Below are 115,343 nucleotides of genomic sequence, written 5' to 3'. Positions count from 1 at the left end.
ATTGCCAACACATTTTCTAATTCTTTAGAAGCAGACTTTCCATTATCCCATAAATGAGAATACGCATGCGCACTTCCTTTTGATCTTGAGTCTGAATCGGTTATAAATCGAAATCCTTTATCAAAAGCTTCATCTAATATTTTTTCTAATTGAAGTTTTTCTTCACCAATAAAATCTTGATATGCATAGGCAACAGTAACTTTGTCCCACTCGCCTATTTTATTATCATACGCTTCAGAAAAATCTACTTTTCCATTTTTTAAGGATAACTTCGGATGCGGATAATCCATCACCGAACTTCTATTGTTACTACTTGCTGCAAAATTATGAGCAAACCCTAAAGTGTGTCCGATTTCATGTGCAGATAATTGTCTGATTCTAGCAATTGCCATTTCTAATGCAAATTTATCGTCAGAATCACTCGTTTTATAAGGTGCTTGTAACGCTTGCGCAATTAAAAAATCTTGACGAATACGTAAACTTCCTAAACTAACGTGACCTTTAATAATTTCTCCTGTTCTTGGATCAGAAATATTTCCACCGTAACTCCAACCGCGAGTTGAACGATGCACCCATTGAATCATATTATAACGCACATCTAACGGATCTGCGCCTTCTGGCAACATTTTAACCTGAAAAGCATCTTTATAACCTGCGGCTTCAAAAGCTTGGTTCCACCAACTTCCGCCTTCTAATAAAGCTGAACGAACCGGTTCTGGAGTTCCTCTATCTAAATAATAAATTATAGGTTCTTTTGCTTCTGATATTGTTGCATTCGGATTTTTCTTTTCCAATCGATGACGGTAAATAAAACGTTTTGTAATTGGTTCATCAACCGGAGTTGCATAATCCATATACGTCATTTGCCAAGAACCACAACGCGGATCATACACTCTTGGTTTGTAGTTATTATCTGGCAATTCTACAAAAGAATGATGTTGATTTACCGTAACCAAACTCGCATCTGGCGTTACACTTCTTATATTATAACCTTTTGGAGTTCCTTTAAAAGTTAGCATTACATCAAACTCAACATTTTTAGGAAACGCTTTTGTTCGCTCTAAATTAAAAGCCGATTTACTCTTATCTAAACTATAACTCCCTTGTTTATTTCTTGCCAAAGTACTTTTAACTCCGTGCGCATCACGCATAAAAAAATCGGTTGCATCTACTAAAAATCGCCCGTTTTTTTCTTCCTTAACAAGAAAACCATGTAAAACCGATTTTGCAAAGGCTTCTTTTACAGATTGTTTTTCTTCCTTATTATCGGTTATTGCTCTAAAATCTTGATTCGGCTGAATTAATAAAATTTTGTTTCCCGCTTTTTTAAAATATACTACAACACCATTTCCTAACTGACCTCTATCCAAACCAATATCGTTAGAACCAACACCTTCAGAAAGCGAACGAACGTATAAAAATTCCGTATTTAAATTATTAATTTGAAGGAATATTTTATCAGAAGTATCATCGTAATAAAACGGAAAATAACCTTCATACTTGGTAATTCCTTTTTTCAAAGATGTTCCCGTGTTTTCAGTGAAAAACTGTGAAAACCCATCAACAGAAAACGCAATAAAGAATAGAATAAGCAGTAATTTTTTCATGTTTGGTATAATTTCTATAAATCTATAAAATAAGGAGCAGTTTTAAAACAAGAAATCTTAAAAATTCAGTTATTTTTGTTCAACGTATGATTACACAAGACCAACTTAAAGATATTGCCACAAGAATTGAGAAATTAAAATCTTATTTAGAAATAGATAAAAAATTAATTGAAATTGCCAATGAAGAAGAAAAAACGGCAAATCCAGATTTTTGGAATGATCCCAAAGCTGCTGAAGTTGTTATGAAAGAACTTCGTTTTAAGAAAAAATGGGTAGAAGATTATAACAAATCAATTACATTAAATGACGATGTAAATGTCTTATACGAGTTTTATAAAGAAGGTGAAGTTGAAGAATCTGAAATTAACGCACAATTTGAAAAACTAAGTACATTTATAGAGGATATTGAATTTAAAAATATGCTTTCGGAAGAAGGCGATTCTTTATCTGCAACAGTCCAAATTACAGCTGGAGCTGGTGGAACAGAAAGTTGCGATTGGGCAGAAATGCTCTACAGAATGTACACAATGTGGGCAGAAAAACAAGGTTACAAACTTAAAACACTAAACTACCAAGCTGGCGATGCTGCGGGAATAAAAACCGTAACTTTTGAAGTTGATGGCGATTATGCTTTCGGTTGGTTAAAAGGAGAAAATGGTGTTCACAGATTGGTACGTATTTCTCCGTTTGATAGCAATGCAAAACGCCACACAAGCTTTGCCTCTGTTTATGTGTATCCAGTTGCAGACGATTCTATCGAAATTGAAGTAAATCCTGCCGATATAGAAATTACAACCGCAAGATCAAGTGGTGCTGGAGGACAAAATGTAAACAAAGTTGAAACTAAAGTTCAGCTACATCACAAGCCAACGGGAATTCAAATTCAATGTTCAAACTCGCGTTCTCAGCACGATAATAGAGCCACGGCAATGCAAATGTTAAAGTCTCAATTATACGAAATTGAGTTACAGAAACAACAAGCGGCACGTGCAGATATTGAAGCCAATAAAATGAAAAACGAATGGGGAAGTCAAATAAGAAATTACGTAATGCATCCTTATAAATTGGTAAAAGACGTTAGAACTGCACACGAAACTGGTAATGTAGACAATGTTATGAATGGTGATATTCAACCGTTTTTAAAGGCTTTTTTAATGTTAAACGGACAGAAATCAAGTAATCAGTAATCAGTAATCAGTAATCAAAACTAAAAACTTTGAAACTAATATAAAATGATAAAAATATACCACAATAACCGTTGTTCTAAATCAAGATGCGGAATAGCACTTTTAGAAGAATCAGGAAAAGAGTTTGAAGTAGTTAAATATTTAGAAAACATTCCTTCAGAAAAAGAATTGAAAGAAATTATTAAACTTCTAAAAATTGCTCCTATTGAATTGGTTCGTAAAAACGAAAAGGTTTGGAAAGAAGAATTTAAAGGAAAAGAATTATCGGATGCAGCAATTATTACTGCAATGGTAAACAATCCAAAATTAATTGAAAGACCAATTATTATAAATGGAAACAAAGCCGTAATTGGGCGACCAACCGAAAAGATTTTGGAAATTATTTAATTAGAGCTCTCAAGAAATTGGGAGCTTTATTTTATAAAAAACTTCGATTCTAAAAAACCTATTCCGTAGCCAATAAACTGAGTAAAACTTGTTATAACACTCAAAAAAGCAACTACAATATTTTTATTTTGAAGTAAAGAATCCAAAAAGATTAAAACAAAATACAATCCATAGCAATATAATAGTTGGTTAAAACCAAAGATTGCCAGAATAAAACTAATATCAAGCCCAATTATAAATAAACTCGGAAACCAATAGGTTATTTTAGCTGTTTCTGGATACTTTTTATTTAAGATTGGCCTTGCAGTTCCGAATGAGAAAGTCTGCTTAAAAAACTGCTGAATTGTACTTCTACGTTTATGAAATACAAATGCTTTTTCTATCAATTGAGTTTCGAAACCATTTTCCCAAAGTCTAAATGTTAAATCAATATCTTCACCGGTTTTCATTTTTGAAAATCCGTTAGTTTTTTCGAAAGTTGCTTTAGACAACCCTAAATTGAAACTTCTTGGTTGAAATTTACCAACTGCGTTTTTCTTACCTCTAATTCCGCCTGTGGTTAACACAGAAGTCATTGAGTAATTAATTGCTTTTTGTAAGTTGGTAAAACTTTTGTGCGCCGCATCTGGACCACCAAAAGCATCTGTATACTTTTCTTGTAAACTTTTTTGTACTTCTGATAAATATTGAGGCGGAACAATTACATCTGAATCTAAAATGATAAAATAATTACCTGAAGCGCGTTGCATTCCGTAGTTTCTGCTTGCTCCTGCTCCACTGTTTTCTTTGAAAAAATATTGAATTGTTAATTCCTCTGAATACTTTTTTACAATTTCTTCTGAAGATTCTTCTGAGCCGTCTTCAACAATTACAATTTCAAAAGTGTCTGAGAAGTCTTGTTTTGTAAGACTTTCTAATAACTCATCAATTTCTTGCGGTCTGTTATAGACCGGAATTATTATTGAAAATGAAAAATTAGAAAGTATCAACGTTATTTAGTTTTCTATTAGTTAGCAAGTAATTTTAGCCCTGATTGAGCGGTTTGTTTGAGCTCGTTGAGGAACGAAACAGCGAGTAGCGAAAGCAGGAAATAGCTTCTTAAAAACACCTGTTTTGGTTCGCTATTTATTAATCAATTTTAGTTTTTGTAAAAGACCCATTTTTCCTTTTACTCTATTAACCGCAGCATATAATTCGTCTAAAAACTGATTGTTTATAGCGCCTTTTATGGCTAATTTGTAAAAATTGAATGCTTCCATTAATTCTCCTTTTAACTCAAATGACTGTGCCATTTTGTTATAGATAGTTGCTGGATCTGCCACATTTTTAGCGATTGCATTGTTTCCAAAATGGATCATATCATCATACAAATTCATTTCTACAAGCAAATATGCGTAATTGGCATAAACGCCTTGGTAATCTGGAGCAAATTTTATAGCCAATTCTAAATGATATTTTGCTTTTGGATAGTTGTTAAATTTAACGCTATACAACCAACCTAAATGGTTGTGCGCTCTTCCGTAATCTGGAAAATCGCTTAATAAATCTATTAAAATCTCTTTAGCTTCAACAATTTTATTGTCGTCAATTAATTGATCTGCTTCAAAAAATAAATTTTCTGCTTTATTATCACTCATAATTTTAGTTCAATAATTCTTTTGCATGTGTAAGTGCGCTGTCTGAAATATCTTTTCCGCTTAGCATTTCTGCAATTTCCACAATACGTTCGTCTAAAGACAACTGCTTTAAATTTGTAGTTGTAACGCCGTTTATTTCTTCCTTGTACACTTTATAATGCTGCGTTCCTTTTGCGGCTATTTGCGGTAAATGCGTAATTGTAATTACTTGCATATTTTGGCTCATTTGCTGCATTATTGTTGCTATTTTATTAGAAACTTCTCCAGAAACTCCAGTATCAATTTCATCAAAAATAATGGTTGGCAACTTGCTGTTTTGCGATAATACTTTTTTTACTGAAAGCATTATACGAGATAATTCTCCACCAGAAGCTACTTTTTTTAATTCGCCAAAACTACCACCTTTATTTGCTGAAAACAGAAATTCTAATTCGTCTTTTCCGTTTGAAAAGTAATTAGCTGTTTCTTTTATTTTGATTGAAAAACGTGCGTTTTCCATACCTAAATCTGCTAATAAAACTTCTAACTCTTTTGTTAATTTTGGTACCGATTTATTTCTTGAAGTAGAAATCATTGTAGCAACCTCATCTAACTTTTTTGCTACTGAATTAATTTCTTCTTGCTTTTTATTAATGGTTTCTTCTGCACTTTCTACTTGACCAACTTTGTCTGAAAGTGTTGCGTGTATTGCTTGTAATTCTTCAACTGAACTAACAGCATGCTTCTTTTGAAGATTATAAATTAATTGTAATCTATCGTTTATCTTTTCTAATTCATTTGGATTAAATTCAACGTTTTCATTTGCGCTTTCTAATTCAGAAACTATATCATCAAATTCTATTTTTACGGAAGAAATTCGTTCTGAAAGTTCTTTGTATTCTTTAGAAAAATCGGCTATTTTGCTTAAACTGAATTCAATTGAATTTAATAAAGATTGCACACCAACTTCATCATTTACCGCAATTTGAAGCGACTCTGATAAATTTAATTTTATATCTTCAATATTATTGAGCTTATCTAACTTTTCTTCTAATACTTGTTGTTCATCTATTTGTAGCTTGGCTTCTTCAAACTCATTAAACAAATGCAAGTTATAATCGTATTGTTGATTGGCTTCTTTTTGCGATTGCAGTAAGGATAACAACTCTTTTTGCAAAGTATTGTATTGTACCAATCCACGTTTATAAGATGCAATTTTTGTTTGATTTTTAGCTAAAGTGTCTAATACAGAAAACTGAAAATTACTATCGGAAAGTTCTGATGTTTGATGCTGAGAATGCACATCAATCAATTTAGATTTTAACTCATTTAAAACCGATAAAGTTACTGGTGTATCATTTACAAATGCACGTGATTTACCAGAAGGTAAAATCTCTCTTCTGATTATTGTATTTGCTTCGTAATCTAAATCTACTTTGTTAAAAAAAGTTTGTAAATTATAATTAGTTATTGCCAATTGTGCTTCTACAACACATTTTTTAGAGGTATCTTTTAATGTAGAAGAGTCTGCTCGGTTACCTAAAACTAAGCCAAGAGCTCCTAAAAGAATTGATTTACCTGCACCAGTTTCTCCAGTGATTATAGATAATCCTTTTGTAAAATCAATACTTAACTGATTTATTAACGCGTAATTTTGTATGGATAGTTGTGTAAGCAAGTTTTATAAAAATAAGAATATAAAAGTACTTAATTTGGATGAATTAAAGCAATAAATATTACTCAATCTTACGCCACTTATTTCCTTGGGTTGGCATTATCTTTTGTAAAACAGTTGCCATCTTTTGTTGGTTTCTCGATTCTTTTCCATCAGTAAAAATAGTAACTATTTCATCTGATTTTGCGTCTAAGAAAACACGAATCATATAATTACCAACATCTTTATTAAACAATTGCTCTAGTTGCGTAACACTTAATTCAACTTGTTGCTTTCCGTTTGTTAAATCAGAAGAAAACTTGTCCAATCCGTTTCTATGAAAGTTGTAGTAAATACTTCTTAAAGTTGCATATTTAGGTGATAAAAAGTTGTCAATTAATTCAAATCGGTTTTGAGAACCAACTTGATTTTGCCAACCAGAAATACCGCTTTGCTGTGCTTGTAACATTACTCTTTCTGCTTCCTTTAGATAATTTTGTCCTCCTTTTAAAGCGAAAGTATCTGCATCTACACCTAAAATTGTGTACACATAAAACACAATAGTTGAAACTAAATTAGAATCAAACTGTGTAGCATTGTATAATAATGGATCAAACTCATTATAACGAAAACTAAAGTTTCCATCATTTATATTTAAAACAGGCGTTTCATATGTAGATCCAAAAACAGGTCTTGTTGATTGTACTTGAATACTTGCATCAAAATTATTCCCAGATTGGTTGCTAACAATAATTGTAAAAGCACAATTGATTCTTTCTTGCGGTTTTACAGTTTTATTAGTCCATTCTGTTTGATTAATAAATTCTGTTAACGCTATTTCTAAAGTTGAATAAACTTGTTTATTGGTACTCTGAACTTGATCTGCATTAACAGTTACCAACGCATTTAACTCTTGCGAGTTTGCTGTTGCAATCGATAAAAAACAAGCTAAAACAAGTACTATATTACGCATCTATTCTGTTTATAATTTCATTAATAATATCTTTCGATACTTCTTTTTTAGATTTTAATTCAAACACTTGTTGGCTAAAATCTTTATCAATAATAGTAATTTTATTTGTATCTCCTGCAAAACCTGCTCCTTTATCTTGTAGCGAGTTTAAAACAATTAAATCTAAATTTTTACTTTTTATTTTCTTCTTAGCGTTTTCAACTTCGTTATTTGTTTCCAAAGCAAAACCTACCAAAAATTGATTCGTTTTAATTTCACCTAAAGATTTTAAAATATCTTTTGTTGGTGATAACTCTATGTGTAACGAAGCATCTTTCTTTTTTATTTTTTGAGTTGCTATATTTTTTGGTTTATAATCTGCTACAGCAGCAGATAATATAGCAATGTCTACAGTTTTGTATACTTTATGACATGCATTATACATTTCTTCTGCAGATTTTACATCTATTCTTTGAATAAAAGAATGCTTAACCTTTTGGCTAGATGGACCAGAAACTAAAAATACCTCAGCTCCTAAACTTGCCGCAGTTTTTGCAACTTCAAATCCCATTTTACCTGAAGAATGGTTTCCAATAAAACGAACTGGATCTATAGCTTCATAAGTTGGACCCGCAGTAATTAATACTTTTTTACCGCGAAGCGGAAGTTTTGAGTGTACATCTTTTTCAATAAAAGAAACAATATCTTCTGGTTCTGCCATTCTTCCTTCTCCTACTAGACCGCTTGCTAATTCTCCAGAAGTTGCAGGAATCATTACATTGCCAAAGCCTTGTAATTTGTCTAAACTTGTTTTTGTTGATGGATGAATATACATATCCAAATCCATTGCAGGCGCAAAATACACTGGACATTTTGCCGATAAATAGGTTGCTAACAACAAGTTATTACACGTTCCATTAGCCATTTTAGATAATGTATTTGCTGTTGCTGGTGCAACTAAAAACACATCTGCCCAAAGACCTAAATCTACATGATTATTCCATAATTCATTTTCATCTTCTTTATCATAAAAAGTTGAATGAACTGGATTCTTAGAAAGTGTTGAAAGTGTAAGTGGTGTTATAAAATCTTTAGACGCAGGTGTCATAATAACTTTGACTTCTGCGCCTGATTTTATAAATAAACGGACTAAGCTTGCCGTTTTATAAGCGGCAATACCTGCTGTAATACCAAGTAATATTTTTTTACCGCTTAATACAGACATATTATTCTGCGTCTGGTGTTCTGTGGTATACTTTATCATTTAACCATTCTTCAACAGCTAATGCAGTTGGTTTTGGTAAACGTTCGTAAAATTTAGAAACTTCAATTTGTTCTTTGTTTTCAAAAACCTCTTCTAAACTATCGTTGTATGTTGCAAATTCATCTAGCTTTTCTACTAATTCTTTCTTTAAATCAGAATTAATTTGAGTAGCTCTTTTTGCTATAATTGAAATTGCCTCATAGATGTTATCTGTTGGGGCTTCAATTGCACCTTTATCATACGTTATTGTAGTACTAGCTGCATTTGTGTCTTTATAATCCATAATTAAATTTTTGCAAATTGTTTTTGTTCTTCTTGTAATTCTGCTAACATTTCGTTAGAATCTTCCATAAATTTAGATTCTGGGAAATTTCTTTTTAGCTTTTGATAAGCAGTAACTGCTTCTTTAATACGCTCTTCTTTTCTTCTTTTTGTACTTTTTAAAGCAAAATCATTTGCTGCTTTAAAACGGTAATACAATGCTTCTTCTTTAAATTCTGTTCCTAAATAATCTGATAAAAGATTATCGAAAGCTTGTATGGCTGCTTTATAATTTCTTGTATCATAATCCGCAGTTCTATAATATGTCTTCGCTATTTCGAAAGATTTTTTCTCTAACTTATAACGTATTTCTTTATAGTATTTATTTGCCTCAGCAATTTTAGATGAGTTTGGATTTTCATCAATAAACTTTTGAAAAGCATTTAATGCTTTGTTTGTATCTGTTGGATCTAAACTAAAACGTGGTGCAGCTTTGTAATATGATAATGCAGATAAAAATGCTGCTTCTTCTTTTTTAGAACTTTTAGGATAATTCTGAGTAAATCTATCAAAATAATACCCTGCAAGACTGTAACTTTTTTCGTTAAAATTAGAGTTTGCTACCATAAATTGGATACGTTCCATTTGTGGTTTACCTCTATAACTTGGTGTTATTTTTTCAAACAAACGTATTGCTTTACCGTACTTTTGGGCTTCATACATTTTTACAGCCATCTTGTACTGATCTTCTGTTGTTCCTTTATTTAATACTTTTTGATATTCGCCACACGAAATTAAAAGTAAACTGAACGCCAATAAATATACTACTTTCTTCATTATTATATCCCAAATAGGTCGGGTGCAAAATTAGTGATTAATTATGGATTATTAAAACGATTTTTTACACAGTAAATTGTGCGGTGCAATAAACCACAAAATCTCTAATTTTTTTCTGAATTTTATACTAAATGTTTGTTAATTAGTCTTGCTTATGCTGTTAGTACTAGCTGAAGCAAGTTAACTTAGCCCTGATTGAACGGTTTGTTTGAGCTCTTTTTTGTTTTTCTCAAAAAAAGCGAGTAGTGAAAGCAGGAAATAGCTTCTAATTATTATTGTTGATCGGTGTTTTGTTGCCCAACAATTTGCTTTACGTCATTATCAAACAAATATAAACCTCCTTTATCGTCTCCAATTAAGTTGATTTTATCTAAGATATTTCTTGCCAATGCTTCTTCTTCTATTTGTTCAGAAACGTACCATTGTAAGAAATTATGTGTTGCATAATCGCGTTCTTCTAATGTTATATGTACTAAATCGTTGATAGATTTTGATACAAATACTTCGTGATCGAACAATGTTTGAAACATATTTTTAAACGAACCAAATTCTGTTGGTGGCGCTGCTAATTCAGATATTTTTGCGTGACCTCCTCTTTCATTTACAAATTTCACTAATTTTAACATGTGCATACGTTCTTCGTCTGAATGTGCGTACATAAACTGCGCAACACCTTCAAAACCTTGAGTTTCTGCCCAACATGCCATTGATAAATATACTTGTGAAGATTCTGCTTCTATAGTAATTTGACCATTTAATGCTTCTTCTATTTTTTTTGATAACATAATTTCATTTTTAATAGTTCAAAGATGCTAAAAAAAGACCACAATATTGCTATTGTGGTCTTTTGTTTCTCTAATTTTTGTTTAGACAAATTATAAATTATCTATAAACTGTGCTAGTTTTTTTTGTGATTCAGGTGAAGCTTTTACCAACGGTAATCTTACTTCGTCTGAACAGATATTTAATTTATGTAATACCGATTTAATTCCTGCTGGATTGTTTTCTTCAAAAATTGCATTGATAATATCCATTATTTTATAATGAATTTTAAATCCTTCTACATTGTTACCTGCAAGTCCTAAATTAATCATTGTAGAAAATTCTTTTGGCAATGCTTGCCCTATTACCGAAATTACTCCAGAACCTCCTGCTAAGGTTGTTCCTAATGCTAAATCATCATCACCTGAGATTATTAAAAAGTCTGCTGGCTTGTTTTTTATTAACTCGTAATATTGTTGTTGGTTGTTACCTGCTTCTTTAACCGCTACAACATTTTTAAAGTCTTTAGCTAAACGTAAGGTTGTAGCTGGCTCCATATTTTTAGCCGTTCTTCCAGGAACATTATATAAGATTATTGGTTTGTCTGTTGCTTCTGCAATGGCTTTAAAATGCTGATAAAAACCTTCTTGGGTTGGTTTGCTATAATAAGGTGCAACGGATAAAATTCCATCTATATTAGATAAATCTCTCGTTTGTAATTCTTTTACAACATTTGCGGTATTATTTCCGCCAACTCCTAAAACTAAAGGTAAACGACCTTTGTTAACGTCAACAATTACAGCAATTATCTCCTGCTTTTCTTCCTCAGTAATTGTTCCGCTTTCTCCTGTTGTTCCATTAATTACAAGGTAATTTGTTCCGTTATCTATATTATAATTTACTAACTTTTTAAGCGCTTCAAAATCTACACTTAAATCATTATTAAATGGTGTTACTAACGCAACTCCGGTTCCTATAAACTTTTGCATTCTATCGTTTTTTAAAGTCCTGTAAAAATACTTCTTTTTTGGAGACTTTGATTAATAAAAGCTTAGTAACGATTAAATTTTACAGATTGGATTTAACTGTTTAATTTTAATTATTTTAGTGTTTATCTAAAATTTGTAAGTACTTTTTTAATTCTGATAAAAATTCTGAAGTATGATCGGTCTTAGAATGAATTTCTAAGTCGAACAGGTCTTCATTTACGTTTGCAAAACCTGCTTTGTAGGTTGCGTTGGATTTTGCTGTAGCATATTCAATATATAAATGATTGGTATCAAAAAAACCGATTAATAAATCAAATGGTTCATTTAGAAAAACATTAAAGTTTTCATCTTTAATTTTTCCATTTTTAGCAATGTCTTTTTCTGAAAAATGATTTAATGATATTTCATTTTGCTTATCAAATTTTCTAAAACTATAAATTTTAGTATTTTTAATTGCTAATGATTTTTCAACAAGGTTTTGTAAATTATATTTTTGAGAAATTTCTTCTGTAGTAATAATTGCAACTGTTTTAACTTTATTACGCTTAGAACTTTTTATAGTTTCTAATTGTAACTCAGCTAATTTATTTGCAAGAACTGTTTCTTTTTTCTTTAAAAAATTGAACACTTATAGGGTTTTATTATGTTTAATCGTTTATTTTTCTACTATCTCTAACAACAAAAGTTGATTAAGTTGTTTACCATACAATTGAAAATTATCATCAGAGACTAATAATAAAGACTTATTGCCGTTTGCTAATGTTGGCCCAAATGTAATTCCTTCAATGTTATCAATTATTCCGTCTGTTAATTTATTTTCTACATTTTCAAAATTGAATAACAACTTCTTTTTAAGCGGAATAAAATCAGTTTTTCTTAAAGATGCTACATTTAAAATATTTGTAGTTTCGTTTGCTACAGTTGCTTCAAAAATTCGAATAATATTTCCGTGAGCTCCATAACCACTTTGATATGTTCTTTCAATAATAAAAAAATGATTTTCTTTATATTCTAAAATAGCTGTTAAACCATTTAAATTTACTTTTCCTTTAGATGGTTTAGTAATATGTTCTAATTGATATGCAAACTGTTTTGTGGCTTTCTTAGAAGTTTTATCAAAATAAGTAATTCTAATAGGCGAAGATGTTTTTTTAAACGTAGGTTCATCTCCGTCAACTATTAAAGGAGATTCCATTGCAATCCAAAAACCTTTGTTATCTACACTTTTAGAAGAACCTTCAAAAGCTCCATTGTGCTTTAATTTTGCTATTTTATTTGGAATAAAGTAACTCGGAATAGTATAATTATGGACTAATTTACCTAAAGCATCTGTGGTAAATACAGACGGGCTTTTACCTTTAACTATAGAGCCTTCACTAACAAAATTTATTTCTTGGGTTTCTTCGTCAACAAAAATAGATTCTAAGTCTAAAAAAGTATTATTATAAAAAGTTTCCGTTGAATCATTTAAATAAATTACGTCAATAAAATCTATAGATGTAATTGTGTCTTTATCAAATTTAATTTTTGACTTAACAAATCTAGGTTTTCTAGAATCGTCTACAACAAAATAATAATATCCGTTTGCAAAATCTACTCCAGACAAACCACCAATAACAGAATTATTAGACTTAATTGAATCTGCTAAAACAAATTCATCCAAAAGAACCAGTTCTGCCTGAGCATTTGTCTTACAAGACAAAAACACACTTAAAAAAAAGACGTATAAAAGAAAAAATCTCATCAAAAATATTTTATCCTGCAAAGTTATTTATTCTACAAGAGTAGTAAGCTAAAAATGTGTTCTTAGTTTAAAAAACTGTATAAACTGTATTTAAATAAGAATAAGTTTATACGTTTTAGACATCTTCTTTAGTATTCAAATTTACAAAATGAAAAAGTAGTTGCTTTATTAGGATACTATTTTATTGTTTTTTTAATCACGGCTTTCACAATTAAGTATTGAGAAAGGATATACAAAACAACAATTAACACGTTAAACAACTGTTTTGGGCTGTAAAAATTGTTAATCGCTATTAAACTATCAGAAGCAATAAATAAAACCGCACCTAATAACAACCACATATTTGGCGTTGTTCTTTCTTGCCTATAATTTAATAATGCAAATGCTCCAAAAACGGAAATTACTAATCCGTAAACGATTACAGGAATTAGCATTTCACCTAAATTGTGCTTAATAAACTGAAGTACTCCTAAAAAAATCATGGCAAATGGAGGAAAACAAATCAATAATTCTTTAAAATTAAATTTCTTTAAAAATTGCTTCGTCATTACAATATACAAGCAATGCGCTATTAAAAAAGAACCTAAGCCAAATACAAAATAGTTGGTTTTATCCAGTAAAAAAACATCTCCCCAAAAGGAAAAGAACAAAGCAGAAACCAACCAGAAATTTGGCTTTTTTACTGAAACCAAATAGATTATTACCAAAGTTGTCATTAACAATGGTTTAAAAATCATTTCTAATGTTTTGTCTTGAACTATTACCGCATAGACATCAATAATTGTAACTATTAAAAACAATATTGATGCTATTGTTATTTTGGTTTGTTTGGTCATTTAATTGATTAAGTTTATAAAATCTTGTTCCGTAATAATTTCAACACCTAAATCTTGAGCTTTTGTTAATTTACTTGGCCCCATATTATCTCCAGCAACAATAAAACTTGTTTTTTTAGAGATGGAAGAACTTACTTTTCCTCCATTATCTTCAATTGCTTTTTTGAGTTCATTTCTACTCATTTGATGAAAAACGCCTGAGACCACAATTACTTTTCCTTGTAATTTATCGGTTTGATTTGCTAAGTTTTCTGCGGAAACTTCTAATTGAACTCCGTAACTTTTTAATCTATCAATTAATTGAATATTTCCTAAATCTTGAGAAAAATCGATAACACTTTGCGCAATTCTTTCTCCTATTTCATCTACTGAAATTAGAGTTTCTAAATCCGCCGCCATTAAGTTATCAATAGACTTAAAATGTTTTGCTAATTTCTTAGCAACGGTTTCACCTACAAAACGGATTCCTAAAGCAAATAACACTTTTTCAAACGGAATTTCAGTTGATTTTTTTATTCCGTCAACCATATTCTGTGCAGACTTCTCTGCCATACGTTCTAACGGAATTACTTGCTCAACTTTTAAATCGTATAAATCGGCATAATTATGTATTAATCCTTCTTTGCGTAATAAATCTACCGTTTCTCCACCTAAACCATCAATATCCATGGCTTTTCTTGATATAAAATGCTGGATTCTTCCTGTTATTTGTGGCGCGCAACCAAACTCATTTGGGCAATAATGTTTTGCATCACCTACTGTTCTTACCAATTCGGTATTACATTCTGGACAATTTGTTGCATATTTTGTTGGCGCAGAACTTTCTGGGCGTTTAGTTAAATCTACTGCAATTATCTTCGGAATAATTTCTCCTCCTTTTTCTACAAAAACAGTATCGTTTATTCTAATATCCAACTTTTCAATTTGATCGGCATTGTGTAACGAAGCTCGTTTTACAACCGTTCCAGCCAATTGAACTGGTTCTAAATTAGCAACTGGAGTTATTGCTCCAGTTCTACCAACTTGATAGGTAATTTCATGTAAAACTGTTGAAACTTGTTCTGCTTTAAACTTATATGCAATTGCCCAACGTGGCGCTTTTGCTGTATATCCTAACTCTTCTTGTTGTTGTAAATTATTTACTTTTATTACAACTCCGTCTGTTTCATAAGGTAAATTGTGTCTTTTAGAATCCCAAGAATTTACAAAATCGAAAACTGCATCAATTGATGCTGCTAACGTTATTGTTTTTGGAACTTTAAAACCTACTTTTCTTGCGTTTTCTAAGCTTTCAAAATGTGTTTTGTATTTTCTTTCTGAAGTTACTACTTGATACAACAAACAATCCAACGGACGTTTTGCAACCTCTGCGCTGTCTTGTAATTTTAAGCTTCCGCTTGCGGTATTTCTTGGATTTTTATATTCTTCTTCCCCATTTGAAACTCGTTCTTCGTTCATTTTATTGAAACCACCTAACGGTAAAATAATTTCTCCACGCATTTCAAAGTCTGTTACAAAATCGTTTTTTAAATGTAAAGGAATCGATTTTATGGTTCTAATGTTTTTTGAAACATCATCTCCTTGAAAACCATCGCCACGAGTTACGGCTTTTACAAATTTGCCGTTTTCAAACGTTAAGTTTATAGAAGCTCCATCGTATTTAAGTTCGCACGTGTATTCAATATCGTCTGTTCCTAACATTTTTTGAATACGCTTTTCCCAATCTAACAAATCTTCTTTAGAATATGAATTGTCTAAAGAATACATTCGATTTTTGTGGGTAACCGTTTCAAAGTTTTTGGTGATTCCACCTCCAACTCTTTGTGTTGGTGAATTTGCATCAAAAAACTGTGGGTTTTCTTCTTCTAACTTTTCTAATTCTTTTAATTTTATATCAAAATCGAAATCGGAAATTGTTGCATTATCCAACACATAATAATTATAATTATGTGCTCTTAAGTCTTCGCGAAGCGTTTCTATTTGTTGTTGAATTGTCATTTAAAATTACTTTCTTACAGTTCCTGAAAAGTGATTTATTTTTGAGTTGATAGGATTTCCTGAAGATCTTCTATAAGAAGCTAGTTGTCCTGTATGCCAAATTGCATCTGCAATTGGACCATTTATTAAATAATAAAAAGGAACTGTTGTTTTACCATCTTTCTTTGTATCAAATTCAGACACATCTTCACTTACTTTTACACGATTGCTAACAGCTTCTAAATTATATAATGTTTGTGCTCTCATTTCTGCAAAAGACATTTCTTCTCTTGGCTTACTTTGTTCAAATTTTGTATTTGTATACTTTAACAAGGTATTACTTAAACTGTAAATATGTGCTATAGTTTCTTGTGTGGTTCTTGCTTCTGCTGCCGATTGAAAAGCTAAATCTTTTTCTGTTAAATTTTCTGTAGACCAATAATAACGAAACCCTAAGCCGTCTACCATTCTCCCTGCTACGGAACCTGCTGTATAGTTTTCTGCTGATTCTGGAATTTCATAATAGGGTAATTCTTGTGCTTGCATATGACTAATTGATAGTAATAAAATAACAGAAAATAAGATTTTCATTCGTGTTTTATTTTTTGATAAAAATACAGAAAAAACAATCAAATTCAACTATTCTTAAAAATGTAAATTTATTCATTTTTCTTTTCCATTGATGAAAAGAAACAAAAATCTAGACTGATTTTAATTTTCTTAAATTCTACATTGTATTCCACTATCGCATCCAGACCGCTTCGCTCTTTGGACGCTTGCCGTTATATACAATTCGAATTTTAGCGTAAATTAAAAATAGGCCCACAAAACCTTAACTTTTAGACTCAAAAAACTAGCAAACACGTTTAGCCCTGATTGAACGGTATGTTTGAGCTCGTTGAGGAACGAAACAGCGAGTAGTGAAAGCAGGAAATAGCTTCAAATACTTCGACTACGCTCAGTACAAGTTCTTTCGACTACGCTCAGCACATGTTCTTTCGACTACGCTCAACATAAAAAGAAAAACCCGAAACAAATTGCTTCGGGTTTATATATTTAAAGAAACTGAAACGAGTTCAGTATGACAAACTATTAATAATATGTGTAACGACGTACTTTTGCAATGTGTTTTGCAAGACGCATTACTTGATGAGAATATCCGTATTCGTTATCGTACCAAACATAAATTACAATAGTATCTCCATCGGTAATGGTTGCTTTACTATCAAAAATTGATGGCGCAGTTGTACCAACAATATCTGAAGAAACCAACTCATTGTCTAATGAAAATTTAATTTGTTCTACTAAATCTCCTTCTAAAGCATACTTTTTCATAATTGCATTTACAGCTTCTGTAGTTACATTCTGGTGTAATTGCAAGTTTAAAATTGCTAAAGATCCGTTTGGAACTGGAACTCTAATTGCATTTGAAGTTAATTTACCTTCTAAAGCAGGCAATGCTTTTGCTACTGCTTTTCCGGCACCTGTTTCTGTAATTACCATATTTAAAGCTGCTGCTCTACCTCTACGGTATTTCTTGTGCATATTGTCTACCAAATTTTGGTCGTTTGTATATGCGTGTATAGTTTCTAGATGTCCTTTTTTAATTCCGAAGTTATCCTCTAAAACTTTTAAAACAGGCGTAATTGCATTTGTTGTACAAGATGCTGCTGAGAAAATATCTATATTATCTGGATTGTTTTCTAAATGATTTACTCCATGAACAATATTTGGAACTCCTGCTCCTGGCGCAGTTAATAAGACTTTACTTGCTCCTTTTGCTACTAAATGACGACTTAATGCTTCTTTATCTCTAAAAGCTCCTGTGTTGTCTATTACTAAAGCATCGTTAATTCCGTAAGCTGTATAATCGATATCTTCTGGTTTTGCAGCAGAAATCATGTGTACAGTTGTTCCGTTTATTACCAATGCATTGTTTTCTACGTCTGTTTGTACAGTTCCTAAGAAATCTCCATGAACAGAATCGATACTTAATAATGAAGCTCTTTTTTCTAATACAGTTTGGTTAATTTCTCCACGTGTTACAACCGCTCTTAATCTTAATTGAGAACCGCGCCCCATTTTACTCATTAACTCACGTGCTAATAAACGTCCAATTCTACCAAAACCATACAAAACAACGTCTCTAGGTTGTAAATCTGAAACCTCTGCAATGTCTTTTAATTGATTTTTGACAAAGGCAACTTTGTCTTTACAACCATCTTCATTTAAATAACATTCATAAGCTAGTTTACCAATATCTAATTTAGAAGCCGGTAATTCTAATTGCTGAATTGCTCTTGCAATATCTAATGCGTCTTGAATTGTAATTGACTTTGCTACAAACTCACCTGCGTAGTTTATTAAGTTTAAAACTTCACTAGCTCTTTTATCAATTAATGTGTTACGGAATAAAACCAATTCTATTGATTTGTCATACCATAAATCGTTTACAATATTGATAAACTCTGTAGTTGCTTTTCTTGTTTCAGCTTGTAAAACAACTTCTTTCTCGTAATTTACTATTGTTGACATAGTTGTGTTGTTGAAAATTTTTAAAATTTGATGCAAAAGTATTCCTTTTTTTTAGAATACGAAATCGATTTCGTTATAATTTTCACGCAAAATTCATGGCATAAAAAATCCGGCTTTGATAAGTCAAAACCGGATCTAAAAAACATAGCTAACATCTATTTAAAATCTATATCGTTCTAATTCTCCTTTTGGATTTATGGTTTCTAGATAGAAGTGTTGATTACCTGTGTATTTATCTAAAATAGAAACAGCCTCTGAAGCACTATTCACTTTTATATTATTTATTTTTGTTAAAACATAACCTTTTCCAACATTAAAATACGTGAAACCTTTACTGTTAGATGCATCTACAATTTTAGCTCCGTAAGAAATTCCTTTTTCCTTTTTCTCTTTCTCGGTTAAATCTTTTAATTGAACACCAAATCCTTGAGAATAATACGTGTCCTTTTTACTCAACTTAACTTGCTTTTTAAGCTCACTTCCATTTCTATCTATTGTAATTTCAACAAAATCCCCAGGTCTTTTTGCTTTTAATTGTCCCGTAAGTTCAGAAAACTTAGAAATTTTAACATTATTAACTTTAACAATAACATCTCCCTCTATAATACCAGCGCTTTTTGCACCACCATCTTCTGTTACTGATGCTATTTTAACACCTTCAATATCATTTGTTGAAGGAGATCCATCAACATTTATTCCTAAAATAGCCTCTTGTACATTTCCGAACTCTAATAAATCATCTACAACTTTACGTGCAATATTAGACGGCACTGCAAAAGAATACCCAATAAAAGAACCAGTTTTTGATGTAATAGCTGTATTAATACCTATTAATTCTCCTCGTATATTAACCAAAGCTCCTCCACTATTTCCTGGATTAACTGCTGCATCTGTTTGTATAAAAGCATCAATATTTCTATTTCCTTCTAAATCTCTTCCTTTAGCACTTACAATACCAGCGGTTACGGTTGAATTTAAATTATATGGATTACCAACAGCCAAAACCCATTCACCAATTTTTACATTGTCTGAATTTGCAAAAGGTATATAAGGTAAATCGAAACCAGCATCAATTTTCAATAAAGCAATATCATTCTTTTCATCAGTAGCAATTAATGCTGCCTTATATTTTTTCTTGTTATTTAACGTAATCTCTAAATCGTTTGCATTGGCAATTACGTGGTTATTAGAAACAATATAACCATCTGGAGAAATAATAACTCCACTTCCAGTACCAACTTGCGCTCTTGGAACACCTCCATAAAATAAATCTGACAGCGAGTTTACTGAAGATTTTGTATTTGTATTTTTAACATGTACAACCGCGTGCACCGTTTTTTCTGCAGCCTCCGTAAAATCTGTTGGCGCACTTGAGGTATTTATAACTTCTGGACTATAATTTGCATTTACCATTTGCATATTAGGTGTTGTAGTTTGCTCAACAACAACTTGAGGTTTTTCAATTATTAATTTGTAACCTCCCAACGTTACTATTCCTCCAAGAATAGCAGCTCCAATAATTCCGAATACTTTTCTCATTTTATTTTTTGTTTTTATTTACACTCAAATATACACTTTTAACAAATTCAATAAATCTGTTTAACTTCATTTTAACGGACTTTAACGGCTATTTAACAAGTTTTAAATGCTGCTAAATTTGCTATCTTTGCGGTAATGAATTTAACTTTTTATAAATATCAAGGCACAGGAAATGATTTTGTAATGTTTGACAACAGAGCAAATACCTTTCCTAAAAACAACGCAGAAATAATCCATAAATTATGTAATAGAAATTTTGGAATTGGTTCAGACGGTGTTATTCTAATTGAAAATGATGAAAATACAGATTTTAAAATGGTGTATTTTAATGCTGATGGAAGTCAAACTTTTTGTGGAAACGGAGCAAGATGTGCAGTTGCTTTTGCTAAAAAACTAAATATTATTGAAAAAAAAACTACCTTTTTAGCTGTTGATGGAAAACATTTTGCTAAAATTGAAAACGGTATTGTTTCTTTACAAATGATTGATGTTAATGAAATACAACTGAATGACAACTCAGTTTTTATGCACACAGGAACACAGCATCATGTAGAAATTGTTGATGATTTAGAAGAGTATCCTGTTTTTAAAAACGGAAAAGAAATTAGAAACAGCTATCAAGATCCTGGAAGTAACGTAAACTTTGTACAACAAATTGATGCTTCCACTTTTAGAGTTAGAACTTATGAAAAAGGTGTAGAAGATGAAACTTTAGCTTGCGGAACTGGAGTTACAGCAGTTGCTATTGCAATGCATAAAACAAATAAAACAAACAGTAACTTAATTTCTTTACCTGTTGAAGGAGGAAATTTAGAGGTTTCATTTACTGAAGAAAAGGGCGTTTATAAAAATGTATTTTTAAAAGGACCTGCTCAATTTGTTTTTAATGGTGAAATAGAAATATAATGCAAACACTTTTAGGTCAAAAAATAAAATTAAGAGCCTTAGAACCCGAAGATTTAGAGTTTCTATTCAACACAGAAAACAATGAAGCTTTTTGGGAAGTTAGTCATACGCAAACTCCTTTTTCTAAATTTTTATTGAAACAATATTTAGAAAATGCACATTTAGATATTTTTGAAGCTAAACAACTTCGCTTAATAATTGAAGAGATTAGTTCAGGCAAACAAATTGGAATGATCGATGTATTCGATTTTAATCCACAACATAAACGCGCAGGAATTGGTGTTTTAATTGCTGAAAAAGAACAACAAAACGGTTTTGCATCAGAAGCTTTAGAATTATTAATTAATTATTGTTTTAAACACTTAAATTTACATCAACTTTTTGCTAATATTACGGAAGACAACGCTAAAAGCTTAGCATTATTCAAGAAACATAATTTTACACAAATTGGCATAAAAAAAGACTGGATTTTATCCGAAGGGAATTATAAAAACGAAATCTTATTTCAACTTATCAACAAACCCTTTAAGAAGGATTAAGCTTTATAAGCTCAAGAAAAAATATTTAAATTTTATGAATAAAAAACTTTTATACGGAATTATTGGATTCCTTTTATTTGCAGGAATTATTGGGTTTAACTACTACCAAAAAATCTTTGGTAACACCATTACAAAAGAAACTATCCTTTTTGTTAGTTCTAAGGAAAGTCTTATTGATGTAAAAGAAAAACTAGCACCTTTTTCTAAAAGTCCAGAAACATTTCTTTGGGTGTCAGCTAAAAAGAATTTCTCTAAGCCCAAACCTGGTAGATATGTACTAAAAGAAGGAATGTCTAATAACGACATCGTAAACATGTTACGCATTGGAAATCAAGCTCCAATAAAAATAGCTTTTAACAACCAAGATACAGTAGAAAAATTAGCAGGTAGAATTGCTGAACAATTAGAAACCGACTCTATTTCTTTACTGAACGCTTTTACTGATACATCTTTTTTATCAAAAAACAACTTATCTAAAAAAGCTGCTATTCAAATTTACATTCCTAATAGTTATGAGGTTTATTGGAATACTTCCGCTGAAAAATTTAGAGATAAAATGTTGCGAGAATACAAACGCTTTTGGAATTCTAATAGATTAGAAAAAGCAAATAAACTAGGCTTAACAAAAGATCAAGTTATTACATTAGCTTCTATAGTGCAAAAAGAAACTGCTCAAAAAAGCGAACGTCCAATTGTTGCTGGATTGTATTTAAACAGATTAAAAGGAGGTTGGCCGCTTCAAGCAGACCCAACTATTATCTATTGTGTTAAAGAAATTAAAGGCCAAGATTTTGTTGTAAAAAGAGTACTTACTAAAGACTTGGAATTAAAATCGCCTTATAACACTTATAAAAACACAGGCTTACCGCCAACGTTAATTGCAATGCCAGATGTTTCTGCAATAGATGCCGTTTTAAATCCTGCTAAACACAAATACATGTATATGTGCGCTAGTGTTGATAAAATTGGTTTTCATGAGTTTGCAAAAACATTATCTCAACATAATAGAAATGCCGCAAAATACCAACGATGGATTAATCAAAGAGGAATTGGAAGATAATATTAACAAAATTTTATTCGCAATAAATTAACCACTTTATTAAATACAATTCAACAGATACTAGATTAAACGCATTCATTTACAAAAAAAGCATAGTGAAATTCCTAATTTGATAAAATGAAAAACACTGTAAATTATTGATTATTAGGTGTTTAATTATTTTACCTGTATCTTTGCATCGCTAAACAGAAACAATTAGTTATTAGAAATTTAATATTGATTTTAGTTTTTATAGGTTTAACCAACTTTACTACTACTAACCCAAAAGAAAGTAAAACTATAAATAAAGCTACCGTTACAAATACAAACTCGGTGGTAATTCCTCTTTTACAAAAAGACTTTATTGGCTTTAAAGAAGCTTTAGCTTTTAAAGAATCTCAAGGAAAATACAATGCTGTAAACTCTTTAGGATATCTTGGTAAATATCAATTTGGTAAAACCACTTTACTACGTTTTAGAATTTATAATACAAAAGCATTTTTAAACACTCCAGAATTGCAAGAAAAAGCGTTTATAGCACTTTGTAAAGTAAATAAATACATTTTAAGAAAGGACATAAAACGTTCTGTAGGAAAAACCATAAACGGTATTAAAATTACAGAGTCTGGAATTTTAGCAGCCGCTCATTTAAGTGGTGCTGGAAATGTAAAAAAATACTTACGTAGTAAAGGTGTAAACAAGTTCTCTGACGCTTATGGAGCAACAATTGAATCTTATTTAAATAAATTTAAAGGATATGATGTTTCTGTTATTCAAGCAAATAAAAAAGCTACAGTTTAATAGAAAAAAAGAAACTTCCTTTAAAATTGTCATTCCCGTGAAAACGGGAATCTAAATAAAAGAATTTCTTAAAATTATTTTATTACTTCTGAATAATAAAAATTGCTGGACGCTTATGTAAATCTGGCTTTTGTTTTTTCCAATCGTTTATTGAATATGTTTTAATATATTCTGAAGGAAGCGAAATATCGCAAGCAATACACAAGTTAGTTACTGGTGATAAAGCTGCTTTTAAATCTGCCAACATTTTTTCATTTCTATACGGCGTTTCAATAAAGATTTGAGATTGATTTTTATCTTTAGACAACTTCTCTAAATCTTTAATTGCTCTTTTTCTTTCTGATTTGTCAATTGGTAAATAACCATTAAAAGCAAAACTTTGCCCATTCATACCAGAAGCCATTATTGCCATTAAAATTGAAGAAGGCCCAACTAACGGTACAACTTGAATATTATTATCATGCGCTAACTTTACAATAGTTGCTCCTGGATCTGCAACGGCAGGAACTCCTGCTTCGGAAAGCAAACCAACATTAATTCCTTTTTTACATACATCTAAATAACTATCGGTTTCAAAAGCGTCTGCATATTTGTCTAAAAGCATCAATTCTAAAGATGCTTGTGATTTTTTTGGTGTAATTTTTTTGATAAATCTACGAGCAGATTTTTCATTTTCTACAATAAAATAATCGATTTGTTCAACAACTTTTTTTACCGATAATGGCATTACTTCTAAAGGTTCTGTATCGCCTAAAGTTGTAGGAATTAAATATAATTTACCGTTCATTATTGTAGTTTTTTAACAATTATAGTACACGCTTCATCAAGCATTTCATAGACATTATCAAATCCAGAATCTCCTCCAAAATATGGATCTGGAACGCTTTTATTTGAATTTGGGTAAACTTCATTTAAAATCATTTTTACCTTTTGCATATCCTTCTCATTCCTAGAAACATTCCTTACTTCAACATAATTACCTTGATCCATCACATATATTAAATCAAAATTATCAAAATCTTCAACATTAAATTTTCTGCATTTTTGATTCGCAATATCAATACCGTGCTTTTTAGCAACTTCAATAGATCGAGAATCTGGCAAACGTCCTTCATAATACCCAGCAGTTCCAGCGGAATCCACAAAAATACTCTCGGAAACTTTAGATTGCAGGATTCCTTCCGCCAAAGGCGAACGACAAATATTACCTAAACAAACCATTAGTATTTTCATATAAAAGAGATTAAAAAAAACCTCACAAAAAGTGAGGTTGTATATTTTAAAAAGTAAGTTTCTTTCTTAAATCCTCAACGTATTTTCTAAATTGTTTATCCGTTTCGGTAAGATTATCAACCGTTTTACAAGCGTGTAACACAGTTGCATGGTCTCTTTGACCAATTTGGTTACCAATACTTGCTAACGAAGTTTTAGTTAATCTTTTAGCAAAAAACATTGCTAATTGACGTGCTTGTACAATATGTCGCTTACGTGTTTTAGATTGCAATGTAGCAACATCCATATCAAAATACTTAGAAACTTCTTTCTGAATAAAGTCTATTGAAACTTCTTTCTTAGTATTCTTAACAAACTTATCTACAATTTGTTTCGCTAATTCTAAGGTAAATTCTTTTCTATTAAAAGATGCTTGTGCAATCATAGAAATAATTACACCTTCTAGCTCACGAACGTTAGATTTTATGTTTTTAGCAATATATTCAACTATTTCTTCTGGCATTTCTACACCATCTCTAAATAATTTATTTTGAAGAATAGAAATTCGTGTTTCGTAATCTGGCGCTTGTAACTCCGCAGACAATCCCCATTTAAAACGAGAAAGTAAACGCTGTTCTATATCTTGCATATCCACAGGTGCTTTGTCTGATGTTAAAATTACCTGCTTACCATTTTGGTGTAAATGATTGAATATGTGGAAAAACACATCTTGAGTTCCAGTTTTACCTGACAAGAACTGTACATCATCAATTATAAGAACATCTATCATTTGATAGAAGTGAATAAAGTCATTACGTGTATTAGACTTTACTGAATCTATAAATTGTTGTGTAAATTTTTCCGAAGAAATATATAAAACTGTCTTATCTGGATATTTATCTTTTATCTCAACACCAATTGCGTGCCCTAAATGTGTTTTTCCTAAACCAACACCTCCGTAAATTAATAACGGATTAAAAGAAGTTCCTCCTGGTTTATTTGCAACTGCCATACCAGCAGAGCGAGCTAAACGGTTAGAATCTCCTTCAACAAAATTTGTAAAATTATAATTCGGATTTAATTGAGATTCAATTTTTACTTTTTGCAATCCTGGAATTATAAAAGGATTTTTTAATTCCCTTTTAGATTCTAAAGGAACTGTTACTTTTTGAGTTTTTAATGGATTACGATTAGAACTTGGTATTTTAACTGTCTGTGGATTATTGCTACTATACGTATTTTCCATACGTACATCATAAATCAATTTTGCATCTGCACCTAACTCTCTAACTAATGCAACTCTTAACAATTTAATATAGTGCTCTTCTAACCACTCGTAAAAAAATTTACTTGGCACTTGTATTGTTAATGCTTCACCAGCTAATTTTACAGGTTTTATTGGTTCAAACCATGTTTTATATGCTTGTGGTTTTATGTTGTCCTTTATAAAAGACAAGCATTCATTCCAAACTGAGTTAGCAGTTTTAGTCATTATTGTTATAGTAAATTTTTGTTTGTTTAATCTAGATATAAGCCCTCTTAATACCCCTTTTCTATCGTTCTACAAAAGTGTGAATAAAATTCAGTATAAAAAAATCAAATCACTATTGATTATTAGTTATTTTTTATGTAAATAGAGACGTATTTAAAAATAATTTAATTTGAAGAATTTTGAACACTCATTTAGAGTACGTTATGCCGAAACAGATCAAATGGGCGTTGTTTATCATGGTAATTATGCTCAGTATTTTGAACTTGGAAGAACTGAATGGCTTCGTTCTTTAAATATTACTTATAAAAAAATGGAAGAAAATGGAATAATGCTTCCGGTAATTTCTTTGGCTTGTAATTTTAAAAAATCTGCACTTTATGATGATGTTCTTACTGTAAAGACTTCGTTAAAAAAAACACCTACAGTTAAGATTGAATTTAATTATGAAATCACAAATCAAAATAACGAACTTATTTGTACTGGAAATACTGTTTTAGCATTTATTGATATGAAAAAAAACAGACCTACTCGCTGCCCTAATTATATTTTAGAACTATTATAAGTTCAATTTATTTTTAATTTTCTGAAATACTGTTTTTGGCTTATCGTTTTCATGATAACCATAACTGTTTCCGTAGCCATAACCGTAACCGTAGCCATAACCATATCCGTAAGAACCGCTTACTGAGAAATCATTTAAAACATAACTAATGTTCTTAACTTCTTTGTTTGCATATTTTTCATCAATCATCTTCATCATTCCTTTTTCAGAATAATTTTGACGAATAACATAAATAACAGCATCAGAATATTTAAACAATTCTAAAGCATCAGAAACCAAACCTACAGGCGGCGTATCTAAAACTACATAATCGTATTTTTCTTTTAAGATCGCCATCATTTCATCAGCCTTTGCACTCAATAATAACTCTGATGGATTTGGTGGTATTGGACCAGATAATATAACATCTAAATTTGGCACTTGCGTTGTATGCGTAACTTCATCCAAACTTTTTTGATTGATTAAATAGTTAACCACTCCAAAATCGTTAGACAAACCAAAATCTCCAAAGATTTTCGGCTTTCTTAAATCCAAACCTACTAAAACCGTCTTTTTTCCACTTAAAGCAAAAACGGTTGCCATATTTATAGAAATCATGGTTTTACCTTCTCCACTAATAGAAGACGTTAACACCAAGGTTTTAGAAGATGAATCTGACTCTGCATTATTTCTGAATAAAAACTGAATATTAGAACGCAATGCTCTAAAAGATTCTGCAACGGTAGATTTTGGCTTTGTAAATACTGCCAAATCAGTTTCTAGCATGTTTTTACCAACAACTCCTAAAACTGGAATGTCATAATTATTCTGAATCTCTTCTACTGTATGAATTTTATTATCCAAAACTTCTTTCAAAATGATAAAAAACAACGGCAACATAGTTCCTAGCATTAATGCCAAAACATAGTTAAATTGCGTATTTGGATACACAGGACCTTGTCCTAAATCTTTAGCAGAATCTATAACTTTTACATCAGAAACATTAGCAGCAATTGCTGTGCCGGCTTCATAACTTTTTTGTTTTAAATAGTTATAATTAGCTTCCGAAATTTCATAATTACGTTGAAACTTAATTAAACCCTGCTCCTTTTTTGGCAACTGACGTAATTTACCGCTATACGATTGCAGTCTACCTCTATTAGTTTTTACTTTACTTCGCATAGAACTACGAACCGTAACAATATTTTCCAATAAAATTCTACGACTAGTTGCTATCTCTTTTTCCAAACCAATTACTTGAGGGTGATTAGCTGTTACTGTACTTCTTAAATTCTCTCTTAATGTAGACTTCTGAATTAAATCTGCAATTTCTGAAGTAATCTTAGCGTCTGAAACCTCCACAGAAGCAGGAACTGGTATTGCTTCACTATTATATGTACTATGTGATTTTATGTAACTTTCTAATTCATTTAAATACCTAACATTATCATTTACCCCTCTAATTTCTCTTTCTAAAGTTGTTGTTTCTTCAAAAATCTTAGAACCTTCAGCAGATAAATCATAAATATTATTTTGCTGCTTATATTTACCTAACTCTCTTTCAATATCTTTTAAACTCTTAGACTCAGCAATAAATAATGTATCTATATATTCTTTTGTTTTTACTGCATAAGCAATTTTCTGATCCTGTTTGTCTTCTGATAAAACTCTTACTGAAGTATTTAAATAATCTGCAAGCCTATTTTTATTAGGTCCAGAAAGTGCCAATCTAATTAAAGAAGATCCTTTTGCAACATCAGTTACATTTACATTTCTATAACCACCTACAACACCGTTAAAACTTCCAAATTGAACAAAATACTCTTCTGAATTTCCACCAGTTCTAGAAGGAAGAATTGTGAAATTTAAGTGCTCTTTTTCAATCTTATCACCCAAAGTAAACTCTTCAGAATAATTTCTAGCAGTTGGTGTAAAATAAGAAACTGAGTCTTTTTTATAATTGATTAAAGAAATTCTATTAAAGTTTTCTCCATAATCTACAGACAGTTCAACTTTATTATTTGCCAACATCTTAACTTTAATTAAAGTGTTGTACAACTGCGGTTTCTCTGTATCTACTTTAATTTTAAAAGGAGTTTTACCGTAAGCATCATCCAACCTATATTCTCCTTGCACTAAATATTGCGTGTAAAACTGAAGACGAGAAACTACTTTTTCATTATGAGTTCTAGAGCGTAAAATTACTTTTACCGTTTCTACCAAATCGCTTGCTCCACCCCAATTAAAGGTTAAATTAGTACCTGTAGAAAACAACGGATTAGATTCTTCCTTTATAGAAACAACTGTATCTAAACTATAGCCTCTAATTTTTCTATCATTCTTATATTTTGCCACAGCAAAGGCAATTATAGTTGCTAATAAAAACCATTTCCAATACGACAAAACCTTAAAAAAATAAGATGCCAAATCTATACTAGAACTTGCTGATTTTTTTTCTATTGAAAAGTTTGATTTGTTTACCATTTTATAAACCTCTTACCAATAATATAGTTGATGTTACCAAAGTAAATACAGAAAGTATTGTTGTTAAAGAAGACAAACCTGTTGTACCCGTTCCCCAAGCTTTTTGTTTTAATGGCAACACATTAATTATATCGTTTGGTTTTATGTAAAAAATTTCAGAATTAAAAGCATCTACACTTGTTAAATCTATAGAAAATTTTTCTACATCATTATTTAAATAACCTCTATAAATTTCAATCTGCTTTCTATTTCCTGTAACCGAAATATCGCCAGCATTAGAGATTGCATCTATAATACTAACTTGATTTTGGTAAATTACTTTTGGACCAGGATTTGCTACTTCTCCAATAACTGTATATTTTATTCCTGCTAATTTTACAGTAACAAAAACATCGTCTGGATTTTTAAACATTCCTTTTAAACGTTCTTCTAATTTTACTCTAACTTCTTTTGTAGTAAATCCTAAAACATTTATTTCTCCCAAATACGGCAATCTAATATTCCCATGATTATCAACTGTATATCCAGAAAAATAGCCGCCATCTGTAGGTTGCTGAGAAGAACTTGTACCTTCAGTTTTCTTAAACAAAGCAACTAATTTTTCATCTGGCGCTTTTATATTTATAGAGATAACATCACTTATTTGAAGTTTATATGGCTCGTTATTTATTTTATGAATTTCAGTTTTCTGTACCGGATCTCCTTGTAAATAAACCAAATCTTTACTTGGAACGCAAGAAGAAAAAATAATGATAATTAAAAGAATCGTTAAATTTCTAATCATAATTGTAGGGTAATTTGATTCACAAATATAATTTTTAAAAACTAAAACTGTTATTTTAGCCCCAATGTTTTTCAAACTAAAATCATTTCTGCTTTTTTTACTTAAATCTTTGAATCAAAAGAACAACAAACATTCTTTTATTTTAGGGTTTAAAAACAACTATATCAACCCTAAAACTTCGATTGAAAAAAATAAAATTTTCACGAATTATAAAGAACAATTATTAAGCAACACAGCAACAATTAAGGTTACCGATTTTGGAGCAGGTTCTTCTGTTTTTTCTTCGAATGAAAGGCAAATTAACCAAATTGTAAAAGTTGCAGGAATTTCTAACAAAAGAGCCAAATTATTAATTCGCTTAACAACGTATTTTCAACCAAAAGAAATTTTAGAAATTGGCACTTCTTTAGGCTTAGCAACTTCCGCTTTAGCAGCAAAGAACAAAAACATTGCAATTACAACTTTAGAAGGTTGCCCAGAAACTGCAAAAATTGCACAACAACAATTTAATGAGTTTGGGTTTTCTAACATTACTTTACAAGTTGGCGATTTTGCTAAAAATTTACCAAAAGCAATTGAAAATAAACAATTCGATTTTATTTATTTCGATGGAAATCATCAAAAAGAAGCTACTTTACAGTATTTTGAAGCTTGTTTAAAATCAGCCAATAAAAACGCAATATTTATTTTTGATGATATTTATTGGAGCAAAGAAATGCAGGAAGCTTGGCAACAAATAAAAAAACACCCAAAAGTTTCTTGTACTGTAGATACTTTTCAATGGGGATTTGTTTTTTTCAACCCAAAACAAGCAAAAGAACATTATACAATTAGAATATAAAATTCATAACACTAAAACTTTGTAACTTTGTTACTTTAAACTTTGCAACTCATTACAAATGAAAATATACACAAAAACTGGAGATAAAGGTACAACCGCACTTTTTGGAGGAACACGCGTTCCTAAATACAATTTACGCATAGAAAGTTACGGAACTGCAGATGAACTAAACTCTCATATTGGTTTAATTAGAGATCAAGAAATTAGCGAACACATTAAAAGTTCGTTAAATAAAATTCAGCACGATATCTTTACTTTGGGTGCAATGTTGGCAACGCCACCAGAAAAAGAAACACTAAAAAACGGAAAAGAACGCTTAAATATTCTTAAGGTTGAAAATAACTCAATTGAATTTCTTGAAAAAGAGATTGATAAAATGAATGAAGAGCTTCCGCAGATGACACATTTTATTCTACCAGGCGGACATCAAACTGTGTCATTCTGTCATATTGCTAGATGTGTTTGCCGCCGTACAGAGCGTTTGGTTGTTGAATTAAGCGAACAGGAACCTATAAATCCTGACGTATTAATGTATTTAAACCGACTTTCTGACTACCTTTTTGTGTTGGCACGAAAGTTGTCTAAAGACTTATCAGCAAAGGAAATCAAATGGATTCCCGAGAAAAAAAATTAAGTTCTTTTTTTATTGATTTACACATTTTTTAAAAAAAACTTGCATTTCTCGTTAAAAAAATTATTTTTGCAGAAATTAAACATTAAAAAAATGTATTGGACTTTAGAATTAGCATCCTATTTAGCAGATGCACCATGGCCAGCAACAAAAGACGAATTAGTAGATTACGCTATTAGAACAGGCGCTCCACTAGAAGTTGTAGAAAACCTACAAGGAATTGAAGACGAAGGTGATTCTTACGACTCAATCGTAGAAATTTGGCCAGACTATCCAACCGAAGAAGATTATCTTTGGAACGAAGACGAATACTAACATACTCGTAAAAAAATATCTAAAAGTCTCATTTGAGGCTTTTTTTTTGGTTAAATTTAAACCCTCAGTTTTTATAATTCTTTTAAATTATAAGGGACTGCAAATCAGACACATACTTTTAATCTTAATTATGGGATTAAAAATAAAACAATTATAAAATGAGCATACTAAACTCAGTTATCAAACTTTTTGTTGGAGACAAACAAGAAAAAGATTTAAAAATACTACAACCTATTGTAAACAAGGTAAATGCTTTTGAAAGCGCTTTGGCTAGTTTATCTCACGATGAATTACGTGCAAAAACAATAGAATTTAAAAACAAAATTGCAAAAGCAACTGAAGAGTTTACAACTAAAATTAGTTCTTTAGAAGCACAAGCTACTGAAGCTGCAATAGACGATCAAGAAGGAATTTACGCAGAAATAGATTCGTTAAAAGACTTAGCTTATGAAGCCTCTGAAAAGGTTTTAGAAGAAATTATGCCAGAAGCATTTGCCGTTGTAAAAGAAACTGCAAAGCGCTTTGTAAATAACGAAGAAATTGAAGTTACTGCAACCCCTTTTGACAGAGAATTATCTGCAACACACGACCATGTTAACTTAGAAGATGACAAAGCATTTTGGGCAAATTCTTGGGATGCAAGCGGTAAACCGGTAACTTGGGACATGGTACATTACGATGTTCAATTAATTGGTGGGTCTGTTTTACACCAAGGTAAAATTGCCGAAATGATGACTGGTGAAGGTAAAACCTTAGTTTCTACGCTTCCTGTGTATTTAAATGCATTAACTGGTAACGGCGTGCACGTTGTAACTGTAAATGAGTATTTAGCAAAGCGTGACCGCGCTTGGATGGCTCCACTTTTTGAGTTTCACGGACTTTCTACTGATTGTGTAGATTATTATCAACCTAACTCAGAAGAAAGAAGAAAAGCATACAACGCAGACATTACCTACGGAACAAATAACGAATTTGGTTTTGATTATTTACGTGATAATATGGCTTCGTCTAAAAAAGACTTAGTACAACGCGCACCAAACTACGCAATTATTGATGAGGTAGATTCAGTTTTAATTGATGACGCAAGAACGCCATTAATTATTTCTGGACCAGTTCCGCAAGGAGACAGACATGAGTTTACAGAATTAAAACCTTTAGTTGCTGACTTAGTTTCGCTTCAAAAAAATTATTTAGTAAGCGTTTTAGCAGAAGCAAAAAAACTAATTGCAGAAGACAACACTAAAGATGGTGGCTTCTTATTATTAAGAGTTTACAGAGGTTTACCAAAAAACAAAGCGTTAATTAAATTTTTATCGCAAGAAGGAATTAAACAGTTATTACAAAAAACTGAAAACTTCTACATGGCAGACAACAACAAGTTAATGCCAGAAGTAGACGAAGATTTATGGTTTACCATTGAAGAAAAAAACAATCAGATTGATTTAACAGATAAAGGTATTTCTCATTTATCTGAAGTAACCAAAAACGAAACTTTCTTTGTGTTACCAGATATTGGTGTAAGAGTTGGTGAAATTGAAAGCAGCGAAGCTTCCGCAGAAGAAAAAGCAGAAGAAAAAGAAGAATTATACAGAGACTTTAGCATAAAAAGTGAACGTATCCACACAATGAATCAATTGTTAAAAGCCTACACGGTTTTTGAAAAAGATGTTGAGTATGTGGTTATGGAAAATAAAGTAATGATTGTTGATGAACAAACCGGTCGTATTATGGACGGTCGTCGTTATTCAGACGGATTACACCAAGCAATTGAAGCGAAAGAAAACTGTAAAATTGAAGACGCTACGCAAACTTTTGCAACGGTAACACTTCAAAACTACTTTAGAATGTATCGTAAATTATCTGGAATGACAGGTACAGCGATTACAGAAGCGGGTGAATTCTGGGAAATTTACAAATTAGACGTTGTAGAAATTCCAACAAACAGACCAATTCAAAGAGATGATAAAGACGATTTAGTTTACAAAACTACGCGTGAAAAATACAATGCAGTAATTGAAGATGTTGTAAAATTGGTTGGTGAAGGAAGACCAGTTTTAGTTGGAACAACTTCGGTAGAAATATCAGAATTATTAGGTAGAATGTTACAAATGCGTAAGATTCCACATAATATTTTGAATGCAAAATTACACAAGCGAGAAGCTGATGTAGTTGCACAAGCAGGTAATCCTGGTGTTGTAACAATTGCTACAAATATGGCTGGTCGTGGTACCGATATTAAATTATCTGATGAAGTGAAAGCTAATGGTGGTTTAGCAATTATTGGTACAGAAAGACACGATTCTAGACGTGTAGATAGACAGTTACGTGGACGTGCAGGAAGACAAGGTGATGTTGGTTCTTCTCAATTTTATGTAGCTTTAGATGACAATTTAATGCGTCTTTTTGGTTCGGACAGAATTGCAAAAATGATGGATAGAATGGGCTTAAAAGAAGGCGAAGTAATTCAGCATTCTATGATTTCTAAATCTATTGAAAGAGCGCAGAAAAAAGTAGAAGAAAACAACTTTGGTATCCGTAAACGTTTGTTAGAATATGATGATGTTATGAATGCACAACGTGAGTTTGTGTACAAACGCAGAAGACACGCTTTAGACGGAACTCGTTTACAAATTGATGTTGCTAACATGATTTTTGAAACATGTGAAGCTATTACAATTGCCAACAAGCAAAACAAAGATTTCCAGAATTTTGAGTTTGAATTAATTCGTTTTTCTTCAATGACTTCTCCTTTTACGGAAGCAGAATTCAATAAGCTATCAGAAAAAGAATTGACTGATAAATTATACACAATTGTAACTGCACATTATAAAGAAGATAAAATTAGAAATGCCGCACAAGCATATCCAGTTATTAAAAATGTGTTTGAAAACGAAGGCGACAGATACCAGCGTATTGTAGTTCCTTTTACAGATGGCGTAAAAACATTACAAGTTACCACCAACTTAAAAGAAGCCTATGAAACTGAAGGACAATCTTTAGTTAAAGACTTTGAAAAGAACATTACGCTTGCCATTATAGACGAAAACTGGAAAGAGCATTTACGTAAAATGGACGAGCTAAAACAGTCTGTACAAAATGCATCTTACGAGCAAAAAGATCCGTTGTTAATTTATAAGTTCGAAGCTTTTGAATTGTTTAAATTAACGGTTGCAGACATTAATAAAGAAGTATTATCGTTCTTATTTAAAGGGAAATTGCCAAACCAAGAAGCAAATCAGATTTCGGAAGCACGTGAGCAAACTAGAGAAAAACTAGACTTACGTAAAGACGATGTTCAGAACTCAACACAACAAGCAATTCAGAACTCACGCCAGCAACAACAAGAACCTGTTGAAACTATTGTGCGAGACCAACCAAAAATTGGTAGAAATGAGCGCGTTACTATTAAAAATGTAATGAGTGGCGAAGAAAAGCAAGTGAAGTACAAACAAGCAATTCCGCTTTTAGAAAAAGGCGAATGGGTTTTGTATAATAACTAGGTTTGGTTTCGGCTACGCTCAACCAACGATTAGGAACGATTAGGAACGATTATATTTTAAACTAAACGTTCAAAAATTAAAAACTCGAAGCTTTGCTTCGAGTTTTTTTGTGGAAAATTTTAGTAGTAAAAAGTTCTCGAAACAAATTTGCTCCTACTTCACAAACTCACTAGAACTGACAGTATCTTTTTACTCTTACTGAAAAACACACACAGTTAATCACACACTGTCACTTCGAGTACAATTCTTTTTTCAAGAATTTTGTATCGAGAAATCTTTTTATTCTTCCCGCTTTGCGGAAAAAAAAAAACATATTTTAGAGAAATCTACTATTTACAATGCAGTTCCGTTTCAATTTACTATTTTTAAGTTTCAAAAGAAAAAACTGCTAATCAACCTTACTTTTAAATGTCAGAAGAACAAAAACAACAAATTCTAAAACAAACTTTGTGGAATATTGCCAACGATTTACGTGGAAATATGGACGCAGACGATTTTAGAGATTATATATTAGGCTTCATTTTTTACAAATATTTAAGCCGAAAAATGAAAAACTACGCCAACGTTATCCTTGATCCAGACGGTTTAAGTTACCAAACTGTAGAAAATCATGAAAAAGCAGCAGAATTATTAGAAGCCATCCGTTTTGAAGCATTAGACAAACTCGGTTATTTTTTAAAACCAAGTGAATTGTTTAGTGAACTTGCAAAACGCGGAAACTCCGGCAACAAAAACAACTTTATTCTGGGCGATTTAGCAAACGTGCTAAACAGCATAGAGCAAAGCACCATGGGAAGCGAAAGCGAAGACGATTTTGGCAATCTCTTTGAAGACTTAGATTTAACAAGTAGTAAATTAGGTAAAACCGAAGACGCCAAAAACGAACTCATTGTAAAAGTATTAACCCATTTAGAAGGCATTGATTTTGATGTAGAAAACACCGAAAGCGATATTTTGGGCGATGCGTATGAGTATTTAATTGGGCAATTTGCAAGTGGCGCAGGTAAAAAAGCAGGCGAGTTTTACACACCACAGCAAGTCTCTAAAATATTGGCAAAATTGGTAACCACCAATAAAACCAAATTAAAATCTGTGTACGATCCAACCTGTGGTTCGGGTTCTTTATTACTACGCGTTTCTAAAGAAGTACAAGAAGTTGGCGAGTTCTTTGGGCAAGAAAGCAACCCAACAACCTACAACTTGTGTAGAATGAACATGATTATGCACAATGTACATTACAAACAGTTTGATATTTATAACGAAGACACACTGGTAAACCCAAGTCCAAACCATATAGATAAACGTTTTGAAGCCATTGTTGCAAATCCGCCATTTTCTGCAAATTGGAGCGCGAGCCCACTTTTTATGAGTGATGACCGATTTTCTGCTTACGGAAAATTAGCACCAAAATCGAAAGCCGATTTTGCCTTTGTACAACACATGGTACATCAATTAGATGATAACGGAACCATGGCGTGCGTTTTACCACACGGAGTTTTGTTTAGAGGCGCAGCCGAAGGCCATATTAGAAAGTTTTTAATAGCAGACAAAAACTATTTAGACGCCGTAATTGGTTTGCCAGCAAACATCTTTTATGGTACAAGCATACCAACGTGTATTTTAGTGTTAAAAAAGAATCGTAGCTGTCATTCAGAGGGAAGCATGACCGAAGAATCTCAACCAAAAAGAAGCGAAAGCATCCTATTTATAGACGCCAGCCAACATTTTGAGAAAGTAAAAACCCAAAATGTACTATTAGAAGAACATTTAGATAAAATTATAAACACTTACAGAACATACAGTTCTCCCCTTGAGGGGAGATTAAGTGGGGTGTTAGAAGATAAATACGCTTACATAGCCACTTTAAACGAAGTAAAAGAAAACGATTACAACCTAAACATACCGCGTTATGTAGATACGTTTGAAGAAGAAGAACCTATAGATTTAGCAGCCGTTTCTAAAGACTTGAAAGCTTTAGAAACAGACATAAAAAAAACAGATACAACCATTGCAGATTTTTGCAAACAGTTAAATATTGAAACTCCTTTTTAAAAACGAAACGTCATTGCGAACGCAGTGAAGCAATCTCATGAATAGAAACTAAAACATTAAACAGATTGCTTCGTGCCTCGCAATGACAAACACAACCAAATGACCAACACAACAACACATACAAAACCACTAAAACCCAAACTGCGCTTTAAAGAGTTTGAAGGTGAATGGGAAGAGAAGAAATTTGGAGATTTAGTGAATAGTATTTCCTCTGGTAAAATTAAACCAGGAAGCGAAGGTGAATTTTTAGTTTATGGCTCAACTGGAGTTATTGGGAAAAGCAATCAATTTACGCATGAAGGTGAATATATATTAATTGCAAGAGTTGGTGCAAATGCAGGACGAATTAATAGAGTTTCAGGAAAATATGCGGTAACAGATAACACACTAATTATTGATTCTAAGAAAAACATTCTAAATAATTGTTTTACTGAAGGATTTTTAGAAAAGTTTAATCTTAATAGATTAATATTTGGTTCAGGACAACCACTAATAACTGGAGGATTATTAAAAGGAATAAAAATCAACCTTCCAACACTCCCAGAACAACAAAAAATAGCCAATTTTCTAACAGCTATAGACAACAAAATACAGCAACTACAGCGTAAAAAAGAACTATTAGAAACCTACAAAAAAGGCGTTATGCAACAATTGTTCTCGCAACAATTGCGGTTTAAACCCGATGAATCTGTCATTGCGAGCAGTCATTGCGAGAGCCTGTTGCGAGGCACGAAGCAAACACGACGCGGCAAACTCGAAGCAATCTCTTCAAAAGAAGCACAATTCCCAGATTGGGAAGAGAAGAAATTGGGGGAATTGTGTAATATAACTACAGGTAAATTAGATGCAAACGCTATGGTTGAGAACGGTCAATATCGATTTTATACTTGTGCTAAAAATTATTTCAATATTGATAATTTTGAATTTGATACAAATGCCTTAATTATTTCTGGAAATGGTGCAAATGTGGGATATATTCATCATTATAAAGGTAAATTTAATGCTTACCAAAGAACCTATGTATTAGACGAATTTGTGCAAGATATATTTTACATGAAATACTTTTTAGATAAATTTCTATACAAGAGGATATTTAGAGAAAAAAAAGATGGAAACACACCTTATATTGTTATGACAACTTTAACTGACATGAAAATATTAATTCCAACTATAGATGAACAACAAAAAATAGCATCGTATTTAAGTGCCATAGATAGTAAAATTGCCAACGTGGCTTCGGCTACGCTCAGCCACCAACAATTTAAAAAAGGTTTGTTGCAGCAGTTGTTTGTTTAGTGCGTCATTGCCTCGCGCACGTCATTGTCTCACGACGTCATTGCGAGGGAAGAATGACCGAAGCAATCTCACAACGTCACTGCGAGGAGGAACGACGCGGCAATCTCATGAAGTGTAGAACTAACATTAAACAGATTGCTTCACTGCGTTCGCAATGACAAACAGATTGCTTCGTTCCTCGCAATGACGTAACGTAAAAGCCTCGCAATGACAGAATTAATAATAAACAGATTGCTTCACTGTGTTCGCAATGACGTAACGAGTAAGCCACGCAATGACAGAATAGAATGAAACCAGGATACGTTTACATACTAACCAATAAAAACAATACCACATTATATGTTGGTGTAACGTCTAATTTAAAACAGCGTATTCTTCAGCATAAAGAAAAACATGATAAAAAATCTTTTTCTGCCAGATATAATTTAACTAAATTAGTCTATTACGAAGCACACCAAATGATTGGCGATGCCATTGGCAGAGAAAAACAATTAAAAGCAGGCAATAGAGCAAAAAAAATAGCATTAATAGAAAGCATAAATCCAGCGTGGTTAGATTTGTTTGATGACTTGTAACGTCATTGCCTCGCGATCGTCATTGCGAGCGTAACGCAGTGAAGCGCGGCAATCTCACGAAGTGTAGAACTAACATTAAACAGATTGCTTCACTGCGTTCGCAATGACAGTAACGAGTAGAACTAACATTAAACAGATTGCTTCGTTCCTCGCAATGACGTAACATAAAAGCCTCGCAATGACAGAAACATTAAAAAGATTGCTTCGCTTCACTGCGTTGCACTCGCAATGACGAATTAAATGACAAAACAATCTGAACTTCAACTAGAAAATAACCTAATTAAACAATTAGCAGGTTTAGGCTACCAAAAAGTTACCATAAAAGATGGTGATGCGTTGTTGGCTAATTTAAAAACGCAATTAGAAGCGTTTAACAACACAACGTTTTCTACCAAAGAGTTTGATACTATTGTAAACCATTTAGCAAAAGGTAATGTTTTTGAAAAAGCAAAAACGTTGCGAGATCGTTTCAATATTACCAGAGAAAACGGAGATAGTTTTTACCTACGCTTTTTTAATAGTGAAGATTGGACTTCAAATTTATTCCAAGTTACCAACCAAATTACCCAAGAAGGCAGTTACAAAAACCGTTACGATGTTACGTTATTGGTAAACGGTTTGCCATTGGTACAAATAGAATTAAAACGTAGAGGTTTAGAAATTAAGGAAGCTTTTAATCAGATTAATCGTTATCAAAGGCATTCGTTTTGGTCTAACCACGGTTTGTTTCAATATGTACAATTGTTTATTATTAGCAACGGCGTAAATACAAAGTATTTAGCCAATAACAAGTTGCAATCGGTTAAACAGACTTTCTTTTGGGCAGACGAACACAATAAAAATATTACAGATTTAACACAGTTTGCAGGTTCGTTTTTGCATCCAAATCATTTAGGTAAAATGATTGCTAAATATATTGTTCGCAATCAAACCCATAAAATATTAATGGTGTTGCGTCCGTATCAATTTTACGCAGCAGAACATATTGTAAATCAAGTTGCTACGAGTAATGAAAACGGATATATTTGGCACACTACTGGTTCTGGAAAAACATTGACTTCCTTTAAAGCAAGTCAGTTAATTATGGATTTGCCAGACGTTTACAAAGTAGTTTTTGTGGTGGATAGAAAAGATTTAGATTACCAAACCATGTTAGAGTTTAACAGCTTTAAAAAAGACAGTGTAGATGTTACCAACAACACGCAATCTTTAGTAAAACAACTAACAGACGATTCTAAATTGGTATTAACTACTATTCAGAAACTAAACAATGCCATTTCTAAAGCCAATTACGAGAAAAGTTTAACGCATTTACAAGATAAAAAAGTAGTTTTTATTTTTGATGAATGCCATAGAAGTCAATTTGGCGATACACACAAAAAAATTACGGAGTATTTTAAAAGTAGTCAGTTATTCGGTTTTACAGGAACGCCAATTTTTAAAGACAACGCTTCTAAAAACGATTTAGGAAAACGAACCACCAAAGATTTATTTGGATCTTGTTTGCACAAATATGTAATTACAGATGCTATAAAAGACCAAAATGTTTTGCGTTTTGGAATTGAATATATTGGTAAGTATAAGCAAAAAGGGCGCACACTAATTGATATTGAAGTAGAAGCAATTGATACTGCTGAGGTTTTTGCAGATGAAAAACGTTTAGAAAAAATTGCAGATTATATAATTGCGTATCACAATCAGAAAACATTTAGCAAAGATTATTCGGCTTTATTTGCTGTTAGTAATATTGAAACGTTGATTAAATATTACGATATTTTTAAACGAAAAAAAGAAGCTGGTGAACACAATTTACGCATTGCTACTATTTTTAGCTACGGAACCAATGAAGACGATGAAGATGCGCAAGATTACATTCCAGGAGACGTTTTACCAGAAGCTGCGGAACCTAAATTGGCTTACAAAAGCAATCATTCTAGAGAAAAATTAGATACTTACATTGCCGATTATAATGCAATGTACAATACCAATTTTTCGACCAAAGACAGTCAACAGTTTGAAAACTACTTTAAAGATATTAGCAAGCGTTTAAAAGAACGCGAAAAAACTACTTTTCAAGACAAAAACCGTTTAGATATTGTAATTGTAGTAAACATGATGCTTACAGGTTTTGACGCAAAAAAGGTAAACACTTTATATGTTGATAAGAACTTAAAATATCATGGTTTAATTCAGGCATATTCAAGAACCAACAGAATTTTAGGCGAGCAGAAATCTCAAGGAAATATTTTATGTTTCAGAAATTTAAAGAAAGCTACCGATGAAGCTATTACGCTATTTTCTAACAAAGATGCCATTGAAGAAATTATACTTCCGCCATACGAAAAAGTGGCAGAAAAGTTTGATGAAGCCTTAAAAAACCTATTGAAATTAGTACCAACTTTTAATTCTGTAGATGATTTAGCAAGTGAAGAAGATGAATTGAAATTTGTACAAGCTTTTAGAAGATTATTGCGTGCAAAAAATGTGTTAGAATCGTACACCGATTTTAATTGGGAAGATGTTGGTATAGACGAACAAACATTTGAAGATTATAAAAGTAAATATTTAGACATTTACGATAAGGTTAAAGATGAAAGTCAGAAACATAAAACATCTATTTTAGATGATATAGATTTTGAGTTAGAGTTAATTCATCGCGATAAAATAAATGTCGCTTACATTTTACAATTGTTAGCAAAATTAAAAGATGCTAAAACAGCAGATTCGCAAGCGCAGAAAAAAGCCATTATAGACATGCTTTCTGGCGATGTAGAACTACGTAGCAAACGAGAATTGATAGAAAAATTTATTGAAGAAAACTTACCACATATTAACGATGTAGATGCTATACAAGATGAATTTGAACGTTTTTGGCACGAAGAAAAAATATTAGCCTTATCTAAAATGTGCGAAGACGAACATTTAGACCAAAAGCAATTTAAAGCCTTAATAGAAAGTTACACAGAATACGGAAGAGAACCTTTACGTGATGATATTTTTAAATGCTTGGACAACAGACCAAGTATTTTAAAAGCCAGAGAAATTGGCGAACGTATTCTTGATAAAATGAAAGAATTTATTCAGGTTTTTGTTGATGGAATGACTGGGTAAATATTAAAACATTTTATACAAAACGGTATTTACAACACCTTTCCCCTGCTCCAATTTAAAAGACAATAGTTGAGTTTCTTCTTTTACTTTTAAATTAAAAGGAGGCGCTAATAAGTTTACACCGCTTTTCTTTTTTAGTCTAATTCCTTGTCCTGAGATAATATCTATATTTGGTGTAAAGTTTCCTTCAGGTACATGTTCTGTTAAAACAACATACTTAAAAGCTCTTAATTTAGGTACAATACTTTTAATTTCTGCGTTAGACAAATGTTGTAACACCTGTCTTATTATGGCACAGTCTCCAGCTGGCAAGTTCTCTTTTGCAATATCTAAACAATGGAATTCTAAATTATCTTGTTTAAAATGTTCCTTGTTAAACTGAATTAGATCTTTAACAATATCTACCGCAATGTATTTACTTGCGTACTTAACTAATTGATTACCTACGTTAAAATCGCCACAACCAAAGTCGCAAAGAGTAATTTTCTCTTTAAGAGAAGCTAGAAACATTTTTAAAACATCAACATAAGGATTTACAATTTCAGGAAGATGAGAACCTTCTCCTGAATAAAAATTGGTGTTGTTTTTTCCCCAAAGATTCATTTGATATACTTGTTCCATCGCCTTTTTGGTTGGCCAAGGTGTTTTTGTTTTTTTCTGCTTCATAAAATAAATTAATAAAGGAACACTAAACTACCTTTTTAAAAACAAAAAAGCCTCACATTTCTGTGAAGCTTTAAGTGAGCCCTGAAGGATTCGAACCTTCGACCGCCTCCTTAGAAGGGAGGTGCTCTATCCAGCTGAGCTAAGAGCCCGTAATTTTTGAGTTGTTACGACCAACTGTGTCGGGGTGGCAGGATTCGAACCTGCGACCTCCTCGTCCCAAACGAGGCGCGATGACCGGGCTACGCTACACCCCGAATTAAATTAAAATTAACTTGCCTAACTTGTAAACTTTATCAATCTTAATTTAACTTACTTCTCTGAGCGTAGTTTATGCCGTACTTGATACGGTACTACACCCCGAGTGCAATTTTTAGCGGAGAGACAGGGACTCGAACCCTGGCAACAGTTTCCCGTCGACAGATTAGCAATCTGCTGCATTACCACTCTGCCACCTCTCCTTTGGACATTTCAAACTTTTAAAAAGCATGAAACAAAAATTGCGAGTGCAAATGTACATTTACAATTACAATATCACAACTATTTTTTATAATATTTTTCACTATTCTGGATATTCTACACGTAAGTGATAAATATTCATCAATTTCTTTTTTATAACTTTTTTAATTGTTTCTATTTCTCTAAAAGTTATATCTGAATTTACAAACTGATTATCAGCTTTTTGCTTTTCAACAATCTTATTAATTAACTCGTCAATTGAGTTTGAAGTTGGATTTTTTAAACTTTTTGACGCTGCTTCTGCTGCATCACAAATCATTAAAATTGCGGTCTCTTTTGAGAACGGAATTGGACCTTGATACATAAATTTCTTAATATTTACGTCAATATCTGGATTTGCGTCTTGTTCTTTCTTATAAAAATAATACACCAAACTTGTTCCGTGGTGTGTTCTTATAAAATCTATAATTCTATCAGGTAGTTTATTTTTCTTTGCTAATTCTATTCCGTTTATAACGTGATTCAAAATTATATGCGCACTATCTTGTGCAGATAAATCGTTATGTGGGTTTACTCCTGTTGCTTGATTTTCTATAAAATATTGCGGATTTACCATTTTACCAATATCATGATACAACGCTCCAGTTCTAACCAACATTGAGTTTGCTCCTATTTCGTTTGCTGCTGCTTCCGCTAAATTGGCTACTTGCATTGAATGCTGAAAAGTTCCAGGTGCTTTTTCATTCAACTCTCTTAATAGTTTAGAATTTGTATTAGAAAGCTCTAATAAGGTTACATCCGAAACCAATCCGAAGACTTTCTCATAAAAATAAATAAAGAAAACTGCTAAGAAAGATAATAATCCGTTTGCTGAAAAAAGCAAGAAGTAATCCCAATTAACCTGACTTGCATTTCCTTCTTTTATAATTGAAAATGCAAAATACGTAATCATATAAATCAATGTAATTTGACCTATTGAGATGAATAAGCTTGCTCGTTTGTATAATTCAGAAACAGTTAAAATAGTTACCATTCCTGCAATAATATGTAAGTAAATAAACTCGAAACTGTTAGGCACAATAAATCCCAAAAGCAACACCGTTAATACGTGGGTAAACAAGCCTAAACGTGCATCGAAAAAGGCTTTTAATACAATTGGTAAAATACTTAAAGGAACTACATATAAGTAAGCAGAATTATATTTAATAACCAACGTTTGCACTAAAACCATAAAAAACACATTGAAAAATATAAACGTTACTTTGTTATTATTTTCAAAAATTTCTGGTCTGTATTTTCGTAAAAAAAGCAATAGCATTAATAAAGCTAAAGACACTAAAATTGCATAGCCAAAAACAATCCAATTATAATTAGATTCTGTCCAAATTTTAGATTCAGATTCGCTTTTTAAAGAATTTAAGATATTCAGCTTCTTACCTTCAACTATATCTCCTTTTAAAATTATTAATTCTCCATTAGAAACTTTTCCTTTTGTATAAGAAATATTACTAAGAGACTCTCCTAAAGCCTTTTGCGTATAATTATCATCAAAAGAAACATTTGGCTTTAATATTTCAGAAAGTATTGTTAGGACTTCATTTTCACCAAAAGAAAAAGGCTGATTCCCTATATTTTCAGTTATTATTTTAAATACATCTTTAGCTATTAATATTTTTTGAAAAGAAACCTCTTCTACTTCATTTCCTTTTCTAAGTTCAACAATTTCTGTTGCATTATTTATCTTATTTTGACTAGAATTTTCTAAAAAACCAGTTTTGTAAACTTTATCAATTATTAAACTTCCTTTTTTATATAAATCTTTAATTTCATATTCGGATAAAGAATCGCTTTCTGTTAAAGTGTTTATTTTAATCTCGAAAACTGTTTTTACATCTTTAGGAATCTGTAAATTATATTTAAAATATTTTTTTGCAGTATTTCCTATCGAAGCTTTTTCAGCAAGAAGCTCTTCATTGGTTTTTTGAATAGCAAAATCAAATGGCGCGTACAAATTATCATACTGCCATAATTTACCATTGTTAAAATTGTATTTAAACTGCCCACCTTTTGGAAATAGGTAAACAATGGCAACTGCAGTAATTAAAAACAACAACACTTTATATACAATAGTGTTGTTTTTATAAATCTTATTAATAAAATTATTCATTTTCCTTATTTGAATATGTAAATATAACCTTTTGGAATTATTTTATTGCCTGCAATAAATTGAGTATTTTCGCAAAACAAAAATAAACACAAACAAAATCGATATAGATATGAAAGAAGTTGTAATTGCCGCAGTTGCTCGTACACCAATTGGTAGTTTTATGGGAAGTTTATCTTCAATACCAGCTCCAAAATTGGGTGCAATTGCTATAAAAGGCGCTTTAGAAAAAATCAATTTAAAACCAGAAATGGTTGAAGAAGTATATATGGGAAATGTTGTTTCTGCTGGTTTAGGGCAAGCTCCGGCGCGTCAAGCAGCAATCTTTGCTGGAATTCCAGATACAGTTCCTTGTACAACAGTTAACAAAGTTTGTTCTTCTGGAATGAAATCGATTATGTTAGCTGCACAAACAATTGCTTTAGGCGATGCCGAAATTGTTGTTGCTGGTGGTATGGAAAACATGAGTTCTATTCCGCATTATCAACATGCAAGAAAAGGTTCTAAATTTGGCCCAATAAAAATGGAAGACGGAATGCAAAAAGACGGTTTAGTTGATGCATACGAGCAAGTTGCAATGGGAGTTTGTGCTGACGAATGTGCTACGGAATATAATTTCTCTAGAGAAGATCAAGATGCATTTGCAATTGAATCTTACAATCGTTCTGCTAAAGCTTGGGCAGATGGTAAATTTGCTGATGAAATTGTACCTGTTGAAATTCCACAAAGACGTGGAGACGCAATTATTTTTGCTGAAGATGAAGAATATAAAGCTGTAAAAATGGAGAAAATTCCTGCTTTACGCGCTGCCTTTACAAAAGACGGAACAGTAACAGCTGCAAACGCATCAACAATTAATGATGGAGGAGCTGCATTGGTTTTAATGTCTGCTGACAAAGCAAAAGAATTAGGTATAAAGCCTCTTGCAAAAATAAAAGGATATGCAGATGCTGCTCACGAACCAAAATGGTTTACAACTGCGCCTGCTAAAGCATTACCAAAAGCATTAGCGAAAGCTAATATTTCTATAGATGATGTAGATTATTTTGAATTAAACGAGGCATTTTCTGTTGTTGGTTTAGCTAACATGAAAATCTTAGGTTTATCTGCAGATACAGTTAACGTAAATGGTGGAGCCGTTTCTTTGGGACATCCATTAGGAGTTTCTGGAGCAAGAATTATTATTGCTTTGACTTCTATTTTAAAACAAAACGATGCTAAAATTGGTGCTGCCGGAATTTGTAATGGTGGCGGTGGTGCAAGTGCAATGGTAATAGAACGTATTTAATTTTTTTGATGTTCGGAATTTGTAATTTAAGTATTGTTCCTCTTCGTTTAGAGCCAAGAGACCCTTCAGAAATGGTGAGTCAAGTATTATTTGGCGAACATTTTGAAGTTCTTGAAATGGATAAAAAGTGGAGTAAAATTAAGCTACATTTTGATGGTTACGAAGGTTTTATTGATAACAAACAGTATCAAGAAATTACTGAAGAGTATTATCATAAGATTTCAAATTCGCCTAAACATTATTCAGGTGAATTAATTGATTTTATTGTTGATAAAAACAACAGCCTAACTACAATTCCGATTGGTTCAAGCTTACCTTTTTATGATGGAAATTCTTTTGAAATAAATAGCACCCCATTTTCTTATGATGGAAATGTATTTTCTGAAAAATTATCAAAAGCTGAAATTGTAAATAAGGCTTATTTATTTTTAAACTCACCTTATTTATGGGGAGGAAAAACGCCTTTTGGTATAGATTGTTCTGGGTTTACGCAAATGGTTTATAAAATCTGTGGACATGAATTACAAAGAGATGCAAAAGATCAAGCGCTCGAAGGTGAAGTTTTAAGCTTTATTGAAGAAAGTGAACCTGGAGATTTAGCTTTTTTTGACAATGAAGAAGGCAACATTACGCATGTTGGTATTATTATGAAAGACTATAATATTATCCACGCTCATGGTAAAGTTAGAATAGACACGCTAGATCATAGCGGTATTTATAATGCCGAATTTCAAAAGCACACACATAAACTAAGAGTAATAAAACGAATTATTTAATTTGTTTTTAAGCATAAAAAAAACCGAAACTTACGTTTCGGTTTTTTTAATTAGTATGAAATAATTACTATTTCATAGCTTTATATAATGCTCTAAATTCAGCTGCTTTTTCTTCGTTTTCTAATGTTTCATAAATATTAAGCAATGTTCTAACTGTTTCTATACTTCTCTTAAAACCATCTGCTTTTTCTAAATAAGGTAACGCCTCTTTATAAACTTCTTTCTTCTGTTTTTCTAGTTCGTCATACCTAGTAAAATTATCTAAGTTCTTATTCATTTCTTCAATAATTGCCTGTTCTTTATTTAGAATAGCAATTGCCAGATTCATGTAAGCATCTTTATAATCTGGTTTTAATTCAATAGCTTTATTATAATAATTTTTAGCTTCTTCTACTTTACCTTGATTAAAGTTTACTATACCTAAATTATAAAATAATGTAGGATTATTTGGGTCCATTTGAATAGCTTCTTCCATTAACTCTCCAAATTTGTCCATTTTTTTTAACTTAATATATAAATCTGCTTCATTTAATAATAAATTTAAATCTTTAGGGTTTGCCTTTCTAGCTGCTTGCATTGCTACAATAGCTTCATCTGTTTTACCCTGTGTATTTAAAATTAAAGCAATATTTTTCACAATATCCGCACTTTTAGATTTTGTAGATTTAGTTTCTGGCTTTATATATCCTCCAGCTTTAACCATTAAGTCTCTCTGTTGCTTTGTACCTAAGTTTTCCACCACTCCTGTCTCTTTATTAGTAGCAACAAACTGTGTCTCTATACCTGTATAACCAATATCACTTAATTCTTTGTAATACTTTAATGCAGAATCATAATCTTTAGCTTGAGTTGCAGCAACAGCAGCATTAAAAGCAAAAGCTGTATCTTTTGGACTTAACTGATAAGTTAAATAAAAATTCTCCGAAGCATTCTTAAAGTCCTTAGACTCATTATATTGTTTTATTGCTTTTTGAGAAACATCTGAAATAAGCTTATTTAACATTGGAGCAGCTTCTTTAGTATATTTAGCTTTTCCTGTTGCTTCTTCATGTTTCAAAAGACTATTAAATGCATCGGCTGCATTTTTATAATCTTTCTTACCTGCAAAAGCTTTACCTTTTAAAAAGTAAAATTTAGCTTTTAACTTTGCATCCATATTACTCATCAAGGATTCAGCTGAAGAAATTGCAGTAATTGCTCCAGAAAAATCGTTCTTTTTAATTGCTTTCTCGGCTGCCTTTAATTCGTTTTTTTGAGCCATTGCACCAACTGTCATTAAACCTAAAGTAAGTGCTAATATTTGTTTTTTCATTTTAATGTGTATTAAATTTATTCTTGTTCTTCTGTATTGTTTTCAATTTCCGTGCCATCTTCTGAGTCTTCTAAAATTTCATCTTCTTCATCCTCTTCATGCATTACTTTAGCTACAGCAGCAATACTGTCTGAATCCTTAATATTAATTAAACGAACTCCTTGCGTTGCACGTCCCATAACTCTTAAATCTTCAACAGCCATTCTAATTGTAAGTCCAGATTTATTGATAATCATTAAATCATTTGAATCATCTACATTTTTAATTGCAACTAATTCTCCTGTCTTTTCAGAAATATTTAAAGTCTTAACTCCTTTACCACCCCTATTCGTAACTCTATAGTCTTCTAATTTAGAACGTTTTCCGTATCCTTTTTCTGAAACAACAAGGATATTACTATCCATATCATTTACAGCAACCATACCAATTACCTCATCATTTTCATGTTGTAAGGTAATTCCTCTTACTCCAGAAGCGGTTCTTCCCATGGGACGAGTTTTTGCTTCTTCAAAACGAATTGACTTACCAGATTTTAAAGCTAACATCACTTGACTGTCTCCAGTTGTTAATTTAGCTTCTAATAACTCATCACCTTCTTTAATAGTAATTGCATTAATACCATTTGTTCTTGGTCTAGAATACTGCTCTAATGAAGTCTTTTTTACTTGACCTTTTTTAGTTGCCATAATTACATAATGACTATTTATGTAATCTTCATCTTTTAAATCTTGAGTTACAAGGAATGCTTTTACAGAATCATCTTGTTCTATATTAATAAGGTTTTGCATAGCTCTACCTTTGGTGTTTTTACCACCTTCAGGAATTTCATAAACTCGCATCCAGAATACTTTTCCTTTCTGAGTAAAAAACATCATGTATTGGTGATTTGTACCAACAAATAAGTGCTCTAAGAAATCTTCATTTCTTGTTGTTGCTCCTTTTTGACCTCTTCCTCCTCTATTCTGAACTTTATATTCATCTAGATTTGTACGTTTTAAATATCCTGCATTAGAGATTGTTACAACCACTTTTGTGTTAGGAATCATATCTTCAATACGCATATCTCCACCTGCATACTCAATTACAGATCTACGTTCATCTCCATATTTTTCTTTTATTTTAAGCAACTCGTCAGTAATAATCTGATAACGTCTTGGTTCGTTTGCTAAAATGTCTTTTAAATCTGTTATTGTTAACATGATTGCATCAAACTCAGCACGCAATTTATCTTGCTCTAAACCTGTTAATTGACGCAAACGCATTTCTACAATTGCCTTTGCTTGAATTTCAGTCAACTCAAAACGGGCTATTAAAGCTTCTCTTGCTTCATCTGCATTTGATGACGCTCTAATAATTTTAATTACTTCATCAATATTATCAGAAGCTATAATTAATCCTTCTAAAATATGTGCTCTTGCTTCTGCTTTCTTTAATTCGAATTCTGTTCTACGAACAACAACTTCATGTCTATGTTCAACAAAATAATGAATTAACTGTTTTAAGTTTAATTGTTCTGGTCTTCCGTTAACCAAAGCAATGTTATTTACACTAAAAGAAGTTTGTAATTGTGTGTATTTAAATAATTTATTTAAAACGATATTTGGGATTGCATCTCGTTTTAAAACGTATACAATACGCATACCGTTTCTATCAGATTCATCTCTAATATTAGAAATCCCTTCTATTTTTTTATCATTTACTAATTCAGCCGTTTTTTTAATCATTTCTGCTTTATTAACTTGATAAGGAATCTCAGAAACAATAATACATTCACGCCCCTTAACCTCTTCAATAATTGCCTTTGCGCGCATTACAATACGTCCACGACCAGTATGAAAAGCGTCTTTTACACCATCATAACCATAAATAATTCCTCCTGTTGGGAAATCTGGTGCTTTAATATGTTGCATTAATTCATCTATCTCAATATCTCTATTTTCGATATAAGCAACAGTACCATTTATAACTTCAGTTAAGTTGTGTGGCGCCATATTTGTTGCCATACCTACTGCAATACCAGAAGCTCCGTTTACTAATAAATTAGGAATACGAGTTGGTAAAACAGTTGGCTCTTGTAAAGTATCATCAAAATTTAAACGATGATCTACAGTATCTTTTTCAATATCAGCTAACATGTCTTCTGATATTTTTTGAAAACGCACCTCCGTATAACGCATTGCTGCTGGAGAATCACCATCTACAGAACCAAAGTTTCCTTGGCCATCAACCATCATGTATCTAACACTCCAGTTTTGTGCCATACGCACCATAGAATCATACACAGAAGTATCTCCATGCGGGTGATACTTACCTAAAACCTCACCAACAATTCTTGCTGACTTTTTATACGATCCAGTTGCTTTAATTCCTAACTCATGCATTCCAAATAAAACTCTACGGTGTACAGGTTTTAAACCATCTCGCACATCCGGTAACGCTCTCGATACAATTACTGACATTGAATAATCAATGTAAGCCGATTTCATTTGCTCTTCAATGTTGATAGGAATCAACTTTTCGCCATCTGCCATATATTATTTTGTTAAATTAATATTGTTATATTTTCGTTAAAAAAGTGAATTTTATTCAATATAAAACCCACCTTAAAACATGCTTAAAAAAGCTTCATTTTGTAAAACAATGCAAGATAGGATAAATCGCTTTATTTACAAAGGCTTCAGCTACAAAACCCAAGCATAGTTATTAACAATTTTATTGAGTTTTTAACAGTTCAAAAAATAATGTTTTACCTATTGATTTTTTAACTACTTTTTCAGTCAGATTGACACAAAAAAATCAGTGGCACATTTTTTGTAATTTCTACTAAAAATTTTCCACTAACTTTACACAAGAAAGAAAACAACAATATGGACGATAATTTTTCACCACAAGTAAGAGATGTAATCACCTTCAGTAAAGAAGAAGCGCTACGTTTAGGGCACGACTTTATTGGAACTGAACACCTATTGCTTGGTTTAATAAGAAAAGGAGATGGCAAAGCAATTGATATTTTAACTGCTTTTGATATAGATTTAAGCTTAGTACGCACTAGATTAGAGAAACTTAATCCTATAAACCCATCAATTACATCAAGTAACGAAAAAAAGAGCTTACACCTTACAAGGCAAGCTGAAAAAGCAATAAAAACTACATTTTTAGAAGCTAAACTATACCAAAGTGAAGCTATTGATACTGCACATTTATTATTATGTATTTTAAGAAATGAAAATGACCCAACAACTAAATTATTGCAAAAACAAGATGTAAATTACGATGATGTAAAAACGCTATACAAACAACTGCATGTTGATGACAGTATAGATTTACCTACAAATCCAATTGCAGAAACTCCTTCTGATGATGAGTTTCCAGGAGAAAAAGCAAATCCTTTTAGCGGACAACAACCAAAAGGAAAGACTGCTAAGAAGTCTAAAACTCCTGTGCTAGATAATTTTGGACGTGATTTAACAGCACTTGCAGAAAACGGGAAGCTTGACCCTGTAGTTGGTCGTTTAAAGGAAATAGAGCGCGTTTCTCAAATTTTAAGTAGACGTAAAAAGAACAATCCAATGTTAATTGGAGAACCTGGTGTTGGTAAATCTGCCATTGCCGAAGGTTTAGCTCTGCGTATTATTGAACGAAAAGTATCTCGAATTTTATTCGACAAACGTATCGTTTCTTTAGATTTAGCAAGCTTGGTTGCTGGTACAAAATATCGTGGTCAGTTTGAAGAGCGTATGAAAGCGTTAATGAACGAACTAGAGAAAAACGAAGACATCATTTTATTCATTGATGAAATTCATACAATTGTTGGAGCAGGTGGCGCAACAGGCTCATTAGACGCCTCTAACATGCTAAAACCCGCGTTAGCTCGTGGAGAAATTCAATGTATTGGAGCAACAACTTTAGATGAATACAGAACAAATATTGAAAAAGATGGCGCTTTAGAACGTCGTTTTCAGAAGATAATTGTAAACCCAACTTCGGTTGAAGAAACTGTACAGATTTTACATAATATTAAAGAAAAATACGAAGCACATCACCACGTTAATTATACAGACGAAGCACTAGAAGCCTGTGTAAAATTAACGAATAGATACATGACTGATAGACACCTTCCAGACAAAGCTATTGATGCTTTAGATGAAGCAGGTTCTAGAATTCATATTACAAATATTGTTGTACCGCAACAGGTTTTAGAATTAGAAGCAAAACTTGAAGAAATTCGTGATCAAAAATCGAAAGCAGTTACAGGACAAAAATATGAGGAAGCTGCTAAATTACGTGATGACGAGAAAAACATGGAAGCTGCTTTAGCTTCTGCTCAAAATCAATGGGAAGAAGACACCAAGTTAAATAGAGAAATTGTTACCGAAGATAATGTTGCGGAAGTAGTTTCTATGATGACAGGAATTCCTGTAAACAGAGTTGCGGAAGCAGAAAGCCATCGTTTGGCCGATTTACCAAACATGATTAAAGGTAAAGTTATTGGTCAAAACGAAGCGGTTACCAAAGTTGTGAAAGCGATCCAACGAAATAGAGTTGGATTAAAAGATCCTAACAAACCAATTGGTTCATTTATTTTCTTAGGTTCTACTGGTGTTGGTAAAACACAATTAGCTAAAGTTTTAGCACGTGAATTATTCGATTCTGACGATTCTCTAATTAGAATTGACATGAGTGAATACATGGAAAAATTTGCTATTTCTCGTTTAATTGGAGCACCTCCAGGATACGTTGGTTATGAAGAAGGCGGTCAATTAACTGAAAAAGTTCGTAGAAAACCCTATTCAGTAATTCTTTTAGATGAAATTGAAAAAGCACATCCAGATGTGTTTAATATGTTATTACAAATTTTAGATGACGGACATATTACGGACAGTTTAGGTAGAAAAATTGATTTTAGAAACACCATAATTATTATGACTTCTAATATTGGTGCACGTAAATTAAAAGATTTTGGTGGCGGAGTTGGTTTTGGAACTTCTTCTAAGAAAGACCAAGAAGACGCACATGCAAAAAGCATTATTGAAGGTGCTTTAAAGAAAGCTTTTGCACCAGAATTTCTAAACAGGATTGATGATATTATTGTATTTAACTCACTAGAAAGAGAAGATATTCATAAAATTATTGATATTGAGTTAGACAAATTATTAAGCCGTATTGGAGATTTAGGATACACACTTAACTTAAGCGAACCCGCTAAAGATTACATAGCAGACAAAGGTTTTGATAAAAAATACGGAGCAAGACCTTTAAAAAGAGCTATTCAAAAATATATTGAAGATGCTTTAGCTGAAGAAATTGTAAATTCTAAATTAGATGAAGGTGATACAATTTTTATGGATTTAGACGAAAAGAAAAACGAACTTACCATAAAAATTAAAAAAGGTGACGCTCCTAAAGAAACAAGAACTGAAGTTGAAGAAGACTAAATGTTTCTTTTTATAAAAAAAATCCCAAACTTTACAGTTTGGGATTTTTTTGTTTTGATGTATTTTGAAATGAATTTAGTAGAAATAAAAAACTATATTTACGGAATAGCAGCAACATAAAAACAACCATATCCTGTTATTCTTACGGAATATGATCAATAAAAGTTAAGATACAACTTATTGTGTATAATTAATCCAAACCAACAAAGATTGAGGAAAAATCTACTTTTTTTATTACTATTAATCATAATTCAATCTTGTCAATCTGACTTTTTGATTGATAACAAATCTATCATTAAGAAAATCGATAAACTGAATTTTAGTAAAACAACATTCGAAGTTTCAATTGATGATAATGAAAACATTATTGATACTCTTTCGATTGAGAAAACTAAATCAGATGAGAATGGAAATGTTCTGTTTGAGTTTAAAGAAATTTGGAATGAATATGGAAAAATAATAAAACAGACATACTATAGAGATACCAAAGACTTATTTTATCAAAAAACAGATTATAAGACAAAGAGTATTGATTTTGGTTCTGAATACCAAACGTTTGTTAATAAAGAAAATATTATTGATAAAGCTCAAATGGTAACCTTCGAACCTGACAACGTTGATACTATTTTTATGAAATACAATTATTCATACAATAGTAAAGGCAAAAAAGAATCCCTTGCTGTAGTTTCAATTTACGATTCGATAAACTCAATAAACTTTACAAAATACAACAAGAATGAAAAAGCTGAAATTAGATATCAAATTATAGATAACGATACACTTGAAAAAAGTAAGATAAAATATCTTAAAGGAAAGATTATTGAATCAACTCACGAATATAAAGAACCTTTTAGAATTGAAGTTTACTACTATGATAATAACAAAAATGTTAAATCAAGAAAGATATTTAAGAAAGAAAACGATAGTTTAAAAAAGTCTTTTGAATACATTTATGAAAACAATGATTTAAGAAATCCAGAAAAGATAATTATAAAGGACTTTGAGAAAGACACAATAGTGAAACGAAAATTAATAACTGCAAACAACAACGGATATGATAAGTAAAATTTAAAAAATTTACCAGATTAATTCATATATAAAAAAATCCCAAACTAGTTAGTTTGGGATTTTTTATTGGAATTTAAATTTCATCTACTGAACACTATTCTCAGAATACGTTCTCCATTTTTCTAAACAAGCAGTAATATCTTCTGGTACTTCAGAATTAAAACGCATAAACTCTCCCGTTGTTGGATGTGTAAATCCTAATGTTTTGGCATGTAACGCCTGTCTTGGTAAAACCTTAAAACAGTTTTGCACAAACTGCTTATACTTTGTAAATGTGGTTCCTTTTAAAACAGCATCTCCACCATAACGCTCATCATTAAAAAGTGTGTGACCAATATGTTTAAAGTGCGCCCTAATTTGGTGCGTTCTTCCTGTTTCTAATTTACATTGCACTAAAGTTACATAGGTTAAACGCTCTAGTACTTTATAATGTGTAACTGCATGTTTTCCAAAATCGCCTTCTGGAAAAACATCCATTTGCAATCTGTTTTTAAAACTACGCCCAATATTTCCTTCAATTGTACCTTCATCTTCATTAACATAACCCCAAACAAGCGCGTAATATAAACGCTCGGTTGTACGATCAAAAAATTGCTTTGAAAGATGTGTCATTGCAGATTCTGTCTTAGCAACAACTAATAAACCACTTGTATCCTTGTCAATTCTATGCACCAAACCTGGACGTTCATTAGAATTTGTAGGCAAATTTTCTACATGATGCATTAATCCATTCACTAACGTTCCAGTATAATTTCCGTGACCTGGATGCACAACCATTCCGGCTGGTTTATTTATCACCATTAAAACATCATCTTCATAGACAATATCTAACGGAATATCTTCAGCAACTACCTCAGTTTCTACTGGCGGATATTCTAAAACAACACGAACTACATCGTTTGGTTTTACTTTAAAATTCGATTTTACAACAACATCATTCACTAAAATATTACCCGCTTTTGCAGCTTGTTGTATTTTATTTCTAGTTGCACTTTCTATAAAGTTCATTAAAAACTTATCTACTCTTAAAGGTTCTTGACCTTCTGCAGCAGTAAAGTTATAATGTTCAAAAAGATCGTTATTTTCTATTTCTGAAGAAGAATTTTCTTGCATAAAATTTTAGTTTTTTATCGCATAGCAAACCGCTACTGATAACTGATATCAGAAACCTATCTATTACCGTCTTCTAATATTAAATCGATTACAGAATTTTTAGGAAATTTATCTCCTGCTTTTATACGTTTCCCTTTGTATTTTAAACCTCGAACTACGTTTTTACCAATTCCGCCAACCCAAGTATAGTTTTCACCTACTTTAAAACCAATAGAGCGTAAATGCGATGTTGCCTGTCTTTTTGTTCTCCCATTTAAATCCGGAATACTAACATCTCTATATTTAGACGGATTTAATGTTAAGTATATTTTACGCTGTTCTTTTACAAAACCACCTGCTTCTGGCGTTTGCTCAATAACAGATTTCTTTGGATAATCTGGATTAAAACTAGCAGAATCTATTACAATAAAATCTAAATCTAGCTCTTCTAATTTTTGCTGAACATCTGCTAAAGACATTTTATGCAAATTAGGAACTTGTATTTTCTGATTATGGTTTGTAGTTACACCTAACCAAAATTTTAACACAAACACAAATAACAATAAACCAACAACGGCAATAGCTATTTGCTTAAAAAATGTTTTACTTTTTATAAAATTTACGATACTCATTTCTTGTTTTTTGTAGCGGTACAAATGTACATTATTTAACTTTAAAACAGCTTAGCAAAATTGTGAACGTAATTTTTGCTAAGTTTGTACTTTATCAACTGAAAATGAAAAAAAATATTGCCATTATAATGGGAGGATTTTCCTCTGAAGTAAAAATATCTTTAAAAAGTGGAAACGTTGTATATAAGCATCTTGAAAATGAAAAATACAACGCTTATAGAGTTCACATTTTAAAAGACAAATGGGTTGTTTTAGATGAAAATAGCAATGAATTCCCAGTAAACAAAGATGATTTTAGCACAGTAATTAACAATAAACACATAACTTTCGATTGTGTTTTTAATGCAATTCACGGAGATCCGGGAGAAAACGGAACTATTTTAGCCTATTTCAATTTACTTGGAATTAAGCACACCTCTGCCCCATTTTATCAAATGGCATTAACTTTTAATAAGAGAGATACTTTGAGTGTTGTAAAAAACTACGGAATTCCGTGTGCAACTTCAGTGTATTTAAATAAAGGTGATGCTTTTTCTGTTGAAGAAATTATAGGCAAAGTTGGCTTACCTTGTTTTGTAAAACCTAACAATGCAGGTTCTAGCTTCGGAATTTCAAAAGTTTTTACGGCAGAAGAAATGTTACCCGCTTTAGAAAAAGCGTATGCAGAAGACAGCGAAATTTTAATTGAAAGTTTCTTAGACGGAACCGAAGTATCGGTTGGTGTTATTCAATATGAAGGAAAAACAAAAGTATTACCAATTACAGAAATTGTAACCGAAAACGACTTCTTTGATTACGAAGCCAAATACGAAGGAAAATCACAAGAAATTACACCCGCAAGAATTGCGCCTTCAGAAAAAAAGAATGTGCAAGAAATTGCACAAAAAGTATATGAAATTTTAAATATGAGCGGATTTTCTCGTTCGGAATATATATTGGTAAAAGGGATTCCTCATTTTTTAGAAATGAATACCGTTCCAGGTTTAACAGAAGAAAGCATTTTACCACAACAAGCTAATGAAGCAGGAATTTCTTTACAAAAGTTATTCTCTAATGCCATAGAAATGGCTTTAAACAACTAATTATGAAAAGAGCAATATTTCCAGGGTCTTTTGATCCAATTACTCTAGGACACTATGATATTATTGAACGTGGTGTAAAATTATTTGACGAATTAATTATCGCTATCGGTGTAAACCACGATAAAAAATACATGTTTTCTCTTGAAGAACGAAAGCGATTTATAGAAGAATCTTTTAAAGACGAGCCTAAAATAAAAGTAGTTACTTATGAAGGTTTAACGGTAGATTTTTGTCAAAAAAACGATGTTGAATTCATTCTCCGTGGACTTAGAAATCCAGGGGATTTTGAGTTTGAAAAAGCAATTGCTCACACCAATAGAGATTTAGCACCAATTGAAACTGTGTTTTTACTTACAGCGGCAAGAACATCTTATATCTCCTCTTCAATTGTAAGAGATGTTATTAGAAATAATGGAGATTACACCAAATTAGTACCAAGTACTGTTAGAGTTTAAAACTATGAAAAAACTACTACTCTTTTCACTTTCAATTTTAATATTCTCTTGTGCTGAGGATAAAAAGACAACACAAGATTTTACAACGTTATTCGAAAAATCTAACGGAACTGAAACTCCAGAATACAAAGAAGTAATTTCATATTACAAAGCATTATCTGAAAATTATACTAACATTTCTTTATTTGAAATGGGTAAAACCGATTCTGGAAACCCGTTACATTTAGTAGTTTTTAATGCTGATGGAAAAACAAATTTAGAAGACATTAAAAATTCGTCTAAAAACAGAATTTTAATCAATAACGGAATTCATCCTGGAGAATCTGACGGAATTGACGCTTCTATGTTATTACTTAGAGATATCGTTCAAAATGATTCTTTGAAAAAAGTATATAAAAACTCACTTGTTTGTGTAATTCCTGTCTATAATATTGGCGGTTCTTTGAACAGAAATTCACACACAAGAGCCAATCAAAATGGACCAAAAGAGTACGGTTTTAGAGGAAATGCCAGAAATTTTGACTTAAACAGAGACTTTATAAAACAAGACACTGAAAATGCAAAAGCATTTGCAGAAATTTTTCATGCAGTAAATCCTGATGTTTTTATTGACAATCATGTTAGTAATGGCGCAGATTATCAATATGCAATTACCCATTTATTTACGCAACACAACAAATTAGGCGGGAAATTAGGTTCGTTTTTAGAGCAAGAAATGCGTCCTAGTTTAGAGCAATCTTTAGCAACCAAAAATATTGATATTACTCCATATGTTAATGTTTGGGGCTCAACACCAGACAAAGGTTGGTCTCAATTTTTCGATTCACCAAGATACTCAACAGGTTACACAACTTTGTTTAATACTTTTGGTTTAATGGTGGAAACGCACATGTTAAAACCCTATAAAATCAGAGTTGAGCAAACCTATGAATTGATGCTTTCTGCGCTTAATTTTTCTGAAGAAAAATCTACAGAAATTAAAGAATTACGGGCAAATGCAATTGCAGAAATTCTGAAAAATAAAACTTATCCAATTACCTACAAAATTGATGGAGAAAACCCAACGCAATTCAGTTTTAAAGGATACGAAGGAACTTACATTGAAAGTAAAGTTACTACAGGAAAAAGATTGTTTTACGATAAATCTAAACCGTTTGAAAAGGAAGTAAACTATTACAACAACTTTGTAGCAACTAAAGAAGTTACAATTCCAAAAGCCTATATTTTACACCAAGGTTGGAACAACATTATTGATAGACTAACTACTAATAAAATTGAGTTTACTCGCTTTAAAAACGACACAACTTTGCTGGTTGAAGTAAATCATATTGACAACTACGAAACAAGAAAACAAGCCTACGAAGGTCATTATTTACATTATAATACAACCGTAAAAACTTCCGAAGAAAGTATTACTTTTAAGAAAGGCGACTTGTATATTCCTACAAACCAAAATGGAGTTCGCTATTTGTTAGAAACATTAGAAGCAGTAGCTACAGATTCGTTTTTCAATTGGAACTTTTTCGACACTATCTTACAACAAAAAGAAGGGTTTTCTTCTTATGTTTTTGAAGATGTTGCTGAAGATTTTTTAGCTAAAAACCCTTCAATAAAAAAACAGTTTGAAGAGAAAAAAACAACTGATGAAAATTTTGCTAAAAACCCTCAATCTCAATTGTATTGGATTTACAAACAAACGCAACATTACGAAAAAGCACATTTACGTTTACCTATCTTTAAAGTAAAATAATTTGTCATTCCGAATGAGGCACGAAGAGGAATCTCATTATTATTACAAGATTTCTCATCTCTCGTTCCTCGTTCTATCGAAATGACAAACTACTTTTAAAATTTTATAGAAGCAAAAGTAACTGCGATGAAATTAGAGCGTATTAGCCTTTAAATTGACAATAATTTGTATTTTTATTCAACAGGAATAAAAACAAAATGAGAAAACTTTTAATTTTTATCACACTTTTTAGTTGGATAAAAATTAACGCGCAAGATGTTCAATTATTCAGTCAATTTGGTGGCCGATTAGATTTTACAATGTTCGGCAACACCATGAATTTGCAAGAAAACGGATTCTCTTCAATTTGTCAAATAAACACTTCATCCAGCGCAGAACTTACTTTACTACCAGAAGACGAAATTAAATCAGCTTATTTATATTGGGCAGGTTCTGGAGGTGGCGATTTTCAAGTAAAACTAAACGATAGTATTGTAAACGCTACTCGTATTTTTAGAGATACTTTAGAAACCAGAAACCTCAACTTTTTTAGCGCTTTTGCTGATGTAACAGAACACGTTTTACAAACAGGAAACGGTAATTACACCTTATCGGAATTAGATGTTAGCGATGTAATTGCAGATTATTGCCCAAATGCAACCAACTTTGCAGGTTGGTCTATTTTAGTGATTTATAAAAATGACGATTTAGAACTGAATCAGATTAATGTTTATGACGGTTTACAGCACGTTCCAGATGAATTAAACATCACTTTAGATAACTTAAATGTTATTGATAATGTTGGTGCAAAAATTGGTTTTCTCGCTTGGGAAGGCGATCGGGGTTTAAGCGTAAATGAATCGCTTTTTGTAAATGGAAATTTAATTTCCAATCCGCCATTAAATCCAGGAAACAATGCTTTCAACGGAACAAACAGTTTTACAGGCGAATCCGATTTGTACAATATGGACATGGATTTTTATGATATTCAAAACAACATTTCCGCAGGTGATACAAGCGCAACAGTTCAACTAACTTCTGGGCAAGATTTTGTAATGATAAATACCGTTGTCACAAAACTAAACAGTCAATTGCCTGATGCAACAGTAACTATTGATAACGTAACTCCGTTAGACTGTTCAGCCAAAATTGCACAACTAAATTTTACTGTTAAAAATGAAAATAGCACCGAATTATTACCCGCAAACACATCCATAAAGATCTATGCAAATTCAACACTTTTAGAAACATTGCAAACTACAGAAGACATTTTAATTGATGAATTTGAATCTTTTGAAACAATTGTAACAATTCCTACAGATTTACTGCCTGATTTTACCCTAACAATTATTGTAGATGAAGAAAACGCAGTCTTAGAAATTAATGATGATAATAATTCAGATTCCATAGAAATCTCTTATCCAGAACCTCCAAATACAATTGAATTACAAAACTTAGAAACCTGCAATCTGGGTTTTGAAAAAGGAAATTTTAATTTCTCTGAAACATTACAATTTTTAGAAGAAAATTATCCGCCAGAAATTGAGTTTACTTTTTATCCTTCGGAAGAAGATTTATTGGCAGAAACCAATGCCATAAATCCGATTATTGATTACACAAACAACAGCAATCCGCAAACAATTTTTGTAAAAACACAAGATGTTAACACCAATTGTTATGTTGTCAATTCTTTTGAAATTCAGACTACAAATTGTCCTCCAACAATTTTTAATATCTTCTCAGCAAATGAAGATGGTTTAAACGACCAATTTGAAATTACAGGTTTGCAAAACATTTATACCGATTATCAAATATTTATTTATAACCGTTATGGAAAATTAGTTTTTGAAGGAAATAACAACAAACCGCTTTGGCGAGGGAAATTATTAAACTCAACAGAAAATGTGCCTTCTGCCACATATTATTACACCTTAGTTTTTAACGATGGAAAAACAGAAACTATAACAGGTTGGGTTTATGTTGGGAGATAATTTGGCTTGCTTCTAAATTTATTTTTGGTAAATTCGCTAGTGCTTAATTTTAAACACTTTAAAAAAAATGAATACTTCTATACATTGATAATACTAAAACTAACAACCAAATGAAAAAACAATTAACACTCCTTATACTTTTTTTAACTCTGACAAACATTGCATTTAGTCAAATTGATGTTAAAATAACCAATTTAAAAAACAATAAAACATTATCTTTTAATGAAATATATTCTGAATACAATATTGATGAAGATTTACCAACATTAGTTATAACTTGGAGTGGTAAATGGTGCCCACCTTGCATAGAATTGATAAAACGTTACAATGAATGTGATACATCAATGATGAATATTATTACAATAAACGTTGATAGTAAAAACAGTTTAGCTGAAGCACTAGACAAAGGTTATCATTTGAAATGGAACAAATCTTTGAATTTTCACGGTAATATTGGAAGTGACAAAAAAGGATTTGATAATGTTTTCAATGTATCTTCAGCTCCACTAATACTATACTTGGAAAACGGAAAAATAAATGATGCGCTAATAAATTTTAAAGTGTATCCTTATAGATTTATTGAAACAGGCCGCATAGATGACGTAAAATTTATCTGGAACAGTACAAAAGATTTAAATAGTTTAGCTTGGAGTTATTATGAATCTGAAAATTCGATAACCAAATTAGAAGAGGCTATAAAATGGATTATTCGTTCAATTGAATTAGATAGAAATTATCATAATATAGATACTCATGCGGCATTATTGTTTAAAACAGGAAAGTATACAGAAGCTTTAAAGAAAGCTAAAGAAGCCATAGAATTAGCTAAAGAAAATGAAACAAATTATGATTCAACAACTGAGTTAATAAATAAAATAATTGAAAAATTATAAAAACTTTTACCTAAAATAAATCTGAATTAATTAATTGTAAATAAAAAACATCTTTTAAATACTCAGTTTTTCATCCTGAAAAAGAAGATATTGAATATAGAAATGACCCAATTTCGGAAAAAATAGTTTTGTAAATTGCTAAAAACCATTCTTGGATTGAGAAATTAGAGTTTTCAGATAGCTTAAATCAGGAGAACGTACAATATAGTCCTTCTTTGGAATTTACAAATATTAAAAACGGAATAAGCTTTTGTTTGACAGCTACTTATGATAAAAACAAAAAATTAAAATTCTCTTTTATGGTACAATAGACCAAAAAAAATGAAAATTTTATTTGGTTTATTAGGAGAAAAAGAAAGAATGGTTGTTGATGACTTTTAGTCATTAAATCTTGAAGATTCAATAAAATATCTTGAATATTTTGTGAACGGAAATTACTCAAAGATTGAAAAACTATACAGCAAATAACGTTGTTCAACTCACCAACTTCAAACACACTTCATTTACCCAAAACTTAATTCAGCCTTAAAGTTATAAACTATTATGATACTTGAGAATCAAATTAAAAACGTTTCTAATTTTAAAGACCTTATTGCTACTCCTTTTCAAGGAGAGACTAATGCAATTTGTTGGTCTCGTAAATTAGTTGGAGATTTTTCTGAAATAGTTAAAAAGCTAACTTTAAATGAAGATATAAGAGAAATTAACCTTGAAGAACTCAGAGAAATTCAATTAAGCGAACAAGGAAAATTAGCACGCGAAATTCTTTTAAATGATATGGAGGTTTTAAAAAATCATGGAGCATCTCCGGTGCTGAATCTAATAAAATGTTATGAGAGAGATGATACACTTTCGTTTTTTTCAACTGATGTGTATTCTTTTCATGTAGATCGCTCTCCAATACCAACTGATACTTTTTTATGTACGTATCATGGAGAATCAAGCGATATTGTACCAAACGCACAAGCAACACAAAAAATACTCATTCCAGAAATACGCAATAAACTCAAAGAATTGTACGATGGAAACAAAGACGGATTTGAATCTTTTTTAACGGAGTATTTCTTTGACTTACACTACCAAGCAAAACCAGATGCAGTTCCTATTAATTTAGGTCTTGGTAATCTGTGGAAATTAGCAGTTGATCATCCAGAAAGTAAAGTGCTTCCTTGTCTTCATAGAGCGCCAAAAGAAAAAAACGGACAAACTCGTTTGTTGATGATTTGTTAAAATAACGCACAAAAAAAGCAAACTTTTCAGTTTGCTTTTTCTATATATTTTATTTTTAAATCTAAAAATTATATTCACCTAAAGGCTTCGGAAAATCCTCTGGGTTTGCCGCTAAATGATAACGAGGATCGTCTACATCTTCCACAATTACATCGTGAAATTTATCGCTCGCTTTATATAACAACACTTTACAATCTTCGCTTAAGTGTTTTAATTTTATTGTTTTTCCTTCTCCTTGGTATTTTTCAACCAGATTAAAAATTGCTTCTATTGCAGAATGATCAGAAACACGTGCTTCAACAAAATCAATTTCTATGCTTTTAGGATCGTTTTTAGCATCAAATTTATCATTAAACGCTTGAATACTTCCAAAGAATAAAGGTCCCCAAATTTCGTATACTTTGGTTCCGTCTTCTTTAATACGTTTTCTAGCTCTAATTTTCTTAGCACTTTCCCAAGCAAAAACTAAGGCAGAAATAATAACACCAACAAAAACTGCAACTGCTAAATCTACAAATACTGTTACTAAAGAAACTGTAACCAATACAATAGCGTCCGACATTGGTATTTTCTTAAAAATCCTAAAACTAGACCATGCAAACGTTTCGATAACCATCATAAACATTACCCCAACTAAAGCTGCAATTGGCACCATTTCAATTAATTTATCAGCAAATAAGATAAAAGACAATAAAGTAACTGCCATCATTATTCCCGACAAACGCCCACGTCCGCCAGCATTTACATTAATAACCGTTTGTCCAATCATTCCACAACCTCCAGTTCCACCAAACAAACCAGAAACAATATTTCCAGCTCCTTGTGCAACACATTCTCTATTTCCATTTCCTCTTGTATCTGTTAATTCATCAACAAGGTTCATGGTCATTAACGATTCAATTAAACCAACCGAAGCCGCTAAAAATGCAGGTAAAGCAATAAACTTTAACGTATCTAAATTAAAAGGTAAGTTTTTCCATAAATCCATATTTGGTGTAGGAAATTCGCCTTTTAAACCCGTTCCTCCACCTTCAATAATATAAGAACCAACCGTAGAAACATCCATATTAAAACCAATAACAATAAGGCTTGTAGCTAAAATAGCTGTTAATGCAGCAGGTAATTTTTTAGTGATTTTTGGTAAACCCCAAATAATTGCCATAGTTAGTAAAACCAAACCAATCATAATATACAATTCAGAACCTTGCATATACGTACTTACATACTCCTTTACACCTTCTTTAGAAACTTGTAATGACTTATGAGAGAACATCTTAACCTGCGCAATAAAAATCACAATCGATAAACCGTTAACAAATCCCATCATTACAGAATGCGGAATTAATCGCACAAAACGTCCTAGTTTAAAAACACCTGCAAAAATTTGAATAATTCCCATTAACACCACACACGCCATTAGATAGAAAAAACCCATGTTTTCTATAGGCGCATCAAACAACATTCCTTTTGTATGTCCATCAGCAATCATGCTAACAAAAATAACCGCTACAGCTCCGGCTGCTCCTGAAATTAAACCAGGTCTTCCACCAAAAATTGCGGTAATTAAACCAATAATAAAAGCTCCAGAAAGCGCCATTAACGGATCAATTTGCGCTACAAACGCAAACGCCACAACTTCTGGAATCATAGCTAACGAAACCGTAATTCCTGCTAAAACATCATCTTTTGCATTCGGAATTATTTTTCTAATAAATTCGGTCATAATTTCTAGTGTTTTCTAAAAGTCTGCAAAGATACATCATTCTTAAGATAAAGCAACCTTATTAGGTTTTTAGTAGCTATTTCCCGCTTTCCGCTGTATCTTTTTACTGCTATTATTGCGAAGTTTACTTTTTTGTAAACTGTGGCAATCTCATAATTAGAAACAGATTGCTTCGTTCCTCGCAATTACGCTTATTTATTTTTACAGTAAAAAGGATGCCGCTTCAATCGCGGCTAAACTTGTTTGCGAACATCTGTCATTCCTGCGTAGGCAGGAATCCAAACAAGCGCAAGTATAGATTCCTGCCTTCGCAGGAATGACAAACCTTCCAACTTCCTGCTTCTCACTTCCAACTATTCAACTTTCCAACATAACCCTTTGCGCTTTAAACTTTAAATCTTAACTTTGTTATTTAGAACTATTAGCCTAAACTGATAGCTTATATGAGCAGAAAAACACTACTTACTTCTAAAGAAATTGATATCATTCTGCATCGATTGGCATGTCAGCTAATCGAAAATCACAATAATTTTTCTGATACTGTATTAATTGGTTTACAACCACGTGGAAGCTTTTTAGCAAAAAGATTGGCTAAATTGTTAGAAGAAGACTATCAAATTAAAAACCTACAACTAGGTTTATTGGATATTACATTTTACAGAGACGATTTTAGAAGAAGAGACGAACCTTTAGAAGCAGAAAGCACACAAATAGACTTTTTAATTGAAGGTAAAAAAGTGGTAATTATAGATGATGTTTTGTATTCTGGAAGAAGTGTACGATCTGCATTAACTGCAATACAATCTTACGGAAGACCAGAAAACATAGAGCTTTTAGTTTTAATTGACAGGCGTTTTAGTCGTCATTTACCAATTCAGCCTAATTACAGAGGAAGACAAGTTGATGCCATAAACGAAGAAAAAGTAGTTGTAAATTGGCAAGAAGAGCACAAAAAAGACGCTGTTTATTTAGTGAAAAAACAATAAAATGAGTTTAAGCACAGAACATTTACTTGGAATAAAATATCTTAACAAACAAGATATTGATCTCATTTTTAAAACTGCCGATCATTTTAAAGCAGTTATCAATAGACCCATTAAAAAAGTACCTTCACTTAGAGATATTACCATTGCCAACTTATTTTTTGAAAATTCAACAAGAACAAAATTATCTTTTGAATTGGCAGAAAAACGTTTATCGGCAGATGTAATTAACTTTTCAGCAAGTCAGTCTTCCGTAAAAAAAGGAGAAACTTTAATTGATACCGTTAACAACATACTTGCTATGAAAGTAGATATTGTTGTTATGCGACATCCTAATGTTGGTGCAGGAGTCTTTTTATCTAAACATGTAGACGCAAAAATTATAAATGCTGGAGACGGAACACACGAACATCCAACCCAAGCTTTATTAGATTCGTATTCAATAAGAGAAAAACTAGGTTCTGTAAAAGGAAAGAAAATAGTAATTGTTGGTGATGTTTTACATTCTCGTGTAGCATTATCAAATATTTTTGCGTTGCAATTACAAGGTGCAAAAGTTAAAGTTTGTGGACCAACAACGTTAATTCCTAAACACATTACAAGTTTAGGTGTAGAAGTTGAAACCAATCTTAAAAAAGCATTAGAATGGTGTGATGTTGCCAATGTATTACGTGTACAAAACGAACGAATGGCAATTAACTACTTCCCTTCTACCAGAGAATACACGCAGCTGTTTGGAATTAACCAAGAAATATTAGACAACCTTGGCAAGAAAATTGTAATAATGCATCCAGGACCAATAAACCGTGGTGTAGAAATTACAAGTGACGTTGCAGATTCTGACCAATCAATCATATTAAATCAAGTTGAAAACGGAGTTGCCGTAAGAATGGCAGTTATTTATTTATTGGCGCAACAGATTAAAAGATAGTACATGCAAATTGAGCAAAAAGAAAACTACACACTAATATCTTCAGAAAAGTTAAATTTCACTGAATTTTTAGCCATTTTTGAAGAAAAACACACCAATTTAAAAGAAAAACACCTAATTATTCAACTTTCTGACAGTCTTAACACTACAGAAGATGAACTTTTTGTATTTTTGAAATACGCTGAACAACATCAACAAAATGGCACAAGTTTTGTAGTCATTAAAGAAAATATTGATGTTGATAAATTTCCAGAATCGTTTAACATTGTACCAACCTTGGTTGAAGCAATAGATGTTTTTGAAATGGAAGAAATTCAACGTGATTTAGGCTTTTAATTAAATGCCTTTTTAACAAATAATGCATGGTGAAAAAATTACTTTTAATACTATTCTTACTGATTTCTGTTATGGCTTTTTCGCAAGAAAAAACTATTGACAAGTTAGTTACTTCGCCTAATCCATTTGTAAATTCAACAACAATTTCTTTTGAAGCAAACCAACCACAAGAAGCCTTTTTTATTGTGAAAAATGTTTTAGGAAAAACGGTTTACAATAAAGTAATTAAGGTTAAAGAAGGTAGAAATACTATTCCTTTTCAAAAAAACGATTTAAAATCGGGCATGTACATTTATGCTATTCAAACTGTAAACAAAACACACTCTAAACGCTTTGTTATAAAATGAGTTTAAAACTCACCATTTTAGGTTGCCATTCTGCAACACCTCGTATTAATGCGCATCCAACATCGCAACATTTAGAAATTAACAACAGTCATTTTATTATTGATTGTGGTGAAGGTACACAACGCCAAATGCGAAAATATAAAGTTGGTTTTTCTAAAATTAATCATATTTTTATTTCTCATTTACACGGAGATCATTTCTTTGGGCTAATTGGCTTAATTAGCACTTTCGGAATTCTTGGTAGAGAAAAAGATTTACACGTTTATGGCCCAAAAGGCATTAAAGAAGTAACGGTTTTACAGTTAAAACTATCAAAATCTTGGACAAGTTATCAGTTAATTTTTCATGAGTTAACTTCTACAGAAAGCGAACTTATTTTTGAAGATGATAAAGTGAGCGTAACAACAATCCCTTTAACGCATAGAGTTTATACAAATGGATTTCTTTTTAAAGAAAAACCAAAACCCAGAGGTTTAAATATTGATGTAGTTAAAACCTACAAAGAAATTGAAACTTGCGATTACAATAATATAAAAGCTGGTAGAGATTTTACCTTATCTACAGGTGAAGTTTTACCAAATTCCATGTTAACTTCGGCACCAGAAAAGCCAAAGAGTTATGCTTATTGTAGCGACACTATGTATAAGCCTGATATTATTCCAATTATTAAAAATGTAGATTTATTATACCACGAAGCTACTTTTTTAAATGACCGTGAAGATTTGTGCGAAAAAACAAAACACTCAACCGCAAAACAAGCAGGTATTATTGCTAGAGATGCTGAAGTTGGTAAATTAATTGTTGGGCATTATTCTAGTAGATACCCAAATATTGTAGATTTTAAAACCGAAGCGGAAGCAGTTTTTCCAACTGTAGAAAATGCAGAAGCTGGTAAAAGTTTTACTGTTTAAAGTAGTTCCCAACACAATTTTATGATTTTTTATTCCTGCGTAGGCAGGCCATCCGTAAAATCTTAAATAATAGATTCCTGCCTTCGCAGGAATGACAAACTTATATCAATATTGATTAGTAGCTAACAACACCAAAGTACAAGCAACTTCACTTTCAATTTTATTTTCTTTCAACAGTTTCATAAACTCGAAATTTTCTGTTCCAGGATTAAAAATAACACGTCTTGGCGCTAAACTTATTATATAATTATAATATTCTTCTTGCCTAGTTGGGTTTAAATATAATGTTACCGTATCTATTGTAGAAAACTCAATTTTCTCTTTATTTATATGAACTCCATTTACTTCACCTTCTCTTAAACCAATAGCTTCTACCACATGATTATGTGCTATTAATTTCTTAATTGCCTTATTAGAATAGCGTTCCGTTTTTAAAGAAGCTCCTAGAACTAGTGTTACATTTTTCATTTGTTAATATTACGTTAAACAGTGTTAAAGATAGTAACAAAAATACAAATTGCCTCGTCTATATAGCATCAATAAAACACAAATAAACTAAATTCAATGAAAAAAATACTACTGTTTTTATTACTAACCGTAACAGCAAATTCCTTTGCTCAATTAGCTAAAGACAAATTACCAAAACCAGGTATAATTTCTGGTAAAGTAATAGACAACACCACAAAAGAAGCTTTACCGTATGTAAACATTATTATTAGAGATACTGAAAACAAAGTTCTTACTGGAGGTATTACAGATGATAACGGAATTTTTAAAATTAAAGATATTCCAAGAGGAAGCAGTTTAGTTGAAATTCAATTTATAGGATATAAAACGATTACCAAGAAAATAAATATCACTTCAAAAAAGAAAAGTATTGCTCTAGGAACCATTTCTTTAATTGAAGATGCTACAACTTTAGATGAAGTTGTTGTTCGTGCAGAAACCTCAACAGTTGTGCAAAAAGTAGACAGAAAAGTTATTAATGTTGGTAAAGATTTAACTTCCGCAGGTACAACTGCATCAGAATTACTAAACAATGTACAATCTGTAAGTGTAGATAGCCAAACAGGTAACATTAGTTTACGTGGAAATGAAAATGTACGTGTACTTGTAGATGGAAAACCAACTAATATGAGCGCTGCTCAAATGTTAAAACAAATACCTTCTTCTTCTATAAAAAGTATTGAATTAATTACAAATCCTTCAGCAAAATACAATCCAGAAGGAATGAGCGGAATTATAAATATAATTCTGAACAAGAACGCAAATATGGGTTTTAACGGATCTATAAATACAGGTGTTACAACTGGTCATTATACTCGTTTTAACGGTTCTACCAATATGAATTATAAAACAGGAAAAGTAAATTTCTTTGGAAATTACGGTTTCAATACTGGAGATAATTTAAATTACGGAGATATTATTAGACCAGAAAACAATAACCGTCAAAACTTTAGAGGTGTAAACGAAAACACGTCTCATTTAGCTAAAATTGGAGCAGATATTTATATCAATGATAAAAATACCTTATCATTTTACACCACTCAAAACTGGTTTATAAACGGAGGAACTTCTAGAGCTAGAGTTTTTGAGAATAATGTTGCAACTTCAGATGCCCCAAACACACAAAAAATTGACGGAACTTCTAGTGCTTACAACCTAAATTATAAAATAGATTTTGACAAAGAAGGCCATAATTTAGAATTTGAAACTACTTTTTCTAATTCAGATTCTCCTGAGAACTCTATAAATCAAGATTTAATTAACCCAAATACTAAGTTATTAAATTATGAAAATAGCATTAAAAACGATAGAGATAACACGTTAATTAATATTGATTATACAAATCCTATTTCTGAAAAAGGAAAGTTAGAAGTTGGTTTAGAATATAGAGTTAACAATACCGAAAATATTAATGTTACAGACCAAGAAGAATACACGTATTTAAGAGATACTAATGGAGAAATTGTGTATGATGTTAACGGAAATCCACAAATTACAGGAACAGAAAGAATAGGAAACTCTTCTTTTAATTACGATAGAAAAATTTATTCTGGTTATGTAAATTACGGTCATAACTTCGGAAAAGTAACCATGCAATTAGGTGCTCGTTTAGAACAATATAGTATTGAAGGAAACTTTAATTTAGAAAACGAAACACCTGCAAATGTTACTGATGATATTTTCTCTGTTTATCCATCTGCTTTTTTCACGTATAATCCTTCTGATAAAAATCAATTTCAATTTAGTTATAGTAAAAGAGTTGATAGACCTGGAATTGGACAAGTAAATCCAATTAGACAATGGAGTACTCCATTAATTACATCAATCGGAAATAAAGATTTGAATCCTCAGTTTACCGATTCTTACGAAATAAACTATACACGTAAAATTAAAAACGGTTCATTAACCTTTGGAACTTTTTATAGAGAAATTTCAGACAATATTTCTCGTGTAACTTATAAAGATCCAACAGATCCAAATGAAGTAAGACAAATATTATCTTTTGCAAATTTTGACGATACTAGTTCTTACGGACTTGAATTTTCTGCAAACTACAAAGTAAACAACTGGTGGCGTTTAAATTCTAGTATGGATTTTTATTCGCAAAAACAATTTGGAACAGCAGATTTAAGCGACCCAAATTCTCAAAGAATTGAAGTAACAAACCAAACTTTTAATGCAAGAGTTAGTAATAACTTTACAGCAACCAAAAACTTAAGGTTCCAATTATTTGCCATGTATCGTGGTCCTGGAGAAGATATTCAGTGGAAAGTGAAAGAAATGTGGATGATAAATGCCGGAGCAAGTTTAAACGTTTTAAAAGGAAAAGGAACTATTGGCTTTAGAGTTAATGATATTTTTAGCGGAATGAAATTTGGCTTCACTTCTACAAGACCTTATACACAAAACGGACAATTTAACTGGGAAAGCCACAGTGCAAACCTAAGTTTTAACTACCGTTTTGGATCAGGAAAAAACAAAGCGAAACAAAGACGTCAAAGAGACGATAATGAAAAACAAAATTCTGGTGGTTTTTAACATCATTTAGAATATCTGTTTAAAATAAAACCACAATTTGAATTTCAAATTGTGGTTTTATTATTTATTATATTTTTTTAGTACTTTTACTCGCTAATCAATTGCTAGCTAGTATGAAAAAGCTCCCTCTAATTCTGCTTTTTTTTAGTACGCTTAATTTATTTTCTCAAGAGGCTTCTGTTTCTGGGAATGTTATAGATTATGATACTAAAAAAGCATTACCGTATGTGAACATTATTTGTAAAAATGTTCAAGATTCTATTATAAATGGAACCATTTCTAACGAAAAAGGTCAATTTTTGGTTGACAAACTTCCGTTGGGAAAAACTAAAATCGAAATTCAGTTTATTGGTTATAAAACCATACTAAAACAAGTAGATTTTACACCAGAAAACTCACAACTCAATTTAGGTACACTTTCTTTACAAGAAGATGCTACACTTTTAAATGAAGTTGAAATACAAGCTGAAACCACTTCTATTACTCAAAAAATAGACAGACGAGTGGTTAATGTTGGTAAAGATTTATCTGCCGCAGGAACCAATGCGTTGCAAATGATGCAAAATATTCCTTCTGTGAGTGTAAACTTACAATCGGGTTCTGTTTCACTTCGTGGAAATGAAAATGTGCGTGTTTTGGTTGATGGAAAACCGTCTAATTTATCGTCTTCTCAGATTTTAAAACAAATTCCATCTTCATCCATAAAAAGTGTTGAATTAATTACCAATCCTTCGGCAAAATACAATCCTGAAGGCATGAGTGGAATTATAAACATCATCTTAAAAAAGAACACACAAATAGGTTTTAATGGTTCTCTAACACTTGGTGTAACACAAGGAGAAAACACCAGACCAACTGGCGCAATTAATCTTAATTATAGAACAGGAAAATTTAATTTCTACGGAAATTACAATCTAGATTGGGGAAAATATGAAACTTTAAACGAGCTTTCTAGAACCGATAAAGATTTACATCAACAAATGGATTTCTTAGATAATAGTACAAACCAAGTTATAAAAGTTGGTACAGATATCTATTTAAACGATAACAATACGTTTTCAATTTATACAACGCAAAATTTAAGCAAAACCGATTTTACAACCAACACACAAACAGTAGAAAACAACAACTTAATTTTACACACTCCAAACCTTGCTGAGTTTGACATTTCGGAAAGCACCTACAATGCAGACTATAAAATAGTTTTAGACACTTTGGGACAATCTTTAGAATTGGAAGCCAATTTTACACAAACTAAAAGTCCGGAAATAGATACAAACAGAGAATTGATAAATCCAAGTTCTAAATTGTACAATTACACCAATAATATTACCAATAATACCGATTCTTGGCTCATCAATTTAGATTATACAAAACCTTTTTCTGATACTGAAAAATTAGAATTCGGTTTAGAATCTAACACGCAAAAAACGTTTAACAATATTGTAACCGACCAAGAAGTTGAAACTGGCGGAACACCAGCAACAACAGCAAGAGGAAACACCAATTTTACGTACGACAGAGAAATCTATTCTGCCTATGTAAATTACAACAAAGATTTTGATAAATTCTCTTTACAAGCAGGTTTTCGTTTTGAGCAGTTTAATGTGGAAGGTATTTTTAGCAACACACAACAAGGTTTAACGGCTCCTTATAAAGATGAAATTTTTAGCGTGTATCCATCTGCTTTTTTAACGTATTTTCCTGATGATACAAACGAATTTCAACTAAGTTATAGCCGAAGAGTAGACCGACCTTCTATTGAGCAAGTTTCGCCAATACAAGAATGGACTTCTCCATTAACAATATCTACCGGAAACCAACAATTAACACCACAGTTTACCAATTCTTTTGAACTAAACTACACCAGAAATATAAAAACAGGTTATTTATATTTTGGAACCTTTTTTAGACGTGTTTCTGACCAAATTGGTAGAAACATAACTATTGATGCCAATAATATAGACAGACAGCTTATGTCTTATGAAAACTATAATAAATCTGACAGTTATGGTTTTGAAGCCTACGCAAGTTTAAAACCTAAAAAATGGTGGACTTTTAGCCCAGCATTTAACATGTACCTACAAGATAGAAATGGTTTGGTAAACAACCAAAACGTCACGGTAAAAAACACGCTATTTATTGCACAAATGAGCAATAGTTTTAAGGCAACTAAAAAATTATTTTTTCAGTTTTCTGGAACTTATGTGGGTAAAAACAAAACCGTACAATTTAACGTAGATTCTTATTATACGTTTAATGCGGGTGCAAAATTATCTGTTTTAAAAGACAAAGGCGCAATTACCTTAAACGGAACCGATATTTTTAACAACCTTAATGTTAGCTTTACCTCAACAAACCCATTTGCACAAACTGGTTATTTTAAAACAGAATTTAGAACTGCCTACTTAGGTTTTACCTACAATTTTGGAAGCAACAAATTTAAATCTAGAGCACGAAAAGAAAGAGAGAAAAACGAAACCGAAGGAAGTGGTGGCGTTTTGTAGAAATTGAGTTTATATTGCTATTCAAATTATTTAAATAAATCACCTAAGAGCTTTAAAGTTATTTTTCTCAAAGCTAAAACTGAATTTCGTAACTTTGAAGAATGCAAACAAAAATAGAAATAGAAAATAATCTGAACACTTTACCAAGTCAATTTGCGGACTTACTTGGTGTTGAATATGCTTCTACTGTTTCTAAAGAACACAAGAAAGTTAAAGGTCAATTTTTTACTCCTACTAAAATTTCAAATTTTATGGGAAGTATTGCATCTAAACCAACTTCTAAAAATATTACAATTTTAGACCCAGGTTGTGGAACAGCTATTTTAACTTGTTCTTTAATTGAAAAAATTGTTGAATTTGGACTTAATTCAATTGAATTAGTTGCTTATGAAAGTGATATAAAACTTTTTCCTTATACAGAACAATCTTTACAAAATTTAAAAAAATGGCTTAAAGAGAAAAATGTAAAATTTAAGTACACACTTTTAGCTAGTGATTTTATAGAAGATATGTCTATTTCTTTGAAAAAACACAAAGAATCATTTGATTACATAATATCTAATCCTCCATATTTTAAACTTTCAAAGGGCGATAAAAGAGTTGAACTTTTTCAAAATTTAGTTAAAGGACAATCAAATATTTATTCATTTTTTATGGCAGTTTCTGTTAATCTGCTAAAAAAAGATGGAGAATTAATTTTTATTGTACCAAGAAGCTTCGCTTCTGGTCAATATTTTAATTCTTTTAGAGATTATTTTTTTAGCCAAATAAACCTAAATTTCGTTCATCTTTTTAAATCAAGAAGTAAAACTTTTGATAGAGATAGTGTTTTACAAGAATTATTGATTTTAAAAGGAAATAAAAATAATTCAGAAAATGTCACTATTTCAACATCAGAAGGATTAAAAGATTTACAAGAATCTAAATTAAAAGAATATCACATTTCAGAAATTATTGACCTTAAATCAAAAGCAAAAATCTTACATCTTCCAACTACAAACTATGAAGAAAATGTAATGCAATTATTTAAGTCTTGGAAAAATAATTTAATAGATTTTAATATTCAAATATCAACTGGCCGAGTAGTTTCTTTTCGTTCAAGAGACCTTTTATTTGAAACTTATCAAAACACTACAATATTTCTAACTCCTTTGTATTGGTTACACAATGTAACTAAAATGTCTATTAATTGGCCAAATTTCATTCCAAAGAAAAGTCAATATATAAATATGACAGAAAAGTCAGAAAAATTATTATTACCTAACAAAAACTACGTTTTTTTAAGACGTTTCAGTTCTAAAGATGATAAAAGTCGCTTAATTGCTGCTCCATATTTTTCTCACTACAACAAAAACAAATTAATTGGCGTTGAAAATAAGTTAAATTACATTTATAATTTAGAAGGAGAATTACAAGAAAATGAAGCTATTGGAATAGCTGCACTTTTAAACTCTAACGTTTTCGACACCTATTTCAGAACTTTTAATGGGAATGTAAATGTTAGTGCTACAGAAATAAGATTAATGCCCTTTCCTCCTATCGAAACAATTAGAAAAGTTGGAAATCAACTTATTGAAAAAAACGATTATTCAGAAGAAACTATTAATAAAATTACAAGCCAATGGCTTACAGAAAATATTGAACTAATAAATGACTAAAATTGAAGAAGCACAAGTAATTCTAAAAGATTTAGGATTACCTAAACAACAACAAAATGAACTGTCTGCTTTAACTTTGTTAGCATTATGTGATATTTCTGAAAAAGACAATTGGAAGAATTCTAAAAAAATAAGTTTAGGAGTAAGTAAAGGAATAATGAAATTTTTCTCTGAAGTTTATAACAAAGATTATGCAGCAAACACTAGAGAAGCTGTTCGTAGAAATGTTTTACATCAATTTGAGCAAGCTAGAGTTGCAGACTATAATCCAGATATTCCTAATTTGCCAGTAAACAGTCCAAGAGCACATTATGCAATTTCAAAAGAAGCATTAAAAGTAATTCAAACTTTTGGTACAAAAAAGTGGGATTCTAATGCCAAAAATTTCAGAAATTCTATTGGAAATTTAGCAAAAGCATATGCTAAAAAAAGAGAAGTAGTTAGAGTTCCTGTAAAATTACCAAGTGGTAAGATACTTTCTTTGTCTTCTGGAAAACATAATGAAGTTCAAGCTGCAATTGTCGAACAATTCCGACCAGAATTTGCAGAAAATAGTGAACTCTTATATTTAGGAGATACAGAACAGAAAGATTTATATTCAGATAATAAAACTATGTCTGAAATTGGAATCCCAATCGACGAACATAGTAAATTACCTGATGTTGTTTTGTACGACAGAGAGAAAAACTGGCTATTTTTAATTGAGGCTGTTACTTCTCACGGACCCGTTTCTCCAAAAAGAATTGTTGAATTAGAGCAATTGTTGGAAAAATGTGATGCAGGAAAAATTTATGTCACAGCTTTTCCCGACTTTAAAGAATTTAAAAAATGGTCGAGTAAAATTGCTTGGGAAACTGAAATTTGGATTTGTGAAATGCCAAGTCATATGATTCATTTCAATGGAGATCGATTTATGGGACCAAGATAAATTCCTTTGAAACCATTAAAAAAACCGAAACTAAATAGTTTCGGTTTTTTAAATTTATATACTTTGCTAATAAATTCTTACCATTTAATAATAACAGAACCCCAAGTAAAACCACTACCAAAAGCAGCTAAGACCACTAAATCGTTGTCTTTAATTTTACCTTTTTCCCAAGCTTCTGTTAATGCAATAATTACAGAGGCTGCGGTTGTGTTACCGTATTTCATAATGTTGTTATATACTTTGTCGTTTGGTAACTGAAACTTCTTCTGTATAAATTGCGCGATACGTAAATTTGCTTGGTGCGGTATTAACATATCTATATCTTCTTTCTGTAAATTGTTAGCTTCTAAACCTTCGTTTATTGCTTCAGAAAAACGGGTAATTGCATGTTTAAATACAAATTGTCCGTCCATATAAGGAAAATACGTTTGATCTTCTGGATCGTTCTTTTCTAAAATTTCTGGTACCCAACGTTGTGTAGAAGGTCCTTCTAAAACTAATTTCGTAGCGTGTTTTCCTTCCGAATGTAAATGAGAAGATAAAATACCTCTACTTGCATCTTCTGAACGAGAAAGAACTGCTGCTCCTGCTCCATCTCCAAAAATTACAGTAACACCTCTACCACGTGTAGAACGTTCTAAACCACCAGAATGATTTTCTGCACCAATTACTAAAATGTTTTTATACATTCCGGTTTTTATAAACTGATCTGCAACAGACATTGAGTAAATAAAACCAGAACATTGGTTACGCACATCTAAGGCACCAATTGTTGGCATGTCTAACATTTCTTGTACTTGAACGCCACCTCCAGGAAAATACATATCTGGACTTAAGGTTGCAAATACAATAAAATCTATATCGTCTTTGGTTAAACCTGCGCGTTCAATGGCAATTCTAGCAGCTTTTGCTCCCATTACGGCAGTTGTATCTTCGGTTTTTGGGTCTATCCAACGACGTTCTTTAATTCCGGTACGTTCTTGAATCCATTCATCAGACGTATCCATCCATTGTTTTAAATCGTCATTAGTTACCACGTTTTCTGGAACGTAATAACCTAAACCTGTTATTTTTGAAGTATACATATTTTTTGTTGGTGTTTATTTAGCTGTTTGTAATATTTAAGGGTGTAAAAGTACGTTTTTTAAACAATTCGCACAAAATTAGAGAAATCTAAAATTACTTATTTCATTCTAAGAAAAAATGGCTGCAAAACTAGCATGAGGTTTATAATTTTTTCTCAGGAATTTTACTCATTGCATATTCCGAAATTGCCGTTATAGACAACGACGGATTTACACCTGGATTTGCAGAAATCATAGAACCATCACAAACCATCATATTTTTATATCCGAAAACCTTACATTCATTATCAATAACGCCTGAATTTTTATCTTTTCCCATAACTGCCCCACCTAAAATGTGCGCAGTTGTTGTAGTTCCTAATAAAACATCTGTAAAACTAGAATATGGAATTCCGTTTACTTTCTTGCCCAAAGTATTTGCTAATGAAATTGCTTCCGGAATAAAAGCTTCTGGCTTCCCTCCTTTTTGTGTGAGCGTTTTCATCTTTGTAAAACGTCCTTTTTTAATTTGCAACGTGCTATCTAAAGTTTGCATAAACAATAACAACGTAGTTCTTTGTGCGTAATTTTTAGCAAAAATTGTTTTAAGAAGTCTAATTGGTGCAATAAAAAGCAACCTAAACATTCCTAATATTCTAAATATAGCAAACTTGCTTTTTACAGTTGGCATTGTTAATACTCTTGAAAAACCAGAACCTTTTCCGTATCTAACAGGCTCTAAATGGCTATTTTTATCTGTATGTAAAATAGAACCAATGGCTATTCCTTTAGAATAATCTTTTCCATCGTTTTTGGTTGATGTAACCGATAATAATGATTCGTTATTAGTTCTAATATCTTTTCCAACAAAGTCGGATAAATTTTTCAAAGAAGTGTCTTTTAATTTTAACAACAACGGAATTGTTCCCATAACACCGCCAGAAAAAATAACGCCTTTTGCCGTTACACTTTCTTTCTTCTTTCTTCCAATACTGGCTTTGTAATTTACAGTATAACCTTTAGAAGTATCGTTTTTATCTAACGCTTCTACATTAAAAACTTCTTTTTCGGCAATTATTTTAGCGCCTAATTGCTGTGCTAAATGCAAGTAATTTTTATCTAAAGTGTTTTTAGAATTGTATCTACAACCCGTCATACAAGCGCCACAATGAATGCAGCCTTTTCTATCTGGACCTTTTCCATCAAAATAAGGATCTGCTACTTTTTTACCAGGTTCTCCAAAAAAGACAGCCACTTTTGTAGGCTCAAAATCTTTTTCTTTTCCTAAGTCTTTCGCAATATCTTTTATCAGTAAATCGGCATCGTGCAATTTTGGATTTACAGCTGCACCTAACATTTTATGAGCAGTTTTATAAAACGGCTCTAAGGTTTCTTGCCACGAATTTAAATTTGCCCAACTTCCTGTTTTAAAAAAATCTTCTTTTGGAACTGGTAATGTGTTTGCATAGGTTAAAGAACCGCCGCCAACACCAACGCCAGAAAGCACTGTAACGTGATTTAAAAATGTCATTTTAAAAATTCCGTGTAATCCAAATCTGGGATTCCACATCCATTTTTTTAGGTTCCAGTTGGTCTTCGGAAAATCTTTTTCTCCAAACCATTTTCCTTTTTCTATAACCAATACTTTATATCCTTTTTCAGACAAACGCAATGCGCTAACGGAACCTCCAAAACCACTTCCAATAATTACATAATCGTACTCTAAATCTGCCATAAATCAAAAATAATTACTTGATGCTAAAATTAGCTAAAAAATAAGTGAGAATATATCATCTTAACAAAAGTCTTTCTTTAATATAAGTTATAATATTATATACTTTAGTTTAAAAACATTAACATTTCATTTTACAAGAATATTATAGAAACGTATTCTTTTTCATTATCTTTATCTTCACTAAAACCAACTTAATGAAAACCAAATACTTATGAAGACAAAAATTCTATTAATCGTTTTATTCTTAGCGAGCTTTTCGTTTGCTCAAGAAAATTTATCCTATCAAAAGCCTTCTAAAGAAATTTTAGATTTGGCAGATGTAGATTTAGCTCCTGGAGTACAAATTGACAGTAAAGGTGAAAACATGGTTCTTCTTTACAGAAATCAATATAAATCTATCGCAGAACTTTCTGAAACTGAATTACGTTTGGCGGGATTGAGAATTAACCCTGTTACCAATATAGGAAGTAGAACCACTTTCTACACAAATTTAAAGGTTAAAAAAACTGGAAGTAAAGATGCTAAACAAGTAACAAATTTACCAGAAAACCCTCGCTTGTCTGGATTTTCTTGGTCACCTGATCAAAGTATGATGGCATGCTTAAACACCACAAAAACAGGAGTAGAAGTATGGGTTGTTAATATTTATAACGGTAATGCAACTAAAATTACCGAAGCAAATATTAATGCGAATATGGGAAGCACTATTAATTGGTTTAAAGACAATAAACACCTATTAATTAAAACATTGCCTAGCAATAGAAAACCTTTAATAAATACAGCTACAGCAATACCAAACGGACCTACAGTTTCGGTAAGTAATGGTTCTAAAGCTCAAAACAGAACCTATCAAGATTTATTAAAAACACCAAATGATGAATTGAATTTTCAACAATTAGCATCTTCAGAAATAAAAAAAGTATCAATTAATGGTAAAGTCGAAAATTTTCTACCAACGGATATGTATAGAGGAATTAGTTTTTCTCCAGATGGAAACTTTGTAATGGTTACTAAAATAAAACGTCCGTTTTCTTACTTAGTTACCTACTCTCGTTTTCCTAGTGAAAGTAGCGTTTATGACTTAAATGCAAATCTTGTAAAAACTGTAAATAAAGTTTCTTTAGATGAAGTAAGACCAAAAGGTTTTATGGCTACGAGAAAAGGAAAACGTAATATGAACTGGAGATCAGACAAACCTGCAACCTTATTTTGGGCAGAAGCTTTAGATAGTGGTGATCCAGAAATTAAAGTTAAATATAGAGACGCTGTTTATGAACTAAATGCGCCTTTTAATAGTAATCCAAAATTAATTTTAAAAACCAAACAACGTTTCTCAGGAATACAATGGGGAAATGATAAAATAGCTGTTGCTTACGATTATTGGTGGAATACTAGAAATACTAAAACATATTTATTTAACCCTTCGGATGCTAACAGCGAAGCTAAAATAATTTCAGACAGAAGTTATCAAGATGTTTACAGTGATCCCGGAAATTTTGTTACCACTAAAAACAAATTTGGTAAGTACACATTAGACATACAAGACGATAAACTCTTTTTAATGGGTGATGGATTTACTAAAGAAGGACAATTTCCTTTTGTAGATGAATACAGTTTAAAAACTAATAAAAATAATCGTTTGTATCAATCTAAATATACTGATAAACTTGAAACATTGAGTTCAGCTATCAATATGAAAAAAGGTGAGATATTAGTTCGAATTGAATCGCAAACGGAATATCCTAATTATTATATTCGAAATTTAAAAAATGGAAACCTTAAACCTATAACTGCATTTAAAAACCCATTTAAAAGTTTAACAGATGTAAACAAACGTGTTATTAGTTATAAACGTGATGATGGATTAGATTTAGAAGGCACACTATACTTACCACTTAACTATGAAAAAGGGAAAAAATATCCTATGATATTATGGGCTTATCCAAGAGAATTTAAAGACAAAGCAAGCGCTTCTCAAAGCACAGCAAATCCAAATGAATTTATCTATCCATATTGGGGTTCTCCAATTTACTGGATTACAAAAGGATATGTTGTTTTAGATGATGCTGCTTTCCCAATTGTTGGAGAAGGAACCAATGAGCCTAATGATAAGTTTCGCACACAATTAGTAGGTAATGCCAAAGCTGCAATTGACGCAGTTGATAATTTAGGCTATATAGATAGAAATAAAGTTGCTGTTGGAGGACATAGTTATGGTGCATTTATGACCGCAAATTTACTATCTCATTCCAATCTTTTTGCCGCAGGTATTGCTAGAAGTGGTGCTTATAACAGAACACTAACTCCATTTGGTTTTCAAAGTGAAGAACGTAGTTATTGGGAAGCGCCAAATGTTTATTATAACATGTCTCCTTTTATGCATGCAGATAAAATGAAAACCCCATTGTTATTAATTCACGGAGTAGCAGACAATAATTCAGGGACATATCCGCTACAAAGCGAGCGTTATTTTAATGCTTTAAAAGGCTTAGGAGCAACTGTTAGATTGGTAATGCTACCTAAAGAAAGTCATGGATATAGAGCAAAAGAATCTATTATGCACATGCTTTGGGAACAAGATCAGTGGTTAGAGAAATACGTAAAAAATAAAGAAACACTTAATTTTAATAATAATAAAATGAAGAACTAGTTTTATTAAAATAATCAATCAAACCACTCTTATTTTAAGAGTGGTTTTTTTTATGTCATCTTGTCACAAAATGACCTTTGGTATTTTTTTTGACTATTCACTAATCATAAATACTAAATTAAAAAAACACATATAAAATGGCAAAAGGAAATATTAATGTATCAGTAGAAAATATTTTTCCACTGATTAAAAAATTCTTGTATTCTGATCACGAAATATTCTTACGTGAGTTAATTTCTAACGGAACAGATGCAACTACAAAATTAAAACACCTTATTTCTATTGGTGAAGCAAAAACCGAGTTAGGCGATGCAAAAATTGAAATTAGCATTAACAAAGAGGCTAAAACCATAACTATTAAAGATCAAGGTTTAGGAATGACGGCTGATGAAGTTGAAAAATACATCAACCAAATTGCATTTTCTGGAGCCGAAGAATTTTTAGATAAATACAAAGATGATAAAAACGAAACAGGTGTTATTGGACACTTTGGTCTTGGTTTTTATTCTGCTTTTATGGTTGCTGATAAAGTTGAGTTAATTACAAAATCTTTTAAAGACGAACCTGCTGCACATTGGACTTGTGACGGTTCTCCAGAATTTACTTTAGAAGCACACGACAAAACTGACAGAGGAACCGAAATTATTTTACACGTTGCAGAAGATTCTTTAGAATTTTTAGAAGAAAGTAAAATTGGTGGTTTATTAAACAAATACAATCGTTTTAACCAAGTGCCAATTAAATTTGGAACTAAGCAAGTTAACGATCCAGATTTTACACCAAAAACTACAACAGATGCTGAAGGTAAAGAAACTACGGAACCTCACAAGCAAATTGAAGTAGACGCAATTATAAACAATACAGAACCTGCTTGGACAAAAGCTCCTGCAGATTTATCGGATGAAGATTATACAAATTTTTACAGAGAATTGTATCCAACACAGTTTGAAGAGTCTTTATTCCACATTCATTTAAATGTAGATTATCCGTTTAACTTAACAGGAATTTTATTCTTCCCTAAGTTATCTCAGAATTTAGACATGCAAAAGGACAAAATCCAATTGTATCAAAACCAAGTATATGTAACTGATAATGTTGAAGGAATTGTACCAGACTTTTTACAGATGTTAAAAGGTGTTATTGATTCTCCAGACATTCCATTAAACGTTTCTCGTTCTGGTTTACAAGCAGATGGAGCTGTTAAGAAAATATCGGGTTACATTACTAAAAAAGTAGCTGATAAATTAGCTTCTCTTTTCAAAAAAGACAGAGCAGATTTTGAAACTAAATGGAACGATATTAAAGTAATTATTGAATACGGAATGTTGTCTGAAGATAAATTCTTTGACAAAGCGAAGAAATTTGCCTTATATCCAACAGTTGCAGATACGTACTTTACGTTTGATGAGTTGATTGAAAAAACAAAAGACACACAAACTGACAAAGACGGAAATCACGTTATTTTATATGCATCTAACAAAGAAGCACAACACAGCTATATACAAGATGCAACTGCAAAAGGTTATGAAGTATTGTTATTAGATTCTCCAATTATTTCTCATTTAATGCAGAAATTAGAAACTTCTGGCGATGTTAAAATTCAGTTTACACGTGTAGATGCAGATTTTATTGATAATTTAATTAAGAAAGACGAAACGGTTATCTCTAAACTTTCTGATGAAGAAAAAGAGAAATTAAAACCAGTTATTGAAGGTGCTGTAAACAACAAAAGCTATACAGTTCAATTAGAAGCTATGGATTCTGCTGCTTCTCCGTTCTTAATTACGGTTCCAGAATTTATGCGTAGAATGAAAGAAATGCAAGCGTCTGGTGGCGGTGGCGGAATGATGGGAATGGGTAATTTACCAGAAATGTATAATTTAGTGGTAAATACAAACAGCCCGTTAGTTTCTGATATTTTAAACGCAAATGAAGAAGATCAAAAACGTTTAACTACGCAAGCTTTTGATTTAGCAAAATTATCTCAAAACCTATTACATGGAGAAGAGTTAACAAACTTTATTAAACGTTCTTACGAGTTAATTAAGTAATAAACATCATTGCGAGGAACGAAGCAATCTGTCAATTAAAATTAAAAAGATTGCCACGTCATTCTTCCTCGCAATGACAGATAAATTATAAACCTCTTTGTGAAAACAGAGAGGTTTTTTGTTTTGTATATTTGTGTAAAATCAATTACAACTCAAAATGAAAAAAATACTTCTATCAATTTTTGCAATTTCATTAGTACTTGTTTCTTGTAAAAATGAAACATCAAATGAAGCAAAAACAGTTTCAGAAAACACTGAATTTAATCAGCTTTTAAAAGAGTATAACGAAGGTAAGTTAAAACTGAATCCAATTAATGCAACCTATGCTGGAGACAATCGTTTTAACGATCAATTTCCTAATACAATCTCTAAGGAATACAAACTAGCAACCAAAGATTTTTACACTAATTACAAAACAAAACTAGAGAACTTTAAAGACGATGCTTTAACGGAAAGCCAGCAAATGAGTAAAGCTGTTTTAGATTGGGATTGCGATATGGCTTTAGCGCAAAATAGCTTTAAAAACGATGCTTTAATGCCAATAAACCAAATGTGGACCATCAATTTAACAATGGGACAATTAGCAAGCGGAAGTAGCGCGCAACCATTTAAAACTGTACAAGATTATGAAAATTGGTTAGGTAGGTTAAATGGCTTTTATAGTTGGATGCAAACTGCTATTAAAAACATGCGCCAAGGAGCAAAAGAAGGATATGTATTACCAACTTCATTAATTAAAAAGGTAATTCCACAGTTTAAAGGTTTGGCAAAAACAAAAACTACAGAACACTTATTCTACTCGCCTATAAATAATTTTCCAGATAGTTTTTCTGCTGATGAAAAAAAGGGATTGACAAGAAAGTATACCAACATGTTAGATGATAAGTTGATTCCTATTTTCAACTCTATGCACACTTTTTTAACTACAAAATATTTACAAGAAGGTAGAAAAAGTAGCGGTATCTCTTCAATTCCCAACGGAATGGCGTATTACAGGCATGCTATAAAAAATTACACCACTACAAACATGTCTGCTGACGAAATTCACAAACTTGGCTTAAGAGAAGTTTCTCGAATTTTAGCTGAAATGAAAAAAGTAAAAAAAGAAGTTAGATTTAAGGGAACTTTAAAGGAGTTTTTTAATGACGTTCGTGGAAATCAAGCATTAATGCCTTATACAACTCCAAAACAGATTATCGATAATTTTAATACGATTCATGAAAAAATGAAGCCGCAATTAGAAAAATTATTCGGTAACAAACCCAAAACTCCATTTGTAGTTAAACAAACCGAAAAGTTTAGAGAAGCATCTGCAAGTGCAGAATACAATCCTGGTTCTTTAGACGGAACAAGACCTGGTGTTTTTTACACACCAATTCCTGATGCTTCAAAATACAATGTGTTTTCTGACGAAGCGTTGTTTTTACACGAAGCAATTCCTGGACATCATTACCAGATTTCATTAACGCAAGAAAATCAAGACTTACCAGATTTCAGAAAAACATTATGGTACAGTGCTTATGGTGAAGGTTGGGCTTTATATACAGAAAACTTAGGAAAAGAATTAGGCTTATACACAGATCCATATCAATATTTTGGAATGTTAGGGATGGAAATGCACAGAGCAATTAGGTTAGTTGTAGATACAGGAATCCATGCAAAAGGTTGGTCTCGAGAAAAAGCAATTCAATATTCTTTAGACAATGAAGCAGAAAGCGAAGCAAGTATTATTTCGGAAATTGAACGTTATATGGCAAATCCAGGACAAGCCTTATCATATAAAATTGGGCAATTAAAAATACGCGAATTACGTGCAAAAGCTAAAAAGCAATTAGGCAATAAATTTGACATTAGAGAATTCCACAATCAAGTTTTAGAAACTGGTTGTATTCCTTTAGCTTTATTAGAAAACAAAATTGATAACTGGATTGCTTCAACAAAGTAATCTATAATTTTAACATCATAAAAACCTCTTTAGAAATCTTTAAAGAGGTTTTTTTTGTACTTTTAAACTCTAATTTTTACAAATGAAAAAACTTACACTCCTATTTTTAGTAATTACCTCTACATTAATAGCACAAACCGATGCTAAAATTTACGACATTATAAATGCTGTCTCTTCGGAAAGAATTAAAGCGGATATAAAAACATTAACAGAATTCGGAACCAGAAACACCTTTTCTGATACGGTCTCAAACACTCGTGGAATTGGTGCTGCTCGTCGTTGGATAAAATCGGAATTCGATAAAATTTCTACCAATTGCAACAATTGTATCAATACGTTTTACCAAAAGGATTTTGTAACCAAAGAAGGTAACAGAAGAGTTCCACATGATGCTTGGATTGTAAATGTTGTTGCAATTCAAAAAGGAACAAAATACCCAAACAAATTTGTTATTATGAGTGGTGATATAGATTCGCGCGCAAGTGATACCATGGATTTTAAAACAGATGCTCCTGGAGCAAATGACAATGCTTCTGGAATGGCAGGAACTATTGAAGCTGCAAGAGTTTTAAGTAAATACAAATTTGAAAGCAGCATTATTTATGTTGGCTTATCTGGTGAAGAACAAGGTCTTTTTGGTGGCGCTGGTTTAGCAAAATACGCAAAAGAAAAAGGTTGGGAAATAATTGGTGTTTTAAACAATGATATGATTGGAAATATTACCGGAGTTGATGGTGTTATTGACAACAGAGCTTTTAGGATATTTAGTGAACCTGTTCCTGCAAACGAAACAGAAAGACAACGAAAAATGCGTCGTTTTTATGGTGGAGAAGTTGACGGAATTTCACGTCAATTAGCGAGATATATTCACAAAAACACAAAAACGTATATGCCAGAAATGAATCCTATGATGATTTATAGATTAGATCGTTTTGGTCGTGGTGGTCATCACAGACCTTTTAACGATTTAGGCTTCGCCGGAATTAGAATTATGGAAGCGCATGAAAATTACACACAACAACATCAAGATATTAGAACCGAAAACGGCATAAAATACGGAGATACTTTTGAGCATGTTAACTTTGGTTATGCTAAAAAATTAACGGCTGTAAATGCAATTAACTTAGCTTCTTTAGCTTGGGCTCCAGAAGCGCCAAAAGAAGTTGCAATTGGCGGAATTGTGCAAGCATCAGCTAAACTAAAGTGGAGTAAAGTTGAAGGAGCAAAAGGTTATAAAATATATTGGAGAGATACAACCAGTCCAACTTGGGACAATTCTAGATATGTTGAAGCTACTGAATTTACTTTAGAAGGAATTGTAATTGATAATTTCTTTTTTGGAGTTGCTGCTGTAGGAAAAAATGGACATGAAAGTGTAGTTGTTTTTCCGAATAAAATTATGCGATAATGTCAGAAAAACCAGAACTCTATTTTAAAAATGATATCGAATGGAGAAAATGGCTTTCAGAAAATCATATTTCATCCGAAGGAATTTACCTTATTTTTTATAAAGTAGAAAACATAGAGGAATCTATGCGTTGGGAAGAAGCCGTAAAAGTTGCACTCTGTTTTGGTTGGATAGATTCCACCGTAAAAAGTTTAGGCAACGGAAAACGAAGACAATATTTCTGTAAACGAAATCCAAAAAGTGTTTGGAGTGCCCTCAATAAAAAATACATTATAGAATTATCCGCAAATAAATTAATGCACAAAAGTGGATTAGAAATTATAAAAACCGGAAAACAAAATGGTTCGTGGACTGCTTTAGATGATGTAGAAAAACTAATTATTCCTCAAGACTTACAAATAGAATTTGATAAAAATAAAGTCGCTTTTAAAAATTATCAAAACTTTGCACCAAGTTATAAAAAGAGCTATTTGTATTGGTTAAAACAAGCTAAAAGAGAAGCAACTCGCCTAAAACGTTTAAATGAAATTATTAAATTTTGTACTAATAATATAAAATCTAGAAGTAATTGGTAACCGTATAACATTAACATAATTTTAAGTATATTAGGAAACTCTTAAAAACAACAATAATGCAATTAGAAGAACTTGTAGTTCAATTTAAAAACAAAAACGTAAAAGCTTTTGAATCCCTTTACGAAATGTATAACGACAGTGTATCTGGAGTTATTTTCAACATCTTAAGAGACAAAGAATTAGCGCAAGAAGTTACCCAAGATGTATTTATAAAAGCTTGGAATAACGCAGATACATATTCAGCAAAAAAGGGTAGATTTTTTACTTGGATTATTAATATTGCAAGAAATGCTGCTATAGATAAAACACGTTCTAAAAATTTTAAGAACAATTCTAAAAACCTTGATGCCAATATTTTCGTAGATATATTAGAGACACATGATAGTTTAGACAATAGTACTGATGCAATTGGTATTAAAAACTTTGTAGGAAAGCTTAAAGACACCTGTAAAAAATTGATTGAATTACTTTATTTTAAAGGTTTTACACAAAAAGAAGCTTCTGAGAACTTAGAGATTCCGTTAGGAACTGTAAAAACTAGAAATAGAAATTGTTTGAACGAATTAAGAGTAATGCTTAAATAATATGGATAAAAACGAACACATACAATCTGGGATTTTAGAGTTATATGTTGCCGGTGCACTTTCTGAAAAAGAAAATGAACAGGTGTATCAACTTATTCAGGATCATCCAGAAATTTTAAACGAAATAAAAGAAATAGAAAAAACTATTTCTGTATTAACAGCAAGTGTTGCTCCAAAAGAAACAGATACTTCTTTTAAAAATATCCTTATTAAATTGGTTCAAGATAGAGAAAGACCAAGTAAGGTTATTCCTATTCAGAAACCTAAAAATAATTGGGTTACCTATACTGGTTGGGCCGCTTCAATTTTAATTGGTAGTACGTTATTATTTAATGTTATAAATAACAATACTTTAAACAACCAATTAGCTGAAGAGAAACAACAGTTTGAAAAGCAATTAGATAAAGCAAATTCTAGTTTAGCTGAAAACGAAAAATTACTTACCGTAATTAGAGATAAAGATATTGTTACAATTCCGCTAGCGGGACAAAATGTTTCTCCGGAATCTTATGCAAAGGTTTACTGGAATAAAAATAGTAAAACCATTTATTTAGATGTTAAAGGTTTACCAGATCCTCCAGAAGGAAAAGTATACCAAGTTTGGTCTTTAAAGTTAAATCCATTAACACCAACAAGTTTGGGAACTATAGATGGTTTTTTAGCTGATGCTAACAAAATCTTTAATATTGACAATCCAAACGATTCTCAAGCCTTTGGAATTACTTTAGAACCAACTGGCGGAAGTGAATCTCCAACAATGGATCAATTATATACTTTAGGAGCCGTATAAAAATAAGAATATTTTTATAATATAAAATAGCCGCTATATAGCGGCTATTTTTTTTATTAATAACAATTCTCTACTAAAAATTTATTATTAATTGGGCTGATTGAAAGTCCCCCGAATTCCAACCAACTAAACTTTAAAATGTATAACTAATAGATAGTTTTGCAGAAAATGGCGTTCCTGGAGTAAAATGAATTTCTTCTACTGAATCTGTTTCATTTTGCAATCTAGACTCTGTTGCAAACTGCGTTTCATTCCATTCAACATCAAATAAATTTTCTATGGATACACCAAGTGTTATAGCATTCATCTTATAATTTAAATTTGCATCAGCAACAAAATATCCTTCAGCTGTAATTGAGTAATCTTCATTAGCGGCTCTATCACCAATATATTTATAGTTAATTCCGCCTGAAAAATTGTGATAATCATTTAAAGATAAACCTCCTGTTAAAGTAACATCTGGCGCTAAAGGAATATAATCTTGACCAGCAGCTTCTTCTAAACTTCTAGCTTTTGTAAATGTTGCATCTGTATTAAAATATAACCAATCTGTAAATTGATAACGTATTCCTAAGTCTAAACCATAACGTTGCGATTCTCCTGAAGGTTCTACTATACCTGCATCTCCAACATACACAAACTCTTCTTCAGATAACAAATACCAAAGCGCTGTGTTTATTATTAATTTTGAAGTTGGCTTCCAACTATTTCCAAAATCTAAACCATAAGCTCTTGGTAAGGTTTTATTTGTTTGCTTTACAACTACACGTGTGTCATTTGAATGAAAACCAATACCCGATTTTAGAAACCATTGTACATTTTCATTTGGAGTATAGGTGAAATTTAATTTTGGATTTACTATTGCCTTTGATGCCGACTCTGTTGAATAAGTTGGCTGCAATGCATCATTATACTGAAATTTAAAATAATCTAAACGTAAAGCTGGCTCAATTGTAAAGTCTCCAAATTCAAATTCAGAATTTAAAAAAGCATAAAAATTAGTTTGATTTACATCACCCAACTGAATATTATTAAGCGTAGTTTTTCTATTTAATGTGTGTGATAATTCAACATTTTTTACATTATCGTTTCGTAAACCTGTTCCGGCAGTAATTTTTGCTTCAGTATTAAAAATGGTTACATCTTTAGAAAACTGTGTATTAAAACCAAAAATATCTCTGTCTTCATATTGCTTAATCTGATCTCCATTTACTGGGTCTTCTAAAAAGAACGTAAAGTTAGAAAATAATTTGAAATCATATTTTGTATAAAAAACGTTAGTTTGCATCGCTACATCATTATCTAACGTTTTATTGTATTGTAAATTTAGATTTGTTCTTGAAGTTTCTCCTCCTTCAGTATCATCAATAGAACCAAAACGAGTTATGTTTCCGTTTGCAACTTCCCTTACTGGAATTTGCCCAGAAGCATCCCATTTACTTGTAAAATGTGAAGTAGAAATAGTAAACTTACTATTGTCTTTTAAATAGGTGTTGTATTTAGCAAATAAGTTAATTCTACTGAAATTTTGAGGAGATTCCACAAAACCATCTGTAGCTAAATATTCTATAGCAACGTATGCATTTTCATTGGTTTTCTTCCCTAATAAATTAAACAAACCTAAAGTTCTAAAGGTATTAAACTGACCAATACCAATATTTATTTGGCTTTCTTGAATTGTAGATTTTGTTTTAAAATCTACATAACCAGCCGTATTAAAATCTCCATGATTTGCGTAATAAGGACCTTTACCAAAGTTTATTTTCTGAATAGTTTCAGGAATTAAAAAATGTAAATCGCTATAACCTTGTCCATGCGCATGAGAAACCATATTTACTGGCATTCCGTCTACAGACAAGCTTAAATCTGTACCATGATCAATATCAAAACCTCGTAAAAATATTTGTTCAGCTTTACCTCCACCAGCATGTTGACCAATGAATAAACCTGGCACTTTTTGTAAAATTTCTTGTGATGAATTAACCGGGTTCTTAGCTAAATCCATTTTTACAACTGTTTGAATTGGATCCATTCTTTTAGTTAATACCAATTCATCTAATAAAAACACTTTAGTTTCTAAAACTAATGTCGTTTCATTTTTAAGTTTAGACTCATTTAAGGTAATTTTTTTCTTTTCATAACCTAAAATAGCTACTTCAATTATATCTCCAATGCTACTGTTTTCTAAAGAGAAAAGACCATTTACATTTGTATGTGTGTGACTGTTTGAAGTTGTATTATAGACATATACATCTTCTAATGACTCATTACTTGTATTAATTACACGACCTGAGAATGTTTGCGAAAAACTTTGCAAGCTAAATAAAGCTATAAAGACAGTTAATATAGTTTTTGTTTTCAATGTTTTTGTTTTAAAAAGTTGATTCGTAGTTGTTTTTGGAATAATAAATGAAAAAAAATCTAAACTCGAAATATAAGAATTACCTATACCTCAATTTTTATTTTAAATCTTAAAATTTTCTTATTTTTTAATAGAAAATAGCCGCCTTTTGAGCGGCTATTTATTGTTAATAACAAACCCTCTTATAAAATTTATTACTAACAGGGTTAATTGAAAGTCCCCCGAATTTCAATCAACTAAATTTTCTGAATTTGTTCTGTAGTTAAAGGACCTAATTCATAGGCACTTTCTAACAAATCCATTTTTATTTCTAAAGCTTTTTCAGACAAACCATTTGCCTTATAAATTTCAGCTAAATGATATTGTGCTTCTGGTTCAAACGTTTTATTTAAAACATGATTTTCAGAAACTTCTAAAGCTTTTTTATAAGCTCCTTTTTTATAGTGAGCCCACGCAAGTAAATCGTAAGATTGAGGTGTAGCTCTATTTTTAATTTCTCTTTCTATTAGAACTAAAGCTTCTTCTTGTTTATTTACATCTTCCAAATACAATTTAGCATTATGCTGATTGTACATTTCTCCATATAAACTATTTGAAGATGACGCTATATATTGTTGAATATTTTTATCTTTCTCAACTTCATTTCCCATAAATTCAGCAATTTCAGCTTTCAATAAAAAATAATCAGGAGATTTGTGTTGTTCCATTATAGCATCTAAAATTCTTAATGCTTCTTTCGGATTTTTCTCATAAGAATACACAATCCAAGCAATTCCTTTTTTAGCATATGCATTGTTTGGTTGTAATTCTAACGATTTTAAATAGTAATTATATGATTTTTGAATCTGGTTATTATGTCCATAAAAATCAGCCAAATTTGTATAAGACCAAATTTTCAAGTCTTTATTATTAGACATTTCTGCAAACTCAGTAGCTTTTTCCATGAAGTTAATTGCCGAAGCCAAATCTCCTTTATGGTCGCTCCATTTAGAAAGTCTAATTAAATAATCGAAATCTGAAAAGTTTTTAAATTCCGATAAATATTGTTCTGCTTGTTTGTAGTTACCTAATTCTAGGTGAACGTCAAACAACATTTTATGCGTTGCTTTTAAGTTTTCTCCATTTTTTTCGGCTTTTAGAAGTAATTCTAAAGCTTCATTAAATCTATGTTGAGAAATATAATTTCTTGTTAATGCTCTTAAATTAGCAGCATTATTATAATTTGTTTTTTTGTTAAGTTGTATTAATTTTTCTTCAGCAGTTATTAAATATTCAATACTTCCTTTTGAAGAAAACATAGCATTATTTGCTGACGCAATTTTACTTAAATAAGGATATTGTGTTGGTGATTTTTGCAATTTTGTACTCCAAAATGCTTCTTCCGTTTTTGCTAAATTATATGTATCGTTACCTTCTAATTCTAAAAATTGATTATAGTCTGTTACGTTTGTAATTTGTTTTTCTTTATCAATTGTACAGCTTAAAAACTGTATTGCAATCACTAACGTAAATATGTATTTTAATGTTTTCATTATATAAGAGTTTTTATGATTGGTTAAAAAACACTATCCAGTTCCTTTCAAAAAATATTAACCAAAATTATGAATAGGGGTAAAAGTAAACTGAGATAGTGTTCGTTTTTTTAAAATTCAGGTTTCGCACTATGAAAACAAAACCTGAATTAATCTTACCAAGGTGATGCTAAGTATGGAAATGACGTTAAAAAGGGTTTGTCATTTGCCGATACATTGTCATCTGATAAGCTCGGATTTTCTGAAAAATCCTCTCCTCCAAAAATCAATAATAATTCAACTGTAATTACATCATCTGCTAAAGCTCTTCCTGTTAATACATTTGTTCCATCATAAAATGTTGTTGTTCCATCTAAAGAAACCGTTAACACATCTGTTGCCAATACACCCGTAAAAGCTGCTGCATCTAAACCTAAAGCGTTTTCGTCTCCCATATTTGCATATGCAGGACTTAATGCTTTTAAGTTGGTTTCAAACATTGCTTGAAAACTTGCTCCTTGTTCAGAAGGAACGGTTGTATTAAACATATCTTTTTTGTCTGAATTAACAAATACTGTGTTAATTGCTGGTCTACCCATTTGATCTGCTTGTACGAAAGTACCTGAAAAATCAGTTTGCATCATTGCTGGGCTATCGTTATCATCACTACAACTTGTTAAAGCTACAGTTGAAAAGATTGATAATAGTATTAATTTAATATTTTTCATGTTATAAGTTTTTAGTAGTTAATTAATTATGATTTTACTTTAGATTCTACCCAAGTATTTATTGATCCAGAACCTCCAATTGTAGATTTAGGAACCTCAATAACTATAGACATAACATTTGAACCTGCAAAAGTATCTGAACCTGGGTTGTTAAAACTTGATGCATTACCACCAACTATTTCGCCATATTGAGCAAAATCCATAAAGAAAGGATCATCTCTTGGCCCAGCAAAAAACTTCATATCTCCAGCGTAACCAATTGCAGGAGCATTATTATAAGCACTAATATCAACACTTCCTGCTGCGCTAGAAGTTCCAATTGTACTATTTAAACCAGTAGTTCCTGGAGCAAAAGGTCCAAAGAAATACATTTTACCATCTCTAGGAATTGCTTGAATAACCAAATCCTCTACTGCATCTGCATCAGTATCAATATTAAATTCAATTAATACGTTTTCATCAAAACTTGCAGCTTCAGTTGCTGTAGGACTTAATAATCCTTGCACATTTGCTACAAACACAATATTATTAGTGTCTTCTGCTTGAAAGGCGTAAAAATCTGTAATATCACTTGATCCTCCGCTTACAGCTGGTGCATCAATGTGATCGGCGGCGTATAAAAAAAGTCCTACTGTTAGTAAAACACATCCTCCTAAAATTAATTTCATTTTTTTCATGATTTGTAAATTTTTAGTTAATTATTATTGTTCAACCATACTTACGAGAAAAAAGAAGGTGCGGTTTTATTTTTTTTGAATTTATTTTAAATTATTTTTTATAACATTGATTTTCAGTTATTTAAAAGTGAAATAAATTTTATTTTTTTAATTTTGTTTAAAGGAATTACACCTCTAATATTTGTATTTTTACAATTATTAATCACTAATTATGCTACTAAATGCTAAAAAAAATACTCAAATACTTAGGATTCCTTTTACTTCTTCTCCTTTTTATATATATAATTGGACCTAAAGCAGCCAAACCAATATTAACAACTCAAATAACAGCAAACACACAAAGTTTATTAGAAATTGAAAGTTCAATTGCTAAAGAAAACAGTAATACAAATATTAGAGAAGGAAATCATTCTAGATTAATTTGGGCAGATAGCATTCCTAAGAAAACAAAATACGCAGTAGTTTATTTGCATGGTTTTTCAGCAAGTCCAGCAGAAACAGAAGTAATCTATACTAATTTTGCTAAACGATATGGAGCAAACCTTTACGCTCCGAGGTTATACAAACATGGTCTAAAAGACAAAGAGCCTTTAATAGAATTTACTGCTGAAGGTTATTTAGAATCAGCCAAAAAAGCCATTGCAATTGGTAAACAAATGGGTGAAAAAGTGATTTTAATGTGTGTAAGTACTGGTGCAACAGCTGGTTTGTTTTTAGCTTCTGAGAACCCAGAAATTGAAGCTTTAATTTTATCGTCTCCTAATATTGATATTTATGACACCAACTCTAACTTGGTTACTAAACCTTGGGGAAAACAATTATTAGGATTAATAATGGGTGGAGATTATCAAACTTGGCAACCACCCAACGGAGCTGAAAAATACTGGTATTCAAAATACAGAATTGAAGCCATTGTTAATTTAAAAGCAATGATACAAGCAACCATGAAAAAGGAAGTTTTTCAAAAAATAAAACAACCCATTTTTATGGCGTATTATTATAAAAATGAAGAAGAACAAGACAAAACAGTTTCCGTAAAAAGAATGAAAGAAATGTTTGAACAAATTTCAACTTCAGAAGATAAAAAGTATCAAATTGCAATACCTGAAGCTAAAAATCATTCTATTGCATCACGTTTTTTTACGGAAGAATATAAAACTGTAGAAAAAGAAATTTACAAGTTTGCAGACACAATTTTAAAATTACAACCACAAAAGCATGAATAAAATATTAATAACGGGAGGAACGGGTTTAGTTGGAAAATATCTTCAAAAAAAATTAGAAGAGAAAAACTATAGTGTGGTTATTCTTACAAGAAACCCTACTTTAAAAAATGAATTTAAATGGAATATTGCAGAAGAATATATAGACGATGCAGCTTTTAAAGATATTACACATATTATTCATTTAGCTGGCGCTGGAATTGCAGATAAACGTTGGACAGATAAAAGAAAACAAGAACTCATAAATAGTAGAGTAAAATCTGCCAATCTACTGTTTAAAAAAGTAAAAGAATTAGAAATTGATTTAAAAGGCTTTATTTCTGCTTCCGGAATTGGTTATTATGGAGCAATAACTTCCGATACAATTTTTACAGAAGATGATAAACCTGAAAATGATTTCATCTCTAAAATATGTGTAAAGTGGGAAGCAGCAGCAAATCAATTTAAAAAACTAAATGTACCTGTTAGCATTTTAAGAACAGGTGTTGTTTTAGCAAAAAACGGTGGCGCTTTGCAAAAAATGAACACTCCACTGTTTCTTTCAGCTCTTGGAAACGGAAAACAATATATGCCTTGGATTCATATAGAAGACTTGTGTAACCTGTATATAAATGCAATAGAAAACACAAAATACACGGGTATTTTAAACGCTGTATCTCCTGAACATCAAACCAATAACTCTTTTACCAAAGCATTAGGAAAAAATTTAAAAAAGCCTGTTTTACCAATGAATGCTCCAAGTTTTGTGATAAAAACTGCTTTAGGAGAATTGGCATATATTTTATTAAAAGGAAGTAGAGTCTCTTCAGAAAAGGTTGAAAATCTGGGATTTAAATTCAAATTTAAAACATTAGAAAAAGCATTGAAAAATTTATAAAAAAGTTGTTGCGCAGTTTCAAAAATTTATATTTCTTTGTCGCGTTAAAAAAAAGCCGATGTAGCTCAGCTGGCTAGAGCAGCTGATTTGTAATCAGCAGGTCGTGGGTTCGAGTCCCTCCATCGGCTCTTAAATTAAAAAGACATCTTTTCAGATGTCTTTTTTTATGGTTTAAATTCACTAAATTTGTTTTCAATTATTTCATAAAATTTACAAATGAAAAACATGCTCATTATTGGTATTGCCGGAGGAACAGGAAGCGGAAAAACTACCGTTGTAAATCAAATTATAAATCAACTTCCATCAGATGAAGTTTGTGTAATATCTCAAGATTCTTATTACAAAGCAACAGATAACCTTTCTTACGACGAAAGAACAAAGATAAATTTCGACCATCCAAGAGCAATTGATTTTGAATTATTAGTTCAGCATTTATCAGCTTTAAAAAGAGAAGAAATTATTGAACAACCTGTATATTCTTTTGTAACACACAACAGAACAAAAGACACAATAAAAACACATCCAAGAAAAGTAATTATTGTTGAAGGAATTCTTATCTTTAACAGTGAAGAATTACGTAAATTATGCGACATTAAAATCTATGTGCATGCAGATGCAGATGAACGTTTAATTCGTAGAATTAGAAGAGATATTAATGAAAGAGGAAGAGATATTGATGAAGTTTTAAGCCGTTATCAAGACACCTTAAAACCAATGCACCAGCAATTTATTGAGCCAACAAAAAACTACGCAGATATTATAATACCTAATGACAGGTATAATACTGTTGCCATAGATATTGTAAGAACCGTTATTAGCGAAAGACTATAAAACATGACCTTTAAACAACTAAAACAAAAGCCTTATTTTAAAGTTATTACAAATTTTTATGTTTTAGCTTTAACTATTTTTGTTGTTTGGATGTTTTTTTTTGATGAAAATTCTTTCTTAACACATAGAGAATTCAACAAAGAAATTAACGAATTAGAAACTTCTATAGATTATTATAAGAACAGAATATCTGACGATAAATCTACCATAGAAAAACTACAAGACTCTTTATCATTAGAACGCTATGCACGTGAAAAGTATTTAATGAAAAGAGAAAATGAAGACGTTTACATAATAGAATTTGATACCATAAAAAAGTAATGAGCAGCTATTTATTTGATGAATTTAATGAAGTGACGCCCAAAGCTTGGAAGCAAAAAATTCAAGCAGATTTAAAAGGCTTAGACTATAATGAAACACTACTTTGGCATACTGATGAAGGTATAACCGTAAAACCATTCTACACCAAAGAAGATCAAACTAACACAGCTTTAAGTGTTTCTAAAAACGGATTTAAAATTTGTCAATCAATTTTTATTGATGATGAAAAAGTTGCCAATCAATTAGCTATTGATGCTTTAAAACGTGGAGCTACAGCAATTGAATTTACAGCAAACAGCTCATTTGATTACAAAACGACGCTTAAAAATATTGATCTAGCTTTTACTAAAATTTATTTCAATTTTAATTTTCTATCAGCAGAATTTACAACTGAAATTGCAGCATTTACAAATTCTAAAAACTGTTTTTACAATATTGATATTATTGGCAATTTAGCCAAAACAGGTAATTGGTTTATCAACCTAAAAGAAGATCATAAACAATTAGAGAAAATTGTTTCTAATGTAAATAATTCTCTTGCAATAAATGTTTCATTGTATCAAAATACAGGAGCAAATATTGTACAACAATTGGCGTACGCTTTAGCACATGCAAATGAATATTTAAATCATTTTGGAAAAGATGTTGCTGAGAAAATTTATTTTAAATTTTCAGTAGGAAGTAACTACTTTTTTGAAATTGCAAAACTAAGAGCTTTTAGAGTTTTGTGGACTTCACTTTTAAAAGAATACGACACTTCTAGCCAAGCACATATTTTTACACAACCAAGTTTGCGTAACAAAACTTTGTACGACTATAACGTAAATATGTTACGAACTACTTCTGAAAGCATGAGCGCAATTTTAGGAGGTTCGGACACCGTTTCTAACAATTCTTACGATTCAATCTATCATAAATCCAACGAATTTGGCGAACGTATTTCTCGTAATCAATTGTTAATTTTACAACAAGAAAGTGAACTTTCTGAAGCTCAAAATATTGCAGACGGAACGTATTATATCGAAAGTATTACAGAACAATTAGCCGAAAAAGCGTTAGAAATTTTTAAGTTGATTGAAAATGGTGGTGGATTTTTAAAACAATTGAAAGAAGGTATTATTCAGAAGAAAATTAAAGAATCTGCCGATAAAGAACAGGCAAAGTTTGATGCTGGAGAACTCGTGCTACTTGGAACAAACAAAATTAAGAACGAAGAAGACAAAATGAAAAACGATTTAGAATTGTTTCCATTTGTTAAAAAACGTTCAGAAAAAACATTAATTCAGCCACTTATTCAAAAAAGATTAGCTGAAAATTTAGAACAAGAAAGACTGAAAGATGAGTAGAAAAGACGTTTCAAATATCAGTTTAGACAAAAATAAACAAGAAAACTCTTCGTTTAAACACGAAGATTTTGTTGCTGGATTAGCGCCTAATTTACGCGGACCCTACTCAACAATGTACGTTCGTAGAGCTTGGACAATTAGGCAATATGCAGGTTTTTCTACTGCGGAAGAAAGCAACGCTTTTTATCGAAGAAATTTAGCTGCTGGTCAAAAAGGACTTTCTGTTGCGTTTGATTTAGCTACGCACAGAGGTTACGATTCTGATCATGAGCGTGTGCAAGGTGATGTTGGAAAAGCAGGAGTTGCCATTGATTCTGTGGAAGACATGAAGGTTTTATTTGACCAAATTCCGTTAGATAAAATGTCGGTTTCAATGACAATGAACGGCGCCGTTTTACCAATTTTAGCCTTTTATATTGTTGCTGCGGAAGAACAAGGAGTTGCTCCAGAATTATTAGCAGGAACCATTCAAAATGATATTTTAAAAGAGTTTATGGTGCGTAATACGTACATTTATCCACCAACTCCATCGATGAAAATTATTGCGGATATTTTTAAGTTTACTTCTGAAAATATGCCGAAATTTAATTCGATTTCTATTTCTGGTTATCACATGCAAGAAGCGGGTGCAACGCCAGAAATTGAATTAGCGTATACGTTAGCAGACGGATTAGAATATATTAGAAAAGGTATTGAAGCCGGAATGGATATTGACACCTTTGCTCCTCGCCTTTCGTTTTTCTGGGCAATTGGAATGAATCATTTTAAAGAAATTGCAAAATTACGAGCAGGTAGAATGTTATGGGCAAAAATTGTTCAAAAATTCAACCCGAAGAACCCAAAATCATTAGCTTTACGTACACATTGCCAAACAAGTGGTTGGTCTTTAACAGAACAAGATCCGTTTAACAATGTTGCTAGAACTACTATTGAAGCTATGGCAGCAGCTTTTGGCGGAACACAATCTTTGCACACAAATGCGTTGGACGAAGCTATTGCGTTACCAACCGATTTTTCTGCTAGAATTGCAAGAAACACACAAATATATTTACAAGAAGAAACTCATATTACCAAAACGGTAGATCCTTGGGCAGGAAGTTATCACGTTGAAAAACTAACGGAAGAAATTACCAACAAAGCGTGGGAATTAATTCAAGAAGTGGAAGAACTTGGCGGAATGACAAAAGCTATTGAAAAAGGAATTCCGAAAATGCGTATTGAAGAAGCCGCAGCAATAAAACAAGCAAAAATAGACAGTGGAAAGGATGTAATTGTAGGTGTAAATAAATATCAATTAAAAGAAGAAGAACCTTTACATATTTTAGAAGTTGATAACGAAGCCGTTCGTCAATCTCAAATTGATCGTTTAAATACCTTAAAAGCTGATAGAAATGCTACAGAAGTAGCAAAATCTTTGGCAGATTTAACGGAATGCGCAAAATCAAGTAACGGAAATTTATTAGATTTGGCTGTAAAAGCAGCAAGAAATAGAGCCACTTTAGGTGAAATTTCTGATGCTTTAGAAACTGTTTTTGACAGACATAAAGCAGTACATAAAACCATTTCTGGCGTGTATAGTAAAGAAATTAAAGACGATAAATTGTTTAAAAAAGCAACTGATTTAGCTGACAAATTTGCTGAATTAGAAGGTAGAAGACCTCGAATTATGATTGCCAAACTTGGGCAAGATGGTCATGATAGAGGCGCAAAAGTGGTTGCAACAGGTTATGCCGACTTAGGTTTTGACGTAGATATTGGTCCACTTTTTCAAACACCACAAGAAGCTACAAAACAAGCTATAGAAAACGATGTTCATATTCTTGGTATATCATCTTTAGCAGCTGGACATAAAACTTTAGTGCCGCAAGTGATTGCAGAACTTAAAAAATACGATCGAGAAGATATTATGGTAATTGTTGGTGGCGTTATTCCTGCTCAAGATTATCAATTTTTATTTGACGCTGGTGCCGTTGGTGTTTTTGGCCCTGGAACCAAAATTGCACAAGCTGCAATTGATATGCTTACTATATTAATTGACAGTGTTGCTGAATAATTTGGTTTGTTTCTAAATTTCTTTTTAGGTAAATTCGCTAACGACTGATATAAGTCATTAAAACGACGCATATCAGCGTTAAAGTTAGCACCAATTTAAAAAAAATGTTCGGAAAACTATTCAATAAAAAAAAGAAGGAATTAAAAGAAGTTGATGAAAGTTTTGTTTTTGACAAAGCGAAATATCATTTTGACTCAATAAACGAAGCTGAACTTGATGAAGAACAAGCTTATGTTCATACAGGTTTATTCTTTGCTTGGGTTATTAAAAACGATTTATATAGTGAATTTTTACTTGAGGAAAGTAATGATGAAATTGAAAAAACTAAATCTGAACAAATCTCGCCATCCGAATTGTATATGAATTGGGACGGAGTTTTAATCGGAGAACTTCTGAATAAAATTGGATTTAATTTTGCAATGGATTATTTTGAATTCGATAATGGAGAATATGTAAACGATTACGAAGAAACATTGAGTTCGGAAGATGACCCAGATATTTTTAGAGTACGAAATAATTGGGAAAATTATCATAAAATAGCGAAAATAATAGACAACCGATTTGAAAAGTGGAATAAAAACTGGTGCTAACAACGTGTATAAAAAATTGCTACATTAGTGCTTAAACAAAGGCAGTTGCATTTTTATCAACTTCTGAATTTCCTTCGGAAATTCCTCGCTGACAAAACCGCAACTTTCCTTATACAACAACGTTAGCGAACATTATTTTTTTTCTACCCAAACAATTCAGTTACTTCAATAGTAAAACCATCTATAAATTGTGAAGCCTTTTTAATATCGTGATGCATAACACGATCTTCTTCAACAATACTAACTTCATTTCTAAATAAACCAACTAAAGATTCTAAAAATGGAGACGTTTTTCCGTTACCAAAGCTTAATCCTTGCGAAGCTGTAAACAATTCAATTGCCAAAACAGTTTGTACATTATCAACTACCTTTTTAGCTTTGGTTGCCGCATTTGCTCCCATAGAAACATGGTCTTCTTGTCCGTTACTAGACTCTATAGAATCTACACTTGCTGGTGTTGCATATTGTTTATTTTGACTTACAATACTTGCTGCTGTGTACTGTGGAATCATAAAACCAGAATTTAAACCTGGATTGGAAACTAAAAATGGTGGTAAATGTCTGTGTCCTGAAACTAATTGATAGGTTCTTCGTTCGGAAATATTTGCCAATTCGGCCATTGCAATCGCTAAAAAATCCAACGCTAATGCTAAAGGTTGCCCATGGAAATTTCCTCCAGAAATTAACAAATCTTCCTCTACAAATACATTTGGGTTATCGGTTACCGAATTAATCTCCGTAATAAACGTCTTTTTTACAAACGCCAAAGTGTCTTTTGTTGCTCCGTGAACTTGTGGCATACAACGAAATGAATAGGGATCTTGAACGTGTTTTTTCTCTTGATTTATTAATGTGCTTTCTTCTAAAAATTCTGAGATTCTTTTAGCCGTTTTTAATTGTCCGTTATGAGGACGCACTAAATGAATTAACTCATTAAAAGGCTCAATTCTTCCATCAAAGGCTTCTAAAGATAATGTACCAATTGTATCTGCTAAATAAGATAATTTATACGCTTTTAAAAGGTTTGAAACTCCGTATGCAGACATAAATTGCGTTCCATTTAACAACGCTAAACCTTCCTTTGATTTAAATTGAATAGATTGCCAATTAAATTTATCTAATATTTCTTTTCCGCTAATTTTTTCGCCTTCAAAATACACTTCACCTAGACCTATTAATGGCAATGCTAAATGTGCCAATGGAGATAAATCTCCAGAAGCTCCTAAAGAACCTTGTGTATAGACTACAGGGAAAATATTATTATTATAAAAATCTACTAACCGATATATTATTTCTAATTGCACACCAGAATGACCATAACTTAACGATTGTATTTTTAATAACAACATCAGTTTTACAATTTCTTGTGGAACCTCATCTCCTGCCCCACAAGCATGACTCATTACTAAGTTTTCTTGTAGTTTCTGTAAGTCTTTACCATCAATTTTCACATTATACAAGGCTCCAAAACCTGTATTAATTCCATAAATAGGTTTAGAATTTTCTTGCATTTTAGCATCTAAATAAGCGCGACACTTTATAACTTTAGCAATTGAATCTTCGGATAATTGCAATTTTTTATCAGTATGCAATAAATCGTGAATTGTCTCTAAATCTAATTGTTTACTACTTATTATATGATGGTTCATTTTACGCTTATTTGGTATATCAAAAATCAGCAATCAAAATAAGGTATGCAAATTTTTAATGTATCTTTGTTCGAATTCAAAAAAACAATTCAAAAAAATGAAAAAAATATCACTTATAATTTTAGCTCTAATTACTATAGTTTCTTGTACTAAAGAGCACTCTAAAGACTTTTTAACTTTTCAAGGAACCTTAGAGAATAATACCGATTCTATTTTAACTATTTCTGGACAAGGTTTTAATAAAACTATTAAAATTAATGCTGATGGGAGTTTTAAAGATACCATAAAGGTTGAAAAAAAGGACATTTACTCAATGCAAACCAACACTGGTAAACGTGGTTTTATTCATTTAGCAAACGGTTATAATTTAACCCTAACTGGAGATTCTGATGATTTTTTAAACAGTTTTAAATATACTGGTAAAGGTGCTGACGGAAACAATTTTGGAATTGCCCAAGTATTATTTAGTAGAGAAAACGGAAATCCGATGGAGTATTTTGCTTTAGAAAAAGATGCTTTTGACGCTAAAATTTCTTCAATTAAAGAAGGCATGGAAAAATTATACAGCAAATATAAAAATGCTGATACTTCTATGGTAAATAAAGTGAAAAGTCAAAATAAACAAATGTTCGACTTTTTAGAAAAAGGATATGAAAAACAACATCCTATTGCTAAACAGCGTGCAGAAATTATGGCTTTAGTTGCAAAAGGAAAACCTTCTCCTAAATTTGTAAATTATGAAAACTACAAAGGCGGAACAACTTCTTTAGATGACTTAAAAGGAAAGTTTGTGTATATCGATTTATGGGCTACTTGGTGTGGACCTTGTATTAGAGAGATTCCTGCTTTACAAAAATTAGAAGCTGAATATCATAATAAAAATGTAGCTTTTGTAAGTATTTCTTCTGATAGTGACAGAAGAAGCCAAGGTTCTTGGGAAAAAGCAAATACAAAGTGGAAAAACTTTGTTGCTAAAAAAGAACTTACAGGCATTCAATTATGGGCTGGAAAAGACATTAGCTTTATGAGAGATTATCAAGTAAATAGTATACCTCGTTTTATCTTAATTGACCCACAAGGTAACATTGTAGACAATAACGCTCCAAGACCTTCTGATCCACAATTAAAGAAGTTATTTACTGAATTAGGAGTTTAGTTTTAGTTAGCTCTTAGCGAAAATAAAAAAGGATGCGATGTTTAAAAACATCGCATCCTTTTTTATTTAATTTATTTTGGGTTTCCTAGCTAATATAATTAGCAATTGTAAATGGTAATCCCATGAATAAAATATACGCAAACAATACAATTAAACTAGACATTGTAATAGTCTCAAATTTATTATTTGTCTTTCCAAAAACCTTGTACATTAAAAATATCATGTATATGAAAACCAAAAAATTGAATACAATAATTTCACCTCTATAAAATATTCTAACAATAATAGCAACTAATGTTGCATGACCTACTATAAAAGAATTAATAGCTAGATGTTCAAAAAAATTGAATCTCTTGAAAAATAATTTTGAAAATACACTTAAAAAAACAGCTTGTAATAACCAGAAATACTTTAGCTTTTCTATAAGAAACCCTCCCGTTTTATACCCCATTTGTTGAAACCTACCAAGTTCGCCTTGTTCTCCAAGTTTCCCTAAACCAACTTTCAACTCACTTGGAGCTTTTTTAAGAAGAGATGTAATAATTATATAAACAGAAATAGTAACAATTGCATAACTAATAGGACTAAGAATATACTTTCTTTTACCTTTAATATATTGAAGTATTGTTTTTTGAGGATACAATGTTAAATTTTTAATATTGAATAACAAACCTTTATCCATATTAACAAATCCAGAAAAAACACTTTCTATCATTGAACCAAAAGTAATGCGTTCAATGTCTTTCTTTTCACCACAAGAAGGGCAAAATTGCCCTTCAAAATTAGTTTTACAGTTAATGCAAGCCATATTTATGTGTGAATTCTTTATTCTTTATAAACACCCATATCTGCGTATTTATCCATACGTTTTGCAACTAAATCTATTGAAGATAAATCTTTTAATTCTCCAAAAGCATTTACAATTTGCTCTTGTACAGCTTTAAAAGCGCCTTCTCTATCTCTATGTGCTCCACCAATTGGTTCTTTAATAATACCATCAATAAGCTTCATTTTCTTCATGTCTTCACCTGTAAGCTTTAAAGCTTCAGCTGCTTGTTCTTTATACTCCCAACTACGCCATAAAATTGAAGAACAAGATTCTGGAGAAATTACTGTATACCATGTGTTTTCCATCATGTATACTTTATCTCCAACACCTATTCCTAACGCTCCACCAGAAGCTCCTTCACCAATAACAATTGTTATAATTGGCGTTTTTAAACGAGTCATTTCAAGAATATTTCTTGCAATTGCTTCTCCTTGTCCACGCTCTTCTGCTTCTAAACCTGGATATGCACCTGGAGTGTCTAATAAAGTAACAACAGGAATTCCAAATTTCTCTGCCATTTTCATTAAACGTAAAGCTTTTCTATACCCTTCTGGGTTTGCCATACCAAAGTTTCGGTATTGACGCGTTTTGGTGTTATATCCTTTTTGTTGCCCAATAAACATATAACTTTGGTCGCCAATTTTACCTAAACCACCAATCATAGCTTTATCATCTTTTACGTTTCGGTCTCCATGAAGCTCCATAAAAGTATCTCCGCAAATTGCGTTGATATAATCTAAAGTATACGGTCTGTTTGGATGACGTGATAATTGCACACGTTGCCAAGCAGTAATATTTTTATATATGTCTTTTTTTGCTTTCTCTAATTTCTTTTCAATCTTTTTACATGTAGCTGTTACGTCTACTTCGCTTTCTTCTCCAATCGCGTAACACTTTACTAATTGATCTTCCAATTCTTTTATTGGTAATTCAAAATCTAAATATTCCATTATGATTGATTATGGTTGTTTGTATCAGCAAACATACTATAAAATTTTAGTTGAATTGTATAATACGTTAACTTTTTACAAACAGTTATTGTTTGTTTTTCTTAATAAACTTCGATTTATTCTTCAATATACCATTAATTAAAACGGTAGACAAAACTATTAATGCTCCGTAATAAAAAGCTGGATTCATTTGTTCTGTTTCTCCAAAAATCAATAATGCTAATACAATAGCGTAAATTGGCTCTAAGTTAATAGTTAACATTACTGTATATGGCGTTATATATTTCATTACATGTACAGAAGCTATAAAAGCGTAGGCTGTACAAAAACTACTTAAAATTAAAAGATACACCCAGTCTGTTGTTTGTAATTGAAAAAACTCAGCTGTAAAACTTTGTGTAAAGAACAGAAATACGGTTATACCTAATACACCAAATAAAAGTTGATAAAACGATATAACTTCTGGCTTATACTCTTTAACGAATAAACCGTTTAACACTGAAAACAATGCTGATAAAAAGGAAGAAATTAACGCATAAATTATTCCTTCAACATACCTGCTTTCAAAATTAAAGATAATATAAAGTCCAAATATTACCAACAAACCAAGTAGAATTTCAACTAACTTAAGTTTTCTTTTAAAGAAAATAGGTTCTAATAATGAGGTGAAAAAAGCTCCAGTACTCATCATTACTAGAGCAACCGATACGTTAGAAACTTTTATAGCTTTAAAAAAAGTTACCCAATGTAAGGCTATTATTATTCCAGTTAGGAAAAATTTTAACAATCCTTTTTTATCCGCTTTAAATTTCTTCTTGGTTACTAAAAAGTATCCTAGAATAAAAACAACAGCCAATCCCATTCGATACCAAACTAACGGAATTGCATCAATAGAAATTAGTTTTCCAAGTATTGCGGTAAATCCCCAAATGAAAACTATAAAGTGTAAGTGAAGATAATTTTTTAATTTATTTTCTAGCATTTAAATAAAGATAAACTGCATAGGCACCAAAAATTATATTTGGCATCCAAACATTTAATAATGGATCTGCTCCTGCTACTGCTCCTAAAACCTCTGCAACTTTTAAAAAGAATACATAAATAAACATAACAGCTACACCTAAAGCTAAATTAATTCCCGTTCCGCCTCGACGTTTTCTTTGTGCCAATGCTACTGCAATTAATGTTAAAACATACGTTGCCATTGGTAAACTTGTTCTTTTATAAAGTTCAACCAAATAAGCATTTAAGTTTTTAATACCTCTTTTTTTAGATAGATCAATAAATGAAATTAAATCATTAGACGGCATTTCTTGTGCTAAAGCAGCTTTGTAATCGAAGTCTTTGGGTGTAAATGCAAAAACGGTATCTAGACTATTCCCAGAAAAAATACTATCTCGTTTACTAAAGACTTTTCTTTCTTTCCAATTGTATAATTTAAAGGTTGAGTCTTTTTTATTCCAGTTTATTCTGTCTGCAGTTAACCTTGTTTTTAGTTCTAAACCGTGATAGGTTTCTGTTGAAAAATTATAACCAGAATTTCTTTCTAAATCAAAGTTTTGAAGAAAAATGTAGGTGCTATCGTTTAGTTGCAAGCTAAAATCTCTAACGGATTTATCTTTATAATTTTGTTTCTTTATATACGTATTTTCAAATTCTTTTCTAATTTTATTACTATTTGGCACTACAAAATGATTCATTGCCAAAGCAACCACCGCAACAATAGTTGCGCCTATAAAATAAGGATATAGAAAACGTTTAAAAGAAATTTGAGCACTATTAATAGCTATTATTTCAGTATTATTTGCCAATCTAGAAGTAAATAAGATTACAGCAATAAATAGCGCCAATGGCATAAATGTGTTGGCATAATAGATGATGAAATTTTTGTAATACTCATCTACAATTTGAAAAAATGTTAAGTTTTCGTGACGTAAAAACTTATCAATTTTTTCAGAAATATCAATAGCAACTGCAATTGGTATTAGAATTAACAAGGTAAACAAAAATGTTACCAAGAATCTTTTTAATATGTACCAATCTAGAATTTTCAATTTATATAAATCTATTTTTTTGATTCCTGCTTCCACAGAAATAATAACAATTATTACAAACGATTGTCCATTTGTTTTACCATTTTATCTTTCCACTCTCTGAAATCTCCTGCAATAATGTGCTTTCTTGCTTCACGCGTTAACCAAACATAAAATCCTAAATTATGAATAGAAGCTATTTGCTTTCCTAACATTTCTTTAGCAACAAATAAATGACGTAAATAGGCTTTAGAGTACATTGTATCTACCCAAGTAATTCCCATATCATCAATTGGAGAAAAATCTTGTTCCCACTTTTTATTTTTAATGTTGATAGAACCATGTGCAGTAAATAACATTCCGTTTCTAGCATTACGTGTTGGCATAACACAGTCAAACATATCAATACCTAAAGCAATGTTTTCTAAAATATTAATTGGCGTACCAACACCCATTAAGTAACGTGGTTTATCTTCTGGTAAAATTTCTGTTACAACTTCAGTCATTGCATACATTTCTTCTGCTGGCTCACCAACAGAAAGTCCTCCAATTGCATTTGCTTGCTGACCAGAATTTGCTATATATTCTGCAGATTGTCTTCGTAAATCTTTATAAGTACTTCCTTGCACAATTGGCATAAAAGTTTGCTCATAACCATATTTAAAAGGCAATTTTTCTAAATGATTTATACATCTATCCAACCATCTATGTGTCATGTGCATTGATCGTTTTGCGTAATTATAATCGCAAGGATATGGTGTACATTCATCAAATGCCATAATAATATCGGCACCAATTGTACGTTGGGTTTCCATTACATTTTCAGGTGAAAAAAAATGTGTAGAACCGTCAATATGACTTTTAAACTTTACTCCTTCTTCTTTTATTTTTCTTCTTCCTGAAAGAGAATATACTTGATAACCACCAGAATCGGTTAAGATATTTCGATCCCAATTCATAAATTTATGCAAACCTCCGGCTGCTTCCAAAACTTCTAATTTTGGACGCAAGAATAAATGATAGGTATTTCCTAAAATTATATCTGGATTTATTTGGTCTTTTAATTCTGATTGATGAACGCCCTTTACTGTACCAACTGTACCAACTGGCATAAAAATAGGAGTTTCTATTGTACCGTGATCTGTTGTTATTGTTCCAGCTCTAGCTTTACTTTTTTGGTCTGTGGTGTGTAAGTCAAATTTCATTGTTGGCAAAGATAGTATTATTTAAAGATTGAAAAATTAAAAGACTCTTAAAAATAGAAGCTTTTAACAGCTCTTATAGAAGTATTTAAAAATTGATATTGCTAATAGTTTGCAAAAATGTGCGTTAAGGATTGCAACGGAAATCCTTTTTATGAGGAACGAAGAAAAAGATTGAAGTGAAAAGCCTGACCTGAAAGGTAACGCCCAAATGCTACCAGCGTTTCTTTTTTGATGAAAAACTTGAATTATTCCTCTTACTTTTGGGCGATGATTTTCTAAAAGAGGCACTTTTTTTATTGAAATCGTTTTTTGTTGGCACTGCTTTTTTCTTTGAAACTTTCTTCTTCGGTTTTTCTTTAACAAGTGAGGCTTCTTCGGTTTTTGATGAAAAAGAAATCATTTTATTGATTTCTTGCATTTCTTCTTCTGTTAACTCTCGCCAATCTCCAGCTTGTAGATAGCCAAGTTCTACATTCATAATTCTTGTTCGCTTTAACTTAATTACTTCGTAATCTAAGTGCTCACACATTCTACGAATTTGTCTATTTAAGCCTTGGGTTAAAATGATTTTAAAGATTTTATCGCTTACTTTTTCAACCAAACACTTTTTAGTTACAGTTCCTAAAATTGGAATTCCATTTCCCATTTTTTGGATAAAATCGTCTGTTATTTTTTTATCTACAGTAACAAAGTATTCTTTTTCATGGTTATTGCCCGCTCGTAAAATTTTATTAACGATATCTCCGTCATTGGTTAGGAAAATTAATCCTTCAGACGGCTTATCTAAACGTCCGATTGGGAAAAGTCTTTCTGGATAATTTACATGAGAAACAATGTTTTTTGGTTCTCTTTCGTCTGTAGTTGAAACAATACCAACGGGTTTATTTAAAGCAATGTAAAGCGTGTTGTTTTTTGGTTTTACAAGTCTTCCATCTAGTTTTACAACATCTTTTTTACCTACTCTATTACCTAATTGAGTTGGTTTGCCATTTATTGTAACTCTGCCTTCATTAATAAATTTTTCTGCTTCTCTACGAGAACAAATCCCTGAAGAGCTTATATATTTATTAAGGTTTATAGATTTTTGATTGTTGTTTTCCATTGCTGCAAATGTATAAAAAAGAAAAAAGCTTAAAACAAATGTTTTAAGCTTTTGCGGAGAGTAAGGGATTCGAACCCCTGGACCTGTTACAGTCAACAGTTTTCAAGACTGCCGCATTCGACCACTCTGCCAACTCTCCAAAGTGCCTCATCAGATATTCTCTGATTGCGGGTGCAAATATAATACGCTTTTTTGTTTCTAGAAACATTTTTTGATATTTTTTTTTACATTTTTTTTACCAATAGAACTTCTTCTAATAAACTTAAAATCTTAAATTCGTGCTTTAAAATTTATACTATGTTTAATTCTTTTGGAAATTTATTACGCCTCACCTCTTTTGGAGAGTCTCACGGAACCGCAATTGGCGGTGTTATTGATGGTTTCCCTGCGGGATTAAAGGTTGATCTCGAAGCTATTCAACAAGAACTAGATAGACGTAAACCTGGACAATCTAAAATTGTTACGCAACGTAAAGAACCAGATACTGTTGAGTTTTTATCGGGTATTTTTGAAGGAAAAACCACTGGAACTTCTATTGGGTTTATGATTAAGAATACCAATCAGAAAAGTAAAGACTACAATCATAACACCAATATTTATAGACCATCTCATGCAGATTACACCTATGACAAAAAATACGGAGTTAGAGATTATCGTGGTGGTGGACGAAGTTCTGCACGTGAAACTGCCAATTGGGTAGTTGCTGGTGCATTGGCAAAACAATTAATTGCTCACATTAACATTAATGCATTCACATCTTCTGTTGGAGATATTTTTATAGACAAACCGTATCAAGATTTAGATTTTTCTAAAACAGAAAGTAACGCTGTTCGTTGCCCAGACACAGTTTCCGCAGAAAAAATGATTGCTAAAATTACTGAAATTAAAAAAGCTGGAGATACTATTGGAGGAACCGTAACCTGCGTTATAAAAAATGTACCTGTTGGTTTGGGAGAACCTATTTTTAATAAACTACATGCAGAATTAGGAAAAGCAATGCTTTCTATAAATGCTGTTAAAGGTTTTGAATTTGGAAGTGGATTTTGCGGTGCAAAAATGCAAGGTTCTGAACACAATGATATTTTTAACGAAGACGGAACTACACAATCTAATTTGTCTGGTGGAATACAAGGAGGAATTAGCAACGGAATGGATATCTATTTTAGAGTTGCTTTTAAACCAGTAGCAACCATTATGCAAAATCAGCAAACAATTAACTCTGAAGGAGAATTGACAGAAATTCACGGAAAAGGAAGACACGATCCTTGTGTTGTTCCAAGAGCTGTACCAATTGTTGAAGCTTTAGCTGCTTTAGTTTTAGCTGACTTTTGGTTATTGAATAGAACAAGAACTGTTTAATTATCTTTCATATTTAACGAATCATAAAAAAACCGAAACTATTAAGTTTCGGTTTTTCCATTTTTATAAATACTTTTTTAAGTAGCAGGCTTATATTCCTTCTTATCGATTACCATTTTTGCGAATAGAAAAAAACTATTTTCGCAAAAAACGCTAATCAATAAAGCTAAGTCGCTGGTTTATACTCCTTCTTATCAATTACCATTTTTGCGATAATTTCTTTCAAAATTTCAGAAGTTCCACCACCAATTGGCCCTAAACGGCTATCACGTAATAAACGTGCCATTGGATATTCTTCCATATAACCATAACCTCCCAATAATTGTAAGGCTTCATAAATTACTTCGTCTGCCATTTTGGTTGATAATAATTTAGACATACTTGCTTCTTTAACTACGTAAACTCCATCATTTAAACGCTTAGCAATTGAGTAATTGTATTCTCTACACATATCTACTCTACTTGCCATTTCAGCAATTTTATGACGTAATACCTGAAACCTATCTAAAGACTTACCAAAAGCAACACGTTCTTCCATATATTTTACAGCATATTCTACTGCGTAATCTGCTCTTGCATGAGCGTTAATCCCCATAACTAAACGCTCTAAAGCAAAGTGTTGCATAACATAAGGAAATCCTTTTCCTTCTTCTCCCATTAAATTTTCAGCAGGAATAACAACATTGTCAAATGCTATTTCTGCGGTGTCGGACGCTCGCCAACCTAACTTATCTAATTTGGTAGATGAAATTCCTGGAGTATCTCTATCAACCACAAAAATGCTCATTCCCTTGTACTTATCTTCTGGATTTGTTTTGGCTACAACCACTAAATAATCAGAATAGACTCCATTTGTAATAAACGTTTTAGATCCGTTTAACACATAAGTATCTCCTTTTTTAATTGCTGTTGTACGCATTCCTGCAACATCTGACCCTCCAAAAGGTTCTGTAATACACAGACAACCTATTTTATCTCCTTCAATACTTGGCGTTAAATATTCTCTTTTAATACGATCATCTCCTTCTTTGTTCAAGTGTGTCATGGCTAAGTATCCATGCGCCCACATGTTGGCTGCGAATCCACCAGAGTTTACTTTTTGTAATTCTTCTAAAAAGATTACCGTATAAAATAAATCTAAGTTCATTCCACCATATTCTTCTGGTTGATTTATTCCGAAGTAACCCATTTCACCGAATTTCTTCCAAATAAAACGCTCTACGGTTCCTGTTTTTTCCCATTTATCAATATGCGGAACTACCTCTTTCTGTAAAAATTCCCGAAAACTTAGTCTAAAAGATTCGTGTTCTTCTGTAAAGTACATATGTATATTTTTAGTTGTTTGTTACTGTTTATTTAGCAGTCAAATATACAATTATTCTATCGTATTTTTCCATCGGAAAACCTTCGATGTTTTTTAATTCTGATATATCTTGAAGTTCTGCGACTTCGTCTCTAAATTCAAAGATTTTCTTACATAACTCATAATCAATTCCTGGAATTTTAAGCAGCTCTTTAAACGTTGCGCTGTTTACGTTTAGTTTTATAATTTCTTTTTTAGTGTTTGATGCTTTTTCAAAATCATCTTCTTTAAAAACCTTTTCAATAGGATTTAGCTTTTTAAATGTAGTTCTTTTACTTTTTGAAGTTACCCAATCTGGAAATTTAAAAAACGGTGATATTGTTTGTAATAAACTGTCTGATATTTTTGTTAATTGCTGAAATTCTTTAGTTGAATTTACAAATTTATCTTGTTTTCTGAATTGATGTAGTCTATCAATTTCCACTAAAGACATTCCGAGTTGTTCACCTTTATAATCGGTTATAAAGTTTGG

95 protein-coding genes and 5 tRNA genes (2 of these 100 running past the window's edge) are annotated in these 115,343 nt (G+C 31.5%); 51 read left to right on the top strand and 49 right to left on the bottom strand.

Annotated elements, in window-relative coordinates; genetic code table 11:
- Positions 1 to 1,607: the 5' portion of a zinc-dependent metalloprotease gene (locus LPB136_RS01590; RefSeq protein ID WP_072554456.1), read on the bottom strand. Its footprint begins 781 nt before the window's first position; the window shows 1,607 of its 2,388 coding nt (coding positions 1–1,607); the start codon lies at positions 1,605 to 1,607; its stop codon lies beyond the left edge, outside the window.
- Between the two features lie 86 nt (positions 1,608 to 1,693).
- Between LPB136_RS01590 and prfB the strand changes: the two genes are divergently transcribed.
- Complete coding sequence (prfB, locus tag LPB136_RS01585) at positions 1,694 to 2,794, top strand: peptide chain release factor 2 (RefSeq protein WP_072554455.1); 1,101 nt, start codon at positions 1,694 to 1,696, stop codon at positions 2,792 to 2,794.
- 45 nt (positions 2,795 to 2,839) lie between these two features.
- Positions 2,840 to 3,181: an arsenate reductase (glutaredoxin) gene (arsC, locus tag LPB136_RS01580; RefSeq protein ID WP_072554454.1), complete on the top strand. Its 342-nt coding sequence runs from the start codon at positions 2,840 to 2,842 to the stop codon at positions 3,179 to 3,181.
- A gap of 26 nt (positions 3,182 to 3,207) precedes the next feature.
- Here arsC and LPB136_RS01575 read toward each other — a convergent pair whose 3' ends face one another.
- The 16 genes from LPB136_RS01575 to LPB136_RS01500 all read right to left on the bottom strand — a co-directional run bounded on the left by LPB136_RS01575 (position 3,208) and on the right by LPB136_RS01500 (position 20,147).
- Positions 3,208 to 4,170 (bottom strand): glycosyltransferase family 2 protein, encoded by a 963-nt coding sequence (locus LPB136_RS01575; RefSeq protein WP_158009582.1) that lies wholly within the window; start codon positions 4,168 to 4,170, stop codon positions 3,208 to 3,210.
- Positions 4,171 to 4,302: 132 nt separating this feature from the next.
- Positions 4,303 to 4,818 carry a hypothetical protein gene (locus LPB136_RS01570; protein ID WP_083426162.1) on the bottom strand — a complete coding sequence of 172 codons (516 nt, stop codon included), beginning with the start codon at positions 4,816 to 4,818 and terminating at the stop codon, positions 4,303 to 4,305.
- A 4-nt stretch (positions 4,819 to 4,822) separates the two neighbouring features.
- The gene (gene recN / locus LPB136_RS01565) at positions 4,823 to 6,475 is read right to left on the bottom strand and encodes a DNA repair protein RecN (RefSeq protein WP_072554452.1); all 1,653 of its coding nucleotides are present in this window, start codon (positions 6,473 to 6,475) and stop codon (positions 4,823 to 4,825) included.
- A 58-nt stretch (positions 6,476 to 6,533) separates the two neighbouring features.
- Positions 6,534 to 7,424 carry a type IX secretion system protein PorD gene (gene porD, locus LPB136_RS01560; RefSeq protein WP_072554451.1) on the bottom strand — a complete coding sequence of 297 codons (891 nt, stop codon included), beginning with the start codon at positions 7,422 to 7,424 and terminating at the stop codon, positions 6,534 to 6,536.
- Complete coding sequence (coaBC, locus tag LPB136_RS01555; protein WP_072556871.1) at positions 7,417 to 8,628, bottom strand: bifunctional phosphopantothenoylcysteine decarboxylase/phosphopantothenate--cysteine ligase CoaBC; 1,212 nt, start codon at positions 8,626 to 8,628, stop codon at positions 7,417 to 7,419. Before coaBC ends, porD begins: the two co-directional genes overlap by 8 nt.
- Before the next feature lies 1 nt (position 8,629).
- A complete protein-coding gene (locus LPB136_RS01550; RefSeq protein WP_072554450.1) occupies positions 8,630 to 8,950 on the bottom strand; it encodes a DNA-directed RNA polymerase subunit omega in 321 nt (106 codons plus the stop codon).
- Between the two features lie 2 nt (positions 8,951 to 8,952).
- Complete coding sequence (locus LPB136_RS01545; protein ID WP_072554449.1) at positions 8,953 to 9,765, bottom strand: outer membrane protein assembly factor BamD; 813 nt, start codon at positions 9,763 to 9,765, stop codon at positions 8,953 to 8,955.
- Positions 9,766 to 10,037: 272 nt separating this feature from the next.
- Entirely contained in the window at positions 10,038 to 10,550 is a 513-nt protein-coding gene (locus LPB136_RS01540; RefSeq protein WP_072554448.1) for a ferritin, read from the bottom strand.
- A gap of 90 nt (positions 10,551 to 10,640) precedes the next feature.
- Positions 10,641 to 11,516, bottom strand: coding sequence for a 4-hydroxy-tetrahydrodipicolinate synthase (gene dapA / locus LPB136_RS01535; RefSeq protein WP_072554447.1), 876 nt, complete (start codon positions 11,514 to 11,516; stop codon positions 10,641 to 10,643).
- A gap of 115 nt (positions 11,517 to 11,631) precedes the next feature.
- Positions 11,632 to 12,144 (bottom strand): DUF6913 domain-containing protein, encoded by a 513-nt coding sequence (locus tag LPB136_RS01530; protein WP_072554446.1) that lies wholly within the window; start codon positions 12,142 to 12,144, stop codon positions 11,632 to 11,634.
- A gap of 27 nt (positions 12,145 to 12,171) precedes the next feature.
- Complete coding sequence (locus tag LPB136_RS01525) at positions 12,172 to 13,179, bottom strand: esterase-like activity of phytase family protein (RefSeq protein ID WP_158009581.1); 1,008 nt, start codon at positions 13,177 to 13,179, stop codon at positions 12,172 to 12,174.
- Positions 13,180 to 13,436: 257 nt separating this feature from the next.
- Positions 13,437 to 14,096 carry a lysoplasmalogenase gene (locus LPB136_RS01520; protein WP_072554444.1) on the bottom strand — a complete coding sequence of 220 codons (660 nt, stop codon included), beginning with the start codon at positions 14,094 to 14,096 and terminating at the stop codon, positions 13,437 to 13,439.
- Positions 14,097 to 16,094: an NAD-dependent DNA ligase LigA gene (gene ligA, locus LPB136_RS01515; RefSeq protein ID WP_072554443.1), complete on the bottom strand. Its 1,998-nt coding sequence runs from the start codon at positions 16,092 to 16,094 to the stop codon at positions 14,097 to 14,099.
- Positions 16,095 to 16,100: 6 nt separating this feature from the next.
- Positions 16,101 to 16,664, bottom strand: coding sequence for a hypothetical protein (locus LPB136_RS01510; RefSeq protein WP_072556870.1), 564 nt, complete (start codon positions 16,662 to 16,664; stop codon positions 16,101 to 16,103).
- Between the two features lie 501 nt (positions 16,665 to 17,165).
- Positions 17,166 to 18,608: a glyceraldehyde-3-phosphate dehydrogenase gene (locus tag LPB136_RS01505; RefSeq protein WP_072554442.1), complete on the bottom strand. Its 1,443-nt coding sequence runs from the start codon at positions 18,606 to 18,608 to the stop codon at positions 17,166 to 17,168.
- Positions 18,609 to 18,767: 159 nt separating this feature from the next.
- Positions 18,768 to 20,147 carry a S1C family serine protease gene (locus LPB136_RS01500; RefSeq protein ID WP_072554441.1) on the bottom strand — a complete coding sequence of 460 codons (1,380 nt, stop codon included), beginning with the start codon at positions 20,145 to 20,147 and terminating at the stop codon, positions 18,768 to 18,770.
- Between the two features lie 135 nt (positions 20,148 to 20,282).
- On the opposite strand from LPB136_RS01500, the gene dapF reads away from it, so the two are divergent.
- The 4 genes from dapF to LPB136_RS01480 all read left to right on the top strand — a co-directional run bounded on the left by dapF (position 20,283) and on the right by LPB136_RS01480 (position 23,432).
- The gene (gene dapF / locus LPB136_RS01495) at positions 20,283 to 21,053 is read left to right on the top strand and encodes a diaminopimelate epimerase (protein ID WP_072554440.1); all 771 of its coding nucleotides are present in this window, start codon (positions 20,283 to 20,285) and stop codon (positions 21,051 to 21,053) included.
- Complete coding sequence (locus LPB136_RS01490) at positions 21,053 to 21,592, top strand: GNAT family N-acetyltransferase (protein ID WP_072554439.1); 540 nt, start codon at positions 21,053 to 21,055, stop codon at positions 21,590 to 21,592. The genes dapF and LPB136_RS01490 overlap by 1 nt, the downstream gene beginning before the upstream one ends.
- A gap of 34 nt (positions 21,593 to 21,626) precedes the next feature.
- Positions 21,627 to 22,652, top strand: a complete 1,026-nt coding sequence (mltG, locus tag LPB136_RS01485; RefSeq protein WP_072554438.1) for an endolytic transglycosylase MltG — start codon at positions 21,627 to 21,629, stop codon at positions 22,650 to 22,652.
- A gap of 216 nt (positions 22,653 to 22,868) precedes the next feature.
- Positions 22,869 to 23,432 (top strand): peptidoglycan-binding protein LysM, encoded by a 564-nt coding sequence (locus tag LPB136_RS01480; RefSeq protein WP_237267409.1) that lies wholly within the window; start codon positions 22,869 to 22,871, stop codon positions 23,430 to 23,432.
- Between the two features lie 82 nt (positions 23,433 to 23,514).
- Here LPB136_RS01480 and LPB136_RS01475 read toward each other — a convergent pair whose 3' ends face one another.
- Genes LPB136_RS01475 through dnaA form a run of 3 tightly spaced genes read right to left on the bottom strand, consistent with a single transcriptional unit; the run spans position 23,515 to position 26,136 of the window.
- Positions 23,515 to 24,219 (bottom strand): SAM-dependent methyltransferase, encoded by a 705-nt coding sequence (locus LPB136_RS01475; RefSeq protein WP_072554436.1) that lies wholly within the window; start codon positions 24,217 to 24,219, stop codon positions 23,515 to 23,517.
- Positions 24,219 to 24,665, bottom strand: a complete 447-nt coding sequence (locus LPB136_RS01470) for a low molecular weight protein-tyrosine-phosphatase (protein WP_237267408.1) — start codon at positions 24,663 to 24,665, stop codon at positions 24,219 to 24,221. The genes LPB136_RS01475 and LPB136_RS01470 overlap by 1 nt, the downstream gene beginning before the upstream one ends.
- Positions 24,666 to 24,711: 46 nt before the next feature.
- Positions 24,712 to 26,136, bottom strand: coding sequence for a chromosomal replication initiator protein DnaA (dnaA, locus tag LPB136_RS01465; RefSeq protein WP_072554435.1), 1,425 nt, complete (start codon positions 26,134 to 26,136; stop codon positions 24,712 to 24,714).
- A gap of 169 nt (positions 26,137 to 26,305) precedes the next feature.
- Here dnaA and LPB136_RS01460 point away from each other — a divergent pair, with 169 nt between their 5' ends.
- On the top strand, positions 26,306 to 26,698 hold the full coding sequence (locus LPB136_RS01460; RefSeq protein ID WP_072554434.1) for an acyl-CoA thioesterase: 393 nt from the start codon (positions 26,306 to 26,308) through the stop codon (positions 26,696 to 26,698).
- Here the strand turns inward: LPB136_RS01460 and LPB136_RS01455 are convergent.
- Positions 26,693 to 29,161 carry a GumC family protein gene (locus LPB136_RS01455; RefSeq protein WP_072554433.1) on the bottom strand — a complete coding sequence of 823 codons (2,469 nt, stop codon included), beginning with the start codon at positions 29,159 to 29,161 and terminating at the stop codon, positions 26,693 to 26,695. The two genes, LPB136_RS01460 and LPB136_RS01455, sit on opposite strands and share 6 nt — an antisense overlap.
- Position 29,162: 1 nt before the next feature.
- Positions 29,163 to 29,945, bottom strand: a complete 783-nt coding sequence (locus LPB136_RS01450) for a polysaccharide biosynthesis/export family protein (RefSeq protein WP_072556868.1) — start codon at positions 29,943 to 29,945, stop codon at positions 29,163 to 29,165.
- A 109-nt stretch (positions 29,946 to 30,054) separates the two neighbouring features.
- Between LPB136_RS01450 and LPB136_RS01445 the strand changes: the two genes are divergently transcribed.
- From LPB136_RS01445 to LPB136_RS01410, 8 genes are all read left to right on the top strand, one after another.
- Positions 30,055 to 30,786 (top strand): O-methyltransferase, encoded by a 732-nt coding sequence (locus LPB136_RS01445; RefSeq protein ID WP_335743863.1) that lies wholly within the window; start codon positions 30,055 to 30,057, stop codon positions 30,784 to 30,786.
- Positions 30,787 to 30,844: 58 nt separating this feature from the next.
- Positions 30,845 to 31,420, top strand: a complete 576-nt coding sequence (locus tag LPB136_RS01440) for a cob(I)yrinic acid a,c-diamide adenosyltransferase (protein ID WP_072554431.1) — start codon at positions 30,845 to 30,847, stop codon at positions 31,418 to 31,420.
- 90 nt (positions 31,421 to 31,510) lie between these two features.
- Positions 31,511 to 31,732: a DUF2795 domain-containing protein gene (locus LPB136_RS01435; RefSeq protein WP_072554430.1), complete on the top strand. Its 222-nt coding sequence runs from the start codon at positions 31,511 to 31,513 to the stop codon at positions 31,730 to 31,732.
- A gap of 158 nt (positions 31,733 to 31,890) precedes the next feature.
- Positions 31,891 to 35,232: a preprotein translocase subunit SecA gene (gene secA, locus LPB136_RS01430; protein ID WP_072554429.1), complete on the top strand. Its 3,342-nt coding sequence runs from the start codon at positions 31,891 to 31,893 to the stop codon at positions 35,230 to 35,232.
- Between the two features lie 408 nt (positions 35,233 to 35,640).
- On the top strand, positions 35,641 to 37,284 hold the full coding sequence (locus LPB136_RS01425) for a type I restriction-modification system subunit M (RefSeq protein ID WP_072554428.1): 1,644 nt from the start codon (positions 35,641 to 35,643) through the stop codon (positions 37,282 to 37,284).
- 99 nt (positions 37,285 to 37,383) lie between these two features.
- Complete coding sequence (locus LPB136_RS01420) at positions 37,384 to 38,580, top strand: restriction endonuclease subunit S (protein WP_072554427.1); 1,197 nt, start codon at positions 37,384 to 37,386, stop codon at positions 38,578 to 38,580.
- Between the two features lie 287 nt (positions 38,581 to 38,867).
- Positions 38,868 to 39,155, top strand: coding sequence for a GIY-YIG nuclease family protein (locus LPB136_RS01415; protein ID WP_072554426.1), 288 nt, complete (start codon positions 38,868 to 38,870; stop codon positions 39,153 to 39,155).
- A gap of 240 nt (positions 39,156 to 39,395) precedes the next feature.
- Positions 39,396 to 42,266, top strand: coding sequence for a type I restriction endonuclease subunit R (locus tag LPB136_RS01410; protein ID WP_072554425.1), 2,871 nt, complete (start codon positions 39,396 to 39,398; stop codon positions 42,264 to 42,266).
- Between the two features lie 3 nt (positions 42,267 to 42,269).
- On the opposite strand, the gene LPB136_RS01405 is transcribed toward LPB136_RS01410, so the two are convergent.
- The 5 genes from LPB136_RS01405 to LPB136_RS01385 all read right to left on the bottom strand — a co-directional run bounded on the left by LPB136_RS01405 (position 42,270) and on the right by LPB136_RS01385 (position 45,555).
- Positions 42,270 to 42,932, bottom strand: a complete 663-nt coding sequence (locus LPB136_RS01405; RefSeq protein ID WP_072554424.1) for a class I SAM-dependent methyltransferase — start codon at positions 42,930 to 42,932, stop codon at positions 42,270 to 42,272.
- Between the two features lie 75 nt (positions 42,933 to 43,007).
- Positions 43,008 to 43,081, bottom strand: a tRNA-Arg gene (locus tag LPB136_RS01400).
- 30 nt (positions 43,082 to 43,111) lie between these two features.
- A tRNA-Pro gene (locus LPB136_RS01395) sits at positions 43,112 to 43,186 on the bottom strand.
- 120 nt (positions 43,187 to 43,306) lie between these two features.
- A tRNA-Ser gene (locus LPB136_RS01390) sits at positions 43,307 to 43,390 on the bottom strand.
- 101 nt (positions 43,391 to 43,491) lie between these two features.
- The gene (locus tag LPB136_RS01385; RefSeq protein ID WP_072554423.1) at positions 43,492 to 45,555 is read right to left on the bottom strand and encodes an HD family phosphohydrolase; all 2,064 of its coding nucleotides are present in this window, start codon (positions 45,553 to 45,555) and stop codon (positions 43,492 to 43,494) included.
- A 109-nt stretch (positions 45,556 to 45,664) separates the two neighbouring features.
- On the opposite strand from LPB136_RS01385, the gene LPB136_RS01380 reads away from it, so the two are divergent.
- Both LPB136_RS01380 and LPB136_RS01375 read left to right on the top strand, forming a co-directional pair.
- Positions 45,665 to 46,840 carry an acetyl-CoA C-acyltransferase gene (locus tag LPB136_RS01380; RefSeq protein ID WP_072554422.1) on the top strand — a complete coding sequence of 392 codons (1,176 nt, stop codon included), beginning with the start codon at positions 45,665 to 45,667 and terminating at the stop codon, positions 46,838 to 46,840.
- Between the two features lie 8 nt (positions 46,841 to 46,848).
- Positions 46,849 to 47,616, top strand: a complete 768-nt coding sequence (locus tag LPB136_RS01375; protein ID WP_072554421.1) for a C40 family peptidase — start codon at positions 46,849 to 46,851, stop codon at positions 47,614 to 47,616.
- Between the two features lie 67 nt (positions 47,617 to 47,683).
- Here LPB136_RS01375 and LPB136_RS01370 read toward each other — a convergent pair whose 3' ends face one another.
- A complete protein-coding gene (locus LPB136_RS01370; protein ID WP_072554420.1) occupies positions 47,684 to 48,928 on the bottom strand; it encodes a tetratricopeptide repeat protein in 1,245 nt (414 codons plus the stop codon).
- 17 nt (positions 48,929 to 48,945) lie between these two features.
- Positions 48,946 to 51,459, bottom strand: coding sequence for a DNA gyrase subunit A (gene gyrA / locus LPB136_RS01365; protein ID WP_072554419.1), 2,514 nt, complete (start codon positions 51,457 to 51,459; stop codon positions 48,946 to 48,948).
- Positions 51,460 to 51,795: 336 nt separating this feature from the next.
- On the opposite strand from gyrA, the gene LPB136_RS01360 reads away from it, so the two are divergent.
- Both LPB136_RS01360 and LPB136_RS01355 read left to right on the top strand, forming a co-directional pair.
- Complete coding sequence (locus LPB136_RS01360; RefSeq protein WP_083426160.1) at positions 51,796 to 54,363, top strand: ATP-dependent Clp protease ATP-binding subunit; 2,568 nt, start codon at positions 51,796 to 51,798, stop codon at positions 54,361 to 54,363.
- A gap of 273 nt (positions 54,364 to 54,636) precedes the next feature.
- Entirely contained in the window at positions 54,637 to 55,428 is a 792-nt protein-coding gene (locus LPB136_RS01355; protein WP_072554417.1) for a hypothetical protein, read from the top strand.
- A gap of 87 nt (positions 55,429 to 55,515) precedes the next feature.
- On the opposite strand, the gene LPB136_RS01350 is transcribed toward LPB136_RS01355, so the two are convergent.
- Entirely contained in the window at positions 55,516 to 56,544 is a 1,029-nt protein-coding gene (locus tag LPB136_RS01350) for an RluA family pseudouridine synthase (RefSeq protein WP_072554416.1), read from the bottom strand.
- A 56-nt stretch (positions 56,545 to 56,600) separates the two neighbouring features.
- Complete coding sequence (locus tag LPB136_RS01345; RefSeq protein WP_072554415.1) at positions 56,601 to 57,155, bottom strand: PASTA domain-containing protein; 555 nt, start codon at positions 57,153 to 57,155, stop codon at positions 56,601 to 56,603.
- A 104-nt stretch (positions 57,156 to 57,259) separates the two neighbouring features.
- Between LPB136_RS01345 and LPB136_RS01340 the strand changes: the two genes are divergently transcribed.
- The 6 genes from LPB136_RS01340 to LPB136_RS01310 all read left to right on the top strand — a co-directional run bounded on the left by LPB136_RS01340 (position 57,260) and on the right by LPB136_RS01310 (position 64,535).
- Complete coding sequence (locus tag LPB136_RS01340; protein ID WP_072554414.1) at positions 57,260 to 58,237, top strand: D-alanine--D-alanine ligase; 978 nt, start codon at positions 57,260 to 57,262, stop codon at positions 58,235 to 58,237.
- A gap of 2 nt (positions 58,238 to 58,239) precedes the next feature.
- Positions 58,240 to 58,692: a pantetheine-phosphate adenylyltransferase gene (coaD, locus tag LPB136_RS01335; protein ID WP_072554413.1), complete on the top strand. Its 453-nt coding sequence runs from the start codon at positions 58,240 to 58,242 to the stop codon at positions 58,690 to 58,692.
- Between the two features lie 4 nt (positions 58,693 to 58,696).
- On the top strand, positions 58,697 to 60,442 hold the full coding sequence (locus LPB136_RS01330; RefSeq protein WP_072554412.1) for a M14 family metallopeptidase: 1,746 nt from the start codon (positions 58,697 to 58,699) through the stop codon (positions 60,440 to 60,442).
- A 197-nt stretch (positions 60,443 to 60,639) separates the two neighbouring features.
- Entirely contained in the window at positions 60,640 to 62,412 is a 1,773-nt protein-coding gene (locus tag LPB136_RS01325; protein WP_072554411.1) for a T9SS type B sorting domain-containing protein, read from the top strand.
- A 110-nt stretch (positions 62,413 to 62,522) separates the two neighbouring features.
- Positions 62,523 to 63,305: a tetratricopeptide repeat protein gene (locus LPB136_RS01320; protein WP_072554410.1), complete on the top strand. Its 783-nt coding sequence runs from the start codon at positions 62,523 to 62,525 to the stop codon at positions 63,303 to 63,305.
- Positions 63,306 to 63,848: 543 nt separating this feature from the next.
- Positions 63,849 to 64,535, top strand: coding sequence for a DUF1826 domain-containing protein (locus LPB136_RS01310; RefSeq protein ID WP_072554409.1), 687 nt, complete (start codon positions 63,849 to 63,851; stop codon positions 64,533 to 64,535).
- A gap of 61 nt (positions 64,536 to 64,596) precedes the next feature.
- Here the strand turns inward: LPB136_RS01310 and LPB136_RS01305 are convergent, their stop codons facing one another.
- The gene (locus LPB136_RS01305; protein WP_072554408.1) at positions 64,597 to 66,258 is read right to left on the bottom strand and encodes a SulP family inorganic anion transporter; all 1,662 of its coding nucleotides are present in this window, start codon (positions 66,256 to 66,258) and stop codon (positions 64,597 to 64,599) included.
- Positions 66,259 to 66,701: 443 nt separating this feature from the next.
- Between LPB136_RS01305 and pyrR the strand changes: the two genes are divergently transcribed.
- The 5 genes from pyrR to LPB136_RS01280 are packed head-to-tail and all read left to right on the top strand — an operon-like array spanning position 66,702 to position 69,766.
- Positions 66,702 to 67,244, top strand: coding sequence for a bifunctional pyr operon transcriptional regulator/uracil phosphoribosyltransferase PyrR (gene pyrR, locus LPB136_RS01300; RefSeq protein WP_072554407.1), 543 nt, complete (start codon positions 66,702 to 66,704; stop codon positions 67,242 to 67,244).
- A 1-nt stretch (position 67,245) separates the two neighbouring features.
- Entirely contained in the window at positions 67,246 to 68,172 is a 927-nt protein-coding gene (locus LPB136_RS01295) for an aspartate carbamoyltransferase catalytic subunit (protein WP_072554406.1), read from the top strand.
- 3 nt (positions 68,173 to 68,175) lie between these two features.
- Positions 68,176 to 68,508 carry a hypothetical protein gene (locus LPB136_RS01290; protein ID WP_072554405.1) on the top strand — a complete coding sequence of 111 codons (333 nt, stop codon included), beginning with the start codon at positions 68,176 to 68,178 and terminating at the stop codon, positions 68,506 to 68,508.
- Between the two features lie 26 nt (positions 68,509 to 68,534).
- Positions 68,535 to 68,855: a T9SS type A sorting domain-containing protein gene (locus tag LPB136_RS01285; RefSeq protein WP_072554404.1), complete on the top strand. Its 321-nt coding sequence runs from the start codon at positions 68,535 to 68,537 to the stop codon at positions 68,853 to 68,855.
- Complete coding sequence (locus LPB136_RS01280) at positions 68,852 to 69,766, top strand: ribonuclease Z (RefSeq protein WP_072554403.1); 915 nt, start codon at positions 68,852 to 68,854, stop codon at positions 69,764 to 69,766. Before LPB136_RS01285 ends, LPB136_RS01280 begins: the two co-directional genes overlap by 4 nt.
- A gap of 105 nt (positions 69,767 to 69,871) precedes the next feature.
- Here the strand turns inward: LPB136_RS01280 and LPB136_RS01275 are convergent, their stop codons facing one another.
- On the bottom strand, positions 69,872 to 70,234 hold the full coding sequence (locus LPB136_RS01275) for a CoA-binding protein (RefSeq protein ID WP_072554402.1): 363 nt from the start codon (positions 70,232 to 70,234) through the stop codon (positions 69,872 to 69,874).
- 96 nt (positions 70,235 to 70,330) lie between these two features.
- On the opposite strand from LPB136_RS01275, the gene LPB136_RS01270 reads away from it, so the two are divergent.
- The 4 genes from LPB136_RS01270 (at position 70,331) to LPB136_RS01255 (ending at position 77,904) form a co-directional block, all read left to right on the top strand.
- Positions 70,331 to 72,811 (top strand): TonB-dependent receptor, encoded by a 2,481-nt coding sequence (locus tag LPB136_RS01270; protein ID WP_072554401.1) that lies wholly within the window; start codon positions 70,331 to 70,333, stop codon positions 72,809 to 72,811.
- A 113-nt stretch (positions 72,812 to 72,924) separates the two neighbouring features.
- The gene (locus LPB136_RS01265; RefSeq protein ID WP_072554400.1) at positions 72,925 to 75,318 is read left to right on the top strand and encodes a TonB-dependent receptor; all 2,394 of its coding nucleotides are present in this window, start codon (positions 72,925 to 72,927) and stop codon (positions 75,316 to 75,318) included.
- A 101-nt stretch (positions 75,319 to 75,419) separates the two neighbouring features.
- Entirely contained in the window at positions 75,420 to 76,976 is a 1,557-nt protein-coding gene (locus LPB136_RS01260) for an Eco57I restriction-modification methylase domain-containing protein (protein ID WP_072554399.1), read from the top strand.
- Positions 76,969 to 77,904, top strand: a complete 936-nt coding sequence (locus tag LPB136_RS01255) for a BsuBI/PstI family type II restriction endonuclease (protein WP_072554398.1) — start codon at positions 76,969 to 76,971, stop codon at positions 77,902 to 77,904. The genes LPB136_RS01260 and LPB136_RS01255 overlap by 8 nt, the downstream gene beginning before the upstream one ends.
- Before the next feature lie 77 nt (positions 77,905 to 77,981).
- On the opposite strand, the gene LPB136_RS01250 is transcribed toward LPB136_RS01255, so the two are convergent.
- Together LPB136_RS01250 and LPB136_RS01245 are read right to left on the bottom strand one after the other, a co-directional pair.
- The gene (locus LPB136_RS01250) at positions 77,982 to 78,989 is read right to left on the bottom strand and encodes a 3-oxoacyl-ACP synthase III family protein (RefSeq protein WP_072554397.1); all 1,008 of its coding nucleotides are present in this window, start codon (positions 78,987 to 78,989) and stop codon (positions 77,982 to 77,984) included.
- Positions 78,990 to 79,131: 142 nt separating this feature from the next.
- Positions 79,132 to 80,703: a GMC oxidoreductase gene (locus LPB136_RS01245; protein ID WP_072554396.1), complete on the bottom strand. Its 1,572-nt coding sequence runs from the start codon at positions 80,701 to 80,703 to the stop codon at positions 79,132 to 79,134.
- Between the two features lie 211 nt (positions 80,704 to 80,914).
- Between LPB136_RS01245 and LPB136_RS01240 the strand changes: the two genes are divergently transcribed.
- The 7 genes from LPB136_RS01240 to LPB136_RS01210 all read left to right on the top strand — a co-directional run bounded on the left by LPB136_RS01240 (position 80,915) and on the right by LPB136_RS01210 (position 90,706).
- Positions 80,915 to 83,353, top strand: a complete 2,439-nt coding sequence (locus tag LPB136_RS01240) for an alpha/beta hydrolase family protein (protein WP_072554395.1) — start codon at positions 80,915 to 80,917, stop codon at positions 83,351 to 83,353.
- 137 nt (positions 83,354 to 83,490) lie between these two features.
- Complete coding sequence (gene htpG, locus LPB136_RS01235) at positions 83,491 to 85,404, top strand: molecular chaperone HtpG (RefSeq protein ID WP_072554394.1); 1,914 nt, start codon at positions 83,491 to 83,493, stop codon at positions 85,402 to 85,404.
- A 157-nt stretch (positions 85,405 to 85,561) separates the two neighbouring features.
- Positions 85,562 to 87,349 carry a DUF885 domain-containing protein gene (locus LPB136_RS01230; RefSeq protein ID WP_072554393.1) on the top strand — a complete coding sequence of 596 codons (1,788 nt, stop codon included), beginning with the start codon at positions 85,562 to 85,564 and terminating at the stop codon, positions 87,347 to 87,349.
- 82 nt (positions 87,350 to 87,431) lie between these two features.
- On the top strand, positions 87,432 to 88,757 hold the full coding sequence (locus LPB136_RS01225) for a M28 family peptidase (protein WP_072554392.1): 1,326 nt from the start codon (positions 87,432 to 87,434) through the stop codon (positions 88,755 to 88,757).
- Positions 88,757 to 89,332 carry a YdeI/OmpD-associated family protein gene (locus tag LPB136_RS01220; protein WP_072554391.1) on the top strand — a complete coding sequence of 192 codons (576 nt, stop codon included), beginning with the start codon at positions 88,757 to 88,759 and terminating at the stop codon, positions 89,330 to 89,332. Before LPB136_RS01225 ends, LPB136_RS01220 begins: the two co-directional genes overlap by 1 nt.
- 56 nt (positions 89,333 to 89,388) lie before the next feature.
- Entirely contained in the window at positions 89,389 to 89,916 is a 528-nt protein-coding gene (locus tag LPB136_RS01215; protein ID WP_072554390.1) for an RNA polymerase sigma factor, read from the top strand.
- A 1-nt stretch (position 89,917) separates the two neighbouring features.
- Entirely contained in the window at positions 89,918 to 90,706 is a 789-nt protein-coding gene (locus tag LPB136_RS01210; protein WP_072554389.1) for an anti-sigma factor, read from the top strand.
- A 133-nt stretch (positions 90,707 to 90,839) separates the two neighbouring features.
- Here the strand turns inward: LPB136_RS01210 and LPB136_RS01205 are convergent, their stop codons facing one another.
- The 4 genes from LPB136_RS01205 to LPB136_RS14175 form a co-directional block, all read right to left on the bottom strand.
- Positions 90,840 to 93,068, bottom strand: a complete 2,229-nt coding sequence (locus LPB136_RS01205) for a TonB-dependent receptor (protein ID WP_072554388.1) — start codon at positions 93,066 to 93,068, stop codon at positions 90,840 to 90,842.
- A 236-nt stretch (positions 93,069 to 93,304) separates the two neighbouring features.
- Positions 93,305 to 94,600, bottom strand: coding sequence for a tetratricopeptide repeat protein (locus LPB136_RS01200; protein ID WP_072554387.1), 1,296 nt, complete (start codon positions 94,598 to 94,600; stop codon positions 93,305 to 93,307).
- Positions 94,601 to 94,755: 155 nt separating this feature from the next.
- Complete coding sequence (locus tag LPB136_RS14180; protein WP_072554386.1) at positions 94,756 to 95,307, bottom strand: DUF4331 family protein; 552 nt, start codon at positions 95,305 to 95,307, stop codon at positions 94,756 to 94,758.
- 26 nt (positions 95,308 to 95,333) lie between these two features.
- Positions 95,334 to 95,984, bottom strand: a complete 651-nt coding sequence (locus LPB136_RS14175; protein WP_072554385.1) for a DUF4331 family protein — start codon at positions 95,982 to 95,984, stop codon at positions 95,334 to 95,336.
- Between the two features lie 221 nt (positions 95,985 to 96,205).
- On the opposite strand from LPB136_RS14175, the gene LPB136_RS01185 reads away from it, so the two are divergent.
- From LPB136_RS01185 to LPB136_RS01150, 8 genes are all read left to right on the top strand, one after another.
- A complete protein-coding gene (locus LPB136_RS01185; RefSeq protein ID WP_072554384.1) occupies positions 96,206 to 97,210 on the top strand; it encodes an alpha/beta hydrolase in 1,005 nt (334 codons plus the stop codon).
- Complete coding sequence (locus LPB136_RS01180; protein WP_072554383.1) at positions 97,203 to 98,084, top strand: TIGR01777 family oxidoreductase; 882 nt, start codon at positions 97,203 to 97,205, stop codon at positions 98,082 to 98,084. Before LPB136_RS01185 ends, LPB136_RS01180 begins: the two co-directional genes overlap by 8 nt.
- Before the next feature lie 54 nt (positions 98,085 to 98,138).
- A tRNA-Thr gene (locus LPB136_RS01175) sits at positions 98,139 to 98,212 on the top strand.
- 97 nt (positions 98,213 to 98,309) lie between these two features.
- A complete protein-coding gene (udk, locus tag LPB136_RS01170) occupies positions 98,310 to 98,915 on the top strand; it encodes a uridine kinase (protein WP_072556867.1) in 606 nt (201 codons plus the stop codon).
- A gap of 3 nt (positions 98,916 to 98,918) precedes the next feature.
- Positions 98,919 to 99,236, top strand: coding sequence for an FtsB family cell division protein (locus LPB136_RS01165; protein ID WP_072554382.1), 318 nt, complete (start codon positions 98,919 to 98,921; stop codon positions 99,234 to 99,236).
- Positions 99,236 to 100,582 (top strand): methylmalonyl-CoA mutase subunit beta, encoded by a 1,347-nt coding sequence (locus LPB136_RS01160; RefSeq protein WP_072554381.1) that lies wholly within the window; start codon positions 99,236 to 99,238, stop codon positions 100,580 to 100,582. Before LPB136_RS01165 ends, LPB136_RS01160 begins: the two co-directional genes overlap by 1 nt.
- Positions 100,575 to 102,635 (top strand): methylmalonyl-CoA mutase, encoded by a 2,061-nt coding sequence (gene scpA, locus LPB136_RS01155; protein WP_072554380.1) that lies wholly within the window; start codon positions 100,575 to 100,577, stop codon positions 102,633 to 102,635. Before LPB136_RS01160 ends, scpA begins: the two co-directional genes overlap by 8 nt.
- Before the next feature lie 104 nt (positions 102,636 to 102,739).
- On the top strand, positions 102,740 to 103,225 hold the full coding sequence (locus tag LPB136_RS01150) for a DUF7832 domain-containing protein (RefSeq protein ID WP_072554379.1): 486 nt from the start codon (positions 102,740 to 102,742) through the stop codon (positions 103,223 to 103,225).
- 143 nt (positions 103,226 to 103,368) lie between these two features.
- Here the strand turns inward: LPB136_RS01150 and hutH are convergent, their stop codons facing one another.
- Entirely contained in the window at positions 103,369 to 104,874 is a 1,506-nt protein-coding gene (hutH, locus tag LPB136_RS01145; RefSeq protein ID WP_072554378.1) for a histidine ammonia-lyase, read from the bottom strand.
- Positions 104,875 to 104,971: 97 nt separating this feature from the next.
- Here hutH and LPB136_RS01140 point away from each other — a divergent pair, with 97 nt between their 5' ends.
- Positions 104,972 to 106,030: a TlpA family protein disulfide reductase gene (locus LPB136_RS01140; protein ID WP_072554377.1), complete on the top strand. Its 1,059-nt coding sequence runs from the start codon at positions 104,972 to 104,974 to the stop codon at positions 106,028 to 106,030.
- An 85-nt stretch (positions 106,031 to 106,115) separates the two neighbouring features.
- On the opposite strand, the gene LPB136_RS01135 is transcribed toward LPB136_RS01140, so the two are convergent.
- From LPB136_RS01135 to LPB136_RS01105, 7 genes are all read right to left on the bottom strand, one after another.
- Entirely contained in the window at positions 106,116 to 106,838 is a 723-nt protein-coding gene (locus LPB136_RS01135; RefSeq protein ID WP_072554376.1) for a DUF3667 domain-containing protein, read from the bottom strand.
- Between the two features lie 17 nt (positions 106,839 to 106,855).
- Positions 106,856 to 107,809 carry an acetyl-CoA carboxylase carboxyltransferase subunit alpha gene (locus tag LPB136_RS01130; RefSeq protein WP_072554375.1) on the bottom strand — a complete coding sequence of 318 codons (954 nt, stop codon included), beginning with the start codon at positions 107,807 to 107,809 and terminating at the stop codon, positions 106,856 to 106,858.
- Positions 107,810 to 107,894: 85 nt separating this feature from the next.
- Positions 107,895 to 108,791 carry a DMT family transporter gene (locus LPB136_RS01125; RefSeq protein ID WP_072554374.1) on the bottom strand — a complete coding sequence of 299 codons (897 nt, stop codon included), beginning with the start codon at positions 108,789 to 108,791 and terminating at the stop codon, positions 107,895 to 107,897.
- Complete coding sequence (locus LPB136_RS01120) at positions 108,778 to 109,863, bottom strand: LptF/LptG family permease (RefSeq protein WP_072556866.1); 1,086 nt, start codon at positions 109,861 to 109,863, stop codon at positions 108,778 to 108,780. Before LPB136_RS01120 ends, LPB136_RS01125 begins: the two co-directional genes overlap by 14 nt.
- Before the next feature lie 53 nt (positions 109,864 to 109,916).
- Positions 109,917 to 111,047 (bottom strand): tRNA guanosine(34) transglycosylase Tgt, encoded by a 1,131-nt coding sequence (gene tgt / locus LPB136_RS01115; protein WP_072554373.1) that lies wholly within the window; start codon positions 111,045 to 111,047, stop codon positions 109,917 to 109,919.
- A 211-nt stretch (positions 111,048 to 111,258) separates the two neighbouring features.
- Positions 111,259 to 112,149, bottom strand: coding sequence for a 23S rRNA pseudouridine(2604) synthase RluF (gene rluF, locus LPB136_RS01110; RefSeq protein ID WP_072554372.1), 891 nt, complete (start codon positions 112,147 to 112,149; stop codon positions 111,259 to 111,261).
- A gap of 54 nt (positions 112,150 to 112,203) precedes the next feature.
- Positions 112,204 to 112,288 (bottom strand) — tRNA-Ser (locus LPB136_RS01105).
- 158 nt (positions 112,289 to 112,446) lie between these two features.
- Here LPB136_RS01105 and aroC point away from each other — a divergent pair.
- Positions 112,447 to 113,508, top strand: a complete 1,062-nt coding sequence (gene aroC / locus LPB136_RS01100; RefSeq protein ID WP_072554371.1) for a chorismate synthase — start codon at positions 112,447 to 112,449, stop codon at positions 113,506 to 113,508.
- 166 nt (positions 113,509 to 113,674) lie between these two features.
- On the opposite strand, the gene LPB136_RS01095 is transcribed toward aroC, so the two are convergent.
- Both LPB136_RS01095 and LPB136_RS01090 read right to left on the bottom strand, forming a co-directional pair.
- Positions 113,675 to 114,832 carry an acyl-CoA dehydrogenase family protein gene (locus LPB136_RS01095; protein ID WP_072554370.1) on the bottom strand — a complete coding sequence of 386 codons (1,158 nt, stop codon included), beginning with the start codon at positions 114,830 to 114,832 and terminating at the stop codon, positions 113,675 to 113,677.
- Positions 114,833 to 114,860: 28 nt separating this feature from the next.
- Positions 114,861 to 115,343, bottom strand: the 3' portion of a protein-coding gene (locus LPB136_RS01090; RefSeq protein ID WP_072554369.1) for a ComEA family DNA-binding protein. The gene runs 228 nt beyond the window's last position; 483 of the gene's 711 nt are visible here — the last part of the coding sequence; its start codon lies off the right edge, out of view; its stop codon occupies positions 114,861 to 114,863.

This window comes from Tenacibaculum todarodis (genome assembly GCF_001889045.1).
GTDB lineage: Bacteria > Bacteroidota > Bacteroidia > Flavobacteriales > Flavobacteriaceae > Polaribacter > Polaribacter todarodis.
Note: the sequence above shows the minus strand (reverse complement) of the source record. Positions and strands in the feature narration are given on the sequence as shown.

Excerpts from the sequence above, each read along its gene's own strand:
- LPB136_RS01305 (WP_072554408.1), bottom strand. The coding sequence starts at position 66,258 with ATGACCGAATTTATTAGAAAAATAATTCCGAATGCAAAAGATGATGTT.
- LPB136_RS01550 (WP_072554450.1), bottom strand. The coding sequence starts at position 8,950 with ATGGATTATAAAGACACAAATGCAGCTAGTACTACAATAACGTATGAT.
- LPB136_RS01140 (WP_072554377.1), top strand. The coding sequence starts at position 104,972 with ATGAAAAAAATATCACTTATAATTTTAGCTCTAATTACTATAGTTTCT.
- mltG (WP_072554438.1), top strand. The coding sequence starts at position 21,627 with ATGAATAAAAAACTTTTATACGGAATTATTGGATTCCTTTTATTTGCA.
- LPB136_RS01570 (WP_083426162.1), bottom strand. The coding sequence starts at position 4,818 with ATGAGTGATAATAAAGCAGAAAATTTATTTTTTGAAGCAGATCAATTA.
- LPB136_RS01240 (WP_072554395.1), top strand. The coding sequence starts at position 80,915 with ATGAAGACAAAAATTCTATTAATCGTTTTATTCTTAGCGAGCTTTTCG.
- LPB136_RS01410 (WP_072554425.1), top strand. The coding sequence starts at position 39,396 with ATGACAAAACAATCTGAACTTCAACTAGAAAATAACCTAATTAAACAA.
- LPB136_RS01220 (WP_072554391.1), top strand. The coding sequence starts at position 88,757 with ATGTCAGAAAAACCAGAACTCTATTTTAAAAATGATATCGAATGGAGA.
- LPB136_RS01160 (WP_072554381.1), top strand. The coding sequence starts at position 99,236 with ATGAGCAGCTATTTATTTGATGAATTTAATGAAGTGACGCCCAAAGCT.
- udk (WP_072556867.1), top strand. The coding sequence starts at position 98,310 with ATGCTCATTATTGGTATTGCCGGAGGAACAGGAAGCGGAAAAACTACC.
- LPB136_RS01505 (WP_072554442.1), bottom strand. The coding sequence starts at position 18,608 with ATGTCAACAATAGTAAATTACGAGAAAGAAGTTGTTTTACAAGCTGAA.
- LPB136_RS01450 (WP_072556868.1), bottom strand. The coding sequence starts at position 29,945 with ATGATTAGAAATTTAACGATTCTTTTAATTATCATTATTTTTTCTTCT.
- LPB136_RS01345 (WP_072554415.1), bottom strand. The coding sequence starts at position 57,155 with ATGAGTATCGTAAATTTTATAAAAAGTAAAACATTTTTTAAGCAAATA.
- LPB136_RS01455 (WP_072554433.1), bottom strand. The coding sequence starts at position 29,161 with ATGGTAAACAAATCAAACTTTTCAATAGAAAAAAAATCAGCAAGTTCT.
- LPB136_RS01440 (WP_072554431.1), top strand. The coding sequence starts at position 30,845 with ATGAAAATATACACAAAAACTGGAGATAAAGGTACAACCGCACTTTTT.
- LPB136_RS01340 (WP_072554414.1), top strand. The coding sequence starts at position 57,260 with ATGAAAAAAAATATTGCCATTATAATGGGAGGATTTTCCTCTGAAGTA.
- LPB136_RS01260 (WP_072554399.1), top strand. The coding sequence starts at position 75,420 with ATGCAAACAAAAATAGAAATAGAAAATAATCTGAACACTTTACCAAGT.
- LPB136_RS01405 (WP_072554424.1), bottom strand. The coding sequence starts at position 42,932 with ATGAAGCAGAAAAAAACAAAAACACCTTGGCCAACCAAAAAGGCGATG.
- LPB136_RS01280 (WP_072554403.1), top strand. The coding sequence starts at position 68,852 with ATGAGTTTAAAACTCACCATTTTAGGTTGCCATTCTGCAACACCTCGT.
- gyrA (WP_072554419.1), bottom strand. The coding sequence starts at position 51,459 with ATGGCAGATGGCGAAAAGTTGATTCCTATCAACATTGAAGAGCAAATG.
- tgt (WP_072554373.1), bottom strand. The coding sequence starts at position 111,047 with ATGAAATTTGACTTACACACCACAGACCAAAAAAGTAAAGCTAGAGCT.
- LPB136_RS14180 (WP_072554386.1), bottom strand. The coding sequence starts at position 95,307 with ATGAAAAATATTAAATTAATACTATTATCAATCTTTTCAACTGTAGCT.
- LPB136_RS01370 (WP_072554420.1), bottom strand. The coding sequence starts at position 48,928 with ATGAAAAAACAAATATTAGCACTTACTTTAGGTTTAATGACAGTTGGT.
- LPB136_RS01490 (WP_072554439.1), top strand. The coding sequence starts at position 21,053 with ATGCAAACACTTTTAGGTCAAAAAATAAAATTAAGAGCCTTAGAACCC.
- LPB136_RS01290 (WP_072554405.1), top strand. The coding sequence starts at position 68,176 with ATGCAAATTGAGCAAAAAGAAAACTACACACTAATATCTTCAGAAAAG.
- LPB136_RS01270 (WP_072554401.1), top strand. The coding sequence starts at position 70,331 with ATGAAAAAAATACTACTGTTTTTATTACTAACCGTAACAGCAAATTCC.
- pyrR (WP_072554407.1), top strand. The coding sequence starts at position 66,702 with ATGAGCAGAAAAACACTACTTACTTCTAAAGAAATTGATATCATTCTG.
- arsC (WP_072554454.1), top strand. The coding sequence starts at position 2,840 with ATGATAAAAATATACCACAATAACCGTTGTTCTAAATCAAGATGCGGA.
- LPB136_RS01295 (WP_072554406.1), top strand. The coding sequence starts at position 67,246 with ATGAGTTTAAGCACAGAACATTTACTTGGAATAAAATATCTTAACAAA.
- LPB136_RS01415 (WP_072554426.1), top strand. The coding sequence starts at position 38,868 with ATGAAACCAGGATACGTTTACATACTAACCAATAAAAACAATACCACA.
- aroC (WP_072554371.1), top strand. The coding sequence starts at position 112,447 with ATGTTTAATTCTTTTGGAAATTTATTACGCCTCACCTCTTTTGGAGAG.
- secA (WP_072554429.1), top strand. The coding sequence starts at position 31,891 with ATGAGCATACTAAACTCAGTTATCAAACTTTTTGTTGGAGACAAACAA.
- LPB136_RS01475 (WP_072554436.1), bottom strand. The coding sequence starts at position 24,219 with ATGAACGGTAAATTATATTTAATTCCTACAACTTTAGGCGATACAGAA.
- LPB136_RS01210 (WP_072554389.1), top strand. The coding sequence starts at position 89,918 with ATGGATAAAAACGAACACATACAATCTGGGATTTTAGAGTTATATGTT.
- LPB136_RS01185 (WP_072554384.1), top strand. The coding sequence starts at position 96,206 with ATGCTAAAAAAAATACTCAAATACTTAGGATTCCTTTTACTTCTTCTC.
- LPB136_RS01095 (WP_072554370.1), bottom strand. The coding sequence starts at position 114,832 with ATGTACTTTACAGAAGAACACGAATCTTTTAGACTAAGTTTTCGGGAA.
- LPB136_RS01420 (WP_072554427.1), top strand. The coding sequence starts at position 37,384 with ATGACCAACACAACAACACATACAAAACCACTAAAACCCAAACTGCGC.
- LPB136_RS01330 (WP_072554412.1), top strand. The coding sequence starts at position 58,697 with ATGAAAAAACTACTACTCTTTTCACTTTCAATTTTAATATTCTCTTGT.
- LPB136_RS01130 (WP_072554375.1), bottom strand. The coding sequence starts at position 107,809 with ATGGAATATTTAGATTTTGAATTACCAATAAAAGAATTGGAAGATCAA.
- LPB136_RS01310 (WP_072554409.1), top strand. The coding sequence starts at position 63,849 with ATGATACTTGAGAATCAAATTAAAAACGTTTCTAATTTTAAAGACCTT.
- LPB136_RS01435 (WP_072554430.1), top strand. The coding sequence starts at position 31,511 with ATGTATTGGACTTTAGAATTAGCATCCTATTTAGCAGATGCACCATGG.
- LPB136_RS01545 (WP_072554449.1), bottom strand. The coding sequence starts at position 9,765 with ATGAAGAAAGTAGTATATTTATTGGCGTTCAGTTTACTTTTAATTTCG.
- dnaA (WP_072554435.1), bottom strand. The coding sequence starts at position 26,136 with ATGACTAAAACTGCTAACTCAGTTTGGAATGAATGCTTGTCTTTTATA.
- LPB136_RS01265 (WP_072554400.1), top strand. The coding sequence starts at position 72,925 with ATGAAAAAGCTCCCTCTAATTCTGCTTTTTTTTAGTACGCTTAATTTA.
- LPB136_RS01510 (WP_072556870.1), bottom strand. The coding sequence starts at position 16,664 with ATGAAAATCTTATTTTCTGTTATTTTATTACTATCAATTAGTCATATG.
- ligA (WP_072554443.1), bottom strand. The coding sequence starts at position 16,094 with ATGACAATTCAACAACAAATAGAAACGCTTCGCGAAGACTTAAGAGCA.
- LPB136_RS01350 (WP_072554416.1), bottom strand. The coding sequence starts at position 56,544 with ATGCAAGAAAATTCTTCTTCAGAAATAGAAAATAACGATCTTTTTGAA.
- LPB136_RS01200 (WP_072554387.1), bottom strand. The coding sequence starts at position 94,600 with ATGAAAACATTAAAATACATATTTACGTTAGTGATTGCAATACAGTTT.
- LPB136_RS01215 (WP_072554390.1), top strand. The coding sequence starts at position 89,389 with ATGCAATTAGAAGAACTTGTAGTTCAATTTAAAAACAAAAACGTAAAA.
- LPB136_RS01375 (WP_072554421.1), top strand. The coding sequence starts at position 46,849 with ATGTTCGGAATTTGTAATTTAAGTATTGTTCCTCTTCGTTTAGAGCCA.
- scpA (WP_072554380.1), top strand. The coding sequence starts at position 100,575 with ATGAGTAGAAAAGACGTTTCAAATATCAGTTTAGACAAAAATAAACAA.
- LPB136_RS01165 (WP_072554382.1), top strand. The coding sequence starts at position 98,919 with ATGACCTTTAAACAACTAAAACAAAAGCCTTATTTTAAAGTTATTACA.
- LPB136_RS01250 (WP_072554397.1), bottom strand. The coding sequence starts at position 78,989 with ATGTATACTTCAAAAATAACAGGTTTAGGTTATTACGTTCCAGAAAAC.
- LPB136_RS01225 (WP_072554392.1), top strand. The coding sequence starts at position 87,432 with ATGAAAAAACTTACACTCCTATTTTTAGTAATTACCTCTACATTAATA.
- LPB136_RS01520 (WP_072554444.1), bottom strand. The coding sequence starts at position 14,096 with ATGACCAAACAAACCAAAATAACAATAGCATCAATATTGTTTTTAATA.
- LPB136_RS01425 (WP_072554428.1), top strand. The coding sequence starts at position 35,641 with ATGTCAGAAGAACAAAAACAACAAATTCTAAAACAAACTTTGTGGAAT.
- LPB136_RS01230 (WP_072554393.1), top strand. The coding sequence starts at position 85,562 with ATGAAAAAAATACTTCTATCAATTTTTGCAATTTCATTAGTACTTGTT.
- LPB136_RS01245 (WP_072554396.1), bottom strand. The coding sequence starts at position 80,703 with ATGGCAGATTTAGAGTACGATTATGTAATTATTGGAAGTGGTTTTGGA.
- LPB136_RS01150 (WP_072554379.1), top strand. The coding sequence starts at position 102,740 with ATGTTCGGAAAACTATTCAATAAAAAAAAGAAGGAATTAAAAGAAGTT.
- LPB136_RS01360 (WP_083426160.1), top strand. The coding sequence starts at position 51,796 with ATGGACGATAATTTTTCACCACAAGTAAGAGATGTAATCACCTTCAGT.
- hutH (WP_072554378.1), bottom strand. The coding sequence starts at position 104,874 with ATGAACCATCATATAATAAGTAGTAAACAATTAGATTTAGAGACAATT.
- dapF (WP_072554440.1), top strand. The coding sequence starts at position 20,283 with ATGAATTTAACTTTTTATAAATATCAAGGCACAGGAAATGATTTTGTA.
- coaD (WP_072554413.1), top strand. The coding sequence starts at position 58,240 with ATGAAAAGAGCAATATTTCCAGGGTCTTTTGATCCAATTACTCTAGGA.
- dapA (WP_072554447.1), bottom strand. The coding sequence starts at position 11,516 with ATGCAAAAGTTTATAGGAACCGGAGTTGCGTTAGTAACACCATTTAAT.
- LPB136_RS01380 (WP_072554422.1), top strand. The coding sequence starts at position 45,665 with ATGAAAGAAGTTGTAATTGCCGCAGTTGCTCGTACACCAATTGGTAGT.
- LPB136_RS01180 (WP_072554383.1), top strand. The coding sequence starts at position 97,203 with ATGAATAAAATATTAATAACGGGAGGAACGGGTTTAGTTGGAAAATAT.
- LPB136_RS01470 (WP_237267408.1), bottom strand. The coding sequence starts at position 24,665 with ATGAAAATACTAATGGTTTGTTTAGGTAATATTTGTCGTTCGCCTTTG.
- LPB136_RS01320 (WP_072554410.1), top strand. The coding sequence starts at position 62,523 with ATGAAAAAACAATTAACACTCCTTATACTTTTTTTAACTCTGACAAAC.
- LPB136_RS01255 (WP_072554398.1), top strand. The coding sequence starts at position 76,969 with ATGACTAAAATTGAAGAAGCACAAGTAATTCTAAAAGATTTAGGATTA.
- LPB136_RS01125 (WP_072554374.1), bottom strand. The coding sequence starts at position 108,791 with ATGCTAGAAAATAAATTAAAAAATTATCTTCACTTACACTTTATAGTT.
- LPB136_RS01285 (WP_072554404.1), top strand. The coding sequence starts at position 68,535 with ATGGTGAAAAAATTACTTTTAATACTATTCTTACTGATTTCTGTTATG.
- LPB136_RS01385 (WP_072554423.1), bottom strand. The coding sequence starts at position 45,555 with ATGAATAATTTTATTAATAAGATTTATAAAAACAACACTATTGTATAT.
- htpG (WP_072554394.1), top strand. The coding sequence starts at position 83,491 with ATGGCAAAAGGAAATATTAATGTATCAGTAGAAAATATTTTTCCACTG.
- prfB (WP_072554455.1), top strand. The coding sequence starts at position 1,694 with ATGATTACACAAGACCAACTTAAAGATATTGCCACAAGAATTGAGAAA.
- LPB136_RS01325 (WP_072554411.1), top strand. The coding sequence starts at position 60,640 with ATGAGAAAACTTTTAATTTTTATCACACTTTTTAGTTGGATAAAAATT.
- LPB136_RS01540 (WP_072554448.1), bottom strand. The coding sequence starts at position 10,550 with ATGTTATCAAAAAAAATAGAAGAAGCATTAAATGGTCAAATTACTATA.
- LPB136_RS14175 (WP_072554385.1), bottom strand. The coding sequence starts at position 95,984 with ATGAAAAAAATGAAATTAATTTTAGGAGGATGTGTTTTACTAACAGTA.
- coaBC (WP_072556871.1), bottom strand. The coding sequence starts at position 8,628 with ATGTCTGTATTAAGCGGTAAAAAAATATTACTTGGTATTACAGCAGGT.
- LPB136_RS01500 (WP_072554441.1), bottom strand. The coding sequence starts at position 20,147 with ATGAGAAAAGTATTCGGAATTATTGGAGCTGCTATTCTTGGAGGAATA.
- rluF (WP_072554372.1), bottom strand. The coding sequence starts at position 112,149 with ATGGAAAACAACAATCAAAAATCTATAAACCTTAATAAATATATAAGC.
- LPB136_RS01135 (WP_072554376.1), bottom strand. The coding sequence starts at position 106,838 with ATGGCTTGCATTAACTGTAAAACTAATTTTGAAGGGCAATTTTGCCCT.
- LPB136_RS01275 (WP_072554402.1), bottom strand. The coding sequence starts at position 70,234 with ATGAAAAATGTAACACTAGTTCTAGGAGCTTCTTTAAAAACGGAACGC.
- porD (WP_072554451.1), bottom strand. The coding sequence starts at position 7,424 with ATGCGTAATATAGTACTTGTTTTAGCTTGTTTTTTATCGATTGCAACA.